The sequence below is a fragment of the Nocardiopsis dassonvillei genome (assembly GCF_964273065.1).
In the GTDB taxonomy this organism is placed as follows: domain Bacteria; phylum Actinomycetota; class Actinomycetes; order Streptosporangiales; family Streptosporangiaceae; genus Nocardiopsis; species Nocardiopsis dassonvillei_B.
In genome coordinates this window covers 448003-558860 of the sequence record NZ_OZ186815.1, presented here as the reverse complement: position 1 = coordinate 558860, position 110858 = coordinate 448003, and the positions used below count along the sequence as shown (strand labels likewise).

The following is a 110858-nucleotide window of genomic DNA, read 5'->3' as shown; positions in this document are numbered from 1 at the left end:
GGGGGCAGGGAGCTCAGGATGTGGCCGCGCACGTCCACGTTGGCGGGCAGGCCCAGGTCGGACAGGATCAGCTCGGCGGCCTCGTTGCTGTTGAGCATGAAGTCGACGAACCGGGCGGCCTCCTCCGGGTGCTCGGAGGTGGCGGAGACGGAGTAGAACATGGCGGGCTTGAAGAACATGCCGGTGCGCTCGGCGGTGCTCTCGCCGGGGTAGCGCAGCAGCTCGATCTCGTGGCCGGAGGACTCGGTGATGCCGCCCAGCTGGTTGGTCCAGAAGTGCGCCATGGCGCCGGTGCCGGTGGAGAGCACCGACTGGTCGGGGCCGCCGGCCTCGATCTCCACGCTCTGGGAGGCGCCGGGCTGGCCGCCGTTGTCCAGCAGTTCCTTGTTCATCTCGAACCAGGCGGTGAGGGTCTCCTCGGAGAAGCCCAGGGAGCCGTCCTCGTTGTAGAGGCGTTCCCCGTGCTGGCGGGCGAAGATCTGGAAGCCCTGCTCGTTGTAGCCCATGCTCTGGGTGCCGACGATGTCGCCGCCGGAGGCCTCGGTGATCTCGGCGGACAGTTCGATGTAGTCCTCCCAGGTCCAGGTCTCGTCGTCGGGCATGTCCACCCCGGCGGCCTCGAACGCCTCGGGGTCGGCCAGGATGGCGTAGGCGTTGACGCCGCTGGCGATGCCGTAGGTGGCGTCGTCGAGGTTGCCGCTCTCGGCGACCAGCGGGTCGACCTTGGACAGGTCCAGGCCCTCGAGCCCGGACAGGTCGGCCAGGGCGCCGCGGTCGCCGTACTCGCGCAGGTAGCGCTCCTCCTGCATCATGATGTCGGGGGCGTCGCCGGCCGCGGTGGCGGTGGCGAGCTTGTCCCAGTAGGAGCCCCAGTCGGTGTAGTCCGGCACGATCCGGATGTCGGAGTTCTGGGCCTCGAAGATGTCGATGACCTGCTGGATGGTGGAGTGCCGGTCGTCGGCGCCCCACCAGGAGTAGCGGAGTTCGACGACGCCGTCCTCGGACTCGGATCCTCCGCCGCCGCAGGCGGTGGCGGCCAGGGCCAGTGCGGTGGCCGTGGCGGCGAGGGCCAGGGGGCCTCGGGCGCGGCGCGGGTTCACGGGGGACATAGGGGGTGGGTCCTTTCGTTACTTGATCCCGGTGGTCGCGATGCCCTTGACGAGGTATCGCTGACCGGCCAGGAAGAAACCGAACACGGGTCCCAGCGCCACGACGGACATGGCGAACAGGGGGCCCCAGGAGGTCTGGGAGCTGGAGTCGACGAAGGTGCGCAGCGCCACCGGGACCGTGTACATGTCGGGCCGGGTGAGGAAGATGAGCTGGCTGAAGAAGTCGTTCCAGGTCCAGATGAAGGTGAAGATCGCGGTGGTGGCCAGGGCCGGCGCCGACAGCGGCAGGATGATGCGCAGGAAGATCCGCACGTGGCCGCAGCCGTCGATGCGGGCCGCCTCGTCCAGGTCCTTGGGCAGGCCGCGGATGAACTGGACCATGAGGAAGATGAAGAAGCCGTCGGTGGCCAGCAGCTTGGGCACGATCAGCGGGTAGAAGGTGTTGATCCACCCCAGTTCCGCGAACAGGATGTACTGCGGGACGATCACGACGTGGATCGGCAGCATGATCGTGGCGAGCATGATCGCGAAGAACAGCCGTTTTCCGCGGAACTCCAGCCGGGCGAAGGCGTAGGCGGCCATGGAGCAGCCGATGAGGTTGCCGATGATGGACCCGCCGACCACGATCGCGGAGTTCAGCAGGTAGTGCTGGAAGGGGTACTCCAGCGCGGTCCAGCCCTCGGAGTAGTTCTGCGGGGTGAAGTTCCAGGGGATCAGCCCCGGTTCCCGGAAGATCTCCGCGGTGGGTTTGAAGGAGCTCGACAGCATCCACAGCAGCGGGTAGAGCATCACCAGGCCGAAGCCGATGAGGCCGATGTGGACGAGGAGCCGTCGGGTGCGTTCGGACCGCTCGCGGGCGCCGCTGGTGCGCACGGGGGGCCGGGTGTCAGTCGCCATAGAAGACCCAGAACTTGGAGGCGAGGAAGTTCACGGCGGTGAACCCCCCGATGATCATCAGCAGGAGCCAGGCCATCGCCGAGGCGTAGCCCATGTCGAACGCTCCGAAGCCGCGTTGGTAGAGGTAGAGCGTGTAGAAGAGGGTGGAGTCGGAGGGGCCGCCGGTGCCGCCGCTGACGATGAACGCCTGGGTGAAGGTCTGGAAGGCGTTGATGATCTGCAGCACCAGGTTGAAGAAGATGATGGGGGTGAGCATGGGGACGGTGATGTGCCAGAAGCGGCGTATGGGGCTGGCCCCGTCCACCGCGGCGGCCTCGTAGTACATGGCGGGGATCTGGCGCAGCCCGGCCAGGAAGATGACCATGGGTGCGCCGAAGGTCCACACGTTGAGCACGATGAGGGTGCTCAGGGCGTGGTCGGGGTGGGAGACCCAGCCCTCGCCCTGGATGCCGAACAGGGCCAGGACCTGGTTGATCAGCCCCTCTGCGCCGAAGACCTGCCGCCACAGGATGGCGATGGCGACGCTGCCGCCCAGCAGGGAGGGCAGGTAGTACACCGACCGGTACAGGGGCAGGCCCCGCACCCCCCGGTCCAGGACCATCGCCAGGGCCAGGGCGAGGGCGAGCTGGAGCGGGACCGACACGAACACGTAGACGAAGGTGACCTTCAGGGCGCTGTGCAGGCGGGCGTCGTCGAGCATGCGCTCGTAGTTGGCCCAGCCCACGAACTCGTGGTCGCCGATGAGGTTGTAGTCGGTGAAGGAGAAGTACAGCGAGGCCAGCAGGGGACCGGCGGTGATGAGGGCCAGGCCCACGAACCAGGGGACCAGGAAACCGTAGGCGGCGAGGTTCTCGCGCTTGCGGCGGCCGGTGCCGCGCGCCGCGGTGCGCCGGCCGGCCGCGGCGGGGGCCGCGGGTGCCTTCGCCGGGCGGGTGCCGCGCTGCAGGAGCGCGCTCACAGGGATCCGCCTCCTGTGGGGGCGGTCTCCGACCGTGAGGTGGAGACGCGCGTACCAGGGTGCATGGTCACGGACCGCCAATCTGATCGGGGAGGGGTGGAGAGGACAGGGGTGTGGAGAACCTGTGTCCGAGAACACTGCGGAAAGTCGCAGGTTATGAGTTGGTAAGCGCTATCCAGCTACTAGGATGATCAGTTTCTAGCACCGGGTTACATGGGTGTCAACGCCCGGTTTCCGGTTGCGGGGCAAGCGCAGCCCGGATCGTTACCTTCGCGAACGCCTGCGGGAGTGCGGTTTTGCCCGCCGAGGCCCGCCCGGTTGTGGACGGTTCATCCTCTTCTTCACCCCATGCGCCCCATCCGATTCGTTCTGGAAAATACATCCGGGCATTGTGATCGACCTGGGAAAGCGTTTACCATCCTCGTGTGAACCACACCACGCAACGCAGGTACGCGATCGTCGGCACCGGTTCCCGGGCCCGGATGTACACACGGGCGCTGGTCGGCGCCCACCGCCGGCACGGCGGGCTGGTCGCCCTGTGCGACACCAACGCCACCCGCATGGCCGTGCACAACCGGATCATCGCCGAGGCCGGCCTGGACCCCGTGCCCGCCTACGGCGCCGACGCCTTCTCCCGCATGCTCACCGAGCAGGCCGTGGACGAGGTGATCGTGTGCACCGTCGACCACACCCACGCCGACTACATCGTCGCCGCCCTGGAGCACGGGGCCGACGTCATCACCGAGAAGCCCATGACCACCGACCTGGACGGGCTGCGCCGCATCGAGGAGGCCCGCGAGCGCACCGGCCGCCGGGTCACCGTCGGCTTCAACTACCGCTACAACCCCGTCCACCGCCGCGTCCGCGAGCTCATCGCCGACGGCGCCGTCGGCGAGGTCGGCTCGGTCCACTTCGAGTGGATGCTGGACCTGCGCCACGGCGCCGACTACTTCCGCCGCTGGCACCGCGACAAGGCCAACTCCGGCGGCCTGCTCGTGCACAAGGCCAGCCACCACTTCGACCTGGTCAACTGGTGGATCGCCGCCCGTCCCGAGGAGGTCTACGCCTCCGGGCGGCTGTTCTTCTACGGCGAGGAGAACGGGCGCCGCCACGGCCTGGCCGCCGACTACGAGCGCGGCCACGGCTCGGCGGCGGCCGACGGGGACCCCTTCGCCCTGCACCTGGCCGACAGCCCCGACCTGAGCGCCCTGTACCTGGAGGCCGAGCACGAGGACGGCTACCGCCGCGACCTCAACGTGTTCGGCCCCGGCATCACCATCGAGGACGACATGTCGGTCCTGGTCCGCTACGACACCGGGGTGCGCCTGAGCTACCATCTGACCGCCTACGCCCCCTGGGAGGGGTACCGGTTGGCGATCACCGGCAGCCGCGGCCGCCTGGAGCTGGACATGGTGGAGTTCGACCGGACGGTGCCCGGCCGCACCGAGGACAACCCGGTGCGCGGCATGCCCGCCCCCAAGGAGGACACCGTCTCCCGGCTGCTGCTGCGCCGCCACTGGAGCGAGCCCGAGGAGGTCCCCGTGGAGGTCGGCACCGGGGGCCACGGCGGCGGCGACACCGCCATGCTCGACGCCCTGCTGGGGCGGCTGGACGACGGCATCCGCCCCGACCACGCCGACGGCGGCAACGCCCTGCTCACCGGGCTGGCCGCCAACGCCTCCATGGCCTCGGGGTCGCCGGTGCGCGTCGCCGACCTGCTCGCCGGGAAGAACGCGTGAGCGCCGGGCCCGGTGCTCCGGTGCCGCTGCTGCTGGTGGGCCTGCACGGCCACGGCCGCTCCCACCTGCGCTCGCTGCTGCCCCTGGCCAGGGCGGGGACGGTGCGGCTGGCGGGGGTGTGCGACCGGGTGCCGCCGGCGGCGGGCGATGACATGGAGGGGCACGGCGAGGTCCCCTACTTCGAGGACCTGCCCACCGCCCTGAAGCGGACGGGGGCGCGCGTCACCGTCCTGGCGACGCCCATCCACACCCACCTTCCGCTGGCCCTGACCGCCCTGGAGCACGGCTCCCACCTGCTGCTGGAGAAGCCCACCACCGCCACCCTGGCGGAGCTGGACCGGCTGGTGGAGGCGGTCGACGCCTCCGGGCTGGCCTGCCAGGTCGGGTTCCAGAGCCTGGGGTCGGCGGCCGTGGACGCGGTGCGCGCCCTCATCGCCGAGGGCGCGGTGGGCCGGGTGCGCGGCATCGGCGGCCGTGGGGCGTGGAAGCGCACCTCGGCCTACTACGGCCGGGCGCCCTGGGCGGGGCGGCGGCGCCTGGACGGGCGCGACGTCGTGGACGGGGCGATCACCAACCCGTTCGCGCACGCCACGGCCACCGCGCTGGCCCTGACCGGGGACGGCGCCCAGGCGCCGGCCGGCATCGAGCTGGACCTGTACCGGGCCCACCCCATCGAGAGCGACGACACCTCGGCGCTGCGCCTGCGCACGGCCGGGGGGACGACGGTGTCGGTGGCGGTGACCCTGTGCGCCCCCCACAGCGATCCGCCGGTGCTCGTGGTGCACGGCGAGCGTGGCCGGATCGAGCTGGAGTACACGCTGGACCGGGTCACCGTGCACCGGCCGGGCCGGGCGCCGCGGTCGGCGGTCCACCCGCGCCGTCACCTGGTGGCCGACCTGGTGGACCACCTGCGGCACGGGACCCCGCTGCTGGTGCCCCCGGCGGCCACCCGCGGGTTCATGCACGTCCTGGAGGCGGTGCGCACCGGGCCCGACCCCCGGCCCATCGGCCCCGGGCACCAGCGGGTGTGGGAGGAGGACGGCGTCGTCCACCGGACCGTGGACGGCGTCGCCGACCTGGTCGCCCGTGCCGCCGAATCCCTGTCCCTGTTCCGCGAACTGGACGTCCCCTGGGCGCGGACGACCCTGGAGGCGCACCCGTGAACGTGGAGATCGACGGTACGGCGGTGGCCGTCTGGAACGACGGGGCGGACGTGGAGCCGCGGCTGTCCCCGCGCCCGTACCTGCACCCGGTGCGGACCCCGGCCGGGACGGTGGTGACCGAGGTGGTCCCCGAGGACCACCGGCACCACCTGGGGGTGGGAGTGGCCGTTCCCGACGTCTCGGGCGCGTCGTTCTGGGGCGGGCGCACCTTCACGCCCGACCGGGGCTCGGTGCTGCTGGACAACCACGGGCGCCAGAGCTCGGGCGGTCTGCGCCCCCGCCCGGGGGGCGGGCTGGTGGAGGAGGTGTCCTGGACCGGCCCCGACGGGTCGGAGCTGCTGCGCGAGGAGCGCGGGTGGCGGGCCCGCCGGCTGGACGGCCGGACCTGGGTGCTGGACCTGGAGTGCGTCCTGCGCAACACCAGCGGGCGGGACCTGTCCGTGGGCAGCCCCGCGACCAACGGCCGTCCCGGGGCCGGGTACGGGGGGCTGTTCTGGCGGGCGCCGATCGGTCCCGGGGCGCCGCGGGTGCTGGGGCCCGGGGGCGCCGAGGGCGAGGAGGCGCTGCACGGGTCCCGGGCGGCGTGGCTGGCGCTGGCCGGCGACACCGGGGCGCCCTGGACGCTGCTGTTCCACCAGCCCGGCGGGCACACCGACCCCTGGTTCGTGCGCGCGAAGGAGTACCCGGGGGTCGGGCCGGCCCTGGCCTGGGATACGCGGCTGGCGATCCCGGAGGGCGGGGCGGTGGTGCGGCGGCTGCGGACCGCGGTCGCCGACGGCCACCCCGGGGACGTGTCCGCGCTGGCCGCGGCCGTCACCGCCCTGCCCTGACCCCTGTCGACGATCAAGAGAACGAGAGAAGGAGGGCACCGCATGCGCGTGCTCGTCACCGGAGGCTCGGGGCGGCTCGGCCGCAGTGTCGTGGCCGCACTGGCCGGCCGAGGACACGAGGTGACCTCGGTGGACCTGGCCGGGACCGAACAGCCGCCGGGGGTGGCGGGGCTGGTCGCGGACCTGCTGGACCCGGGGGCGCGGGCCGGGGTCTTCGCCGCGGCCCGGCCCGAGGCGGTGGTGCACCTGGCCGGGATCGCGGTGCCGTTCGCCCGCCCGGACGTGGAGACCCTCCAGGTCAACACGGGGCTGGCCTGGGCGGTGCTGGGCGCCGCGGTGGAGCACGGCGCCCGGGTGGCGGTGGCCGCCTCCAGTCCCACCGTGTACGGCTACAACACCCCCGGGTGGCGGCCGCGGTACCTGCCGCTGGACGAGGAGCACCCCGTCGCGCCCTGGCACGCCTACGGGTTGAGCAAGGCGATCGTGGAGGAGACGGTGCGGGCGCTGGCGCGGACCTCGGGGGAGTGCGTGCTGTGCGCGGTGCGGCCCGGGTACGTGGTGGCGCCGCAGGAGTGGGAGGGTGCGCCCACGCAGCAGGGGCACACCATGGCGGAGCGGGCGGCCGATCCGGAGCTGGCGGGGGTGTCGCTGTTCAACTATGTGGACGCCGCCGACGCGGCGGACCTGTTCGCCCGCATCGTGGAGGAGCCCGGGCGGGTGGAGCACGGCGGGGTGTACAACGCGGTGGCCGCCGATCCGCTGGCGCCGGGGCCGGTGGACGCCCTGATGGCGCGCCTGCACCCGGGGTCCGCTCCGGTGGCCGGGGTGCTGGCCGACGGCCGGGCGGTGTTCTCCTCGGACAAGGCGCGCCGGGACCTGGGCTGGGCGCCGTCGGTGACCTGGCGCGAGCGGTTGCGCGCGGGCCGGGCGGGGTGAAGCGGTGCAGCGTCGGGGCGCCGACCGCTCGGCTACCCTGGGAAAGAGTTTTCCAGGACGTGGGACGAGAAGGGCCAGGGGCGTGGACTCCGGTTACGTAACGCTGGAACAGGTGGCCGAGCACGCCGGGGTGTCCCTGGCGACCGCCTCCAGGGTCATCAACGGCAGTACCCGGCAGGTCAGCCAGCGGCTGCGGGACCGGGTCAAGGCCAGTGCGCAGGAGCTGGGGTACCTGGCCAACGCCTCGGCCCAGACGCTGGCGCGCAACAGCAGCTCCCTGGTGGGGCTGCTGGTCCACGACATCTCCGACCCCTACTTCTCGTCGATCGCGGCCGGGGTCACCCGGTGCACCGAGGAGCAGGGGCTGGTGCTGGTGCTGGGTACCACGGGCCGGTCGGCGCAGAAGGAGGGCCGGGTCCTGGCGGCGCTGCGCTCGCACCGGGCCAAGGCGGTGATCCTGGTGGGTTCGCGCTCCACCGACGAGGAGAGCAACGCCCGCCTGGCCCGGGAGATCGAGGCGTTCCGCCGTCAGGGCGGGCGGGTGGCGTGCGTGTCCCAGCCGGGTCTGCCCGCGGACACGGTCAGTCCCGACAACGCGTCGGGGGCGGCGGCCCTGGCGCGGCACCTGGTGGGGATGGGGCACCGCCGGTTCGCGATCCTGGCCGGGCCCACCGATCTGCGCACCGCCCGGGAGCGGCTGGACGGGTTCCACGGGGCGCTGTCGGCTGCGGGGTTGGAGCTGGACCACAACAACGTGATGCACGGGGCGTTCACCCGGGACGGCGGGTACGAGTCGACGCGGCGGCTGATGACGCTGGGTACCGACGCGACCTGCCTGTTCGCGGTCAACGACGTGATGGCGACGGGGGCGATGGCGGCGCTGCGGGACCTGGGTCTGAAGGTGCCGGGGGACCTGTCGGTGGCCGGGTTCGACGACATCCCGACGCTGCGCGACCTGACGCCGGCGCTGACCACGGTGCGGCTGCCGCTGGAGGAGATGGGGGAGAGGGCCGCGGAGCTGGCCCTGGACCCGGACCACGAGGGCGACTTCCGGGTGGTGACCGTGCCGGGGGAGGTGGTGGCGCGGGAGAGCACCGCGCCGCCGGCCTCCCCCTGAGCGGGGGTCAGGCCCCGCGGGGCAGGACGGCCGACAGGTCCAGGTCGGCGAGGTCGGGGCGGTCGGTCAGGAGCCGGTGCGCCTGTGCGAGCAGGGGCAGGTCGGCGGCCTCGGTGGCCAGGGCGACGTCCTTGGCCGCGAGGCGCACCGGGTAGAGGGCGTCGCGGGCGAAGGCCCGGCCGGCGGCTCCCGCCAGCGGGCCCGCGAGCAGGCCGTCGCGGGCGGCCTGTTCGGGCACGCCCAGTGCGGCGGCCAGGCGCATCGCCTCGGAGACGACGGCGACGCCGCCGATGACGGCGCCGATGAGGACGAGTTTGAGGGCGGCGCCGGAGCCGACGGGGCCGCAGGGCACGACCCGGCCCAGGGTGCCCAGGATCTTCTCCACGGGGGCGGTGTCCCCGCCGGCCAGGACGGTGAGCCCGCCGGAGGCGGCCGGGCCGACGCTGCCCATGACGGGGGCGTCCACCAGGGAGACGTCCTCGGGCAGGCGGGCGGCCAGGTCGGCGACGGCGCGCGGGCCGACCGAGGACATCTCCACCCACACCGTTCCGGGTGCCAGGTGGGGGAGTACCTCCTGGGCGACGGCGGCCAGGGCGTCGGGGTCGGCCAGCATGGTGATGAGGACCGGTGCCGCGGCCGCGGCCGCGGCGGCCGTGGGGGCGGTGCGGGCGCCCTCGGCCCGCAGGGGGTCGGCCTTGGCCGGGGTGCGGTTCCAGACGGTCAGGGGGTGTCCGGCGGTCAGCAGGCGGCGGGCCATGGGCAGGCCCATGTTGCCGAGGCCGATGAAGGCGATCTCTTGCATGGCTTCGACGCTAGACCCGCGGTTGACATGCCACAAGCGAATGTCCAGCATGGCCGGCATGCTGGAACGTCATGGTTTGTACGAGGTGTTCCTGGCGGTGGCCGAGACCGGGTCGCTGACCGCGACCGCGCGGGCGCTGGGGTACACGCAGTCGGCGGTGTCGCGCCAGGTGCAGGCCCTGGAGCAGGAGCTGGATTCGGTGCTGTTCGACCGCCTGCCCCGTGGGGTGGCGCTGACCGCCGCGGGGCGGGCCCTGCTGCCGCACGCCCGTGCCGCGGTCGGGCACCTGTCGGCCGCCAGGGCGGAGCTGGCGGCGCTGCGCCGCCTGGACGGCGGGCGGTTGCGGGTGGGTGCGTTCCCCAGTGCGGGGGTGACGCTGGTGCCGCGGGCTCTGGCGGAGTTCTCCCGGCTCCACCCCCGGGTGGAGGTCACCCATGTCGAGGCGCTCACCGTCGACCTGATGGCGCGGTTGGAGGCGGGGGCGCTGGACGTTGCGGTGGTGGGCACCCCGGCCGATCCGGCCCGGGTGGAGCTGCACCCGCTGATGGACGAGCCGCTGCTGCTGGCGGTGCCCGCCGGGCACCGCCTGGTCGGGCGCGTGGGGGTGCGGATGGAGGAGTTGGAGGGTGAGGCGTGGATCGCCGGGAGGGAGAGGCCGGAGGACACCCTGCTCGCCCCGGCGGCCGCCCGGGGGTTCCGTCCCCGTATCTCCCATGTGGTGGGGGAGTGGGCCACCAAGCAGGGGTTCGTGGCGGCCGGGCTGGGGGTGACGCTGCTGCCGGCTCTGGCGGCGGCCTCGCTGCGGCCCGATGTCGCGCTGGTCTCCCTGGCGCCGGGTGAGCTGCCGCTGCGGCCGGTGTACGTGGCGCTGCCGCGGGGTCGGGCCCCGGCTCCGGCGGTCGGGGCGTTCCGGGAGCGGCTGCGGCGGGCCATCGCGCTGGTGCCGGGTGCCGCGGCGGACCGTGCGGACGGTCCGCCGCGGCACCTCCCGTCCGGTGCTAGGGGAGGGGAGTGAGCGTGTCGGCGAACACCACACCGTGCCCGAGGCCGGTGTCCGCCGACAGCGCCCCGCGCTCCACCCGCACACCGCTGGGGGCGGCCAATGCCCCCAGCTCGGCGAAGGAGGCGCGGTCGATGTCCTCGACCATCGCGGGTCGGGACAGGCACAGTGCCAGCTGCCCGGACAGCTCGGGCAGCAGGTGGGGGGCGACGGGCACGCCCCGGCGGGCGGCCGTCTCCGCGATGCGCAGGAAGGGGGTGATGCCGCCGACGCGCACGACGTTGGGCTGGGCGACGTCGCAGACCCCCGCGTCGATGTAGCGCTCGAACTCCTCGACGGTGCGCAGGTTCTCGCCCAGGGCGAACGGCACCTCCGTGCGCGAGCGCAGCCGGACGTGGGAGCGCAGGTCGTCGGCGGGCAGCGGCTCCTCGACGAAGTGCGGGCCGTGGTCGGCCAGCGCCGCCAGGGCGCGGGCCGCGGCGGGCACGTCCCAGCGCTGGTTGGCGTCGACCATGAGGAGCCCGTCGGGGCCCAGCAGGTCGCGCACCGCTGCCACCCGTTCGGCGTCGCGGGCCGGGTCGGGCGAGCCGACCTTGATCTTCACCGCCCGGTGTCCGGCCGCCAGCCACCCCTTCACCTGGTCTTGCAGGTCGGGCAGGGAGTAGTCGAGGTTGACGCCGCTGCCGTAGGCGGGCACGGTCTTCCGGCGCCGCCCCAGCAGTTCCACCAGGGGCAGGCCGGCGGCCCTGGCGGCCAGGTCCCACAGGGCGATGTCGACCGCGGCCAGCGCCATCAGGGTGAGGCCGGAGGTGCCGGCCTCGCGCAGGTGCCACCTCAGCTCGTCCCAGCGGGCGGGGTGGGCGGGCCCGCCCACCAGGGCGGGCCGCAGGTCGTCCTCGATGAGCGCGAGCACCGAGCGGGCGCCGATGAGCGGGGTCCAGGAGAACCCCGTCCCCGACAGCCCGGTGTCGGTGTCCACCTCCACCACCACGATGTCGTTGCGGTCCACCCCGCCGTCCCAGGCCCGGTGCAGGGGCAGCCGGTGGGCGCGGGCGCGCAGCCCGGTGACGCGCATCGGATCAGCCCTTCCCGATCAGGGACAGGCCGGTCTCGATGAGCGCGGCCAGCTCGGCCTCCTCCTGGGGGGTGGGGTCCACGAACGGTGCCCGCACCCCGCCCACGGGGAGGCCGCGCAGCCGGGCCCCGGCCTTGACCAGGGAGACCGCGTACCCGGGGGAGCGGTCGCGCAGGGCCACCAGGGGGTCGAAGAACTCCGCCAGCAGCCGGTCGGCGAGCGGGTCGCCGGCCTGGACGGCCTTGTGGAAGGCGTCGGCGACCTCGGGCACGAACGCGAACGCCGCCGAGGAGTACAGGGGCACCCCCACGCCGCGGTAGGCGGGGACGGTCAGTTCGGCGGTGGGCAGGCCGTTGAAGAACGTGAAGTCCTCGCCGCGCACCGCGCGTACCGCGAGCACGATGCGGTGCATCAGCCCCAGGTCGCCCACGCCGTCCTTGATGCCGGCCACGGAGGGCAGGGCGGCGATCTCGGCGGCCGTTTCGGGGGTCAGGACCATGGTGCCGCGCTGGTAGACGATGACCGGCAGGTCCGCGGCGGCGGCGACGGTGCGCACGTACTCCACCAGCCCCCGCTGGGGGGCCGACACCAGGTAGGGGGGCAGCAGCAGGATGGCGTCGGCGCCGGCCCCGCGGGCGGCGCGGGCCTGTTCGGCGGCGGTGGCGACGCTGCCGCCGGCCCCGGCCACCACCGGTACGGCCCCGGCGACGGCCTCGACCGTGCGGGAGACCACGGCGGCGTGCTCGGCGGCCGACAGGGCGTGGATCTCGCCGGTGCCGCAGGCGGTGAACACCCCGCCGGCGCCGTGGGCGACCCCGGAGGCGACGTGCTCGGCGAGCACGTCGGTGTCCACGGCCCCGTCGGGGCCGAAGGGGGTGAGGGGGAAGAAGAGGATTCCGTCGAAGTGCATGGCTCTCCTCGGAGGGAAAGAGGGGGTCACAGGACGTGTTCGATGTGGCGGCGGGCCGTGGTGGCGACGACGTCGTCGACGTCGGCCGCCCAGATGTCGGCGTTGAAGATCTCGACCTCGATGTCGCCGGTGTGGCCTGCGGCCTCCACCGTCTCGCGCAGGGAGCGCACATCGATGTGCCCGTCGCCGACCATGCCCCGGCCCAGCAGGGCGTCGGCGGGCAGCGGCAGGATCCAGTCGCAGACCTGGAACAGGGCGATGCGCCCCTCCCGGCCGGCGCGGGCGATCTGGGCCTCCACCTCGGGGTCCCACCACACGTGGTAGGTGTCGATGGTGACGCCGACCGCCTCGGCGGGGAACTCCCGGGCCATGTCCAGGGCCTGGCCCAGGGTGGAGAGCACCGCCCGGTCGGCGCAGAACATCGGGTGCAGGGGTTCCAGGGCGAGCCGGACGCCGCGTTCGGCGGCGTAGGGGGCCAGGACCGCCAGGGCGTCGGCGACGCGGCCGCGTGCCCCGGGCAGGTCGCGGTCGCCCGCGGGCAGGCCGCCCACGACCATGACCAGGACCGGGGCGCCCAGGGCGGCGGCCTCGTCGATGGCGCGCCGGTTGTCGTCCAGGGCGGGGGCCGGGTCGTGTCCGGTGAGGAACCCGGCCCGGCAGTAGGAGCTGACCCGCAGGCCCGAGCGGCGCACCAGCGCGGCCGCCTTGTCCAGGCCCAGGTCGGCGACGTGTTCGCGCCACAGCCCGATGGCGGGGACGCCGGCGCGCAGGCAGCCGTCGACGGCCTGGACGAGGGTGCTGGGGCGCACGGTCGCCTGGTTGAGGGAGAGCCGGGCCAGACGGGGGTCGCCGGGTTCGGGGGTGGGGACGGTGGCCGGGAGTCCGGTGGGGACGTCCACGGCGGTGGGGACGGGCGTGTTCACCGCTCCACCCCCGCCACGCGCAGCAGGGAGCGCATGCGCTCGACCGCGAGGTCGGGGTCGGTGAGGGCCCCGGCGGCGTCGGCCAGTTGCAGCGTCCGGGCCAGGTGGGGCAGGTCGCGGGCGGACTGCATGCCGCCGACCATGTGGAATCCGTTCTGGTGGCCGTTGAGCCAGGCCAGGAACGCGATGCCGGTCTTGTAGTGGGGGGTGGGGGCGGAGAACAGGTGGCGGGCCAGCGGGACGGTGGGGTCGAGCAGGGCCCGGTAGCGGTCGGTGTCGCCGGCGTCCAGGGCGGCCAGGGCGCGGGCGGCGGCCGGGGCGATGGCGGCGAACACGCCCAGCAGGGCGTGGGAGTGGCCGTGGTCGTCGCCCAGGATGAGGTCGGGGTAGTGGAAGTCGTCGCCGGTGTACAGGCGCACCCCGGCGGGCAGCAGGCGGCGCAGCCGCACCTCCAGGCCGGCGTCGAGCAGGGACACCTTGATGCCCTCGACGCGGTCGGCGTGGTCGGCGATGAGGGCGGCCACGGGTTCGATCGCGTCGGCGGGGTCGGCGAAGCCCCAGTATCCGGCCAGGGCGGGGTCGAAGACCGCGCCCAGCCAGTGCAGGATCACCGGGCCCTGGGCGCGGTCGAGCAGGGCGGTGTAGACGCGGGTGTAGTCGTCGGGTCCGGTGGCGACCGCGGCCAGGGCGCGCGAGGCCATCAGGACGGGGACGGCCCCGGCCTTGTGGACCAGGTCGAGTTGTTCGCCGTAGGCGGTGACAACGCTTTCCAGGTCGGCGTGCGCGGGTTCCAGGGCGTCGGTGCCCACCCCGCAGGCCAGAGCGGCGCCGCGGGCGGCGGCCTCGGCGCCCGAGCGGCGGATCAGCTCGGCGACCGTGCCGGGGTCCAGGCCCATGCCGCGCTGGGCGGTGTCCATCGCGTCGGCCACGCCCAGGCCCTGGTCCCACAGGTGGTGGCGGAAGGCGAGGGTGGCCTCCCAGTCCAGGCGGGCGGGGGCGCCGGGGGCGTTGGGGCGCAGCGGGTCGGCGACCACGTGCGCGGCGGCGTAGGCGGTGCGGGTGCGGGAGGGGGGCAGGGGGGAGGAGTCGGCGGGGGTGCCGACGGGGGTGAAGGGGGCGAGCGAGCCGTCGCCCCCGGGCAGCAGCAGGGTGCTCATCGGATGGAGACCTCGCCCAGTTCGACGGTGCGGCCGGTGCGGGCCGATTCCAGTCCGGCCTCGGCCATCTGCAGCCCGCGGGCCCCCGACAGCAGGTCGTGGGGGAAGGGGGAGCCGGTGGCGACGTGGCGCAGGAAGTCCTCCCACTGGGCGCGGAACCCGTTGGGGAAGTCGGTGTTGTCGGGGACGTGCTCCCACTGGTCGCGGTAGCGGCCCTGGTCGACGGCGTCGGGGTCCCACACGGCCTTGGGGGTCTGGGCCCGGTGCTGGGTCCGGCAGGAGCGCAGTCCCGCCACGGCGCTGCCGTGGGTGCCGTCGACCTGGAACTCCACGAGCTCGTTTCGGTCCACCCGCACGCTCCAGGAGGAGTTGATCTGGGCGATGGTGCCGTTGTCCAGCTCGAAGATGCCGTAGGCGGCGTCGTCGGCGGTGGCGTCGTAGGGTTCGCCGTTCTCGTCCCAGCGCCGGGGGATGTGGGTGGCGGTGCGGGCGGTGACGGTGCGGACCGGCCCGAACAGGTGCTCCAGGATGTAGTGCCAGTGGGGGAACATGTCCAGGACGATGCCGCCGCCCTCCTCGGCGCGGTAGTTCCAGCTGGGGCGCTGGGCGGGCTGCCAGTCGCCCTCGAAGACCCAGTAGCCGAACTCCCCCCGCACGGACAGGATCTCGCCGAAGAAGCCGGACTCCACCAGGCGGCGCAGTTTGAGCAGGCCGGGCAGGAAGAGCTTGTCCTGCACGACGCCGTTGCGCACGCCCGCCTCCTGGGCGAGCTTGGCCAGCTCCAGGGCCGCGTCCAGGGTGGACGCGGTGGGCTTCTCGACGTAGATGTGCTTGCCCGCCGCGATGGCGGAGCGGACGGCCGCCTCGCGGGCGTGGGTGATCTGCGCGTCGAAGTAGACCGACACGTCGGGGTCGGACAGGACCGCGTCCAGGTCCGTGGACCAGCGCTCCAGTCCGTGACGGTCGGCGATCTCGCGGAGCCGGCGCTCGGAGCGGCCGACCAGGATCGGCTCGGGGAGCAGGCGCGAGCCGTCGGGCAGGGTGATGCCGCCGTCCTCCCTGATGGCCAGGATGGACCTGGTCAGGTGCTGGCGGTATCCCATGCGCCCGGTGACGCCGTTCATGGCGATACCCAGTACGCGATCGCTCATCGGTTGTGACCACCTCTCTTGTGAAAGCGCTTTCCACCTTACGGCAAAGATCCGGAACGCACCAGTGGCGAACAGCGGCGACGGTGGTGGGGGCGGTCGGCGGTGCGGGGGTGCAGGAGTCCCGTCCGCGCGGGGGCCGCACCGGATCTCCCCCGCCCCCGGCGATGGCCCGGTGCTTCTCCGGTGCCGGTCCCGGGGGGCGAACTTTCCTCTTCCGGCTTTCCACCGACCACCCTGAGCTGGGCGGACACCCTCGGGGGCCGGTGTCGGAAAACGGGTGGGCGGGAATTTCCGGAAGGGCAGGGCGGCCCACGGGGGTCCGCCTGCGGATCCCCGGTGAAGGAAAGCGCTTACAGTACCGGGGTGGCGGCGCGGCCCCCCGCACCCGGGACTGGCGGGAGGCCGCACCGCCCGGGGCGCCCCGGGCGGCGGGCGCGGTCAGCGGTCGGTGTGCGCCGCGATCTCGGCGACGACCAGGTCCCACAGCGGCTCGGGCGGGTACTGGTGGCCCGCGCCCGGCAGCGGTACCAGCCGGGCGCCGGGGATCTCGCGGGCCAGCGCCTCCCCGTGGGGCAGCGGGAACATCGGGTCCTCGGTGCCGTGCAGGACCAGTGTCGGAGCGGAGATGTCCGCCGGGTCGGGGTCGGACGAGGCGTCCTCTTCCAGGATCCAGTGGTTGGTCTGCATGGCGGCCATGTCGGCGGTGCGGTCGTGGACCCGCTCGGAGGTCGCGCGCGAGCGCCGGGGGTCGAAGAGGCTTCCGGCGAACACCCGCTCGCCCTCGACCATCGCCTCGATCGCGGCCTCCCGGTCGGTCCAGTCCGGTCCGGGGCCCTCGTCGGCGAACACCGCCTCCAGGCGGGGCTCCATCGGCGGCAGCTCGGGCCGGTCCGGTCCGCCCGTGCCGTTCGGGGTGGTGGACTGCAGGGTCAGGCTCACGACCCGCTCGGGGTGGGCGAGGGCGATCCGCTGGGCGATGTCGGCGCCCATCGAGATCCCCACCAGGTGCGCGGTGCGCACGCGCAGTCCGTCGAGGACGGCCAGGGCGTCGGCCACCAGGTCCGCACGGGTGTAGTCGGGGGCTCCGGGCGGACAGGAGGTGGAGCGCCCGGTGTCGCGCAGGTCGTACCGCACCACGTGGCGCCCGGTCGCGGCGAGCCGCGCGCAGAAGCCGTCCTCCCAGTAGTCCATGGACGAGGCCGCGCCGCCGATCAGCAGGACGGTCGGGTCTCCGGCCGAGCCGAAGGCCTCCGCGCAGATCAGGGCGTCTCCGGAGGGCAGCATCAGTTCGCCGGTGCGGGCGGGTTCGGTGGTCACGGCTCTCTCCCCACTACGAAATTAATAGCTGCTACTATTATTTTCATAGTTTCGAGAGGAGTACAAGTGGCCGGTAAGCGCAGTTACGGCGAGGGGTGCCCCATCGCGCACTCCCTGGACCTCGTCGGGGAGCGGTGGGCGCTGCTCGTGGTGCGGGAGCTGCGGCTGGGCCCGCGCCGCTACCGCGACCTCCAGGAGGCCCTGCCCGGCATCGCGCCCACCGTGCTCTCCCAGCGGCTCAAGGACCTGGAGGCCGCCGGCGTGGTGCACCGCCGGGAGCTGGCGCCCCCGGCGGCGGCCCGGGTCTACGGGCTGACCGAGTGGGGGGCCGGGCTGGAGCCCGTCTTCCGGGAGCTGGCCCGCTGGGGCGTGCGCTCCCCGGTCGTTCCCCTCTCGGGCGGGGTGAGCGCCGACTCGACCATGCTCGGCCTGCGCACGTTCTTCGCCCCGCCCCCGGACCAGGAGCCCTGGTCCGCGGTCTACGACGTGTGGCTGGGGCGGGAGCGCTACCGGATCCGGATCGAGCGGGGGCGCCTGGAGCACCTGGCCCGGGGCGGGGACGCCGGCGGGGCGGACGTCGTCGTGCGCACCGACAAGGACACCTGGCAGCGGGTGCTGGGACGGCAGGAGGCCCGGGCCGACGCGGTCGCCGCGGGCCGCCTGGCGGTCGAGGGCGACCCCGCCCTGCTGGACCGCCTGGTCGCCGCCGCGGCCGCGCCGCCCGCTCCGTGAGCGCTCAGGTGTCGGAGGAGTCCAGGGCGGTGCCCGCCAGCGCGGGCAGGTCGGCCAGGGCGGTGACGCGGTGCAGGTGGTGCACGCCCGGGGGCAGGTCCGCTGCCAGGGCCGCGGCGTGGGCGGTCACCAGGGCGGTGGCCCGGGACTGTCCGCGGCCGCGGGCCCGGCGCAGATGGGGTCCGCTGCGGGCGGCCACCGTCCAGGCGTCCGAACCCGGCAGGTGCGGCACCCCGGACAGGCGGCCCGCCCCGGGCAGACGGGCCAGCAGCCCCAGGCCCCGGGTGAGCGCGGGGGAGTCCAGCCCCAGGTGGGTGCGGACCGGGCGGCCCAGGTCGCGGGTGAGTACGTGCTGGTCGGCGAAGTCGGCGCGCAGCAGCCGTCGCCGCCCCTGGCCGGGCAGGTCGACCAGGGCGCCCCTGGACAGGTTGCGCACCGGATCCCCGGTGCCCGGGTCGGGGAAGGAGCGCCCGAGCAGGCCGAGCGTCCAGGCGGTGGCGGCCGCCCCGTGCGCCTCCCCCCGGCCCAGGATCACGGCCACGTCGACCGGCGCGGTGCCGGGGTGGGCGGCGTGCAGGTCGGCGGCGAGCAGGGTGGTCAGCCCCGGGGCCAGGCCCACGCTGAGCAGGACCGGGGCGCGCGGGGCCAGGCGTTCGAGCCGGGCGGTGTAGGCGGCGGTGGCGGTGGGGTCGACGAAGGCCGCTCCGTGTTCGGCGGCGATCCGCACCAGCTCGGGGTCCTCGGCGCCGGCGGCGTTGACCACGACGTCGATCCCCGCCAGGGCGGCGCGGTAGTCGTCGTGGCGGGCCAGGTCCAGGGGCAGGTCGGCGCGGCGGGGGTCGCGCCCGGCGGCCAGGCAGGTGTGCCCGGCCGCGCGCAGGGCGGCCGTGGCGGGCGCGCCGACGGCTCCGTAGCCGCCCAGGACCAGCACCCGCAAAGTTCTTGTAGTCATGCTCCAAAAAGATATGTGTAGCGGCACTACAGTCAAGTCCTAGGATCGTGGCCATGGACACGCACGCCGTCGACGGGCGCACCGCCCGTTCCCGGGCCACCCGCGCCCGCATCGCCCGGGCCGCCGCCGGACTGTTCACCGCCCGGGGGTACGCCGCCACCAGCGTCCAGGCGATCGCCGCCGAGGCCGGGGTGGGCGTGCAGACGGTGTACTACACGTTCGGGACCAAGGCGGCGGTGCTCGGGGAGGCCGTCGACCAGGCCGTGGCCGGGGACGCCGAGCCCGTCCCCACCCTGGAGCGGCCCTGGGTGCGCGAGGCCCTGGCCGCCCCCGACACCGCCGGGCAGGTGCGCTCGCAGGTGGCCGGGACCGGCGCGGTGATGGAGCGGGTCGCGGGGCTGCTGGAGGCGGTGCGGGGCGGCGCCGCCGACCCCGACCTGGCCGCGCTGTGGCGCACCAACGTCGAGCAGCGCCGCACCGTGCAGCGGGTCTTCGCCGACGCCCTGGCCGACCGGGGCGCGCTGCGCCCGGGCCTGGGGGCGCAGGAGGCCGCCGACCTCATGCTGGGCCTGCTCTCCCCCGAGCTGTTCACCCTGTACACCGTGCACCTGGGCCGGTCCGCGCAGTGGTGGCGCGAGCACACCACCCGGGCGGTCCTGTGCCAGGTGGTGTCCGACCGCGCGTCCTGACGGCCCCTCTCCCCGGGGCGCGGCGGGGGTGAGGGACCTCCCCGCCCCCGCGTCCGCCGCCCGACTACGATGACGACCTGTCGCCTCCTGTGGTCGTCCCAACGGACCTCCCCTTCCGAAAGAAGGCCCATCTTGATCCTCGCGGCGGGGGAAGCCCCGGTCTACCTCGGCCCGATCGTGGCTCTGCTCGTGGCGGCCGGACTGATCGGCGCGCTGTTCGTCCGGCTCAGGGTGGTCCCCATCGTGGGCTTCCTGCTGGCCGGCATCGTCATCGGCCCCCACCAGCTGGGGTTCGTCGCAGACGAGGAGGTCGTCCGCAGCGCCGCCGACATCGGCGTGATGCTGCTGCTCTTCACCATCGGTGTGGAGTTCTCGGTCGAGCGCCTGGCCCGGATCAGGCGCTTCGTGCTGGGCGGGGGCAGCGCCCAGGTGGTGCTGACGACCCTGGTCGTGACCGGGCTCGCCGTCCTGTTCGGTGTGGACTGGCGGGCCGGGGTCTTCACCGGCTTCCTGGTCGCACTGTCCTCCACGGCGATCGTGCTGAAGGTGGTCGCGGCCAAGGGCCTCACCCGTCGGCCCGTCGGCCAGGCCGCCGTGGGCACGCTCATCCTCCAGGACCTCGCCGTCATCGTCATGGTGCTGCTGATCCCGCTCCTGGGCGGGGAGAACAGCGGCCTCCCGGGCATCGTCCGGGCTCTGGGGACCGCCGCCCTGGTCCTGGTCGGCGTCATCGTCATCGCGCGCAAGGTCATGCCGCCGCTGCTGGAGCGGGTGGCGCGGCTGTGCTCGCCGGAGGTCTTCCTGCTGACCATCGTGGCGATCGCCCTGGGTGTGGCCTACCTGACCTCCCTGGCCGGGGTCAGCAACGCCCTGGGGGCCTTCCTCGCGGGCATGGTGCTGAGCGAGTCGCGGCACAGCGCCCACGCGCTCAGCGAGATCATGCCGCTCCAGATGATCTTCAGCGCGGTCTTCTTCGTCTCCATCGGGATGCTGCTCGACCTGTCCGTGCTGGTCCGGCTGTGGTGGGTCGTGCTGCTCGCGGCGCTGGCCGTGGTGGCGGTCAAGGCGGTGACGGCCGCGGTGTCGGTCGCGGTGCTCGGGACCGGTGCGGCCACCGCCGTGAGCGCCGCGTTCCTGCTGGCGCAGATCGGCGAGTTCTCCTTCGTCCTGCAGCAGGCGGGCGCGGAGTACGGGCTCACCCCCGCGGGTCTGGGCGAGCAGGGCGGCCAGCTGCTGGTCGCCGTGACCGTCGTGCTGATGACGCTCACCCCCGCGCTCGGCGCGCTCGGGGAGGCCCTCGCCCGCCGGCTGGCCCCGGCCCCCCGGTCGAGCGCTCCCGCCCCGGACGCGACCGCGGCCGGAAGCGGCGGCGGGGACCGCGTGCTGCTGGCCGGCTGGGGCCCCGCCGCCCGCAACCTGGGCCACTACCTGGTGGTCAACGACGTCCCGGTCACGGTCACCACGCTCAACCCCGACCTCGCCGCCGACGCCGAGTCCTTCGGGCACACGGTCGTGCTCGGCGAGGCCACCAAGGAGAGCGTCCTGCACGAGGTCGGCATGGACGACGTCCGGCTCATCGTCATCGCCGAGAACACCGCCGAGGAGAGCACCCACATCGCCCACATCCTGGGCGGTTTCGCACCCGGCGTCCCGATCGTGGTGCGGCCGACCGACGCCCCGGACGTCCCCGGCCTGCACGGCGCGGAGGTCTCCAGGGTCGTGGACACCAACCGGGCGGTGACCGAGCCGCTGGGGCGCGCCGTCCTGGACCTGCTGGGCATCGGGCACGTCGAACCGGGGCGCCCCGACCCGACCGGCATCGAGACCTTCGACCCCGACCCCGCAACGGACTGCGCGCACATCGACACGGTCCGGCCGGTCCTGCCCAAGAGCGCGGGCTGCACCGAGTGCCTGCAGCGGGGCGGCCGCGACTGGGTGCACCTGCGGATGTGCACCTTCTGCGGGTTCGTGGGCTGCTGCGACGACTCGCCGGGGCGGCACGCGCGCTCGCACGCCGACGGCACGGGCCACCCCATCGCCCGCTCCGTCGAGCCGGGGGAGGGCTGGGCGTGGTGCTTCCTGGACTCGACCCTGATCGAGCCGGCCGCAGACCCCGCCGCCCGCCCCTGACCCCCGGGGGCGCGAACGGACGGTGCGGCGGGGCCGGGCGCCGGGCCTCAGCCCAGGAAGCCGCGGACCAGCTCCTCCACCCGGGCGGGGCACTGGCGGGTGACCCAGTGCCCCGCGCCCTCGATCACCTCCAGCCGGGCGCCGGGCACGGCGGCGGCCGCCTCGGCGGTGCGTCCGGGACTCACCCCGATGTCGCGGTCGCCCTGGACGAACAGCGCCGGGCAGGAGATCTCGCCCAGGCGCGGGCGCAGGTCCACGTTCATGCGGGTGAAGCCGATGGAGGCGTTCTGCCAGTCCGAGGAGCCCGCCCCGTTGGCCCGGACCTCCTCCAGGACCTCGTCGACGATGGAGTCGAAGTCCTCCACCGGTCCGGGGACCAGCGCGGAGCGCACGAACCGCTCCACGCCTGAACGCGAGCGCATCATCAGCCCCGGCAGGGTCGTGTTGAGGAACCGGCTGCGGGCGGTGAGCCACAGCAGCTGGTGCACCACCGGCGGGAAGGAGAGTGTCCCGGCGGGCGCGATCGCCACCAGTCGCTCCACCCGGTCGGGGCGCTCGACGGCGTAGGACAGGGTGAGCGCGCCGCCCTGGGAGAGGCCGACCAGGGCGACCCGCTCCAGGGCGAAGTGGTCCAGGACGGTGTCGATGACACCCAGCAGCGCACCGTGGTCGGCGGTGCCGCTCCAGGGGCGGCTGCGGCCCTGCTTGGGCCAGTCGGGGGCGAGCACCCGGCGGTCCCGGGCCAGGGCGGGCAGCAGGTGCCGCCAGCTCAGCAGGGCGTTGTCCTGTCCGGCGCCGCTGAGCAGGACGACCGGTGTCCCCCCTTCGCCCGCGACGGCGACGCTGAGGGGCCCCTCGGGGCGGTTGATGACGGTGCGCTGGAAGGGGTCGCCGGTCACGGTGCGGGGTCCTTCCCCCTGGTCTCCTGCCAGCGGCGGAAGAGGTCGGGCAGCTCCGACTCCAGGAACCGGTACAGCTCGTTGACGTTGGCCAGGCGCTCGCGGCGCTGGGGGGAGGCGTCCCGCAGGACGCGCAGCCCGTGTTCGGTGACCTCGCGGAAACCGGCGGCCTGGGCGTAGCGGCGCTCCAGCATGCGGCTCCACCCGTCGGGGGAGATGCGCAGGTAGGCGTTGCGGTCGCCGGGCCTGCGCACGGTCTCGACCAGGCCGCTCGGGGTGAGCAGGCGGGCGGCGGTGCTCAGGGAGCTGCGGCTGACCTGGAGGGCCTCGGCGATCCGGGCCGGGCTCTGCTCGGGGGGATCGCAGATCAGCAGCCAGCCGACCACGCGGCCGGAGATGAGGGGCAGGCCCTCGCGGGCGAAGAATTCGGCGACCTCGTCCACGAAGGCGGACTCGTCGTCGGTCGGGGCGTTCATCCGACCACGTTACCGTCATTGCAGTCATGACTGCAATGACGGAAATCCGGGACGGTGGATCAGGCGGGCTCGAAGGAGTCCAGGACGGCCGTGCGCATGTCCCCCTGGTCGAACCACACGTCGGTGGGGGCGGCCCAGACCACGGTGTAGTGCACGCCGGGGGAGACGGCGATGTTGCGGGCCAGCACCCGGCGCTCCCGTCCCTCGGTGGTCCAGGAGAACTCCCAGTCGGCGGCCGAGTGGAAGGGGGTGCGGTCGGTGACGTCCTCGATCCGGATCCGCTCGTACTCCTCCAGCCGCCCGTCCGTCGTCTGCTCCTGGTCCAGGACGTGCCGGTACTCGTCGTCGGTGGGGTGCGCGGTCCGGTCGACCTGGAGGTAGGCGCCCGAGTCCGGGGCGTCGTAGAAGACGCTGGCCCCCGACACGCGCCGGATCCACCCGTCGGGCACCAGGACGGTGAACCCCTCGGGGTCCTCGCTCCAGGTCGTGCCGCTGTACCCGGGCGGGCCCTGCGGCTCCTGCGGCTCCTGCGAGACCGCCGCGTCCTCGCCCGACGCGCCGGCGGCGGACGCATCCGCCCGGGGTGTCCCGTCGGAGGCGTCGTTCCCCGTGCCGGACAGGGCCGTCCCGGCGGGGGCGCTCCAGGGGTCCATGACGACCACCAGGGTGGCCCCGGCCACCACGAGGGCCAGGCCCAGGGCCAGGACCACCATGGGCCACGACAGCCGGCCGCCGCGCCGGGCGGGCCGGGGCGGGACGAACGCGTCGGTGAGGGCTGTCCGGCGGGTGCCGTCGGCGCCCGCGGCCGCCGGGAGGGGACGGGGGACCGCTCCCCCGGGCGGTGTCGTCGCGGGCGGGTGGGGCGCGGCCGGGAGGGGCCCCAGGGGGCCCCGCGGTGCCGTGGGCCCGGGGAGGGGCACCTGCGGCGCCACCGGGGAGGCCTGGGCGCCGGAGGGGTGCGCCCGGGCGGCGCTCGGCGCGGGGGGCTCCGCCGCGGCCGACAGCAGGGCCCGGCACCGCTCGGCGTCCAGGCGCCGCGCGGGATCCTTGGTGAGCAGCCCGTGGACCGCCTCGCGCAGCGCCCCCGGCGCCAGCCGCTCCGCCGGTTCCTGGTTGAGGATGGCGTTGAGGGTCGCCGGGACCCCCTCCCGGCGGAACGGGGAGATGCCGGTGGCCGCGTGGTACAGGGTCGCCCCCAGCGACCACAGGTCGCCCGCGGGGGTGGCGGGCCCGTTCGACAGCCGCTCGGGGGCCAGGTAGGCGGGGGAGCCCATGATCCCGACGGTCTGGGTGAGGGAGGCGGTGTCGGCGATGGTCGCGATGCCGAAGTCGGTGAGCACGACCCGCCCGTCGTCGGTCACCATGACGTTCTCGGGCTTGACGTCGCGGTGGGTGATGCCCTGCCGGTGGGCGGTGTCCAGGGCGCCGACCAGGTCCAGGCCCCACCGGGCGATCTCCGGTGCCGGGCGCACGCCCTCGCGCCGGACCAGATCGAACAGGGAGCAGCCGGTGAGGAACTCCATGACGATCCAGGGGCGGCCGTCCTCCTCGAAGATGTCGTGGACGGTGACGATGTTGGGGTGGGACCCCATCGCGGCGGCCTGGGCCTCGCGGCGGGCGCGGGCGGCGGCGCGGGCCCGCTCGTCCTCGCTCAGACCGGGGTCCGGCAGGATCTCCTTGATGGCGACGGTGCGGTTGAGGCCTTCGTCGTGGGCCTTCCAGACCCGTCCCATCCCGCCCCGGCCGAGTTCCTCGGTGAGGCGGTAGCGCTCGCGCAGCAGGCGCTCGGATTCGGCTTCGGACCCCATGGGGCTCCCTCGGGTGCGGACCGTCGTGAACAGCGGCGCGCACGGGGGGCGGGCCGGGTGACGATTCTATTGAGATGCGCGCTCGGCCCGGACCGGTGCCGACCGCGCCGCCGACCGGTTCCGGCCTTTCCCGGAACCCGCGGCGCCGCGCCGGCTTCGAAGCAGGGGACGGAGCCCCTCTCCCCGACTCTCCGGAGGAATCCCCATGGCGGACGGAACACCCCCTGCCCTCCCCGGTCCCTCCGGGGGACCGGCGGCCGGCTCGGCGCCGGGAGGGGGCCTCCTCCTCGCGACGACCCTGCTCTCGGTCATGGCCGCCTCCCTGCCCTACCTGTTCTTCCTTCCCGCCGCCGCGCGGTCCGGGCCGTCGTGGTCGGTCGGGATGGCGGTCTTCGTGGCCATGGGCGGGTTCATCCCCTTCGTGCTGGGCGCGATCGCGTTCGGCGCCGTGGTGTACGCGTGCTTCAAGGAGGAGGGGCCGCCGTTCAGGGGGCGTGTCGCGGTGCTGTGCACGCTGACCCTGGTGGGCGCGACGGTGTCGGTCCTGCCCGACCTGGGCCTGGGCTCGTTCATGCTCGCCGGACCCCCGATGGCCCGGGAGCTGGTGGTGATGCAGGTGGCCCGCCCCGTGGCGCTGGCGGCGGCCTGCGCTCTGGGCTGTCGGGCGACCGTCCGGGAGGCCGAGAGGGAGGGGGACGGCGGATGGTACCTCCTTTCGGTGCTCTGTCTCCTGGCGGTGGTCGCGCTGCTGATCACCGTCCCCCTGGTGCTCATGGGCGCCGCGCGGCCGTAGGCCCCGGTCCCGGAAGAAGGCTCGCCGCTGCCGCCACGCATAGTTCGCCTCGCACATGGTAAAAAGTTAGGTGTGCCGAACTTTGGAGATTGGACGCCTTTGAAAAGCTGGGGCGCCGCATCGCTCGCCCTGGTCCTGGCCCTGACCGCCTGCACCCCCTCCGCCGGGTCCTCGGGCGGTGCGGACGACGACGGCCGCCCGCTGGTCCTGACCACCTTCACCGTCCTGGCCGACATGGCCGGGAACGTCGCCGGAGACCGTGTCCGGGTCGCCTCCCTGACCCGCCCCGGAACCGAGGTCCACGGCTACGAGCCCGTCCCCGACGACCTCGTCCGAGGCCAGGGGGCCGACCTCATCCTGGAGAACGGCCTGGGCCTGGAGGCCTGGTCCGCCCGGTTCACCGAGCGCGTGGACGCCCCCACCGCCGTCCTGTCCGAAGGCGTGGAGACCATCCCCATCTCCTCCGGCGACCACGAGGGCGAGCCCAACCCCCACGCCTGGATGTCCCCCGACAACGCCCTCGTCTACGTCGACAACATCCGCGACGCGCTGGTCGGACTCGACCCCGCGGGGGAGGCCGACTACACCGCCGCCGCCGACGCCTACAAGGCCGAGATCACCGAGGTCGGCGACTACCTGCGACAGGAGCTGGCCGCCGTTCCCGAGCCCGCCCGCGCCCTGGTCACCTGCGAGGGCGCCTTCTCCTACCTGGCCAGGGACGCCGGGCTCACCGAGATGTACCTCTGGCCGGTCAACGCCGAGAGCGAGGCGACCCCGCGGCGCATCGCCGAGGTCACCCGGTTCGTCGAGGACAACGGGGTGCCCGCGGTGTTCTGCGAGAGCACCGTCAACGACGGCACCCAGCGCTCGGTCGCCCGCGAGACCGGCGCCGAACTCGCCGGCCCCCTGTACGTGGACTCCCTGTCGGAGGAGGGCGGGCCCGTGCCCACCTACCTGGACCTGCTGCGCCACGACGCCGAGACCATCGTGGCCGGACTCTCCGGGGCCCGGCCGTGAGCGCCGGCGCGCCCCCGGGGGCGCCCGCCATCGAGGTCGTCGACGCCACCGTCCACTACGGCGACGTGCTCGCCCTGGACGGGGTCTCCCTCACCGTGGGAACGGGCCGGATCTGCGGACTGCTGGGGACCAACGGCTCGGGCAAGTCCACCCTGTTCAAGACCGTCCTGGGCCTGGTCCGCGCCGACCGGGGCCGGGTGCGGCTGCTGGGCCTGGACGGCGCCACCGCCCGCCGCAGGGGCCTGGTGGGGTACGTGCCCCAGGCCGAGCAGGTCGACTGGGACTTCCCGGTGAGCGTGCGCGACGTCGTCATGATGGGCCGCTACGGGCACATGGGCCTGCGCCGCCGTCCCCGCCCCGCCGACCGCGAGGCCGTGGAGCGGGCGCTGGAGCGCACCGACCTGACCGGCCTGGCCGAACGCCGCATCGGCGCGCTCTCGGGCGGCCAGCGCAAACGCGCCTTCGTGGCCCGCGCCCTGGCCCAGGGGGCGGACGTGCTGCTGCTCGACGAGCCCTTCGCCGGGGTGGACAAGGGATCGGAGGCCACCATCTCCGCTCTGCTGCGCAGGCTGCGCGACGAGGGCCGCACCCTGCTGCTGTCCACCCACGACCTGGCGCAGGTGCCGGGGCTGTGCGACGAGGCGGTGCTGCTGCAGCGGCGCGTCATCGCCCGGGGCGCACCCGACGAGGTGCTGCGCCCGGAGACCGTCATGGAGGCCTTCGGCGTCCACGTCCAGGAGGGGGAGCCGTGGACGCGCTGATCGCCGTCAACGACTGGTTCGCGGTGCCGATGCAGTTCGACTTCGTCCGCCGGGCCCTGCTGGTGGCCGTGGTGGCCGGCGTGGTGTGCGCGGTGCTCTCGTGCTGGATGACCCTGGTGGGCTGGTCCCTCATGGGTGACGCGGTCTCCCACGCGGTACTGCCGGGGGTGGTGCTGTCGTACGTGTTCGGACTGCCCTTCGCCCTGGGCGCCCTGGTGTTCGGCACCGGCTCGGTGGCGCTGATCGGGCTGGTCAACCGCACCTCCCGGGTCAAGGAGGACGCGGTCATCGGGGTGGTGTTCACCGCGATGTTCGCGCTGGGGCTGGTGCTGGTGTCGGCGGTGCCCAGCCAGACCGACCTGGGACACATCCTGTTCGGGAACGTGCTGGGGGTGACCGACGCCGACATCCTCCAGATCCTGGTGCTGGCGGCGGTGGTGCTGGGCGTGGTGTGGTTCAAGCACCGCGACCTGACCCTGTACGCGTTCGACCGGGTGCACGCCCACGCCCTCGGGATCGACCCGCGCCTGCTGGAGGCCCTGCTGCTGGGGCTGCTCTCGGTGACCGTGGTGGTGGCGCTCCAGGCGGTGGGGATCATCCTGGTGGTGGCCATGGTGATCATCCCCGGCGCGACCGCGTACCTGCTCACCGACCGGTTCGAGCGGATGCTGGCGATCTCGGTGGGGGTGGCCGTGGTCGCGGCGGTGGCGGGGGTGTTCACCAGCTACCACCTGAACGTGTCCACCGGCGGGTGCGTGGTGCTGGCGCAGGCGGCGGCGTTCGCCCTGGCCTACCTCTTCTCCCCGCTGCACGGGGTGCTGGGCCGCCGTCGCCGCCGGCTGGCGGCGACCGCCGCGGGTCAGAGGACCGCGCGGCAGTAGAGGCGGTGCCCGCGGGAGGCCGCGGTGCGGGCCAGGCCGGCGAGCCCTTCGACGAAGTCCGCCGGCCCCGGGGTGTCGGCGCCGCCGGGGAAGAGGTCCTCCCGCGCCGCCCACACGGCGGCGGCCCGCGCCAGGTCCTGCGCGGAGGCTTCGGCCAGGGCGTCGCGCAGCCGGTCGGTGAGGGTGAGCATCCACCTGCCCTCGTGCCCGGGGTCGGTGAGCAGTGCCGCCGCCCGCGGGTCCGGGCCCGCCCCGGGGGCGGGCGGCCCGGCCAGGGCCGCCTCCAGCCCGTTCGGTTCGACGGCGGGGTCGACGCCCTTGGTGAACAGCCAGGGCACCCCGGCGTCGTCGAGGTCGGCCTCCAGCAGGGAGGCGGCGGCGGTGTCGTCGGCGGCCGCGAGGTAGTCGTAGATCGGCATGGGGCCAGTACAGCGCATGCGCGAGACATTCGGGCGTGCGGGCGGATCCGGCGGCCCGTGCCGGGTCCCGGGGTCCTCAGGGGCGGGCGGCGGCGTGGCGGCGGTAGTGGCGGGCGGCCCTGGCGCGGTTGCCGCAGGAGGTGCCGCACCACTGCTGGCGCCCGTGGGCCTGCACGAAGTAGCGCACGCAGCGCGGGGCGGTGCACACGCGCAGCCGCTCGCGGTCGGGCCCCTCCAGGAAGGCGATGGCCGCGCGGGCCAGCGCCGCCACCGTGTCCGGGCAGCCGCCGCCGGGCGCGAACTCCACCGTGGGCACGTCCTGCCCCTCCCAGCGCAGCCGGGGCACCACCGGTTGGCGGGCCGCGGCCGCGTTGAGCAGGACCAGCGCCTCCTGGGCCGGGGGCAGCAGGTGGGGGTCGGCGGAGCTGGGCGGTGTCGGGGCGACCGCCCGGGCGAACAGCGCGCGCACAGCCCCGCGCAGCGTCACCACCTGTGCGTGCAGCTCCTCGTCGACCTCCGGGAGCGCGCCGCCGGGCAGCAGGTCGCCGACGGCGGCCAGCCAGTGCGCGGTGCGGTCGGCCCCGTCCAGGTCGTCGGCGGTCCCGCCGGACCCGTCGTGGCGGATCGTCCCGGCCAGTTCCAGCGCGAGTCGGCCGTCCATGATCCCCCGTTCGTTCACCGCAACCCCACTTGCCCGCATCCTTTCCCACGGGCTAGCGTTCTAACGGTTAACACTAACTTATCCGTTAGAAATTCGTCTCCGGTGAATCCGGAAGGGACCCCGATGACTCTTCTTCTCGCGCACATCAGCGACCTGCACCTGGACGGTTCGGAACGTGCCACCGAGCGCGCCGAGCGCACCGTGGCCTACCTGCGCGACCTGCCGCAGGCCCCGGACGCGCTGCTGGTCAGCGGGGACATCGCCGACACCCCGGCGCGCGAGGAGTACGAGGAGGCCGCCCGGCTGCTGGACCTGCCGTTCCCGGTGATCGTCTGCCCGGGCAACCACGACGACCGGGCGGGGCTGCGCACCGGCCTGCTGGGGGAGGAGGCCTCGGCGGAGCCGTTCAACCGGGTGCACCACGTGGCGGGGGCGGCCGTGCTGGCCTGCGACTCCACCATCCCGGGCGAGGACGGGGGGAGGCTGGACACGGCCACGCTGGTGTGGATCAACGAGACGCTGAGCGGGCTGCCCGAGGGTGTTCCGGCGCTGCTGGCGTTCCACCACCCGCCGGTGCGCATGCACCACCCGCTGCCGGACTCGATGCGGCTGGGCAACGCCGACGACCTGGCCGGCCTGCTGCACGCCCACCCCCGGGTCGCGGGCATCCTGGTGGGCCACATGCACACCGGCGGGGCCACCATGTTCGCGGGGCGGCCCCTGCTGCTGGCGCCCGGGGTGACGTGGACGCTGCGCATGCCCTGGGAGGGGGAGCCGGTCATCGACCGCACGCAGCCGCCGGGGGTGGCCTTCCACCTGCTGGACGACGACCAGCGGCTGAGCACGCACTTCCGCGCGGTGATGCGGGCCGGGGCGGAGGCCTGAGCGCGCGGGCCGGGGCCGGGCGCACGTGGGGGCCGCCACGAGTCGGTGGCGGCCCCGGTGAGCGGAAGGTCCCCGACCGAACCGGTGGTCGCGCAGGCGCGACCTGATCGGGTCTCCTCCCGGTCCGACGGTTCCGGGCAGGTCGGGCCGGGCGCCGTCAGACCCGTTGGGATTCTAGGCGAGCCGGGGGAGTCGCCGGGCCCGGTCGGGCGGATCCGAGGGTCACAGGAGCATGGCGAGCTGGCGGCACTGGGCGACGAGGGTGCCGCTGGAGTCCCAGATCTCCATGTCCTCCTCGTGCAGGCCGCCGGCGACGTGCTTGGTGAAGACGCGGCAGGCCAGCCACCCGGGAGCCGGCCGGGCGCGCACGTGGACGCTCAGTTCGACGGTGATGGTCGTGAACTCGCCGATCTCCAGGACCGCGGGCGGGGCGAAGTCGACCATGGCGGGCAGGGCGTGGGTGTCGGGCTCGCGGCCGTCGGCGAAGCGCATCCAGAACTCGGCGTGCGGGCGGCCGTCCTTGCGGCCGTCGAGCCATCCGGGCCGGGCGGGGTAGCGGTACTCGACGCTGTGGGCGATGCCGAGCCCGTCGGGCCTGTTGGCGAACTCCGCGGGGACGGGGCAGTCCTCGGGGGCGGGCAGGTCGGGCGGGGTGTCCAGGGTCAGCACCCGGGCCCGCGGGTCCGGGGTGAGGTCCCCGTAGGTGGCGGTGGCGCGCAGGACCTCCTTGCCGTTCTGCTCCAGGACCACCTGGCCGGTGGCGGTGCGGCGGCCCTCGCGGACCACCTCGGTGCGGGCGGTCGCCGGGCCCGGTGCGGCGGGGCGCAGGAAGAACGCGGAGACGGCCAGCGGGTCGGGCTGCCCCAGGTTCTGGCGCAGCGCGTTGAGCGCGGTGCCCAGGATGTACCCGCCGTTGGGGTGCGAGGTGAAGGTGGTCCAGGCGTCGGTGAGGGTGGCTGCGAACTCGCCGTCGGCCAGCTTCTCCACGCGCGTGTCGCGGTCGAACTGGTATTCCTCGGCGGTGGGGTCAAGGCTCATGCCGCCAATGTTACCGGCCGGTAAGTTGCCCCGGGGCGCCGCCGCCGGGAAACGGCTTGACCCTGACGCAAGGTCAGGCTCTAGCGTCGAAGGCGTCGGGAGAACCCCGTCACCTGCGCGGATACGAGGAGGGCCGATGGGCCGCACCGTGGGCGAGGTCGCCCGCCTGAGCGGGCAGACCGTGCGCACCCTGCACCACTACGACCGTATCGGGCTGCTCGTCCCGGCCGGGCGAACCCCCTCCGGCTACCGCAGCTACAGCGACGGGGACCTGGAGCGGCTGCGCCGCATCCTCACCTACCGGGAACTGGGCTTCGGTCTGGAGGAGATCGCCGAGATCCTCGACGACCCCGCCGCCGACACCCGCTCCCACCTGCTGCGGCAGCACGACCTGGTGACAGACCGCATCGAACGGCTGCGCAACCTGGCCCGCAGCCTGGAACGCCTGCTGGAGGCACACACCATGGACCTGAACATCACCCCCGAGGAACGCCTCGAACTCTTCGGCGACTTCGACGTGGAGTCCCACTCCGCCGAGGCCGAGCGCCGCTGGGGCGGCTGCGACTCCTACGCGCAGTCCCAGCGCAGGGTGAGCGCCTACACCAAGGAGGACTGGAAGCGGAACCAGGCCGAGGGGGAGGAGATCTACCTGGCCCTGGCCGCCGCCATGGCCGAGGGCGCGCCCGCCGACGGCGAGCGGGCCATGGACCTGGCCGAGCGCCACCGCGGGTACATCACCCGCTGGTTCTACGACTGCACCACCGAGATCCACCGCGGCCTGGGCGCCCTGTACGTCGACGACGAGCGGTTCACCGCCACCATCGACGCCCACGCGCCGGGGCTGAGCCGCTACCTGCGCGAGGCCTTCGCGGCCAACGCCGACCGCCGGGAGCGCGGCTGAGCCCGACCGCCGCTGCGGCGTCCCCGGTGCCGCGACACCGCGTCGCGGGGCCGGGGGCGCCGCGTCCTGCCGTCCCGGGCGCCGCCCCGCTCAGGGGATGAGGACGATCTTGCCCGACCCGTGCGCCTCCAGCTCGGCGTGCGCCCGGGCGGCGTTGACCAGGCTCATCAGCCGCGGCTCGGGCAGCACCAGCCGCCCCTGCGCCTGTGCGTCCAGCAGGGTGCGCAGCACCTCGGGGGTCTGCCCCCTCGCCCCGCCGGAGGAGAAGCGCACCCCCAGCTCCTGGGCGGCCCCGTCGGCCAGGGTGAGGATCCGCTCGGTGGTGCCGCCGCGCAGCGCGATCGCGTCCGGCAGCACCCCGTGCCCGGCGGCGTCCAGCACCGCGTCCACCCCCTGCGGGGCGGCCTCGCGCACCCGGTCGGCCAGCCCCTCGCCGTAGGCGATGGGGGCGGCGCCCATCCCCCGCACCCGCTCCAGGTTCGCCTGCCCGGCCGTGCCGACGACGGTCACCCCTCCGGCGACCGCGAACTGCACCGCGATCGACCCGACGGTGCCCGACGCCCCGTGCACCAGCAGCGTCTCGCCCCGGGCGGGCGCCAGCTCCCGCAGCGCGCGCAGCGCCGCCTCGCCGGCCACCGGCAGTGCCGCGGCCTGCGCCCAGTCCAGTTCCTCGGGCTTGGCCGCGTAGGTCCCCACCAGCGCGTACTCGGCGTACCCGGCGGTCGCCGCCCAGCCCGCCACCGCCTCGCCCACCGCCGTGTCGGAGACGCCCTCGCCCAGGGCGTCCACCGTCCCGGCGACCTCCGATCCCAGGCCGCGCGGCAGGGTCCCGAAGCGCACCGCGCCCGAGCGCACCTTGACGTCGAAGGGGTTGACCCCGGCGGCCTTGACCGCCACCCGCACCTGCCCGGGGCCCGGCACGGGCCGGTCGGCCTCCTCGACCGTCAGTACCGACGGGTCACCGTACTCGGCGAAGCGGACAGCGTGCATCGGGTCGTTCCTCTCGTCCCAGTGGTGACCTAACCTAACGTGCCCACCCGGCCCCCGTCCCGAACGAGGAGACATGCCCGGACGACTCCCGGCCGCCATCGACCGGTTCAACGACGCCCGCCCCTGGGACCACAACGCCCACTACCACCGGTGGCTGCTGGCGCGGGTGCCCGCCCGTGTGCGCCGCGCCCTGGACGTGGGCTGCGGCACCGGAGACCTGGTCCGGGCCCTGGCCGACCGGGCCGAGGAGGTGGTCGGCGTGGACGCCGACCCGCGCGTGGTCGAACTGGCCCGGCTCGCGGCGGGGGAGCGCCCGGGGGTGTCCTTCCGGGTGGCCGACGCCGCCGCGGACCTGCCCGAGGGGCCCTTCGACGTCATCACCTGCGTGGCGGTGCTGCACCACCTGCCGTTCGCCCCGACCCTGGAGCGGCTGCGCGACCGACTGGCCCCGGGCGGGACCCTGCTGGTGCTGGGCGTGCACGAGCCGTCCCGGTTCACCGACCACCTGCTGGGTGCCGCGGCGGTCCCGGCCAACCTCGCCGTGGCCTGGGCGCGCGGGCGCCGGCCGCGCCCGGCCTCGATGACGGCCCGCACCGCCCCGGCCGCCATGACCCTGCCGGAGATCGCCCGCGAGGCCGGCCGGGTGCTGCCGGGGGTGCGGCTGCGGCGGCACCTGTTCTGGCGGCACTCCCTGGTCTGGCGTTCCGAGCGTTGAAAAGGGGTGGCGCGTCGGAGCGGACGCGGTGCACAGTTCAACCGGAAAATACACATAAAGCCTGAAAACACTGGAAAGTGAGCCGCCCGTGCGCTGGACCGTCCACTCGGAGCGCTCCCTCTACACCGACCCGTGGCTGGACGTTCGCGCCGCCGACGTCGAACTCCCCGACGGCCGGCGGTTGGACCACCGGCTGATCCGCCGCCCCCGCGGCGCGGGGGCGGTCCTGCGCGACGGCGGCCGGGTGCTGCTGCTGTGGCGGCACCGGTTCATCACCGACACCTGGGGCTACGAGATCCCCATGGGCGGGGTGCACGAGGGTGAGGACCCCCGCGATGCCGCCGCCAGGGAGGCGGAGGAGGAGACGGGATGGCGCCCGCGCACCCTGGAGCCGCTGCTGCGGGTGCAGCCCTCCAGCGGACTCACCGACAGTGAGCACCACGTGTTCGTCAGCGACGACGCGGTGCGCGTGGGCGAGCCCACCGACACCTGGGAGTCCGAGCGCCTGGACTGGGTGCCGCTGGCCGAGGTCCCCGCCCTCGTCGCCCGGGGCGACCTGGTCAGCGCCACCACCGTCGGCGCCCTGCTCTACCTCCTGGCCGCGGGAAGGAGGACCGGGCCGGCCGGGTGAGGCCGCCCCGGACCGCCCGCGGTTCCGTTCCTAGTCCCACCAGAAACCCCAGGCGGCGCCGCCCATCAGGGTCTCGGAGTAGGAGTCCAGCGAGCCCGGCCCCTGCCACACGTTGTCCGGGCACAGCGCGAAGTGCTCGGCCGCCACCCGCAGCGCCGTCTCCTTGTCGGAGATCTCGACGGCGGTGGTCAGCACCAGCGTGTCGAATCCGGCCATCACCAGGCGGGCGCCGAAGCGCCGCTCCCAGTCGGCCAGCACCGCCGAGATCGCCTTGATGTCCAGGCCGTGGTCGACCGCGCCCTCCCAGCCGATGACGCTCAGCGCCTCGGCCCCGGAGGCGGCCCGCACCAGGCCCAGGCGCGGGTTCGGCCGGGCCGCCAGCCGGTCGGCACGGCGGTCGGCGACCTCGTCCGGGTCGTGCGTCCACGCGATCTCGGGCGCGAGGCCGGGCCATTCCTCCCCGAAGGGCGCGGTGACGGCCAGGCGCTCGGCGGGGACGAGGTGGTCGTCCCCGGGAGCCACCGAGGTGGCCCCGTGCCAGGCCTGGGCCAGCACCCGCTCGGGGTCGTGGTCGGCGATCGAGCCCTCCGCGGAGGGGCACAGCTCCCCGGACTCCCAGGGGCGGTCGCCGTCCCCGTCGCTCATCGAGGCCAGCAGCAGCGGCCACCACCCCGACTCCGCGTGGGCGGCGCGCAGCCGCTGCCACAGCCCCTGCGGGGCGGGGGCGTCGCTGATCCACAGCACGGGGGTGTCGTCCTCGGCGAGGGCGGGCCCGCCCGGCGGGAGCGGGACGGAGAGGTCGGCCTGGGGGTCCATGGGGGTCCTTCGATTTCGGGAGAGAACGGGATCGCGCAGGCAGGGTACCGACCCGGAGTGTCGGTTCCGCCTCCGGGCGGCGCTCCCCGGGACGCATGAAAATTCGCAAAACGGTCAGTAGTGCCACAGGACCGCAGCCGAGAGCACACGAGGAGGCCGCCATGGCCGAGGACCGCAAGGGCCCGAACAAGTTCGACGAGGTCCGGGGCAAGGCCAAGGAGGAGCTCGGGAAGGCCACCGGCAACCGGGAGCAGGAGTCCGAGGGCAAGGTCGAGCAGAACAAGGCCAAGCTCAAGCAGGCCGGCGAGAAGGTGAAGGACGTCTTCACCTCCGACGACAAGAACCGCTGAGTACGCGCGAGCGGCCCCGCCCGGGAACGGGCGGGGCCGCTCAGCCGCCCGGACGCAGCGTGATCTCGCCGACCTGGGCGTCCGGCGGCAGCGCCAGAGCGCCGCACACCGCGGCGGCCACCGTCGCCGGCCGGATGCACGCGTCCGGGTCGTAGCCGCGCCCGAACGCCGCCCGGGTGCGCCGCAGCAGCTCGGTGGCGGTCCCCGCCGGGTACACGCTCGTCACCCGCACCCCGCGGCCCGCCTCCTCCGCGCGCAGCGCGTCGGCGAACCCGCGCAACCCCGCCTTGGCCGCGGTGTACGCCGACCAGCCGGGCACCCCGCGCAGGTCGGGGGCGGCGTTGACGAACACGACGTGGCCGCGCCGGGCCCGCAGCGCGGGCAGCGCCAGCCGGGTCAGCTCGGCGGCGGCCACCAGGTTCACTGCCAGCACCTCCTCCCACAGCGCGGCGGAGGAGTCGGCCACCGCGGCGACGGGGGCGATCCCGGCGCAGTGCACCAGGGCGTCCGGACCCGCGACGCCCTCCAGCGCGACGGCCGGTCCCGCGGGCCCGCGCAGGTCCACGGCGACCGCCTCCACCCCGGGCAGCGCCGCCAGGGCGGCCAGCCGACCGGGATCCCGGCCCAGGGCGACCACCCGGTCGCCGCGTGCGGACAGCGCCTCCACCACGGCCGAGCCGATACCGCCGGTCGCCCCGGTCACCACGCAGTCCGCCATGGGCGGGATACTCCCACACCCGTGGCGGGGACCGGGAAAACCCCTGGCCCGGGCCCTCGTCCACGGGCTACGGTGCGACGGTGGACATCACCCGTACCCGCTGGCGCAGCCCCGCCCTGGCCCGGGCGGTGGCGGACATCGCCGCCGAGGCCGACCGGGCCTGGGCCCGCACCCTCGCCGAGTGGCACACCGACCCGGGCACCCCGGCCGAGCGCGACCTGGCCGGGCTGGTCGCCGAGGCCCCGGACCGGTTCGAGTGGCGGGTCGTGGACGCCGCCCTGGACCTGCTCACCTGCCCCGACTGCGCCGCACCCCTGGGGTCGGGGGAGCGCGGCTGCGCCCCCTGCGACCTGGCCGACGGCAACCGCTACGCCGCCCGCGAGATCGACCGGCCGAACGTTCCGCCGCGCAACGAGCACGCGGTCCGGGTGGCCTGGTCGGTGGCCCGCCACCCGCACCGGTACCCGCCGCGCGCGGTGTGCGGGATGGAGCTCGCCCTGCCCGAGGTGTACGCGGGCCGCATGCCCTCCACCGCCCGGGCGCAGGCCCACCGCCGCCTCATCGACAAGCTCACCGACGCCGAGGTCGAGCGGGTGGCCTCCCTCGACGAGCTCATCCGCCTCACCGCCTCCCGGTGAGCGGCCACCGCTACGGCGCCTCACCGGTCCGCGTCCTGCCGGTCGAGGAGGTCTCTTCCGGGAGCGCACCGGGATGTCCGTGGGCGCGGCGCGGCCCCTCCTGCACGCACCCGCGCGACCCCGGCCCCCCGCGGCCCGTGGCCGGCGTACCGGACACACGGCCCCGCCGCGCCAGGCCGTGTTCTTTTGAACCTCCGCTCCGCTTCGGTTCGCGTTCGGCGCCCCCGGAAGGCGGGAACCCCCGGCCCCACGGGAACGCCCCCGTTCCCCGGACATCCCCTCCGGGCCTGCAGAACCCCGCCGGCGCCTCACACACCCCCGCGGAACAGGACGGCACTCGAAAAACAGACCCTAGATCGTTGATGGGAAACCTCTGAAACGCCTGCGGGCACGGCGAAGGGCGTCAAGAATCGGTGTGTGAAGACTGACCTTGACGCCCTTCTGACAGCACTCTACGTCCATCTGGACGACGACGTGATCCCTTCCGCGAAACACCGCACCGGCCCCGGGCGCCCGCCCCTGCTCACCGACGCCGAACTCCTCTGCGTCGCCGTCGCCCAGGTACTCCTGCGCTGCGACGACCAACGCCGCTGGCTGCGCCTGGCCCCCAAGCTCATCGGCCATCTCTTCGGCCGCCTGCCCGGCCAGTCCGAGTACACCGGGCACCTGATGCGCCTGGCCCCGGTCATGTTCACCGCCATCGGCTGGCTGGCCCGCCACACCCCCACCTGGTGGGACAACCTCCGGTTGATGGACGGCACCCCCGTCCCGTGCGGGGCCTCGCGCACCACCGTGCACCGCTCCGGTCTGGGCGAGGTGTACGGATACGGGCGCGATGCCTCCCACCACCGGTTCTACTGGGGGTCCAAGCTGATGCTGATCACCACCACCGACGGGACGGTGGTGTCCTTCTCCCTGGCCAACCCCAAGGAGCTGGACGAGCGCAAGCAGGCCCTGCACCTGGTCGCCCACCAGGCGACCGGCCCCACCCCCACTCCCGAGGTGAAGGAAGAGGGCGGGGGTGGGGGTGGGCCGGTGGTGGTGGTCTGCGACAAGGGGTTCGCCGGGGCCGGGATCGAGAGGGCCATGGCCGGGGCCGGCCATGTGCTGGTGCGGCCGGCCCGCAAGGACGAGCCGGCCCGCCCGTTCCCGGGGTGGTTGCGCCAGCGGGTGGAGGCGATCATCTGGACGTTGAAGAACCAGCTCGGTCTGGAGCGGCACGGGGCTCGCACCGCTGAGGGGTTGTGGGCCAGGGTGTGCCAGCGCATCCTGGCGCTGAACGCGGCGATCTGGCACAACTGGTTGGTGGGTGCCCCGGTCAAGCGGTCGCTGATCGCTTACGACCACTGACCAGGACACATTTTCCCATCAACGATCTAGGCCTCTGAGGTGAGGTCGTCCTCCACGAGCAGGCGCTCGGCGGTCGTACGGTAGCCCAGCAACCGGTTGACCTCGCGCATCGCGCTGTTCTCCCGGTTCAGGGTCACCGCCATCGCCTGCACGTGCGGGAAGTTCTCGTGCACCCGCAGCGTCTGGGTGGCCTTGACCCGGCTGGCCAGCCCGCGCCGCCGGTGGGCGGGCAGCACGGCGGTGTCGTGCTGGTCGGCGACCGGGCCCCGGCTCACCGTGCACACCGTGGCCGCCACCACCTGGTCGGAGGTGCGGTCGATGACCGCGCCCACCAGCAGGCGCGAACCGTCGTCGGTCATCCGCCGCTCCCAGGCGCGCACGTCGTCGGGCCCCCACCGGCGCGGCTCCTCCTGGAAGACGGCGCCGGGGGCGTCCAGCAGGTGGTCCATCACCCGCCCGAACGACACCAGCAGCGGCGCGGGCGCCGACCCCACCCAGTGGGTGATCCGGTACCCGCGCCGGGGTGAGGACGCCAGCCGCCAGCAGAGCCGGAGGGTCTCCTCGTCGAAGGTCTGCACCTGCAGCTCCAGGTGCAGCAGGGTGCGCAGGTGCGGGCTGGTGCGCGCGAACGCCTCCCCGGCGCGTCCGGCCAGGACGGTGCTCTGCAACCGGGTCATGCCCTCGGCCCGCGCCTGTTCGGCGGCCGCGGAGCGCAGCCGGGCGCCCAGGCCGTTGCGGCGCGCGGGCGCGTCCACGAACAGGCGCAGGAACCCGATGCCCTCGTCGTGGGGCTGGCGCCGCAGCTCGGCGGTGCCCACGATCGGCCCCTGCCCGCTCAGCCGGCCCGCCCACCGCCAGGCCCGGCCGCCGTGCCCCCGCCCCAGCCGCTCGGCCAGCTCCTCGGCCTCGGGGGAGCTGCCGGACAGTTCGCGTCGCCCCGCCACGTGGACCGCGCTCCAGGCCGCCAGGTCGGCGGGGGCGGCCGTGACGGGATCGAAGACCTCCACCACAGGACTCACACGTCCACCGTTTCACACCGGCCCCACTCCTGTCCCGGACGGACGCCGGGTCAGCGCAGCAGTCGCAGCCGTTTGGTGAGCCGGTTGACCTCTCCCCGCGCCCCCATGAGGGCCAGGCCCGTGTACTCCACCTCCTCCGGCGCGGTGTCGGCGAGGGCCTCCAGGTAGGCGACGTAGTCGCGTGAGCAGCGCGCCACCTCGTTGAACCCGACCACCAGCAGCCCCCGGTCCTCGGCCTCCTCCTTGATCTCGCGCAGCGTCTCCCCGTCGGCCGTCAGGGTGGGGACCGGGTGCGGGTTGAGGCCGGCGTGCACCCGCCCGCCCGCATCCTTGCCGTCGGCCGCCACCGAGTGCTCCAGCCTGCCGCCCAGCGCGAGCCCGAGCACCGCGCCCGCGTTGGCCGCCTGCCCGGGCGGCAGGTCCTCGTGCAGCACGACGACGATCTTGTCGGCCATTGCCATGGTCCGCCTCGCTTCCGTATTCCGTTCATTCGAATGGTGTGCCTGCCTCACGCTAGACAACAGAGCGGGAGTAATGGTCGAATGCCGAACATCATTCGAAACGAGGAGCGGGAGACGATCCGTGGACGAACTTGATTCGGCGATCGTGCGCGAACTCCAGCGCGATGCACGGCAGACGAACCGGGCGCTGGCCGCCCGGCTGGGGGTGGCGCCCTCCACCTGCCTGGAGCGGGTGCGCCTGCTGCAGCGCCGCGGGGTCATCCGCGGCTACCACGCCGACATCGACCCGGACGCGCTGGGCCGACGGGTGCAGGCCTTCGTGTCGGTGCAGCTGCGCCCGCCCAGCCGCCGGGCCATCGAGGGCTTCAAAGCCGCGATGCACGCCCTGCCGGAGGTGTCGGCGGTGTACGTGGTCGCGGGGGAGCACGACTTCCTGGTGCACGTGTCGGCGCCGTCGCTGGACGCGCTGCACTCCTTCCTCATCGACCGGCTCACCGAGCGCCGTGAGGTGGCGGGCTTTCGCAGCCAGATCATCTACGACAGCGTCCTGAAGACGGTGGCCGAGCCTCTGGAGCCCGGAGCGGGCTGAGCCGGCCGGAAAAAGGGGGTGCGGGGGGCGCCCGGGGGCGGGCAGGGTGGGACCACCCACGACAAGGAGTTCCGTTGAGCGACCTCGCCGAGCGGGCCATGGAGCGCTGGGCCGCCGTGGCCGGCCCCCGCGGCACCCCGGTCCCCCTCACCCCGCCGCTGACGGTGGCCGCCGTCGAGGGATCGGGGCTGTGCCCGGACGGCTGGTGCGGCATCGTCCGCCTGGGGGAGGCCACGCTGGCGACCGCCCCCGACGCCCGCGCCGCAGACGCTCTGCGCTCCGCGCTGGCCACCCTGGCCCCGAAGGAGCACACCGACCCCGAAGCCGTGGGCCGCGCCCTGGAGCGCACCGGGGCGCTCGCCGTGGCGGAGGTGCTGGGTCCGGCCTCGCTGGCCTACGTGGACGCCGCCGCCCTGAGGGAGGCCGCCGACGAGGGCGTGCCGGTGGCCACCATCGACCCCGGCGACGCACGCCTGGCCGCCCTGCTGGACCGGACGGGCTCCGAAGAGGCCGGGGAGAGCGGTCTGGCGGACATGGACGCTCCCGTGTCGGCCGTCGAGGAGGGCGGCCGCGTGGTGGCCGCCGCCGGGTACGGCCGCTGGGCCGAGGACACGGCCCACCTGGGCGTGCTCACCGACCCCGGGCTGCGCGGTCGCGGCCTGGCCCGGTTCGTGGCCTCGGCGGCCACCGCACGGGCCCTGGGGGAGGGGCTGCTCCCGCAGTGGCGGGCCCGCCCGTCGCGGTCGAAGGCGGTGGCCGCCGGGCTGGGCTACCGCTTCCTGGGCGCCCAGCTCAGTGTCCGCCTGCACCCGCGCCTCCCCTGAGACCGGCGGAACCGGGAAGGAACCGGGGAGGAACCGGGCGCGTCCCAGGAGGGAACCCGCACCGTGGAGGTCCGCATGACCGCGAAGAACGCCGCCTTCTCCCTGCCGCTCGCCGTGGCCTTCGCCATCGTCTTCGGCATGCTCTTCGACAGCATCGCCCTGGGGATCGCCCTGGGCGTGGCGATGGGCCTGGCCTTCGGTGCGGCCTCCTCGCGTACCCGGGGCTCCGGCTCCTGAGTCCCCGCGTTCCGCCCCCGGCGGCGCACCCGCCATGATGTCGGTATGGACACCCCTCGGTGCATCGACGCCCCGACCCCCGGGGGCCGCCTGCCGTCCTGGTTCCGCGAAGGCCACGGCGCGCCAGCCGCCACGCCCACCGCCCACCGCCGGGCCACGGCCCTGAGCCCGCCGGTCGCGGCCGTGGCCCGCGGGGACGCCGGAGCCGTCCTGCGCGCCCCCGCCGCAGACCTCTACCTCATACTGTGGAACCGCGCCGAGCCCGGCCCCGGGGTGTTCTCCGGCGACGGGCGCGCGCTGTCGCTGTGGCGGGAGTCCGCCCAGGTCCGCTGGAAGCGGTGAAAGAGGTGTCGAAGGCCACACCCGATCCTTCGATGCCACCGCTCACCTGCGCTGACAGGGGTTCTCACCGCGGCCGCGGCCCGCGGGTGAGCCCACTGTTTCCCCTGTGTTACGGCCCGACATGTCCAGGCAACGCGGCCTTCCTACCTTCGGTAACGTCAGCCGCCACCGAACAGGAAGGCCCGGTCGTGACCCCCGAGACAGGCCGCCGCGCACCGCGCACGGGCAAGAGCTGGATCTCCCACTGGGACCCCGAGGACGAGACCTTCTGGAACGGCCGGGGCCGTACCGTGGCCCGCCGCAACCTGTGGGCCTCCATCCTCTCCGAGCACATCGGCTTCTCCGTCTGGAGCCTCTGGTCGGTGCTCGTGCTGTTCATGATCCCGGAGAACGGGTTCGCCGCCACCCCGGAGCAGAAGTTCCTCCTGCTGTCGGTGGTGACCCTGGTCGGCGCCGTCCTGCGCGTCCCCTACACCCTGGCCGTCCCGGCCTTCGGCGGGCGCAACTGGACCCTGGTGTCCACCGCGCTGCTGCTCATCCCGACGGCCGCCGCCTTCTTCCTCATCCGCAGCCCCGACACCCCGTTCTGGCTGCTCGTGCTGCTGGCCGCCACCGCCGGCCTGGGCGGCGGCAACTTCTCCTCCTCCATGGCCAACATCAACGCCTACTTCCCCGAGAAGGAGAAGGGGTGGGCGCTGGGCCTCAACGCCGGGGGCGGCAACATCGGCGTCGCCACCGTCCAGCTCGTGGGCCTGGCCGTCATCGCCCTGTTCACCGCCTCCGCCGGGTACCTGGTGCCGCTGTTCTACGTGCCGCTGATCCTGCTGGCCCTGGTGTGGTCGTGGCGGTCCATGAACAACCTCACCCAGGTGCGCAGCGACGTGCGCGGCCAGCTGGCCGCCACCGGCGACCGCCACTTCTGGATCATGTCGCTGCTGTACATCGGCACGTTCGGTTCGTTCATCGGCACCGGGTTCGCGTTCGGGCTGCTGCTGCAGTCCCAGTTCGGGCTGGCCCCGGTGCAGGCCGCGGGCGTGGCGGTGCTGGGTCCGATCATCGGTTCGCTGATCCGCCCGGTGGGCGGCCGACTGGCCGACACCCTGGGCGGCGCCCGCGTCACCCTGTGGGTGTTCTGCGCGATGGCGGTGTGCGCCGGGGTCCTGGTCCTGGCCGTGCAGGCCGCCCAGCTGGCCCTGTTCATCGGCGCGTTCGCGGTGATGTTCACCCTCACCGGCCTGGGCAACGGGTCCACCTACAAGATGATCCCGTCCATCTACGCGGCCAAGGCCGAGGACGCCATCGCCGCCGGCGAGCCCCGCGAGGAGGCGCTGGCCCGCACCAAGCGGATCTCCTCCTCCATGCTGGGCCTGATCGGGGCGGTCGGCGCCCTGGGCGGGGTCGGCATCAACGTGGGCTTTCGCGAGTCGTTCGCGGCGTTCGGCACCACCGCCCCCGCGTTCGCCGCGTTCGGCCTGTTCTACCTGCTGTGCGCGGTCGTCACCCGGGTCGTGTACCTGCGCCGCCCCCGCACCGCCGCCACCGACACCACCCGCACCGCCGACGCCGTGGAGCCCGCTCAGCGATGACCACCACCCACTGCCCCTACTGCGCGCTGCAGTGCGCCATGCACCTGGAGACCGGACCGGACGGCCGTCCCGCCGCCCGCCCGGCCCCCTTCCCCACCAACCGTGGCGGGCTGTGCCGCAAGGGGTGGACCTCCGCCGAGGTCCTGGGGGTCCCCGACCGCCTCACCCGCCCCCTGCTGCGCAAGGACCGCGGCGGGGGGTTCACCGAGGTCGACTGGGACACCGCCCTGGACCACATCGCCGAGCGCCTGCTGGCGCTGCGCGCCGAGCACGGCCCCGACGCCGTGGCCGTGTTCGGCAGCGGGGGGCTGACCAACGAGAAGTCCTACACCCTGGGCAAGTTCGCCCGCCTGGCCCTGGGGACCTCCCAGATCGACTACAACGGCCGGTTCTGCATGTCCTCGGCGGCCGCCGCCGGGAACCGGGCGTTCGGCCTGGACCGCGGGATGCCGTTCCCGCTCACCGACGTCGGCGCCGCCGAGGTCGTCCTGCTGGCGGGCGCCAACCCGGCCGAGACCATGCCGCCGATGATGGGCCATCTGTCGGCGCCGCGCCTGATCGTCGTGGACCCGCGCCGTTCGGCCACCGCCCGGGTGGCCCTGGACAACGGCGGCCTGCACCTGGCCCCGCGCCCGGGCACCGACCTGGCGCTGGCCCTGGGGCTGCTGCACCTGGCCGGGGTGCGCGGCTGGATCGACCGCGACTACCTGGACGGGCGCACCACCGGGTTCGACGACGCGTGGGCGCACGCCGCCGCCTGGTGGCCCGAGCGCACCGAACAGGTCACCGGGGTGCCCGCCGCGCACCTGCGCGAGGCCGCCGACGTGCTGGGCGCCGCCGCCCGCGCCGGCTCCGCCTACATCCTCACCGGCCGCGGCAGCGAACAGCACGCCAAGGGCACCGACACCGTGACCGCCTGGATCAACCTGGCCCTGGCCCTGGGCCTGCCCGGCCGCCGGGGGTCGGGGTACGGGTGCATCACCGGCCAGGGCAACGGCCAGGGCGGGCGCGAGCACGGCCAGAAGGCCGACCAGCTGCCCGGCTACCGCCGCATCGACGACCCCGCCGCCCGCGCCGACGTGGCCGCCGTGTGGGGGGTGGACCCCGCCTCCCTTCCCGGGCCGGGCCTCTCCGCGTTCGAGCTGCTGGACTCCCTGGGGGAGGGCGGCGGGGCCCGCGCCCTGCTGCTGTTCGGCTCCAACCCGGTGGTGTCGGCCCCCGACAGCGCCCGGGTCCGCTCCCGGCTGGGCTCCCTGGACCTGCTGGTCACCGCCGACTTCGTGCTCTCGGAGACCGCCGCCCTGGGCGACGTGGTGCTGCCGGTCGCCCAGTGGGCGGAGGAGTCGGGCACCATGACCAACCTGGAGGGCCGGGTTCTGCGCCGCAGCCGCGCCTTCGCCCCGCCCGAGGGGGTGCGCACCGACCTGGAGGTGCTGGCGGGGCTGGCGGTGCGGCTGGGCCAGCCCGCCGACCGGTTCCCCACCGACCCCGACACCGTGCTGGCCGAACTGGGGCGGGCCACCGCCGGGGCCCCGGCCGACTACTCCGGGGTCACCCCCGAGCGGCTGGCCGCCGGAGAGGCCCTGTACTGGCCGGTGCGGGCCGGTGCCGAACCCACCCCGCGCCTGTTCCTGGACTCCTTCGCCCATCCCGACGGGCGGGCCCGTATGGTCGCGGTCGCCCACCGCCCGCCCGCGGAGGCCGCCGACGAGGCCTACCCGCTCATCGCCACCACCGGGCGGCTGATGGGCCACTACCAGTCCGGAGCCCAGACCCGCCGGGTGCCGGAGCTGGCCGCGGCCGAACCGGAGGTGTACGTGGAGGTCCACCCCGACACCGCGGCCCGCGCCGGCCTGGGCGAGGGGGACCCGGCGCTGGTCACCTCCCGCCGGGGCACCACCCGTGCCCGGGTGCGCCTGGAGCCCACCGCCCGCCGCGACACCCTCTTCCTGCCCTTCCACTACGCCGGGGAGCAGGCCGCCAACAACCTCACCAACCCGGCCCTGGACCCGGTCAGCCGCATGCCCGAGTTCAAGGTGAGCACCGTGCGCCTGGAGCCCGCCCCGCTGGAGCGGGCCGCGCCGGAATCCGCCCCATGACCCCGCAGGCCCCGAGCACGCGCGGCGTACGCCCCGTGCCCGTCCCCGCCCGGCCGACGCCGTCCGGCGCGACACCCCACCCCGTAGGAGGCAGCAGTTGAACACCGTGCAGGGTGCACGCCGGATCGTGGTCGTCGGCAACGGAATGGTCGGCGCCCGCTTCGCCGAGGAGGTCGCCCGCCTGGACCCGGCGGGCGAACGCGTCGACGTGACCGTGGTGGGGGCCGAACACCACCCCGCCTACAACCGGGTCCTGCTGTCGGGCCTGGTGGCGGGCGAGTACACCGCCGAGCAGATCCGGCTGCCCGTCCCGGACACCCCGGGCGTCACCGTGCGCACCGGTCTGTCCGCCGTCTCCCTGGACGCCGCGGCGCGCACGGTCGCACTGGACGACGGCACCTCCCTGGAGTACGACGAGCTGGTCCTGGCCACCGGGGCCCGCGCCGCGTTCCCGCCCGTCACCGGGGTCTCGGCCCCGGACGGCGCCCCGGGGGAGGGCGTGTGCGCGCTGCGCGACCTGGACGACTGCCGCCGCCTGCTGGCGCTGGTGCGCCCGGGCGCACCCGTCGTGGTGCTGGGCGGCGGCGTCCTGGGCCTGGAGGCCGCCCGCGGCCTGCAGAGCCGCGGTGCCCGGGTGTCGGTGGTGGAGTCCTCGCCGTGGATCATGCGCCGCCAGATCGACCGGGCGGCCGCCGACATCCTGCGTCGCCGCTACGACGCCCTGGGCATCAGGGTGCACTCCTGGCGGGTGGCCTCGCGGTGGATCCCCGGCACCGGCCTGGAGCTGGACGACGGCCGGGTGCTGCCGGGCGACGCCCTGGTGGTGACCGCGGGGGTGCGCGGCAACATCGAGCTGGCCAAGGACGCCGGGATCGAGGTGGAGCACGGGATCCTCGTGGACGACACCCTGGCCACCTCCGACGCGCGCGTGCACGCCATCGGCGACTGCGCCCAGCACCCCGGCGGGGGCGCGGGCCTGGTCCAGCCCGGCTGGGAGCAGGCGTCGGTGCTGGCCCGGCGGCTGACCGGGGCCGAACCGCAGGCGCAGTACGGCGGGGCGCGGCCGGTGACCCGCCTCAAGGCCGAGGGGATCGAGCTGACCGCGTTCGGCGAGGTGCACACCGACGAGAAGGACGGCGAGGACCTGGAGATGCTCACCGTCAGCGACCCGCACGGGGGCCGCTACGCCAAGCTGGTGGTGCGCGCCGAGAGGCTGGTGGGGGCGGTGCTGCTGGGGTTCCCGGAGGCGGCCGCGGTGCTGTCGCAGCTGCACGACTCCGGCGCCCCGGTGCCCGCCGACCGGCTGGCCCTGCTCCAGGGCACCCTGCCCGCCGCGGCCGCCGATGAGGAGGGGTCGGGAGGCAAGGGCTCGCCGCTGGTGTGCCGGTGCAACGCCGTCACCCGCGACGACCTGGAGCAGGCCTGGCTGGACGGGGCGCGCACCCGCGAGTCGATCGCCGCCGCCACCCGGGCGACCACGGGCTGCGGCGGGTGCGTGCGCGACGTCAACGCCCTGCTGTCGGGGTGGGACACCAAGGCCCCGGTGAGCTGAGGCGGCCGCCGCCCGCCGCGGCCCTCTCCGGGGCGGTCGGGCGGGGGTCCCCGCGGTCCTGCCCTGTTCGGGGTGCCTCCGGTGCGGGGGCACCCCCGGCAGGTGTGCGTCGGACCGGATACGGCGGGTGACCCGGACAGACCGACCGGCCCCGCGAAGGCGAGCCGGTCGGCACCGGCCGACCGGTGGGGCGGATCCGCCGGGGGAGTCGCGCCCGGCCCGGGTCAGCCGGCGGCCGAGGCCAGGGCCGTGCACAGCAGGGCCGCGGTCGAGGCCAGAGCCCGCAGGTGGTTCCAGCGCACCCACACCGGCTCGAAGTCGCCGCGCACCGCCGCCGGGTCGGCCAGCCGCGCCGCCGTCCCGGCCCGCTCCAGGGTGTTGTTGCGCGGCACGTTCACCGCGAACGTCACCGCCAGCACCGCCACCAGCAGCACCAGCGCCGCCCCCGCCCACCAGGCCCCGGCGGTGTCCCCCGCCGCCCAGTGCAGCAGTGTCGAGCCCAGCAGCACCACCGGGGCGCCGATGAACACCACCGCGAACAACGGATTGAGGATGGCGACGTTGATGCGCTGCATCGCCTCGATCATGACGCGGTCGTCGGCCCGGCCGAGGCCCGGCATCACCGCGACCGAGAAAGCGAAGAACAGGCCCGCGAACAATCCCGTCAACACCACGGACAGCACCGGCACCACCGTGTACACCATGTCCGCCATCAGCCGGCCACCTCATGCTCTTTTTTCGCGAAGCTCGCAGTACCTGGGCGGATTGTACGCCCGTGAGCACCACCGCGGCCATGTCCTCAAAGCCTGTAAGAACCGGGAGAACCGCCCGCGCCCCCGCCTCGGAGACACCTTTCTTCGCGGTTACACGAATATGACCACGGAATGTCACCGATATCCCCCCTTTTCCGGAGGGCCGAGTCACTATACCGTCGGGTAATGTGCTCCTCCCCGCTCGTGGGGCGCGAGCGGGAACGACGGCTACTGCGCACGGCGGCCACCCCCGGGACCGTCACCCTCCTGGCGGGTGCCGCCGGAACCGGCAAGACCCGCCTGGTCCGTGAACTGCACGACCTGCCCGGGACCGCGGTCCTGACCGGCCACTGCCCGCCGGGCGCCGAACCGTTCCCCTTCGCGCCGCTCATCGAAGCCCTGCGCCGGGCCCCCCTCCCCGACCGACTCAACCCCCTGTGCGGAGCCCTGCGCCCCCTGCTCCCCGAACACGCCGACCGCCTCCCCCCGGCCCCGGAACCGGCCGCCGACCCCGCCTCCGGGCGGCACCGCCTCTACCGCGCCCTCACCGAACTCCTGGACGCCCTGGGCCCGGCGGTCCTGGTCCTGGAGGACGTCCACTGGGCCGACCAGGCCACCCGCGCCCTGCTCGCCTACCTCACCCCCCGCCTTCCCGCCCACCTGGCCCTGGTCCTCACCTACCGGCCCGAGGACCTGCCCCGCTCCTTCCCGGTGGCCGCACTGGCCGCCCGCACACCCCCCGGCACCGGCCACCACGAGCTCGCCCTGGGTCCCCTGGCACCCGGCGACCTGCTCGCCCTGGCCGAGCACGCCCTCCCCGGCTCCGCGCCCACCCCCGAGGACGCACACCGCCTGCACTCCTGGACCGCAGGCCTGCCCCTGGCAGCCGTGGAGACCCTGCACCACCTCGCCGCCCGCCGCGGCGACCCCGAGGCAGACCCCGACCCCGGACCGCCGGTACCCGAACGCCCGCCCGTGCCTCCCTCCCTGCGCGACTGGATCCTGGACCGCCTGCACACCCTGGACGGCGACGCCCGCCGCCTGGTCCGCGCCGCCTGCGTGCTGGCCGAACCCGCCACCGAACCCCTGCTCGCCCACGTCGCCGAGCTCACCCCCGCCCGCGCGGACAAGGCCCTGTCCCGCGCCTGCCGCAGCGGCCTGCTCACCCCCACCGCACCGGCCACCCTGGCTCCCGCCACCCCGCTGCTCGCCCACGTCTGCCACGCCTCCCTGCCGCACGGCAAGCGCCGCCGACTGCACCGCGTCGCCCTGGCGGCCCTGGCCCGCCTGGCCGAACCGCCCCACGCCCGGCTGGCCCACCACGCCCGCGAGGCGGGGCTGCTCGACGAATGGACCGACCACGCCGAACGCGCCGCCGACCAGGCCCTGGAGCAGGGCGAGGACTGCGCCGCCGTCACCCTGCTGCGCGACGCCCTGACCCGCCCCGACCTCACCTCCCGGCGCCGCCGCGACCTGGCCCTCAAACTCGGCCGGGCCGCCCTGACCGGCATCTCCGCCGAGCACACCATCGCCCAGCTCCGCGACGTCCTGGCCACCACCGGCCTGCCCACCGCCGAACGCGGCGAGCTGCGCATGGAACTGGGCCTGCTCCTGCTCAACCAGGCCGCCCAGAACCGCACCGCGCGCGGCGAACTGGTCCGCGCCGCCGCCGAACTCGCCGAACGCCCCGACCTGGCCGCCCGGGCCATGTGCGCGCTGGCCGTACCCCGCAGCACCCCCGACCCCGTCGACACCCACCGCCGCTGGATGGAGCAGGCCCTGGCCGCCGCCCACCGCAGCCACGACACCACCGTCGCCCACACCGTCGCCGTCAACCACGCCACCCTGCTCGCCCAGATCGGCGACCCGGCCGCCTGGAAGGTCGAGCTGCCCGACCCGGGCACCCACGGCACCCCGCCGACCCCCGACTCCCTGGCCCGCCGCCGCGAGTTCGCCCGGGGCTCGCTCAACCTCGCCGACGCCGCCGTCATGCTCGGCCACTACGAGCGCGCCGACCGCCACCTCGATGACGCCGCCGCCTGGTCGGGTGCCGACGACGCCCCCTACATCCACGAGAGCGTGCGGGCCCTGCGCCTGACCCTGGACTGGACGCGCGGCCGCTGGCAGGGCCTGGCCGAGGAGGTCGACCTCCACCGGGAATCGCCCCGCCTGGCCCACCTGCACTCGGTCACCGCCGAACTCGGCCTGCTGCGTGCCGCCCTGGCCCTGGCGCAGGGCGATCCGCTCCTGGCGCGCACACTGCTGGCCCGCATCCGCCCCGGCGCCGCGGAGGGGTCCCCGCAGGCCGAAGCGCCCGCGTCCGCCGACCGGGCGGCCCGGCCCGAGTACACCGTGCCGGTGCGGGCCTTCGCCGCCGGTCTCCTGGCGCGCACTGCCATCGCCCAGGGCGACCCCGTCAGCGCCTGGGAGCACGTGGAGGACCTGGTCTCCCTCATCGCGGCCAAGGGCATCTGGGTGTGGGCCGCCGACCTGGTCCCCGGGATGGAGGCTCTGCCGGAGTGCGGGCGCGCCGCCGTCGCCCGCGACCTGTGCACCCGTCTGCGCGCGGGGCTGCGCGGCACCGACGCCCCGGCCGCCGCCACCGCACTGCTGCGCCTGGAGGCCGCCCTGGCCCGCCACCACGGCCGCCGCGACAGGGCGCTGCTGCTGTACGCCGAGGCCGAGGACGCCTACCGCGCCATGCCCCGCCCCTACGACGCCGCCCAGGTCCGCGAGGCCTCCGCCCGCGTCCACTTCGCCTGCCCCCGCGGCGGAGGCGCCGACGCGGGCGTCACCGCCCTGCGCGCCGCCCTGGAGGAGTACGCGGAGCTGGGCGCCACCTGGGACGCGGCCCGGGTGCGCCGCCTGCTGCGCTCCCACGGCGTGAGCACCGCCGCCGCCCCGGGGCGGCCCCACCACGACCGCCGGCTCTCCCCGCGCGAGGGCGAGATCGCCGACCTGGCCGCACGCGGCCGCACCAACCGGGAGATCGCCGCCCTGCTGCACCTGTCGCCGCGTACTGTGGAGACGCACGTGGCCAACGTCCTGTCCAAGCTGGGGCTGCGGTCGCGCCGCGACCTGACCCCTCCCCCCGACTGAGAACCCCGCACCGTACGCCGCCCCCTCCCCGGCCCGCACCCCCGCGGGCCCGGCGGCGGTGCGCGCCCCCGAGGAGACCGCACCCGTTGACCGTTCGAGCGCTCGCGACGACCTGTGCCGCCGCGGCACTGAGCCTGCTGTCGGCCTCCTGCGGCATCATCCCCGGCCCGGGCGGCGGGGACCCCGCCGAGGACCCGCCCCCCTCCGCCCCGGCCGGCGCCGCCGAACCGGCCCACCAGGAGCTGCCCCTGACCCGCCGGGGGCGCATGTTCATCGAGGGCGGCAGCGACGTCCTGCTGGAGGTCACCTTCCGCAGGCTCCAGAACAACGGCGAGTTCCTCATGCTCGAGGTCGACCACGAACTCCTGGAGCCCCTGCGCACCTTCGGCACCGCCACCGACCGCACCGCACCCGTCCGACTGCTCGACCCGGTCACCGGCGAGCTGCTGAGCGCCCTCCGGGACCCCGGGACCGACGTGTCCCTGGGCACCTACTTCACCGAGGGATCCAGCCTCACCCCCGTCCACCCGGGCGTCCCCGCCACCATCCGCCGGTACTTCCCGGCGCCCTCCCGCGACGCCGGGCACCTCACCTTCACCGGATCGGGCCTGGGGCACGTGCCGGGCCTGCCGGTGGAGTACGTGGACGAGTTCGCCCCCGCCCCCGAGCCCGACGTCCACGAGTACTTCAACGAGTACGCCGAGCAGACCGCCGACGAACTGCCCGAGGAGCTGCACTACCCGGAACGGGCCCCCGGGCCGGGGCTGGACGTGTCCGCGTTCCGCCAGGGCCTGGAGAGCTTCGTGGACACCCCGGAGTCCTCCACCACCCGCTCCGGGGACCGGGAGACCATCTCCCTGCACGCCGACCGGATGTTCGACGTGGACGCCGCCGAACCCACCGCCGAGGCCGCCGGGACCATCCGGCGCGCCGCCCTCACCCTGCGGGAGAACCCGGGGCCGGGGGAGATCACCATCGTCGGACACACCGACGGCAGCGGCCCGGACGCCCGTAACGAGGAGCTGTCGCTGCGCCGCGCCGAGGCCGTCCGCGACCTGGTCGCCGAGGAGCTGGGCGAGGGCTTCACCCTCACGGTGCAGGGACGCGGGTCGCGGGAACCGCTCGCCGAGGAGGGCGGGGAGGACGACGAGCAGGCGCGCGCCCGCAACCGGCGGGTGGAGTTCGTGTACACGGTGCCCGACACCGCCGCCGCGGGCGACGACGAGGGGCTGGACTCCGCGGCCCGGCACGTGGCGGAACCGGCGGTGTTCTTCGAGGACCAGGAGGCGGTGGCCACGGTCGGGCACGGCGACGTGGAGCTGAACGTGTACCCGCTGGTGCGGGACGGCGCGTACCTGTTCCAGACGGTCGGGTTCGGCAACTCCACCCTGTCGGACCTGGAGGCGGACCCGGGAGCGGGGGAGGGGGTGCCGGGCGGACCCGACCGGGTCACCGAGGGCTCCCTGGGGGGCTTCCGGCTGCTGGAGCCGGGCGGGCCGACGCGGTACGTGGTGCGCATCCTCACCGGGGACGGCTACGAGGACTTCGCGGACGAGGTCCTGACGCTGGCGCCGGGGGACGAGTACCTGGCGCTGGCGGTGTTCCCGGCGCCGGGGCCGGACGTGGAGTCGCTGACCCTGCACGCGGGGGCGTTCGGGGAGATCCCCGGCGTCCCGATCCACTAGGAGGAGTGACGATGGCGGACCTCGCACTGCTGCCCTACGACCTGACCTGGGAGGAGGCCGACCCGGCCCGGCACCCCTTCGACCCGGGTGCCGCCCTGGAGGCGGTGCGCGGGCTGGAGCCGGCGGCGCGGGCACCGACCCGGCCCCGGCGGGAGTCCGTCCCCGACCCGGCGTTCTCGGACTGGTCCCACGACGTGGCCCGGGTGTGGATCGACGACATGACCGCCGCCCTGGTGGCTCGGTACGGGCGCTGGGCCACGGGGTGGCGGTGGGGGAACGACGAGGCGGACGTGGGCGGCGGACCGGTCGCGGGCTGGTGCTGCGCGAGCGATTCGGTCACCACGCCGGAGGAGACCCTGGAGAGGGTCGCGGCGGCGCTGTGCGAGTGGCGGGCCTGGCTGGAGGAGCTGGTGGAGCGGTTCGACCGGTACCCGCCGGACGCCGCCTCCGCCGAGGACCGGCGGCGCAACCGGGAACGGGCGGTCGGCCACCTGGTGAACGCGGTGGTGGACCGCACCGGTGCGGGGGACGCCTGGTACGGGCACTGCGCCGTGGTGCTGACCTGGTACCTGACCCGGTGGGGTGCGGACGCCGGGACCGCGCGGGAGCAGGTGCACGCGGCGATCGGCGGGCGGTTCGAGAGCTGGATCCGGCCGGGGGACAGCGCGGTCCTGGACCTGGCAGAACGGCTCGCCGACGATGGCTGACGCGCTGCTCACCTGGCTGGCGGTGCGCGAGGAGGTGCCCTGGGGCCGGGCGCGCGCGGTGGCCGGGCCGCTCGTCCCGGTCCGGGACGGGGCGGCGCACGACATCCGCACCTTCGACCGCGCCCGCTCGCCGGAGCGGGCGGCGGGCATGCTCGCCGCACTGGAACGGGTCCGCGCGGACACCGCCGCGGAGGTGCCGCTGACGTTCGGCCTGCTCCAGGGGTGGCAGCGGCACGTCCTGGGCGGGACCGCCCCGCTGCGCACCGGGGAGGCCTTCGCCAAGGCGGGGCGCGAGCGCTACGGAGCGCTCCCGGACCTGCGGGAGAGGCTCGACGCGTGCCTGGGGCAGGGCGCCGAACCGGGGGCCCCGCTGACCGCCCGGGCGGCCCGCGCCTACCTGGACGTGTGCTTCTTCCACCCGTTCGGGGACGGCAACGGGCGGGCGGCGTTCCTGGCCCTGGTGTTCCTGCTGGCGCGCGAGGGCGTCGCACTCGACCAGGTGGGGCCGGTACGGCGGGTGGCACGGTACGCGGACGACCCCGAGGGCGCGCTGGGGCTGGCGGACCTGCTGGCGCTCCTCATCGACACGGCCCGCCGCCGGACGCAGCGGCGCGGTCCCCGCACCTGAGGCGGGCACGGGGAACCGCACGGCCACAGGCTCAGCCGGGGAAGGGCTCGGCGACGAAGCGGCCCCACGCCACGAAGCAGTTCAGAGCGAGATAGACCAGGTCGAGCGCCATCAGCCTGAACTCGCGTCGGCGCAGGCGCGTGATCGCGGCGCCGACCATGATCAGCGCCAGGCCGACGGCGGCCAGGGGCGCCAGCACCGGCGCGATGCCCAGCAGAGGGGGCAGGACCAGGCCTACGGCCCCCAGGACCTCCAGGACGCCGATGGCCTTCACGGTGCCGGGGCGGAAGTCCTCGACCCAGTGGGCGCTGGCCCCGGCCGCGAAGATCTTCTCCTTGTTCATGACGACCTTGCCGCCGCCGCCGAAGAAGTAGGCGGTGGCGAGCAGTCCGGCGACGATCCACAGTGCGGTGTTCACGGATACCTCTCCTGGTTCTGTTCCGCCCATGGAGACACCGCGCCCGCGTCGGATGTGACGGGATCCCGGCGACGATTCTCCGTCGCCGACCGGGGTCAGCCGGTGCGCCGACCTCTGGCCAGGGGAAGCAGCGCGAGCAGGACGGTGGCGATCGCGACGGCCACGGTCACGGGGAGGGCGACCTGGAACACCAGGCCGACCAGGTTCCCCGTGAACAGGGCGGTGTTGGCCGCCTGGAGGGCCAGCCCCGTGCCGCCGACCGCGACCAGCCACCGTCCCGCCGTATTGCGCAGGAGCAATAGCACCGCGCCGACCGCCAGCAGAACCCCCGCGGCGCTGCCCAGCATCGCGTACACCGTCGCCTCGGCGGGCGCCACCGACCCGACGTCGATGGCTTGGCCGGTGGAGATGATGAGGGCGGGGAGCAGGACGAGGCTCAGCAGCGCCGCCGCCACGGTCCCGGCGGCTCTGCCACTGGTCCGTACGGGCGGGGCGCCCCCGGGAACCGCTTCGATGGAGGTCGGAAGCCGCTCGGGCGCCGCTGTCTCCAGGACCCGGGTGGTGCGCAGGGCGATGACCTCGGTGACCGCCTCGGGAAGCCAGCCGCCTCCCGCACCGGGCGGGGATGTTGTAGTCGCTGCCCACTCCAGCACACGGTCGGGAGCGGGACGGGCGGCCGGGTCCTTGGCAAGGCAGGCGGCGACCAGGTCCGCCAGCGGAGCGGGCAGCCCGGACAGGTCGGGCTCGGCGTAGACGATGCGGTGGGTCACCGCATGGGCGGAGCCCTCCCCGAAAGGGCTGCGCCCGGTGGCGGCGAAGGCCAGCACGCATCCCAGGGCGAACACGTCGCAGGCCGGTCCGGTCTCCTCTCCCTTCACCTGTTCGGGGGCCATGAACGCGGCGGTTCCCAGCACGGTGTGGGTCCGGGTGTGGGAGGTGGCGTCCAGGGCGCGGGCGATGCCGAAGTCGATGAGACGGGGTCCGTCGGAGGCGAGGATGACGTTGCCGGGCTTGAGGTCGCGGTGGACCAGGCCCTGGGAGTGCACGGCCTTCAGCCCCTCGGCCAGCCCGGCCCCCAGTGCGGCGACCGCGTCCGGGGGCAGCGGGCCGTGGTCGCGCACCGCTTCGTGCAGGGAGGGGCCGGGGATGTAGGCGGTGGCCAGCCAGGGCGGGTCTCCGTCGGGGTCGGCGTCCACGACCTGCGCGGTGTAGAAGCCCCCGACCTTGCGGGCGGCGGCGATCTCGGTGGCGAAGCGGCGGCGGAAGGCCGGGTCGTCGGCCAGGTCGGGGTGGACCACCTTGACCGCGACGGTGCGTCCGCCCGGCGAGGTGCCCAGGAAGACCCGGCCCATGCCGCCGGCTCCCAGGCGTCGGTGCAACCGGTAGGGGCCGACCCGCGAGATGTCTCCCCCGGCGTCTCCGGCGGGTCGGGCGGGTGTCGTCGGAGGGGGTGGGACACGATCGCCCGGCGGCGCCTTCGCTCCGGACGCGGACCCACCCCTGGAACGCAGCACCGCGACGAGCGCCGCGACCGCGACCACGGCGGCCAGGGCGATGGCGATGATCACGAAGGGGGCCATGGCGGGGGCGGCTTCATCCGCGGCGAGCAGGCCGCGTTCGAGGGCCGCGGGGGAGGGGGCGTTTCGCATGCGGCGACGTTAGCGCGGGGCGGCCGTGTGCGCGAGGCCCTGCGGTGCCGGGCATCCCGCCATGCGGCCGAGATGTTCGGCCTGCCTCGGGAACACCTGCGGGTCCGTCCCCGCGCACGCGGTAGAGGAGTCCGGGCTACTCGCGGGCTTTCCGTCGGGGCAGCGGGAACACTTTTCCGGCGCGGGCCTCTATGACGGCGTCCACCAGGAATTCCGGGTAGGCGGGGTGGACGTCCTCCCATACTTCGGAATGCGATTCGAAGGTGTACATGCCGTCGGCGGTCACGCTGATGATGACGTTCCCCAGGTACGCGGGCCCGATCAGGCAGGGTTCTGTCTCGGGTCCTCGCGTCCACGGAAACCGGTGCCAGTTCTGGCGCATGTCGAGCGATCGCTTGTGGAATGCATTTGCGGCGATTGCGAGTTTGGTCCGCGGCGGTTCCACGGCGAGGGCGTCCTGTCGAGGCTGCTTCTGTTCAGTGCTGTTCATGCCTCCAAGGTGCCCCCTGTGAGCGGTGTTCCACAGTCAGGAAGATGTATCGCAAAAGCCATGACGCCCACTGGAACAAGCTCGATAAGTTCGGGAACGTGACCGGACCACCTCTGGCGTCCCGGGAAGTGGACGCGATTCCTCTGGCCTTCGGTTCTTATCTTCGGAACGAGCGTCGGCAAGCGGGTCATACGCTAAGGAAATTCGCATCCATCACGAACTTCGCGATTTCGACAATCTCCCGATGGGAGAACAGCTACAAATTCCCGGTCCGCGCCAATGTGGAGAAACTCGACAAGGCGGTGGCGTCATCCGACCATTTCGGCGGGAACATCCTTGCGGAAAGGCCGGAGGAGACCGTGGCGGTAGAGTCCTTGGTACGTGACCTGCCTGAAGGTTTCCACAAGAGCTCGTACAGCAACGACGGCGCGCATTGCGTCGAGGTGAAGGAAGGCTCCGCCACTCTCGTCCGCGACACCCAGAACAGGGAGCGGTCGACGTTGAGCTTCCCCGCGGCCGAATGGGCGGCGCTGCTGCGCGCGGAACGCTGACACCCCCCTTCTATGGACACGAACGGCCCTTGGCTCCCACGCCGGGGGCCGTTTCTATGCGGCCACGGTGGTGATCAGCTCTCGGCGCCGTCGAAGCGTTCGCGGGCCCGCTCGATCTCGGGGGTGTGCTCCCGGATCCAGCCGAGCAGAACGTCCACCGGATCGCGCATCGACTTGCCCAGGGGCGTGATCCGGTACACGACGGCGACCGGCCGGGTGGCGACCACCTCCCGCTCCACGATGCCGTTGCGCTCCAGGCGGCGCAGGGTGGCGGTGAGCGACTTCTGTGTGACCGCGGGGATCGCGCGGCGCAGCTCGTTGAACCGGCAGGGGCGCTCGCACAGTGCGGCGAGCACCTCCAGCGACCACTTGTCCAGGACCTGGTCCAGGAGCTCGCGGTGGGGTGCGGTGATCTCCAGGGCGTCGTGGGCCCGGGGGGCGGTATCCGTCATGACACCTGGTCTCGTTGAAGTTTCCTTCGGCTACCAGGTACCAAGGGTAAACCACTTCGGCAACCGTCACGAGGAGACCTCCATGGCCGTCCGCCACTTCACCCCCGAGGGCATGATGCAGCCCACCCCCTACCACCACGTCGCCGTCGGGACCGGCACCCGGCACGTGCACGTCAGCGGCCAGGTCGCCCGCGCCGCCGACGGTTCCCCGCTGGCCCCCGGCGACCTCGCCGGGCAGGTCGCGCACGTCCTGCGCAACACCGCCACCGGCCTGGCCGGGGCGGGCGCGACCTTCAAGGACGTCCTGCGCCTGACCTTCTACGTCACCGACTGGGAGCCGGAGAAGATCGGTGCCTTCATGGAGGGCGTCGAGAAGGCGTCGGCGGAGCTGGGCCTGCCGAGCCCGATGCCCCCGGCCTCGCTCATCGGCGTGGACCACCTCTTCGAGCCCGACGTGCTCGTCGAACTGGAGGCCACGGCCCTGCTGGACTGACCGCGACGCCGCGGGACGCCCCTCAGCGGGTTCCGTCCGGGGTCCGCCCGGACGGCTCAGGCGAGGCGGCGCGCCCGGTCGAGCAGGTACCTCTCCTCGACCGGGTTGGCCGCCAGGGCGGCCGCGGCGCGGTAGTCCGCGGCGGCGCCCGCCGCGTCCCCGGTCTCCTCCAGCAGGTGGGCCCGCACCGCCGGGTACCTCCGCCGCGTCAACGGATCCCCGGCCAGCCCGTGGCGCCGGTCCAGGTCCGCGAGCAGGGCCAGCCCCCGCTCCGCTCCGTAGGCGCGGGCGACCGCCGCCACCCGCGCCAGCCGCACCGGGGCGCTGGGGGAGAGGCGCTCCAGCCACAGGTACAGCACCGCGATCCGGGTCCAGTCCGTCAGCTCCGGGGACGGGGCCGCGGCGTGCACGGCCGCGATGGCCGCCTGCAACCGGTACGGTCCCGTCTCCTGGGGGTCCCAGGCCGCGTCGAGCACCTCGGCCCCCTCCCGGATCAGGGCGCGGTCCCACCGGGTCCGGTCCTGGGCGTCCAGGGTCAGGAGCTCGTCGTCGTGTCCGGTGCGCGCAGGCCGTCTGGCCTCGGTGAGCAGCATCAGCGCGAGGAGCCCGGCCGCCTCGCCGTCGTCCGGCCGCAGGTCCCGGAGCATGCGGGCCAGCCGGATCGCCTCCCCGGACAGGTCCGTGCGGGTCAGCGAGTCCCCGGTCGTGGCCGTGTACCCCTCGTTGAAGATCAGGTAGAGCACCTGCATCACGGACGTCAGCCGCTGTCCGAAGTCCTCGTCGGTGGGCGGGGTGAACCGGGCCCCGGAGCGGACCAGCCGCTGTTTGGCGCGGCTGATGCGCGTTCCCATGGTCGCCTCGGTCGTGCCGTGGGCGTGCGCGATCTCGGCCGTGGTCAGTCCGCCCACCGCTCGCAGGGTGAGGGCCGCCCGGTCCGCCGGGTTCAGCGCCGGGTGGCAGCACAGCAGGAGCAGGGTGAGGCTGTCGTCGGTCTCCGGCGCGGCGGGCGCGGACATCCCGGGATCGCGCAGGACCGCCTCGGCCGTCCGCTGCTCGCGCAGGCGCCGCGCCTGGTCGGAGCGCAGGAGGTCGACCATCCTGCGGTAGCCGACCCTGATGAGCCAGGAGCGCGGCTCCCGGGGGACGCCCTCCTCGGACCAGGCCCGGCTCGCGGCCAGCAGGGCCTCCTGCACCGCGTCCTCGGCGATGTCGAACCGCCCGAAACGCCGCACCAGGGCGCCGAGCACCTGCGGCGCCTCGGTGCGCAGCAGGTGCTCGATGTCGGGGTTCATGCCGTGAAGTCCTCACCCATGATCGGCCGGATCTCCACGGGCTCCCCCAGCACCTCCACGATCCGGGAGGCGATCTCGACGGCGCGTTCGTGGCCGGACACCTCGATCACGGCGAAGCTGGCCAGCACCTCCTTGAGTTCGGCGAACGGCCCGTCCGTCGCGACCACCCCCTCGGCGGAGCGGCGGACGGTGGTGCTGACGGCGGGGTGCCCCAGCCCCTCGGTCGCGACGAGTTCACCGCTGTCGAGCAGCTCCCTCTCGAGCCTCTGGTAGGCGGCGAACGCGGCGAGCGCGTCCTCGGAGGGGGTGTCGGCGGTCGCGGGGTCCCACGCGTCGGCCGGGGTGTAGCCCAGGAGCAGGTACTTCACGGTGTTCCTCGTTTCCGTCGTTGGTGCGGGCAAGGTAGCCGATCAGGCGGCACGGCGCAGCCACAGGGCCAGGGCGGTCGTCCAGCCGAAGGCGACCAGGCCGTTGAGGGCGATCTGGACGCTCATGTGGTCCGGGGACACCGGCATGAGCAGCACGAGGGCGGCCGACCCGCTGAGTACGGCGGGGAGCACCGCCCGGCGGCGGGCGTGGCGGACGGCGAGCACGGCGGCGGCCGCGGCCAGCGCGGTGAAAGCGACGGCGGCGGCCGCCGAGTGGGCGATGCCGTGCCAGGACATCTGTGCCACCGGGCCGTCGGGGGTGCCGGCCGGGAACCCGTACTCGGGGTCCATGGTGAACACCCCGGCGGCGACGAGGCCGGCCCCGAAGACGGCGACCAGCACCGGCAGCGCCCGCCGCCCGAGGCCCCCGGCGAGGGTGCGGGCGGTGCCCGCGGCCAGGGCCAGCACGCCGACCCCGGCGGTCACGAACGTGGCGATCTGTATCCAGCCGAGGTCGCCGGTGGCCAGTTGGCTGATGGGGTGCCGGGTGAGGTCGAAGCCCTCGCGGGTGAGGATCTGGGCGAGGGCCGAGGTGAAGAAGACGGGCCCGGCCAGGGCCCCGGCGGTCAGCAGGTGCCGGGCCGGCCGCCGGCCGGTCACGGGGGCGGTGGTGGTGACGGTGCTCATGTGTCCTCCTCGGTGGGTTCTCGCCGTTACCTCGGGGCCGCCTCGGAGATCTCGACACCCACGAAGTGTGACGCGAGTCACAGTTCGGAGGTGTCGAAGTCCGGGCCGCGGCCCCGAGGTGTCCGTGCAACCCGATCGAGGAGGACGACATGGACGAGAGCATCCGGCCGAGCGAAGCGGTCACGGCCCTGGACCGGCTGGTCGGCACCTGGGCGGTGACCGGCGGCGCCGAGGGCACCGTGCGGTACGAGTGGATGGAGGGCGGGTTCTTCCTGCTCCAGCACGTGGAACTGAGCCAGTTCGGCGAGCCGGTCACCGGCCTGGAGGTCATCGGCAACCTGCACCCGTTCGGCGAGCCGGTCGGCGCGGACGTGGTGTCCCGGTTCTACGACGCGCGGGGCAACACCTTCGACTACGTCTACGAGCTCGTCGGCGACACGCTGACCATCTGGGCGGGGGCCCGGGGCGGGCCCGCCCACTACCGGGGGGAGTTCTCCGCGGACGGCTCCACCGTCACCGGCGCGTGGGTCTACCCCGGCGGGGGCGGCTACGACTCCACCATGACCCGCGTCTGAGGCCGCCCGGGGCCCGCACCGGAGGGTGCGGGCCCCGGCGGCGTTTCAGCGCAGGCGGTCGTAGACCAGGGTGACCGCCCCGTGCCCGCCCGCGGCGTGGGAGGCCAGGGACCACTTCTCCGCGGGCAGGCCGTCCTCGAACAGCCGCGGCCCGCCGCCGACGAACTCGGGGACGAGCACCAGCGCCAGCCGGTCGACCCGGTCGGCGGCGAGCAGCGCCCTGATGACGCTCGCGCTCGACAGCACGAGGATGTCCCCGCCCTCCTGTGCCCTGAGCCCGTCGACCACCTCGGCGGCGGGCGCGTCCTCGATCCGCGCGCCCTCCCACGGGGAGTCGGCGAGGGTGCCGGAGAGGACCACCTTCTCGGTGTTCGCGAGCCAGTCCGCGAATCCCCGGTCGCGGGGGTCGGCCGACTCGTCGTGGGCCACCGGCGGCCAGTAGCCCATGAAGCCCTCGGCGTTGACCCGGCCCATCACCGCCGTGGTGGCGGTGCGCCACAGGTCCGTGAGGTGGTCGCGGGCGAGGTCGGTCACGGCGTAGGGAACCACCCACATGTGGTCCTGCGGGCCGCCGGGGCCGCAGTACCTGCCGTCGAGGCTGAGGCTGATGTTGGCGACGACCCTGCGGCCGGTGTGCTCGGTCATGTTCTGCTCCGTCGTATGTCGGAAGGGGTGCGGGTTCACGTGGTTTCGTGGGCGACGGCGGCCGCGAGCCTGTCCAGGGACTGCTCCCAGCCGACCCCGATGCCCGCGACGAAGTCGGCGGCGGCCACGGTGCTGTCGGTGATCCGCAGCCGCACGCCCAGCCGGGTCCCGCCGTCGGTGTCGGTGAGGTCGAACCGGTAGTGGCCGGTGAAGGCGGCGCCGCCCCCGGGCAGCAGCGGGGAGAGCCGGAACGCGATCCGCTCGCCCTCGGCGGCCTCGTCCACCACCCCCTCGGCCCGGCCCACGACGCCGTCCGCTCCGGTGGTGTCGGCGGCGTCGCGGTAGACCAGCACCGCACGCCCGCCGGGCCGTGCCTCCAGCGCGGCCTCGGTGACGGCCAGGTCGTCCGGCGCCCACCAGCGGGCGAGCAGGTCCGGCTCGGTGAGGTGGCGCCACACGGTCTCCCGCGGCGCGGCCAGCAGGCGCCGGAAGGAGAAGACCCGCTCGTCGGCCCAGTGCTCCCGGTCGGCGGCGCGCGCCTCGGCGGCCAGGGAGGAGGTGTAGGCGTCGAAGGCCCCTCTGTTCTCCTGTGCCGAGTCGGCGAGCCCGCCCAGGAGTTCGGCGAGTTCGCGCAGGGGGCCGGGCTCCAGCGCGTAGATGCGCCGGTTGCCGGACCGGTGCGAGGCCACCAGGCCCGCCCGCTCCAGCCGCTGCAGGTGCTTGGTCGCCTGCGGCTGTCGCAGTCCCGCCCGTTCGGCGACCACGCCCACCGACAGCGGGCGTTCCGCCAGGATGCGGGCGATGCGCAGCCGGGCGGGCTCACCCAGTGCCTCCAGTCGTTCGTGCATGGCCTCAGTATTCACGAAGGGGAATATTCCTGTCAAGGAATATTTTGGCCTAGGGGGCGGGCGCTCACGCCGAACCCGCCCGAGAAGCCGGAATAATGGCCCGGTGCCCACCACCACAGAGATCTCGGCCCGGGAGGCGGAGGTGCTCGCCCTGCTCGGCGAGCACCTGAGCAACGCGGAGATCGCCGCACGGCTGGTCATCTCCGTGCGCACCGTCGAGTCGCACGTCTCCTCGCTGCTGCGCAAACTCGGCCTGCCCGACCGCAGGGCGCTCGCCCGCACCGCGGCCGAGCGCTCCCGCGCCGAGCGGCCGGGCCGGACGGCCCCCGCCCTTCCCGTGCCGCTGACCACGTTCGTCGGCCGCGTCGGCGAGCGCCGCGCCCTGGCCGAGGAGATCCGCGGCCACCGCCTGGTCACCGTGGTCGGCTCCGGCGGGGTGGGCAAGACCCGGCTGGCCCTGGCCGTGGCCGCGCAGGCCGCCGACGACTTCCCCGACGGGGTGTGGTTCGCCGACCTGGTCCCGCTCACCGAGGCCGGGCGGGTGGGGGCGGCCGTGGCCGCCGCGGTCGGCGTGGGCGAGCGCCCCGGCGAGAGCCTCGACGACGCGGTCCGCGCCGCCCTGGCCGACCGGCGGGCTCTGCTCGTGCTGGACAACTGCGAGCACGTGCGCGAGGGGGTCGCCCCCTTCCTGGAGCGGCTGCTGGGCGCCTGCCCGCGGCTGCACGTGGTCGTCACCAGCCGCGTCCGCCTGATGGTGCCCTTCGAGCGGGCCTTCCCGCTCCCGCCGCTGTCCCTGGACGGCGGCGAGGACTCGGAGGCGGCCGCCCTGTTCATGGAGCGCGCCTCGGCGGTCGGCCCGCCGCCCGGCACCTCGGTGGGCGCACAGGTCGCGGCCGTCTGCGAGCGGCTCGGCGGAATGGCCCTGGCCATCGAACTCGCGGCGGCCCGGTGGTCCACGCTCGGCCCGGACGGCCTCATGGCCGGCCTCGCCGACCAGTTGAGGATCCTCACCGGCGGATCCCGTGCCGACGACCGGCACCGGTCGGTGCGCGCGGTCCTGGACTGGAGCCACGGCCTGCTCGAGCCGCGGGACCGGGCGCTGCTGCGCCGCGTCTCGGTCTTCGTCGCGCCCTTCACCCCGGAGTCCGCCGCCGAGGTCGCCGGGTTCGACCCGCTGGACGCGGCCTCCGTCGTCGACGGACTCGGCAGGCTCGCCGAGCACAGTCTCCTCTCGGTGGCCCCCTCCGCGACCGGGACCCGGTACCACGTGCTGGAGACCATCCGCCAGTACGGGGCGGAGCTCCTGGCCGATACGGACGAGGACGCCGGGGTCCGCTCCCGGCACCTGGACTGGTGCCTGGCCCGCGCCGCCGACCTGGAAGAACCCGGGGGAGCCGACTGGCGCAGCCGTTTCGACGACAGCGCCGAGGACCTGCGCGCCGCCCTCACCTGGGCCGCCGACCGGCCCGAACACCGCGCCGGGGCCCACCGGCTCGCCCTGGCCATGGGCGGCCTGGCCTTTACCCGCACCCTGCTCGGCGAGGCCCAGCAGCGGTACGTGCAGGCGGCCGGGCTCGCCGACAGGGGAGGCCCCGCCGTCGCGGCCCTGCGCAGCGCCGCCGCGGTGGCCGGGTGCCGCGGCCTGGACGGCGACGCCTACCGGCTGCACCGCTGGGCCGCCCTGGCCGCGGAACGCGCCGGGGACGGCGTCGCGGCCGCACGGGACCTGCTCGACTCGGCCGTGGTCGCCTACCGCTTCTCCACGTCGTTCGCGCACCTGCCCCCGGCAGAGGAGGTGGCGGAGGCGCTCGCGCGCGCCCGCGAACTGGCCGACGACTCCCCGGCCTCCCTGGCGGCGCTCGCCCTGGCCGAGGCCGCGGTGGCCGCGGACGCCTTCGGGGCGCTCCAGGGGGAGCCGGACAACCCCGCGTCGGAGACGGTGGCCAGCGCCCGGCACGCCGTCCGCCTCGCCCGCGAGGCGGGGGACCCGCTGGCCGAGTCAGCCGCCCTGGACGCGCTCTCCGGCGCCCAGTGCTGGGCCGGGGACTCCTTCGCCTCCGCCGAGGCGGCCCGGCGCCGGATCGAGATCCTGGACCGCGTGCCGCCCTCGCCCGCCGCCACACACGAGCTGATGGACGCCCTCGCCATGGCCGCGGCGACCGCGATCGGCGTCGGCGACCTGCCCCGGGCCCGCCGGTGGGGCCGGCGGATCGCCGACCACCCGCTGCTGTCCGAGGCGGGGCACCACGCCACCTCCTGGCTCCTGGTCGCGAACGCGCTCGCGGGCGAGGTCGGGGGTGTGCTCGCGGGCGCCGAGAGGTTCCGGGAGGCCTGGCGGCAGAGCGGCCGCCTGCGGTCCCGCTCCCTGGGCCCGGCCGCGGCGGCGGTGGCGATGGTCCACGGCCTGCGCGGCGACCCCGACGCCCGGGCGGACTGGCTCGAGGTCATCGACCGGGCCGGGCCCGGGGACGACCACCGCCTGGGCTACGGCGCGGTCTTCGACGCCCTGCTCCTGCTCCACCACGCGGACCCCGACGCCGCGTTCGAGCGTGTCGCCCCCGAGCCGGAGCGGGTGTGGAAGTGGGTGTGCTGGGTGTGGCTGCACTGGTACACGGCACTGCGGGCGGAGGCGGCGGTGCTCGCCGGGCGCGCCGACGCCCGTGGACTGGTCGACGCGGCCCGGGCCGCGGTGGTCGGCGACCCGGTCGCCTCCGCCCAGGTGGAGCGGGCGCAGGCCCTGCTCGAGGGCGACACGTCCGGCGTGCTCGCGACCGTGGCCGCCTTCGAGGCGGCGGGCTGCCCCTACCAGGCGGCCCGCACCCTGGTGCTCGCCGGGAGAGGGCACCGCGCCGCGGGGGAGGCCGCGTTCGCCGCCCTGGGGCTGGCCCCCGGAACGTGAGCGGCCCGCCCGGGCCACCGCCGGACCTCAGCCCGCGGCCCGCACGACCAGCTCGGAGATCCGCTTCTCCACCTCGTCGTCGATCTCGGTCAGGGCGAACGCGGTCGCCCACATCGGGCCCTCGTCCAGCCGCGCGGAGTCGTTGAACCCGAGCGTGGCGTAGCGCGCCTTGAACTTCGCCGCGCTCTGGAAGAAGCAGACGACCTTGCCGTCCAGCGCGTAGGCGGGCATCCCGTACCAGGTCCTGGGCGCCAGCGCCGGCGCGTCACGGGTGACGATCGCGTGCACGCGCTCGGCCAGGACCCGGTCCTCGTCCGGCATCTCGGCGATCTTGGCGAGGACGTCCCGCACCGCCTCGGCCGCCTTCTCCTCACGCGTGGCCCGCCGCGCCGCCTTCTTCTGCTCCTGGGCGTGCTCCTTCATCGCGGCCCGCTCCTCGGCGCTGAACCCCTCGTAGCCCTTGTCCGCCATGGTCTCTCCCCGTCGTCGTGGGTGGTGTCCGGTCCGGATCCTCCCGGCCCCGTGTGACCACCATCCTTCCCGGCGGGAGCGCGTGGCGCCTCCGTGGTGACCACGGAGGCCACCACGGAACACGCCCCGTGGGCGCCCCGCACCGTAGATGAACATGCTCATATTGGACTACACACATATATGAGCTAGCATCTATGCATGTCTCTGCGGCACGCCATCCTCGGGATCCTGTCCGTCAAGCCCATGAGCGGCTACGACCTCAAGAAGGCCATCGACTCCAGCGTCGGCCACTTCTGGACCGCCGACCAGTCGCAGATCTACCGCACCCTCTCCGCGCTGGTGGAGGAAGGACTGGCGTCCCGCGGCACCGTCGTGCAGGAGGGCCGCCCCAACCTGCACCCGCACACCGCCACCGAGGCGGGCCTGGCCGAACTCGACCGCTGGCTCGCCTCGCCCCTGAAGACCCCGCCCACCCGCGACGCCTTCCTGGCCCGGGTGTTCTTCGCCGACCGCCTGCCGCCAGAGCGCATCCGCGAACTCCTCGACGCCCGCCGCCGAGAGATCGCCGCGGAACTGGCCGAACTGGAGGCGATCGAGATCCCGGACCCCGCCACCCTGCCCGCGGGCGTCACCGAGACCGGCTACACGCTGCGCCTGGCCGCCCTCGACAACGGCATCGCCCACGCCCGCGCCGAGCTCGCCTGGCTCGACGCGACCGAACGACGACTCGAACGGATCACCCCATGAGCCCGCCCTCCGCGGCCCGCCTGCACCGCATCGCCGCCCGCTACGCCGCCAAGCCCACCGTGTCCGCCCTGGCCGCCGCCATCGAGCAGCCCTCCACCGGGTTCTCCTGGAGCCACGGAGACACCGACCGCCCCTACTTCATCGCCAGCATCACCAAGCTGTACACCGTCGCGGTCGTCATGCAGCTGCGCGAGGAGGGCGCGCTGACCCTGGACACCCCCGCCGCCGACATCCTCGGCCCGGAGGCGGTGCGCGGCCTCAACACCCACGGCGGCAGCGACCACGGCCCGCGCATCACCGTCCGCCACCTGCTGGCGCAGACCTCCGGCATCCCCGACTACTTCGAGCAGAAGCGCCCCGACGGCACCACCTTCCTGGCCGACATGCTGCGCGCCGACGCCGCCTGGACCTCCGACGAGCTCATCGACATGGCCCGCGGCCTGCCGAGCCCCTTCGCCCCGGGGAGCCCCGGCCGGGCCTACTACAGCGACACCAACTACCAGCTGGTCGGGCGCATCATCGAGACCGCCACCTCCGACACCCAGGAGGCCGCCCTGCGCACCCGGATCACCGGACCGCTCGGCCTGCACGACACCTGGATGCTCACCCCCGACACCCTGGACCGCTACGGTGAGGTCGCCCCGGTCCTGCACCGCCGCCGCGCCCTGCACATCCCCAGGGCGATCGCCTCCTTCCCGCCCGACGGCGCGGTGGTCTCCACCGCCGCCGACCAGCTGCGGTTCCTGCGGGCGTTCACCGCCGGGAAGCTGTTCCCGGAGCACTACCTGGCCGAGATGACCGCGCACTGGAACCCGGTCTTCTCACGCCTGGCCCCCATCGACTACGGAACCGGGATGATGCGGTTCCGGGTGCCCCGCGTGCTGTCGCCGTTCACACCGGTCCCGGCGATGGTCGGCCACGCCGGCGCCTTCGGCAACGCCCTGTTCCACATGCCGGAGCGGGACCTCTTCGTGGCGGCCACCGTCAACCAGATGGAACCGCGCTCCCTGGTGCACAACATGGTGGCGCAGCTCGTCGCCCGGTTCTGACCGCCCGGGTCCCGCTCGGCCCGGTGTGTCCGGGCGCTGTGTCCCCACCACCGGGAGCAGCCGCGGCGCACCCTCCGGCGGGGAGTCGGTCCCGGCCGTGCAGATGACCACCCGCCGGTCCCGGTCGGCGACGTCCAGGACGCCGCAGCCCAGGGCCGGGGGCCCGACCAGCGGGTGGTCCATGGTCTTCGCAGCCCGGGGACGGGGCTCGAGTCGTGGGCGTCCCGCAGCCGGGCGAACCCCCGTACTCCCGGCACGGAGGTCCCCCGCCGGTGACGCCACCCCGGGGTCGTCGGGGTGGCGGGCGGCGGCGCGCACGCGGTCACCCCGGACGTGACCGACCCGGCCACGCTCGGGGCGGGTTCTTCGCCGCGGAGGGGCCGGTGCCGTGGTGACCGCGGCCCCCGGCCCGGCCGTGGTCTAGGCTCGGGGCCGTGAGCGACGGCGGTGCGGTGGACGAGGAAGAGGAGCGGCGGTTCTTCGCGGGACTGCCCGCCACCCGGGGTGCGGCCGGGGCGCTGATCCTCTCCCCGGCGGGCGGGGTCCTGCTGGTGGAACGCCCCTACCGGCCCGACCAGCCCTGGGGCCTGCCGGGCGGGATCATCGAACGCGACGAGTCCCCGCTGGCGGCCTGCCGCCGGGAACTGGAGGAGGAGCTCGGGGTCCGGGCCGCGGTCCGGCGCCTGGTGGCCGTGGACTGGGTGCCGGGCGAGGGCGTGCGCACCACCGCGCTGCACTGGCTCTTCACCGCCGACCTGCCCCCGGGGGCCGAACCGCGCCTGCCCCCGGAGGAGCTGTCGGGGTGGATGTGGGCGGCTCCCGACCGCATGGGCGCCCTGCTGGCCCCGCACACCGCCCGCCGGGTCCGTGCGGGGCTGGCCGCGGCCGCGGCGGGGGAGACGGTGTACCTGGAGAACGGATACCCGGCGCCGGGCACGGAACACTGAGCGCGCCCGGCGCCGGTGCGGTCGGAGGGTCGACGTCCTGTACCCGGACCGGGCCCCGGGCCGCTGTGGGAGGGCGTCGACGGCGGAGCGGAGTGGGCCCCGACCTGTACACGTGGTGCGCGCGGATATAGTGTCATGCCAAACCGACCGGGCGGTATGTCAACGGGAGCCTCCATGGAAACGGCACTTCGGATCTGTCCGCTGTGCGAAGCCACCTGCGGCCTCACCCTCACCATCGACACCGGGCGGGTGACCGCCGCCCGCGGCGACCGCCAGGACGTGTTCAGCGCGGGGTTCGTCTGCCCCAAGGGGGCGACCCTGCCCGCCCTCGACAACGACCCGGACCGCCTGCGCCGCCCCATGGTGCGCGAGGGCGGGCACTGGCGCGAGGTCGACTGGCCCGAGGCCTTCGCCGCCGTCGACGCCGGACTCTCCGGGGTCGTGCGCCGCCACGGCCGCGACGCGGTCGCCGCCTACCTGGGCAACCCCAACGTGCACACCCTGGCCGGACAGCTGTACTCGGGCCTGCTCGCACGCACCCTGGGCACCACCAACGTCTACAGCGCCAGCACCGTCGACCAGATGCCCAAACACGTCTCCTGCGGGCTGATGTTCGGCGACCCGTTCGCCATCCCCGTCCCGGACCTGGACCGCACCGACCACCTGCTCATGCTCGGCGCCAACCCGGTCGAGTCCAACGGCAGCCTGTGCACCGCACCCGACTTCCCCGGCCGGCTCAAGGCGCTGCGCGCCCGCGGCGGCCGCCTGGTCGTGGTCGACCCCCGGCGCACCCGCACCGCCGACCTCGCCGACGAACACGTCCCCATCCGGCCCGGAACCGACGCCTACCTGCTCTTCGCCATGGCACAGACCCTCTTCGCCGAGGAGCTCGCGGACCCGGGAGCCCTGGCCGGACACGTCGAGGGCCTCGCGGAGGTCCGCGCCCTGGCGAAGGAGTTCACACCCGAGGCCGTCGCACCGGTCTGCGGTGTGGACGCCGACCGCATCCGCGCCATGGCCCGCGACCTGGCCGCGGCGCCCACCGCCGCCGTCTACGCCCGCGTGGGCACCACCACCGCCGAGTTCGGAACCCTCACCAGCTGGCTCGTGGACGTGCTCAACCTGATCACCGGAAACCTCGACCGCCCCGGCGGCGCCCTCTTCCCCCGACCCGCCCACCGGCCGGCCGGCGCCGGCCGCAGCCGCCCCTTCCGGCTCGGGCGCTGGAGCAGCCGCGTGCGCGGCCTGCCCGAGGCCAAGGGCGAACTGCCCGCGGTGACCCTCGTCGACGAGATCGCCACCCCCGGTGCCGGGCAGGTGCGGGCCCTGGTCACCGTGGCCGGGAACCCGGTGCTGTCCACCCCCGGCGGCGACCGCCTGGACCGGGAGCTGGCCGGCCTGGAGTTCATGGTGAGCGTGGACCCGTACCTCAACGAGACCACGCGGCACGCGCACGTCATCCTCCCGCCCGCGCCGCCCAGCCGCACCCCCCACTTCGACCTCGCCTTCGCCGAACTGGCGGTGCGCAACACCGTCCGCTACTCTCCCGCGCCCCTGCCCCTGGGCGAGGGGGAGGCCGACGAGTCGCTCATCCTGCGCCGGCTCGTGCAGATCGCCGCCGGCCAGGGGCCGGACGCCGACCCCGACGCGGTGGACGAGGCCGAGACCACCAGGATCCTGGCCCGTGCCGTCGCCGACCCCGACTCGTCCGTGTACGGACGCGACCCCGCCGAGCTGACCGCGGCCCTGTACCCGGGCACCTGGCCCGAACGCCGGATCGACCTGCTCCTGCGCCTGGGCTCCTACGGCGATGCCTTCGGCGCCCGCCCCGACGGCCTCACCCTCCAGAGCCTGCTGGACGCGCCGCACGGCGTCGACCTGGGACCGCTGGACCCCCGCGTCCCCGAGATCCTGTCCACCGCCTCCGGCCGCATCGAGGCCTGCCCCGCGCCCCTGGCCGAGGACGTCGCCCGCCTGAGCGAGGGCCTGTCCGTGCGCCGCCACTCCCTGGTGCTCGTGGGCCGCCGCCACCTGCGCTCGAACAACAGCTGGTCGCACAACGTCCCCCGGCTCACCGGCGGCAGCAACACCTGCACCCTGCACGTCCATCCCGACGACGCCGACCGCCTGGGCCTGTCCGAGGGAGCCGAGGCCACCGTGCGCAGCGCCTCCGGCGAGGTGAACGCCCCCGTGGAGCTCACCGACACCGTCGCTCCCGGCGTCGTGAGCCTGCCGCACGGCTGGGGACACGGCCTGCCCGGCACCCGTATGACGGTCGCCGCGCAGAACCCGGGGGTCAACGTCAACGCCGTCACCGACCCCTCGGTGGTGGATCCGCTCTCGGGCAACGCGGTCCTCAACGGCGTCCCCGTCGCGGTGCTGCCCCACGGCTGACCGGCCGGGCCCGGCCGGTCAGCGCGCCCGAGCCGGTGAGTTCTTCGGCGGTGTGCTCCGCCATGGAAGGCCTCCGGTCGAGGGCAGCCGAGCGGTGGACCGTGCGTCCGCCCCGTCCGCGGCCGGGACTCCGGGTGGGCGCCACCACCCGGATTCCCGGCCGCGGACGGGAATCCGGGAGCGGGGAAGGGCCGCGGGCGGGCCGGTCAGCCGCGGACCGGGGAGGCGCCGCGTTCGGCGGCCGCCACCCGCTCCCGGCGCCTGCCGTCCCTGAACATCCAGGAGTAGGAGCCGGGCTTGCGCGCCTCGTCCACCAGGTACTTCGTCAGGTTCTTCAGCGCGCTCGCCTTGATCCCCGCGGCGAGCCGGCCGCCGATGTGGTACCTGTTGGCGACGTCGTCCCTGGAGGCGAGCTGCAGCACCGCGGCGCGGCCGCCCAGGCCGATGCACTGGCCGAAGAACCCGATCTCGATCGGCGCGGGCTCCCGGCCCGCCATGTGCGCCAGCACCGTGTCGGCCGCATGGGCGCCCAGCGGGATCGCGGACTGGCAGCTCATCCGCAGCGGCATACCGGAGGGTGCGGCGCAGTCCCCGGCCGCGACGATGCGCGCGTCGTCGACGCTCGTCAGCGTCTCGTCGGTGAGCAGGCGCCCCTCGGGGTCGGTGCTCAGGCCGCTGCGGGCCGCCAGGTCGGGCAGGCCGAACCCGGCGGTCCACACGGTGACCGCACCGGACAGTTCACGGCCGTCGGCGAGCCGGACGCCCTCCGCGGCCACGGCGGTCACCTTGGTCCGGGGGCCCTCGACCACGCTCACGCCGAGTCCGGTCAGCCGCGCCGAGGCCGCGGGCCGCACCCGGGGGTGCAGGTAGGGGCCGAGCACACCGCCGCAGACCAGGGTCACGGGGCGGCCCTCCTCGGCGAGTTCGGCCGCGACCTCCATGCCGGTCGGGCCCGAGCCGACGACGACCACCGGGGCCGACAGAGGGGTGTCGTCGAGGGCGCTCCGCAGTTCGCGGGCCTCCTCCAGGGTGGCCACGGGGAAGGCGTGCTCGGCCGCCCCGGGGACGTCCGGGGCGGCGCCGGCGCTGCCCACCGCGTAGACGAGGCGGTCGTAGCCGATCGTGCCGCCGCCCGCCAGCCCGACGGTGCGCCCGGCCGTGTCGATCCGCTCGGCGGTGCCGACGACCGGTTCGACGCGTTCGGCCAGGAGCCCGTCCAGATCGGTGACGGCGTCGTGGGACCCGCCCACCAGCTGGTGCAGGCGGATGCGCTGGACGAAGTCCGGGCGCGGGTTGACCAGGGTGACGGCGACGTCGTCGCGCTGCGTCAGCCGGTTGGCGGCCATGACGCCCGCATACCCGCCGCCGATGACGACGACCCGGGTTCTCTCACTCATGGTGTCTCCTCCGTTTCCAGGGGTCGACCACGAGACACCGCGCTCCCGGCCGCTGTGACACCCGGGAGGATCACACACGGAACGGGTCACGGGGGCGGGTCCTCAGTCCCAGACCACCGACCACACGGACATGCCCCGCGGCACCGGCGGAACGTCCAGGTACCCGTCCACCAGGCCGGAGACGACACCGCTCGATTCCAGGCCCTCGACCCAGGCGGTGCAGGTCTCCTCGTCGGCCGCGGTGCACACCGCGACGGCCTCCGCCGACAGCTGCTCCAGCTCGACGGTCTCGGGGTGGGGCTGGACCCGCACCCACGCCACGTCGCCGCGGCTCTCGATCCCGCGCAGGCATCCGACCAGGACCGACAGCGGAGGGCGGCCGTACCCCCACTGGTTGGGGGCGATGCACTCCTCGTCGTCGTTGCCGTCGAAGAACTCGTCAAGGGTCAGCAGGGGCATGGCGCCCGCAGCGGAGGTGCGGGCGACGATCCGGGCCACGGAGATCATGCCGCGATCCTCGCACGGTGGCGGAACCGGTTCCGCCACCCGCACCGCCGGGTGGCCCGACCCGGCCACCGGACCCGGGAACACCGCCCCCGGAACGCCCATCCCAGAGGACATGACCCCCAAGGGACGGGGCGGCCGCCGAGCCGCCCGCCTCACCGTTGACGCACTGCTCACCCACGCCACCCACACCACCGTGGTCGCGGCCCTGGTCCTCGTCGCGGGGCTCCTCCCTGCCGCCGCCCACATCCGAAGCACCGCGAAGGAGGAGACCGGACCGGCCGCCACACGCGAGGTGACCGAGCTCCACTCGCGGATCCGCCTCGGTGCCGACGGAACCGTCCGCGTCACCGAGCGCCTCACCTACGATTTCGCCGACGACGGCGCCCCGGCCGTGCGCCGTCTGCCGCACACCGGCACCGTGGCCGACTCCCCGGTGCGCGACCTGGGCCTGGAGGACGTCCGGGTGACCGACGACGGCGACGCGGGACCCGTGGAGGTCGCCCGCGACGGCGCCTGGACCGAGGTCACCATCGGCGACCCCGACCACCCGCTCGGCGGGACCCGCACCTTCGAGATCGAGTACGCCTACCGGAACCTGGTGGTTCCGGGCGACCAGGGCGACCCGCGGCTCTTCTTCAACGTCGTGGGGACCGAGTGGACGGTCCCCGTCCGCGACGTCACCGCCCGGGCGGAGCTGCCGGGCGAACCGCGAGCGGCCTCCTGCCACGCCGGCCCGGAGGGCTCCCGGGACGCCTGCACCTCGACCGGTGAGGTCGGCGACACCATGGAGTTCACCCAGGACCTGGTCGAACCGGGGCAGGCGATGAGCATCGACCTCACCCTCTCCCCACAGGACGTCGCACTTCCCGAGCCGGAGCCCGAGCCGGAGCGGGAGGGCGCGGGGCCGCCCGCCGGGGTGTGGTTCACGCTGGGCATCCTCGCCGTCCTGGGCTTTCTCGTCCTCAGGCCGGGAAGGTCCTCCCGCGGTGGTGCGGGCGGCGGCCACTACTACGGCGGAGGCGGGTACGCGGGGGGAGGTTCCTCCGGCGGCGCGGGCGACGGAGGGGGAGGAGGCGGGGGCGACTGAGCAATACCGGTTCGAGGGTTTCCTGTCTGAATCCTGGCCCTCTCGCCGAAAAGTCTCAACCGAAGTTTCAAAGATAGCGTTGAAGCCATGGCTATCGACATCAAGGACACCGTCCATGCCGTCGGGGCGTGCGCCGTCATGGGCCTGCTCCAGGGACGCCCGCGGCTGCTCGCCCTGGGCGAGCCCGTCCACGGCGAGGACACCCTCCTCCGCCTGCGCAACGACCTCTTCCGGCAACTCGTCGAGCAGGAGGGCTACCGGACGATCGCGATCGAGAGCGACTGCCTGTCGGCAACGGTCGTGGACGACCACGTCGTCTCGGGTGCGGGCACCCCGGACGACGTCATGGAGCGCGGATTCGGCCACGGATGGGGCGCCTTCCCGGGCAACCGTGAACTGGTGCGCTGGATGCGCGCCCACAACGAGGGACGGCCCGCCGCCGAACAGGTCCGCTTCGCCGGATTCGACGGCCCGCTGGAGATCAGCGGAGCGGCGAGCCCCCGACAGGCCCTGACCGCCCTCCACGGCCACCTCGCCGCCCGGGTGGACGCCGACCTGCTCCCCTGCACCGCCGACACCCTCGAGGAGCTGCTCGGCTCCGACGAGCGGTGGACCGAGCCCGCCGCGATGATGGACCCCGCCCGGTCGGTGGGCCGTTCGGACGACGCCGCCCGGCTGCGGCTGCTCGCCGACGACCTGGCGGCACTGCTCGACGAGCAGGCACCGCAGCTGATCGCGACGTCCTCGCCACAGGAGTGGGAACGGGCCCGGCTGCACGGGCGCACCGCCACCGGACTGCTGCGCTACCACTACTGGATGGCCGACACCTCGCCCGGGCGCATGGCCCGGCTGCTGGGCGTGCGGGACGCGATGATGGCCGCCAACCTGCTCGCCCTCGCCGAACGGGGGCCCGTGCTGGCGAGCGGCCACAACAGCCACTTCCAGCGCGGTCGCAGCACGGTGGGGATGTGGCAGGGGCAGGTGGAGTGGTGGAGCGCCGGCTCACTCGCCGACGCCCGCCTGGGGCGGGAGTACGCCTTCGTGGCCACGGCCGTCGGCACGATCCGCCACCACGGCGTGGGCACCCCGCCCGCGGACACCGTCGAGGGGCTGCTGTACGCGCTCCCGCAGGAGAGCTGCGTCGTCGACCCCCGCGCCCTGGCCACCGCACTGGACGGTACGGCGCCCGCCGCCCGCGTGTCCCCCTGGTTCGGGTACGCCCCCCTGGACCCCGGACACCTGACCGCCGTCGACGGCCTCCTGTTCGCCGGGGACGCCCGCTAGCGGCCGTGCCCGGTCCCCGCCCGGCGGGGGCCGGGCACGGCCGGGAGGATGCCGCCGTGCTCCCTGCCGACCGGCACCCCGCCGACGGCATCGGCGACTTCCCCGCCGGGGCGGGGACTTCCTGTGCCCCGCCCGGCCGGGCACACCACGGCGCCGACGGCGGTCGGGAAACCGCGCACGGGCGGCGCCTGCTCCGCCCGCATGGACGAGGCCGTGTCCCTGCGGCCCGGCGCCTGGCCCGCCGCACCACCGGGCCCCGTACTCCGAACTCCCGGAGTACGGGGCTTTCGTATGTCCGCCCCCGGCCGACCGGCCTGCCAGAGGGGGCGAAGGCGTCGTCGTGTCGGGCCAGGGGACGGGGTCATGGAGTGGTCCCCGCGTGCGATGGCTCTGACGGCGGTGGCGGCCGTCGCTGCGGGGGCGGGGTGCCCGTCCTCGTTCGTGCTGTGGTGCACACCTGTGCCCCAGGTCCGCGAGGCCGAGCAGGAGGAGGTCGTGGGCACCCGGGTGGGCGCCTGGCAGGAGGTGCGTACCAGCGAGGTCACCTTCCACCAGGACGGGACCGCCCACCTCTCCTGGCTGCACAACAACCACATAGGCATGGGCGATGACCGGTCCGCGACCGGTTCGGGGACCCGGGAGGTGTACGAGACCGAGAACACCGGTCCTCAGGTTCTGCTCCGCATGGCCGAGGCCACCGGGTTCGAGGAGCAGCCCCCGGACTCGCCCCACCACCGGCCCGGCGGCTCCCCGAGGATCCCCCGGGACCGCTCATGGGGGTTCGGCCTGGACCGGGGGTCCGGTGAGCTGCGCATGTACCTCTTCCTCGGCGATGGGGACCTGCGCGACCACCACTGGTTCGAACGGTCCGGGCAGGAGTGACCGTTCGGACGCGGGGCGGGTGGTCGCCGAACCTCAGAAGCCGCCCATGGGGTGCTGGTGGTGCTGGTGGTGCTCCCAGAACGGGTCGTGGGGCATGTGGTGGCGGGGCGTGCCGTGTCGGGCCTCGCGGCGGGCGTCGGCGATGCGCGCCGCGATACGCGCCGGAGCCATCACGGCGGTGATGATCGCCAGCGCGAGGAGGAACGTGCCGGTGCCGCCGATCTCCAGGGTGAGCACCATCCAGGTACTGAGCCAGGCGACCAGCCACAGCCGCAGCGCGTTGGAAGCGACGAGGATCGCCGACACCGCTCCGGGTACGGGCAGGGACAGTCGCAGGGAACCCACCGTGAGGTTGAACAGCGCCGCCAAGGCGAGCACCAGGAGACCCTGCTGCCACAGCGGCCCCTCGCCGAGCCGGACACCGTCGAGCAGCGTCACCAGCGGCACCGCGCCCGCGCACAGGACGTACTGGGCCGTGGCCCGTACGGCCCCCCTCGCCCTTCCGCGCTTCGTGAACACGGCCAGGGCCGTGGTCGTGGTCGTCGATACGGCCGCGGCCAGCGCGGTGGCGGCGAGGGCCGGCCCCGCCCCGGGCGGCCGTATCGGCGAACCGGTGACGGCGTACCAGCCCCAGACCAGTGTCGCGACCGCCGCGACGGTGGCGAGGACGGCGAGCGCCTTGACCGCCACGAGCGCGAGGCCTATGTAGAACCGTCGGCGTATCGGCGCGAAGAACTCCCAGGCGGACTGGGAGGACCAGGCGTCCGCGTCATCGAAAAAGGACTGGTCGTTGCGCTGCGCGAGCCCGACCAGCGGCCTGCGGCTCACCCTGGTCAGCAGGAGCGAGGCCGGAATGAACACACCGACAGCGACGAGCACGACGAGTGCCTGTTGGGAGACGGGGCCTGGAAGCCGCAGTGCGGGCACCAGCGCGAGGGCCGCCCACACACCGAGACCGTGGGCGGCCGCGGTCCTGGCCGCCCACAGGCCTCGGCGGCCGAGACGAAGGACGGAGGGGGTGATGCGCCGGGGGGAGCGCTGCATGGGGTCTCTCCTCTTTCTTCCTCCCATACCCCCTCCGGTGGTGTTCGTCCCGGCTCCCCCTTGGGGAAAAGGGTTTGCACCTGCGGACGGCGCTCCTCTAACTTGGGCCTGCCCCGGCCGCCTACGTGAGGACATCGCGCGCATGACGCCCCCTGCTCTCTAGACCTGAGATTCACCTGTGCATCGGTCGCCGACGGACACCGTCGGCTCTCTTTCCCGTGCTCTTCCTCAGGTCCCAAGAGAGATCAGGTTTGTCCTCACACCTTCATTCCGCGCTGCCCTGGGCCGTGCGGCGCACCCGCCTGCCCCTGCTCGCCCTCCGCTGCGCGGACTGCGCCTCGGAACACGCCACGGTCGGCGACAGCAGGTTCCGCGTCAACGCCAACGGCAAGCTCCTGGACGTCTGGCTGCTGGTCAACTGCGTGTCCTGTGACCGGACCGGCAAGATCACCGTCCACGACCGCGTCCCGGTCCGCTCCCTGCCCGCAGACCTGCTGGCCGGGTACACGGCCAACGCGGCCTCCCTCGTCCCCGGTGTCCTCTTCGACCCGCTGATCGCGCGGCGCAACCGGTTCGCGCTCGACTGGGACGGGTGCTGGGAGCTCCAGGCGCCCCCGGTGCCGGAGGGGCCGTGGCCGGTTGAGGTCACGGTCGTCTTCGACGACCCCGTACCGGTCCGCCCCGAACGGCTCATCGCCCGGGGGCTGGGCGTCAGCCGCGCCGAGGTCCTGCGCAGGGCCAAGGCCGACGTCCCGCTGAACCGCAGGACTCAGCGGGACTTCTCCTTCCTGCTGCTGTGAGCCGTCCCGGGGCGGGGCGCGGCGCGACCGTGCCCCGCCCCGGGCGGTCCCGGATCGCGGGGGGTCAGTGGCAGTGGCCGTCACGGCCGAGGGTCTCCACCGGTCCCGCCCCGGGGCGGGACCACTGCGCCGCGGGGCGTCCGGTCGGCCCCCAGGTGGCGTTGCCGTCCGCGTCCGTGCGCCAGTACCAGCACGGGCCCCGCCCCCCGGGCCACCCCTCGGGCTTGTCCTCCCAGGCCTCGCCGCGGCCGTAGGGGGTCATGTCGAGCAGGCCGAGGGAGCCGTTGACCCGCTCGGTGCCCCGGCCCGTCGTGGAGTAGGTCAGGAACACGCGGTCGCCGTCGCGCAGGAACGAGGAGAGGTACCCCATCTCGCCGCCGACCGGCTCGTCCAGGCCGCGCACCGAGTACCAGGGCACGGTGTAGCCCATGAAACCGACGAAGGGCGCCACCTCGTCCCAGGCCCCGGCGGTCAGGACGGCGAAGGAGACGCCGCGGGCGTTGAGGTAGGAGGCGTCCTGGAGGTGCCAGGCCACGAAGGTGCAGCCCTCGCACTGGCCCTGGTGGGGAGCGCCGTCCCACCACATGTGCTTGTACACCGCGAGTTCCTCGCGGCCCTGGAACAGGTCCAGGAACGGGACGGGGCCGTCGGCGCCGGTGACCTCGACGGTGCCGTCGAACTCGACCATGGGCAGCCGGCGGCGGGCCGCGGCGATGGCGTCCCCCTCGCGGGTGTGGGCCTTCTCCCGGACGAGGAGCTCGTCGCGGGCGGCCCGCCAGGCGGCCGTGTCCACGACCGGAGGGCGGCCGGACGGGGTGGTGTCGGGAGCGGTCGGCATGGTGTCCTCCGTGGTTCGTCGGATGCCGTACGGCACCGTGCGTCGTTCACCATGGTGGACACACTCCCGGTCCGGAACTCATCGCGGCCGCGCGCGCCTTTTCGGATGACTTCCCGTGTGGTGGTGTGAAGACACCTGACGCCCCGACCGGTGACGGCCCGCCGGTCGGCGGGCCGTCACCTCTGCGGTGTCAGGCCGGGGCGGGAGAGCGGACGGCGCCTCCGGGGCGCCGTGTCCGGGGGCTCAGGGGCAGCGCCGTGACAGGACGCAGAACTCGTTCCCCTCCGGGTCGGCCAGCACCACCCAGCTGCCCTCGTCGCCCTGGCCGACGTCGGCGTGCCGGGCACCCAGTCCGATCAGGCGCTCGACCTCCTGCGCCTGCTCCCGGTCGGTGGGGTTGACGTCGATGTGCAGCCTGTTCTTGACGGTCTTGCCCTCGGGCACGCGCGCGAACGTCAGCACCGGCGGCACCGGGCCGGGCCGCTCCCTGCCCTCGGGTGCGGCGGGCGAGCCGATGACGATGAAGTCGTCCTCCTCGCTCTGCACCTCGTAGTCCAGGACCTCGCACCAGAAGCGGGACAGCCCCGCGGGGTCGGCGCAGTCGATCGCGAGCTCGGTGAATTTGCTGGCCATGTCGTCATCTCCCGGTGAGGTAGCGGTTTCGCCGCCCCCAGCCTGCCCGAGAACCGTGCGCCCACACCATTGGTTTCCGGCCCCGCCGCCGGAGCCGCGGGCCGCTCCCCGGAGGTGGGGGGCCCGCGCGACCCGGCCGTCGGGCCCCGACCGGGGCCCGGGTCAGCGCCGTCCGCCGAACTCCCACTCGCGGACCTCCACCTCGGCGTACCGCTCCCCGCCGAGCACGGCCCGCGCGGCGTCGGCGTCCGGGGCCTGCACCAGCGCCGCCGTCCCCACCCGCAGGGAGCCGTCGTCGGACAGCAGCGGCCCGTAGGCGACCAGCGCGTCCCGGTCGTCCGGCACCGCGGCCCCGGCCGTGCCCTCCGGGCCCAGTCCCAGGACCAGGTAACGGGTACCGCCGTCGCCGGGGAACTCCCACATCGTGCGCCCCAGCAGGTTGCGCCACCGGCGCAGCAGCACGTCCCGGTACGCCCCCGCCTGGTAGCCCGGTTCGTCGAAGGCGAACGCGCGGGCCGCCGCCGCGTCCGGCAGGTCCACGATGTGCACGCTGCCGACCGGCGTCTCCCCGTCCTCGTCGAAGGCGGGACCGCGGGCGACCATCGCGTCCGCGAACCGGTCCATGTACGACCAGTGCGCCTCCAGCAGTTCCATGCGCAGCGCCAGGGAACCCCGCCGGTCGCGGTGGTAGCAGAAGAATTCCATGCGGCCAGTCTCCACCCGCGCCGACCCGTCCCGGCCGGGGCGGGCCGCCTTCACCGGGAAGGACCGGCCTCCACCGCTGTGACCTGTGAGGACGCCGACACCTTCCGTGCCGGGGGTCGGCGGCACCGGCCCGGGTTCCGTGCGCCGGTCCGCAGTGCACGGAACCCGGGCACGCTCAGGCGGGGAGCCGGTCGAGGAAGTCCGCGACCAGCGGTGCGATGTCCGGCAGGTGGTCCTCCAGTGCGAAGTGCCCGGTGTCGAACAGGTGCAGCTCGGCGTCGGGAACGTCCCGCAGGTAGGCCAACGCGCCCGGTTCGGGGAAGAAGGGGTCACGGGCGCCCCAGGTGATGAGCACCGGCGGCCGGTGCTCGCGCAGCCACGCCTGCCAGGCCGGGTAGGCCGCGACGTTGCTCTTGTAGTCGTAGGCCAGCGCGAGCTGGGCCCGGGTGCGTCCCGGCCGGTCGAGGAAGACCCCGTCGAGCAGGGGGCCGTCGGGGTCGACCAGCTCCGGGGCGGCCACGCCCGTCTCGTACTGGCTCCGGACGCCCTCCCGGGTGAGCAGCCCCAGGACGGTCTCCTCGGCGCCGGGCGTGTCGGGGGTGAGGGCGATGAAGTCCCGCGCACCCGGCGACAGCCCCTCCTCGTAGGCGTTGCCGTTCTGCACCACCAGGCCCGTGATCCGTTCGGGGCGGCGCAGGGCGTGGCGGAACCCCACCGGCGCCCCGAAGTCGAACATGTAGAGCGCGTACCGCTCCAACCCCAGCGCGTCGGTGAACCCGTCCACGGTCTCGGCCAGGCGGTCGAAGGTGGGGGCGAACCCCTCCGGTTCCCTGGTGCGCCCGAACCCCGGGTAGTCCGGTGCGATCAGCCGGTACCGGCGCCCCAGCACGTCGATCAGGCGGCGGAACTGGTGCGATCCGGACGGGAAGCCGTGCAGGAGGAGCAGGGTCGGGGCCTCCCCGGTCTCGGGCAGGGACTCGCGGTAGAAGACGTCGGTCCCGTCGACGGTGACGCGGCGGTGGGCGGTGCGGCCCGGGAGGGCGAGGGGCGGGGGAGCGGTGCGGGGTGCGGCCGGAGCGGACATGTCACATGCCTCCTTGGGGAGAAGATGCATTAGTTCTACCCCTGTGCCTCTAACGCGTCAATCGGTGCATGTAGCATTAGCCCATGGATGAGCGCGGACCCCTCACCGGTGAACCCCTGCCCCTGGACCTGGTCAACACCCGGCCAGCCGACCCCGACGGCCACCGCACGGACCTGATCGGCACCCTCCCGGGCCTGGCCTCCTGGCTGGCCCTGGAGGCGGACCGGCTGCCCGCCGAGGCCCGGGGCCCGGCCCTGGCACCCGCCCCCGCCGACCTGGCCGCGCTGCACGCGGTCCGCGCCGACACCGAGGCCGTGGTGCTGGCGCTGATGGAGGGCACCGCTCCGCCGCGGGAGGCGCTGAACGGCCTCAACGCCGCCCAGCGCGGCGCCCCGCCGGTCCGGGAACTGCGCTGGGACGGCGCTGCGGTGGCGTCCGCGACCCGCCGCACCGGCCCGGCCGGGGCGGTACTGGCGGCGGTGTTCGCCGAGGCCGCCGCGGACCTGCTCACCGGGCCCAAGGCGGCCGCGATCAGGCGGTGCGAGGCGCAGGACTGCGTCATGCTCTTCCTACCCGCCCACCCCCGGCGCCGCTGGTGCTCGCCCGCCCGCTGCGGCAACCGCACCCGCGTCGCCCGCTACTACCGCCGCCACAGGACCGCACCCGCCTCCGACGGCTGACACCGCAGGGCCCGCGGCCCGCCGGCGGGCTCCACCCGTGCACACCGGCCGGCACCCGGACCGGTCCGCGATGTCGTCGGCGGCCGATAGCGTTCCGCCATGAGTTACGCGCTGACGGCCTACGTGGTCGACCTCGACGTCCTGCACCGCTCCGTGGCCTCCGAGGACGACAGGCTGCGGCGGATGATCGGCGGCCGCTTCAAGCGGCAGCTGGAGCACTTCGACGGCCAGTTCGCCGGCCCGGACCTCCTCCCGGTCCGCGAAGCGATCCGCGCGGTCATCGAGGGCGGGCCCTTCGACCCGGAGCAGGGCACCATGTACGGCTACGCGTACAGGTGGATCTGCGAGTTCCACGGGCGCTTCCTGGACAACAGCGACTTCTCCCCGATGAGGGCCGGGTGGCTGGAGACCGTCGGCGAGGGGATGCGGGCACTGGGGGTGACCGCGGTCGACGTGGAGGACTTCGGCCTCGGTCACGCCCCCGAGCCGATCCCGGCGCCCGACTTCCTGCCCTGCTACGGCGAGTGGAGCCCGGAGCGGTGCCGCAAGGCGCTCGAGCAGTGGGAGTCCGCCACCGACACCGACAGGGCCGGGCTCGACCCCTACGTGCTCCAGGCGGTGGAGGCCTGCATGGGGTGGTGCCGGACCGCGGACGCCGCCGGCCGGGGCGTGGCGGGCTTCTTCAGTTGACCGGCCCACCGCGGGGACCCGCGGGCGCGCCCGGACTCCCACCGCGCCCCGCGGGGCACGCGCCCTTCCTGCTGCGGCCGTGGGAGGAGGCCGACCTGCCCCTGGTCGTGGCGGCGGCCGCCGACCCCTACACCGTCAGCGTCACCACGCTCCCCGACCCCTGCGACGAGGCCGCCGCCCGCCGCTACATCGGCGACCGGGCACTGGTGCTCTCCCGCGGGACCGGCGTCCCCCTGGTGATCGCCGACGCCGGCACCGGGCGGGGTGTCGGCGGCCTCACGCTGTCGCTGCGCGACGCGGCCGAGGGCCGCGCCTCCCTCGGGTACTGGGTGGCGCCCGCCCACCGGCGGCGCGGCGCCGCCGCCCGCGCCCTGCGCCTGGCCGCCGCCTGGGCGCACGACTCCCTCGGGGTGCCCCGCCTGGAGCTGGCGATCGAGCCGTGGAACACCGGTTCGCTGCGGGTGGCCGAGGGAGCCGGGTTCCGCCGCGAGGGCCTGATGCGGCGGTGGCAGGAGATCGGCGGCGAACGCCGCGACCTGTACCTGTACGCCCGCCTGGCCGACGACCCCCGCCCCTGACCCGCCGGCCGCCCGGGGCGGGAGCCGTGGTCGCCGCACCGGTCCCGCCGGGCCTGGACGGGCTCGGACCCGGTGCGGCGCCCTCGGGGCACCCTCCGCAGGCGCCCTCGGAACCGCCGTACCCGGCCCCCGACACGGTCCCGGTGGGGAGACCGGATTGTGCCGCGGGGCGGAAGGCGCTGGTATGGCTCCATGGACCTCGTGACCTCCCTGCCCGCGTTCCTCCTCGCCGTGGTGCTGATCTCGGCCTCCCCCGGACCCGCGATGGTGCTGATCATGCGCCGGGCCGCGCTGCGGGGCCTGCCCGGCGCCGTGCCCACCGTCCTGGGGCTGGAGGCGGGCCTGTACGTCTGGGCGCTGTGCGTGGGCGCGGGCCTGGCCGCCGTGGTGGCCGCCTCCGAGACCGCCTACCTCGTCCTGCGGGTGGTCGGCGCGGCCTTCCTGCTCTACCTGGGGGTGAAGGCGTTGCTGTCCGCCCGGCGCGCGGGAGCCCCCGCCGGGGCGGAGGCCGTCGACGCGCACTCGTCGCGGGACCCCGGGCGGGCCTGGTGGCGGGCCTTCGGGGAGGGGGCCCTGGTGATGCTCGCCAACCCCAAGGCCGCCGCCTTCATGCTCGCGTTCTACCCGCAGTTCGTCCCGGCGGACCGGCCGCTGTTCACCACCACCGCACTGCTGGCCCTGCTCCAGGTCGCCGTCGAGATCGTCCTGTACCTGGCGCTGGCCGCCGTGGTCGGGCGCGCCGGGGCCTGGTTCCGGCGCCCGGCCGTCCGCCGCTGGTCGGACGCCGTCAGCGGGACCGTGCTGGTCGGCCTGGGGGTGCGGATGGCCGTGCACGGCCGCTGAGGACGGCGAAGGCCCCGGGCCCCGCGAACGGGGTCCGGGGCCGGGGACCGGTCAGGCCGGGGCGCGCAGGTCGCGCGGCTCGGCCTCGGGCAGGCCGCGCCCGCACTCGGTGCACTCGACGCGGCGGCGCACCGCGTAGGCCGCCGTGGCCACCGCCAGTGCCGCACCCCACACCGCCATGCCCAGGAACACCCAGGTGTGCAGGTCCGAGGCGACGGTCAGGCCGTCCTGCCCCATGACGATCTGCACGATGATGCTGCGCCCCATCGCGACCAGCGCCACCGCCACCACCGACGCCGGGACCACCGCCAGCGCCACGGGGATCCGGCGGCCCACCAGGCCGACCGTCCAGAACGGGAAGCGCACGCCCCAGCGCAGGACCAGCCCCGTCATCAGCACGGTGCCGACCACCGCCGCCGTGCCCAGGCCCAGGCCGATGGCCAGGGTCCCGGGGTCCGCGGCGAGCTCGTCGGAGAAGTCGGCGCCCATGCCCGGGGCGACCCCGAACAGCCAGGGGAAGCGCAGCGCCGGGTACATCAGGGAGCTCAGGCAGGCGACCAGGACCGCGATCCGGCCCACCCGCAGCGCCCCCACCCGGGTCGCGTGCTCGGTGTGGGGCGTCCAGCCGAGGGCGCGACCGCAGTGCGGGCAGGCTCCGCGCGCGGCCCGCAGGGCCGACAGCCCCGCCACCGCCCACAGCGCCGCACCCGCGGTGAAGAACAGCAGGCCCAGGGTCTCGGGCTTGACGAGCTCCGCCACCCACAGCGCGGTCAGGCCGGGCACGATCCAGGCCGCCACCGGCATGATCATCGTGTACCCCATGAAGGCCAGCAGGCTCCCGGTGACGAACAGCACCACCGCGGCCGCCGACAGCCCCCAGGCGGTGTAGGCCACCGCGCGGCCGCCGCGGCCCGGGCGCATCATCAGTACGGCGCACACGCCGCCCGCGGCCCCCAGCGCCAGGGTGAGCCAGGCTGCCGTGCCGGTGCCCCAGCGCCCGTACAGGGACCCGAACCCGTCCTCGGCGGGGACCGCCGCCGGCAGCAGGCCGGCGACCTGGCCCAGGCCCAGGGCGAGGGCCACCGCCGACCAGGCCAGCACGGCCCAGGTGATCGGCGCCGTCCGCGCGGCGGGTACGGCCGGGGGAGTGGCGGGGGGTGCTGGAGTGTTCACGGCGGGCTCCTCAGGGGCTCTCGGTGTCTTCTCCCCAAGCCTGTCGGGGCACCCCGGGCCCGGTCCTCACCTCGGTGGGGGAGACGCCTCCCCCGGACGGGGGAGCCCGGTACGGCGACGGCCCCGCGCCCGGGGAGCCCGGGCCGCGGGGCCGTCGGCGGGAGAGGGGAGGGCTCAGCCCCGGGAGGCCCGGTGGGCCTTCTCCAGGGCGGAGGCGAACACCTCCACCGGCTGGGCGCCCGACACCCCGAAGGCGCGGTCCATCACGAAGAACGGCACCCCCGTCGCACCCAGCCGCCGGGCGGTGTCGATGTCGGCGTCCACCTCGGCGGTGAAGGCGTCCCCCGCCAGCACCTCGCGGGCCTCGGCCTCCTCGAGCCCGATCTCCACGGCGACCTTCACCAGCGTCTCGGGGTCGGACAGGTCCTCGGCCCGCACCAGCTGGGCGTTCATGAACGCCTCGTGGGCGGCGTCGCCCAGCCCCCTGCTCTGCGCCAGGTGCACGAGCCGGTGGGCGTCGAAGGTGTTGGCCATGACGCCGGAGGCGAAGTCGTACTCCAGCCCCTCCTCGGCGGCCACCTGCGTGACCTGCTCGGTCATGGCGCGCACCTGCTCGCGCGGGGCGCCCATCTTCTTGGACAGCGCGTCGTAGACCGGGACGCTCTCACCCCGGGGGAAGGCCGGGTCGAGCTGGAAGCTGCGCCAGGTGACCTCGACCTCGTCGGCGTGCTCGAACGAGGCCAGCGCCTTCTCGAAGCGGCGCTTGCCGATGTAGCACCACGGGCAGACGATGTCGGACCAGATCTCCACCTGCACGGAACGAACCTCCCACTCACCGGCACACGCCGTCCGAGCACGCGGGCGCGTCCTCGGTCCCCACCGTCACCAGGCCCGTGACCATGGTCAGGGGCGGTGCCGGGGCCGCGGTGTCCCCGCGCCCCCCGGTGGTGTCGGCGGCCTCCTGCGGCGCGGTCCGCTCCGGGTTCCGCTCGTCCACGACGCCCCCTCACTTACTTATTGTGCGTAGCCACATTATCAGTGAGTATGGAGGAGTCGCAGGCCGCGGACAAGGAGGCACATTGATGTCCGGAACGAACACGGATGTTCCCTCCGCCGAGCAGGTCGCCGTCGAGGACTGCCCCGTCCGCGAGGTGCTGGACCGCATCGGCGACAAGTGGAGCGTGCTCGTCATCGTGCTGCTCGGGTGGCGCACCCACCGCTACAGCGAGCTGCACCGCACCATCGACGGCATCAGCCAGCGCATGCTCACCCTCACCCTGCGGGCCCTGGTCCGCGACGGCCTGGTCCGGCGCACCGCCCACGCCAGCGTCCCCCCGCGGGTGGAGTACTCCCTCACGGAGCTGGGGCGCACCCTGCTCGAACCCCTCACCGCCCTGAACCGGTGGGCCGCCGAACACCGCGACGACATCCGGGCCGCCCGCGAACGCCACGACGGCGGACGGCCCGGCGGCTGAGGACGCTCACGCCCCGGCGGCCCCGGTCCGCCGCCCCCACCGGGCGGCCTCGCGCCCGTGCGCGGCCGCCAGCATCTCCCGCACCCGTCCCGCGGTCGCCTCACCGGGACAGACCACCGACACCCACCCCTGGGCCGCGTACACCGGGTGGGCGATGACCCGGTCGAACCCGGCCGGGTCCACCTCGCCGGCGTGCTCGGGGTGCGCGGCCGGGGAGTGGCCGACGAGCTCCTCGAACAGGCGCCGCCCCACCGCCGCGTTCACCCGGAACACCCCGGGCCGGTCCAGCCGCGAGGCGGTGTCGAACCCCGGGTAGTCCTTGACGATGATCGTCGCGAACGGCATCCCCCCGCTCTCGTAGGCGTTCCCCTCGGGGTCGAAGTAGAAGAACACGTCGCCCCAGGCCGCCTCGGGCGCCCCGATCTCCGGCCCGGCCCGCACCACGCGCACCCGCGGCAGCTCCCCGACGAACCCGACGATCTCCTCCGGCGTCATCACACGGCCTCCCACAGTCGGTCCACGGACCCCGGTCGGCGGCCCGTACCTTCCATCGTGGCCTTGAACTCCTTTCGGAACCCTGGCGCGGTACAGCCCCGGGCCACAGGCGACGGCGAACCCGGAACCCTCCGAACGGGCATCAACGAGGCCTCCCGGGGGCGGCCCCCGTCAGCCCAGTGCCCACCCCGGCAGCGCCTCCGTGCGACCGCCCCACTCCGGATCGACCGCCCCGGACGGGCCCGCCCCCAGCACCCCGCCCACGATCGCCGCCACCGTGTCCATGTCGCCCCCCGGCGCCACCGCCGCCCACAGCGCGGACCCCAGCGTCCCCCGCAGGTGCTTGGCGGCCACCCACAGGGCGAACGGCACCGTGTCCAGGGCCCGCACACGGGACCCGTTCCCCAAGCGGTGGGCGGCCCCGACCGGCTCGGGCACGATCAGCAGGGCCCGCGCGGCGCGCACCCCCTCCCTCAGGGCCCCCTCCGGCAGGTGGTCGGCCACCCGGCCCAGGAACGTCCCCGGCGCGCCCGCACCGCCCCCCGCCACCAGGGCCGCGGCCACCGCCACCGCGACCGCCCCGTCCACCGCCTCGGGGTGGGTGTGGGTGACACGCGCGCTCACCGCCGCCCACCCGGCCGCCGACTCCGGGTCGTCGGCGAAGAACGCGCCCAGCGGGGCCACCCGCATCGCGGCCCCGTTCCCCCAGGAGCCGGCGCCGTCGAACAGACCCCGCGCCAGGTCCCGGTGGTCGGCCCCCTCGCGCACCAGCCGCAGCAGGCGGCCCGTCGAGGGCCCGTACCCGCGGTCGAAGTCGTGGTGGTCGGCGAAGGACGCGGCGAGCCGGTCGGCGTCCACACGCCCGTACCGGACGACCTCCCGGTACACCGACGCGGCCATCTCGGTGTCGTCGGTCCACCGCCACGGGCCGGGCGGCAGCTCCCGGGCGCGGTGCCGGAACCGGTTGCCGGGGACGAAGAACAGGGAGCCGAAGGCGTCGCCGACCGCCAGGGCGGACAGGCTGGACAGGGCTCGCCGGGCTTGCTCGGAAGATGCGCTCATCGCCCGCCATCCTGTCCCGGGAGCACCGCCCGCGTCCACAGGGCCCTCCGGAGGAGCGCCACCGCCCCGGAACGCGGGGAGGGCGCCGCAGGACCCGCACGAGAGCCGTGTGACCGACGTCCCAGCCGGGCGCATACCGCCCCTGTCCTCGGGATTCGCCCTATCACTCGCCCCCCACCTGCGGTGACAGCACAACGAAACATGCCCGACACCATCGCCCAACGCCCGGGTAACACCTCGGCGGTTGCCTGAAACGCAACCGCACCGGGAGGAACACCCCCATGGAAGAACTCGTCGTCATAGGCAACGGCATGGTCGGCCACCGGCTCGTCGAGGCCCTGCGCGACCGCGACGCCGCGGGCCACTGGCACATCACCGTCGTGGGGGAGGAGCCCCGCGCCGCCTACGACCGCGTCGCCCTGTCCTCCTACTTCGACGGCGCCACCGCCGAGGACCTGTCCCTGGGCGACCTGTCCGGCCCCGCCGTGGACGTGCACGTCAGCGAACGCGCCACCGCCATCGACCGCGCCACGCGCACCGTCACCACCGCCACCGGCCGCACCCTGGCCTACGACCGGCTCGTCCTGGCCACCGGCTCCGCCCCGTTCGTGCCGCCCGTCCCCGGACACGACCTGCCCGGCTGCCACGTCTACCGCACCATCGAGGACCTGGACGCCATCACCGCCGCCGCCCGCGGCGGGGCCCGCACAGGTGTCGTCATCGGCGGCGGCCTGCTGGGACTGGAGGCCGCCAACGCCCTGCGCCTGCTGGGCCTGGAGGCGCACGTCGTCGAACTCGCCCCCCACCTGATGCCCGCCCAGGTCGACGAGGGCGCCGGCTCGCTGCTCGCCGGACTCGTCACCGACCTGGGCGTGCACGTCCACGCCGGCACCGCCTCCACCGCCGTGGAGGCCGGACCCGACGGCCGCGCCGCCCGCCTGCTCCTGGCCGACGGCACCCACCTGGACACCGACCTGGTCGTCTTCTCCGTCGGCATCCGCCCCCGCGACGAACTCGCCCGCCAGGCCGGACTGGAGGTCGGCGCCCGCGGCGGCGTCACCATCGACGACACCTGCACCACCTCCGACGCCCACATCCACGCCGTCGGAGAGGTCGCCTGCCACCGCGGCACCGTCTACGGGCTCATCGCCCCCGGCAACGCCATGGCCGAGGTCCTGGCCGACCGGCTCGTCGGCGGCCAGGCCACCTTCACCGGCGCCGACACCTCCACCAAGCTCAAGCTCATGGGCGTGGACGTGGCCAGCTTCGGCGACGCCCACGGCCGCACCGAGAACTGCCTGGACGTCGTCGTCAACGACGCCGCCACCGGCCGCTACGCCAAGCTCGTCCTGTCCGACGACGCCACCACCCTGCTGGGCGGCATCCTGGTCGGCGACGCCACCGCCTACGCCACCCTGCGCCCCATGGTCGGATCACCCCTGCCCGGCGACCCGCTGGCCCTCATCACCCCCCAGGGCGAACCCCTGGGCGCCGACGCCCTGCCCGACAGCGCCCAGATCTGCTCCTGCAACGCCGTCACCAAGGGCGCCATCGACCAGGCCATCTGCGACGGCAACCACGACGTCCCCGCGCTGAAGGCCTGCACCCGCGCCGGCACCAGCTGCGGATCGTGCGTGCCCATGCTCAAGAGCCTCCTGGACAAGGCCGGCATCGTCCAGTCCAAGGCCCTGTGCGAGCACTTCTCCCACTCCCGGGCCGAACTCCTGGAGATCGTCCGCGCCACCGGCACCACCACGTTCTCCGCCCTCATCGACAACCACGGCACCGGCAGCGGCTGCGACATCTGCAAGCCCGCCGTCGCCTCCATCCTGGCCTCCCTGGGCAACGGCCACATCCTGGACGGGGAGCAGGCCGCCCTCCAGGACACCAACGACCGCCACCTGGCCAACATGCAGCGCAACGGCACCTACTCCGTCGTCCCGCGCATCCCGGGCGGGGAGATCACCCCCGACAAGCTCATCGTCATCGGCGAGGTCGCCCGCGACTTCGGCCTCTACACCAAGATCACCGGCGGCCAGCGCATCGACCTGTTCGGCGCCCGCCTGGAGCAGCTGCCCGCCATCTGGACCCGCCTGGTCGAGGCCGGATTCGAGTCCGGGCACGCCTACGGCAAGTCCCTGCGCACCGTCAAGTCCTGTGTGGGCACCACCTGGTGCCGCTACGGAGTCCAGGACTCCGTCGGCCTGGCCATCCGCCTGGAGGAGCGCTACCGGGGCCTGCGCTCACCCCACAAGCTCAAGTCCGCCGTCTCCGGCTGCGCCCGCGAATGCGCCGAGGCCCGCAGCAAGGACTTCGGCATCATCGCCACCGACCACGGCTGGAACCTCTACGTCGGCGGCAACGGCGGCTTCACCCCCCGCCACGCCGACCTGCTCGCCTCCGACCTGGACGAGCCCACCCTCATCCGCTACATCGACCGGTTCCTGATGTTCTACATCCGCACCGCCGACCGCCTCCAGCGCACCGCCGCCTGGATCGAGGCCATGGACGGCGGCCTGGACCACCTGCGCGAGGTCGTCGTGGAGGACTCCCTGGGCATCGCCGCCGACCTGGAGGCCGCCATGGACCGCCACGTCGCCTCCTACACCGACGAATGGGCCGCGGTCCTGGCCGACCCCGACAAGCTCGCCCGCTTCCAGTCCTTCGCCAACGCACCCGACACCCCCGACCCCACCATCGCCTTCACCACCACCCGCGACCAGCCCGTCCCCGCCGCACCCGTCCGGCTGGGCATTCCGACCCTGCGCACCCGGGAGAACGCACGATGACCACCTACGCCGCCGAAGCCGCCGCCCCGGCCCCCGACGCCGCCTGGACCGTCGCCTGCCCCAGCACCCGCCTGCGCACCGACGACGGAGTCGCCGTCCTGCTGCCCGACGGCCGCCAGGCCGCCCTGTTCCGCACCCGCACCGGCGACCTGTACGCCATCGACAACATCGACCCCTTCACCGGGGCCGCCGTCCTGTCCCGCGGCATCGTCGGCGACCGCGCCGGCGAGCCCACCATCACCTCGCCCCTGCTCAAGAACGCCTTCTCCCTGCGCACCGGCCTGAGCCTGGACGACCCCGGCATCCGCCTGGACACCTGGCCCGTCCACGACGACGGCACCACGGTGCGCATCGGGACCGGCAACCCGACCCGCATGGAGGGCGCCCCGTGACGACCGCCCTGAGCACCGGCGAGGGCAGCGCCCCGCCCACGACCGCGCCCCTGGCCGGATTCACCGTCGCCGTCACCGCCGCCCGCCGCGCCGACGAGCTCTCCGCCCTGCTGCGCCGCAAGGGCGCCCAGGTCATCGCCGCCCCCGCCCTGCGCATCGTCCCCCTGAGCGACGACCAGCGCCTGGCCGCGGTCTCGGAGGACCTGGTCCGCCGCCCCGCCGACGTCGTCATCGCCACCACCGGCATCGGCTTCCGCGGCTGGGTGGAGGCCTGCGAGACCTGGGGCACCGTCGACGGCCTCCTGGAGTCCCTGGGCGCCTCCCGCCTGCTGGCCCGCGGCCCCAAGGCCAAGGGCGCCATCCGCGCCGCCGGACTCACCGAGGAGTGGTCACCGCCCTCGGAGTCCTCCGCCGAGGTCCTGGACTACCTCCTGGAACGCGGCGTCCAGGGCCTGCGCGTGGCCATCCAGCTGCACGGCGAACCCCTGCCCGACTTCACCGCCGCCCTGCGTCTGGCCGGCGCCGAGGTCGTGGAGATCCCCGTCTACCGGTGGACCCTGCCCGAGCAGACCGCGCCCCTGGACCGCCTCATCGAGGCCGTCACCACCGGGGGAGTGGACGCCGTCACCTTCACCAGCGCCCCGGCCGCCGCAGGCCTGCTCGCCCGCGCCCGCACCACCGGGCACGCCGACGCCCTCGTCCACGCCCTGCGCCGCGACGTCCTGGCCATGTGCGTGGGCCCGGTCACCGCCCGACCCCTCATGGCCCACGACATCCCCACCGCCTGGCCCGAACGCGCCCGCATCGGCGCCCAGGTCCGGGCCCTGGCCGAGGAACTGCCCGCCCGGTTCCCCACCCTGGCGGTGGCCGGGCACCGGCTGCGCCTGCGCGGCCACGCCGTCCTGGTCGACGGCACCGTCCACACCCTCTCGCCCACCCTCATGCGGATCATGCGCGCCCTGGCGCACCGCCCCGGCCAGGTCCAGGACCGCGCCCGCCTGCTCACCTGCCTGGGGGAGGACGCCGACGCCCACGCCGTGGAGACCGCCGTGGCGCGCCTGCGCACCGCCCTGGGCGACCCCAAGATCATCCAGACGGTCGTCAAGCGCGGCTACCGGCTGGCCCTGGACACCCCCGGATGCGAGTGAGGACCGTGCACCGACACCCCACCCTGCTGCTGGCCCTGCACGGCACCCGCGACCCCCGCGGCACCGCCGTCGCCCACTCCCTGGCCCTGCGCACCGCCGAGCTGACCCGTGTTCCCACCCGCCTGGCCTTCGCCGACGTCCTGGAACCCACCGTGGGACAGGTCGCCGCCGACAGCCCCGGCCCCCTGGTGGTCGTCCCCGCGTTCCTGGCCGCCGGATACCACGTGCGCGCCGACATCCCCGAGCAGCTCGCCCGCGCCGGACGCGCCGACGCCGTCGTCACCCCCGCCCTGGGCGACCACCCGGCCGTGCGCGACACCGCGGTGCGGCGCCTGTACCGGGCCGGGTACCGGCCCGGCGACGCCGTCGTCCTGGGCTGCGCCGGGACCTCCGACCCCCGCGCCATGGCCGACCTGCACCGCGCCTCCGACGCCCTGGCCGCCCGCCTGGACACCCCCGTCCACCTCGCCTTCGCCGCCACGGCCGCGCCCACCGTCGCCGACCGCGTCGCCGAGCTGCGCGCCCGGGGGCACCGCCGTGTCGCCCTGGCCTCCTGGCTGCTGGCCCCCGGCCTGTTCCAGCGCCGCCTGGCCCGGGCCGGGGCGGACGTGGTCGCCGACCCCCTGTGCCCGGACCCGGCCATCGCCCACGCCGTCGCCGCCCGCTACCAGGAGGCCGCGATCCCCCAGCCGGTGTGAGCCCCGGGGCGGGGCGCCCCGCCGGGGGCGCGGGGCGGCGCCCGCGGACCGGGACCCGGACTCGCCCCCCCGGGGCGGGCGGTGGCCACATGCGGCAACCGGGTGCGCACGCGCCGCCGACGGGGAAGACACTCCGGTGGACCCGCCCCCTCGGCCACGAGAGGCAGACCATGCCCATCCCGTCCCCCGCCACCGACGACGTCCGCGAACCCGGCTGGGACCGCGCCCTGGGAGTCCTGGCCGGCGCCGCCGCAGCGACCGCCCTGGTCGGAGCCGACCCCTCCCTGGCCGCCCGGTTCCTGGCCCCGGCCCCCTCGCCGCCCGCCCGCCTGGCCGCCCTGGCGCGCACCGCGCTGGACCACCGGACCCCGCCGCCCGACGACCCCCTGGACCGCGCCTGGACCGACGCCCTGCGCTCCCTGGTCCGCACCGGCGCCGCCCCCGAACGCTCCCCGGACCTGGAGCACACCGCCGCCGACGACCCCCGCGGCGTCTCCTGGCGGGCCCTGACCCGCACCCCCGTGCCCCGCCACGCGCCCCACCGCGGGTCCTTCGCCTGCACCCACCTCGTCGACGCCGTCTGGACCGCCTACACCGCCTCCGGGGACCTGGCCGCCATGTACACCGGCGCCCTGGCCGGGGCCCGCTGGGGCCTGTCCGCCGTCCCCCTCCAGGCCCTGCGCGTCCTGTCCGGGACCGTCGACCCCCACACCCTGGTCACCGACACCTTCACCCTGGTCCGCGGCCCCCGCACCGACCGGTGGCCCCACGCCTCCGTCCTGGCCGACCACCCGCGCCGCCTGCCGCCCTTCGCCGTCCCCCACCCCCTGGACCCCGGTGTCCTGCTCGGCAACATCGACCACCTGCGCGCCCGCCCCGAGACGGTCGACGCCGCGGTGTCGCTGTGCCGCACCCATCCCGGCGACGCGCCCCACCTGGCCCCGGCCGACTGGATCCGCGTCTGGCTCCACGACGACCCGCGCGCCAACACCAACCTGCACTTCACCCTGGACGAGGCCGCCGCCGCGGTCGCCGCCCTGCGCGCCGAGGGCAAACGCGTCCTGGTGCACTGCTGGGCCGGGGCCTCGCGCACCCCTGCCGTGGCCGCCCGCTACGCCGCCGCCGGACTGGGCGCCCCCGTGCTGCCCGCACTGACCCTGCTCATCCGCACCGTCGGCGGCCACCTGGACAACCCCGCCCTGGCCCGCGCCGTCGCCCACCTGAGCGGCCACGACATCACCGACCCGGCCGCCACCCTGTTCCCCGACGGCGTCCCCCCGCGCCGCGCCGACCTGCCCGCCCCCCACGTCACCGGATAGGGGCAGTCCACAAACCCGCGGTGAGAAGTTCCACAAACCGTCGCTTTCCGGTACCGTTACCCCGGCGTTACCCCTTAGGCTCTGCGCTCAGACCCCGCGTGACGCCGCACGGTGGTCCCCTCCGGCCCCGCAGCCGGGCCCCGGCCCGGAGACCGGCGAGGACCGCGCACCCGGCACACGCCCCCCGCCCCCTCGCACAGGGGTGGTGTCGCGAGCGGACCGCCCCGCGGCCCGCACTGCCCTGTTCCCGTTCAAAGGACTCCGACGTGGGCGAACACCAGCCCCAGACCACACCGGTCGACGAGGACACCACCCTCATCGACACCACCCGCGGGCCCGCGCCCGCGGGCCCGCGGGTCGCCGCCAAGCGCGCCCGCCGCAAGCGCACCCTCATCATCGCCGGTGCCGCGGGCCTGGCCCTGATCGTGGGCGGCACCGCCACCGCCGCCGTCGTGGCCACCGGCGCCGGCCCCGAAACGGCCACCAGCGCCACCGTGGTCCCCGAGGCCGACCCCGACCCGCTCGTCCCCGCCCAGGGACAGGGCGAGCCGGACGCACAGGCCGCCCAGGGGGCCCGGGACGCCGTCACCGGGGCCACCCAGACCACCAGCGCCCAGGCCTCCGACATCGAGAAGGAGCCCGAACCCGAGCCCGAACCGCAGGGGGGCACCTCCGGAGGCGGCTCCACCGGCGGCGGCGAGCCCACCGGAGAGGGCGGCACCTGCGAGGCCTCCTTCTACGGCGCCGACTTCGCGGGCCGCACCACCGCCAACGGGGAGACCTTCGACCCCAACGCGATGACCGCCGCGCACAAGACCCTGCCCTTCGGCACCATGGTCCAGGTCACCAACCCCGGCAACGGCAAGTCCGTGACCGTGCGCATCAACGACCGCGGACCCTTCATCGCCGGACGCTGCCTGGACCTGTCCACCGCCGCGTTCGACCAGATCATCGGCACCGGGGCCGGTGTCGGCCAGGTGCAGTGGCAGGTCGTCTCCTAGCCCGCCGCACCCCGCCCGGGCGCCCCGCACCCTCCCCGGGGGTGCGGGGCGCCCGGCCGTCACGGCACTCCCGGATCCGCGTGTGACCCCCCGCACGTCCCCACCTCGTGGCACAATCCCCGTCATTCGCACGATCAGCCACCGACACGCGAGGGAGCAGGGGCGTTGTTCCGCACCACCACCGGTTGGGTCGTCTCACCCACCGACCTCGTCGACACCCTCGAATGCGACCACCGCAGCGCCCTGAAGGCCGCCCTGGCCGCCCGGGTCGAGGGCGCACCCGCCCCCGAACCCGTCGACCCCCTCGTCGCCCACCACGGCCACCTGCACGAACAGGCCGAACTCGAACGCCTCACCGCACTGTTCGGCCACGTCGTCCACATCCCCGACCCCCACCCCGACGACACCTCCCTGGCCGAGGCCGCCGCCGCCACCGCCCGCGCCATGGCCGAGGGGGCCCCGGTCATCTACCAGGGCTGCTTCCACCACCCCCTGCCCGCCCGCGGCACCGCCCCCGTCGCCTTCCACGGCCGCGCCGACTTCCTCATCCGCGCCGACCTGGACCCCGCCACCGGCACCACCCGCCCCGAAGCCGACCCGGACGAGCCCTGGACCTACGAACCCTGGGACACCAAGCTCGCGCGCCGCCCCGGCCCCGGCGCCGTCGTCCAGCTCGCCGCCTACGCCCACGCCGTCGCCGTGGCCACCGGCCGCACCCCCCGCCGCATGCACCTGCTCACCGGCGACGGCCACACCCACAGCCTGGACACCACCGACTTCACCCCCATCCTGGGCACCGTCACCGACCGGCTGCTGGCGTCCCTGGCCGCCGACCCCGCCCTGCCCGCCCCCACCTGGGGCGCCCCCCGCCCCTCCTGCGACGGCTGCGGCTACTCCACCTGGTGCTCCTCGGGCCGCACCGCCGCCCGCCACCTCTCCCTGGTCGCGGGCCTGCGCACCGACCAGGCCGCCAAACTCATCGACGCCGGCATCTGCACCATCGACGACCTCGCCCGCGCCGGCGACGACCAGCGCCCCGCCTCCCTGCCCCGCCGCTCCTTCGAACAGCTGCGCGCCCAGGCCTCCCTCCAGGTCCGCCAGGACACCACCCGCACCCCCGACAACCCCCAGGGCACCGTCACCGCCGAGGTGTTCGCCCCCGACGGCCTGGCCTCCCTGCCCGCCCCCAGCCCCGGCGACGTCTTCTTCGACATGGAGGGCTACCCCTACCACTCCCGCGAGGGCGGCCGCGGCCTGGAGTACCTCTTCGGCGCCACCACCGAGGACGAGGACGGCACCGAGACCTTCCACACCTTCTGGGCCCACGACCGCGTCCAGGAGAAGAAGGCACTGGAGGACTTCGTCGACTTCGCCTGCGCCCGCATCGAGGCCGACCCCGGCGCGCACATCTACCACTACGCCTCCTACGAGGTCGACCGCCTCAAACACCTCAGCTCCGAGTTCGCCACCCGCGAGGAGGAGGTCAACCGGCTCCTGCGCGAACACCGCCTGGTGGACCTGTACACCGTGGTCCGCAAGAGCCTGCGCGTGTCCCAGCGCTCCTACTCCATCAAGTACCTCGAACCCCTCTACCTGCCCGACGCCCGCTCCGGCGGCGTCACCACCGCCACCTCCAGCATCGACGCCTACGCCGCCCACCTGGCCGCACTGGAGGCCGGCGACCACGACCGCGCCGCCCAGGTCCTGGCCGACATCGCCGCCTACAACCGCGACGACTGCCACTCCACCGCCCGCCTGCGCGACTGGCTGGAGGAGCACCGCACCCTCCAGGGCATCACCGACCGCCCCCTGGTCCAGCTCGAACTCACCGAGGACGAGGCCGAGCGCGCCCGCAGGCGCGCCGAACGCCTGGCCCGCCAGGCGGCCCTCACCGAACCCCTCCTGGAGCGGGTGCCCGAGGACCCCGCCGAACGCACCGAGGAGGACGCCGCCCGCGCCTCCCTGGCCGCCCTGGTCGGCTACTACCAGCGCGAGAACCTCCCGCCCTGGCGCGAGCACTACCGCCGCACCAACGCCCCCCTCACCGACCTGGAGACCGACACCGACTGCGCCGTCCCCTGGCAGGTCCGCGCGGGGGAGTGGGTCGAACCCACCGGCCGGCAGCGCAAGGCCCGCCGCGAGATCCTCATGCGCCTGGACACCTCCCACCCCCACCCCTTCACCACCGGCCAGGACGTCCACCTGCTCTACCCCGGCGCCCCCGGCCAGCCCGCCCTGGCCGCCACCGCCACGGTCACCGAGGCCCGCCCCGACAGCCTCACCATCGTCGAGACCTGCGACGCCGACGCCCTGCACTTCCGCAACCCCGTCGCCGTCCTGCCCGGCTCCCCGGTCAACCCCGCCCCCAAGGACGGCGCCCTGGAGACCGTCGCCGGCCGGGCGCTCCAGGACCTGCCCGAATGGCCCCGCCACGCCGGACTGGACCTGCTGCGCCGCATCCCCCCGCGCCTGACCCCCGCCGGCCCCCTGCCCGACCCCGCCGACCACGGCGGCGACCTCATCGCCGCCACCATCGCAGCCGTCGACCGCCTGGACCACTCCTACCTCGCCGTCCAGGGCCCGCCCGGAGCCGGCAAGACCTACCTCGCCGGACGCCTCATCACCCACCTGGCCCGCCGGGGCAAGAGCGTGGGCGTGTGCTCCACCAGCCACAAGGCCGTCGAGAACGTCATGTCCGCCGCCCTGCGCGCCGCCGAGGAGGCCGGGGTCGACCTGCCGGCCGCCAAACGCGCCAAGTCCAGGAAGGACGCCGACCCCGACCTGCCCTGGGACCAGCCCACCACCCCCCAGGCGCTGGCCGGGTGGCGCGCCAAGCACACCTCCGAGGGCCGCCCCGTCCTCATCGGCGGCACCGCCTGGGCCATGGCCAACGCCTCCATGGTCGCCGACCCCCTGGACGTCCTCATCATCGACGAGGCCGGGCAGTTCGCCCTGGCCGACACCCTGGCCGTGTCCGCGGCCGCCCGCGACCTGGTCCTGCTCGGAGACCCCCAGCAGCTGCCCCAGGTCGTCCAGGGCACCCACGGCGAGGGCGCCGACGCCTCCGCCCTGCAGCACCTCATGGGCGGCCGCCAGATCATCGACCCCGCCCGCGGCTACTTCCTGGACCAGACCCGGCGCATGCACCCGGCCGTGTGCGCCCCCGTCTCGGACCTGTCCTACCAGGGCCGCCTGCACGCCCACCCCACCACCGCCCTGCGCACCCTGGCCCTGCACGAACCCGGCCTGTACGCCCACGCGGTCGACCACCGCGGCCGCACCACCCACAGCCCCGAGGAGGTCGAGGCCGTCGTCGCCGCGGCCACCGCCCTGGTCGCCGACAAGGCCACCCTGGGCGCCGACGCCCCGCCCCGGCCGCTGACCGGCCACGACATCCTCGTCGTGGCCCCCTACAACCTCCAGGTGCGGGCCCTGCGCCGCGCCCTGGCCCGCGCCGCCGAATCCGACCCCGCCCTGGAGGGCGTCCGCGTCGGCACCGTCGACCGCTTCCAGGGCCAGGAGGCACCCGCCGTCATCTGCTCCATGACCACCTCCGACGCGGCCGAGACCAGCCGCGGCACCGCCTTCGTCCTGGACCGCAACCGCCTCAACGTCGCCCTGTCCCGGGCCCAGCTGATCGCCGTGCTCGTCCACTCCCCGCACCTGGCCGCGACCGCCCCGCGCAGCATCGAGGAGCTGCGCCTGCTGGCGTCCTTCACCCGCCTGACCGGTGCCGCCCGCCCCTGGCCCGACCACCGGTGACGACACACCGGCGCCGGTTTCGGACACCCTCCGGGTGGAGTACGTTTTACAGAGCACGCCCCCGCCACGGCCGGTCCGCGCATCCCCGCGAGGCCGTGCGCCGCGCGTGCGCGACGGCCCACCCCGCCCCGTTCCCGAAAGGCACCCCGGCCCCCGTGTCCGACAGTCCCTCCGCCTCCGGCCGTGGCCGCAACACCCGCCACCCCACCGGAATCCGCGTCGTCGTCCTCGTCCTGGCCCTGATGGCCCTCACCCTGGGGCCGGCCGGATACCTCATGGGCGCCAACGCGGAATCCCACGCCGGGTCGGCCGCCGAATGGTTCACCCTCTCCTTCGGCGCCTTCGTCGGCATCCCCCTGCTGGCCGCCGCCGTGGCCACCGTCGCCGGGGACCGCAGGGCCGCCCTGTGGTCGCTGGTGCTGCTGGCCTGGCCGCTGGTGTTCGTGTCCCTGATCCACTTCACCCCCCTGGGCGGGTAGGCTCCGGGTGTGTCACCCAAGAAACGCAGGAAGCGCAGGCCCGGTCCCGACAACGGATCCCCGCCCCGGCGAGCCCGGGAGACCCCCGGCGGGAACCGGGACGCCGCTCCCGCCGCGGGCAGGATCTCGCGCACCCCGGTGGTCGTCGGCGACCCGCCCGACCGGCGCCTGACCGCCCTGTGGGTGGTCCTGGGCCTGGTCTGGGGCCTGGGCTCCCCGCTGGCGCTGGCCGCGCTGCTGTTCACCACCCTGGACGCCGCCGCCGTCGACCCCGCCGACCCCGGAGCCGCCGCGGAGGCGGTGGACTCCATCGGCACCTCCCTGATCTGGCTGCTGGTCCTGGCCCTGCTCGTGCCCGCGGCCTCAGCCGTCGCCGCCGTGGTCCTGCGCCGCAGGATCGCCGCCATCGGCTTCACCGCCGCCCTGGTGGTCTCCGCGGTCCTGGTGTTCTGGGCGATGCCCCCGGCCGAACTGTGGGACGCCCTGCGCTCCCACCTGGCCGGCTGACCCGCCGGGAGCGGCCCGTGGACACCCCCGAGAACGCCGTGGCCCTGCCCGACGCCGTGCGCACCCGCCTGGCCGCGGGGACGCACAGCGTCCTGGTCGACACCCGGGCCCTGGAACGGGTCCGCGAGCGCTTCGACGACGACCAGGCCCGCGCCCTGGCCCGGTTCCTGGCCAACGCCCAGTCGCCCAACACCCTGCGCGCCTACCGCACCGACTGGAGCGCCTTCACCGCCTGGTGCCTGGCCGAGGAGCGCACGTCCCTGCCGGCCGACGCCGTCGACGTCGCGGTCTACCTGGCCGCCTGCGCCGAGGCCCGCACCCCCGACGGGCGCCTTGCGCTGGCCCCGGCCAGCATCGAGCGCCGGGCCGCGGCCATCGCCGCCGTCCACGGCGCCCACGGCCTGGCCTCGCCCACCCGGGCCGAGGTGGTGCGCCTGACCCTGCGCGGTATCCGCCGCACCCGCCGGGCCCGCCCCCGCCGCAAGGACCCGGTGGTGCTGGCGACCCTGGAGGCGCTGCTGGCCCACCGCCCGCCCGCGGACCACCCCGGCGGCATCACCCGCCGCCGCGACACCGTGCTGCTGCTCACCGGGTTCGCGGGGGCGCTGCGCCGCTCGGAGCTGGCCGGCATCACCTTCGACGACATCACGGTGCGCACCGACCCCGCGGGCGGGGCCACCACCCTGCTGGTGGCACTGGGCGCCACCAAGACCGACCAGGAGGGACGGCGCGGCCACGTCGTGGCGCTGCCCCGGGGCCGCCACCGGCACACCTGCCCGGTGTGCGCGCTGGCCGACTGGGCCGAGCTGCGCGCCCGCCACCTGTCGGGCGGCGCCGAGGCGGTGCGCGCCCTGCTCGCCGGGGCCGCCGCCGAGCCGCCCGCCTCCGTCCACCGCTGCGGACGCCTGACCCCGCAGGACCTGGCACCGCTGGCCGACGGAACGGCCCGCCCGCTGCTGGTCCCGGTCTCGCGCCACGGCGCCCTGGGGCCCCGGGCCATGACGGGGCAGTCGGTGGGGGAGGTGGTCAAAAAGTACGCCGCCCGCGCCGGACTGGACCCCGAGGCGTTCGGCGGGCACTCCCTGCGCGCCGGATTCGCCACCCAGGCCGCACTGGGCGGGGCCGCCGACCGTGAGATCATGCGGCAGGGGCGGTGGACCAACCCGCGCACGGTGCACGACTACATCCGCAGCGCGGACCCGCTGGACGACAACGCCGTCACCCGCCTGGGGCTGTGAGGCGGCGCCGCGTGGGGGCCTCGTCTCGAATCTTCAACAAACCCACCAGTGAGGACGGAAAACCGCACTTAACGTGCGATCCTTCACTCACGACGCATTAGGTTGGTTGCGTGAGAAAGGGGACGGGCCCATGGTCGACGAATTCCGCGCGGCATTCCAACAACTGATCGACGCATCGGTGTCCGCCGACCCCCGCCAGTTCCCGCCGGCGGTCCACCAGGTCCTCGTCCTGGCCCCCCGCATCCCCGCCTCCGAACGCGAACTCGCCCTGGAGGCGCTGGCCCCCCTCCTCACCGGCGACCACGCCGCCCCCGGCATCACCGCCGACCTGTGCGTGGTGGCCGGAGCCCTCGTCGAGGTCGGCACCGACCCCGGCCCCGCCGGACCCGAGGTCCTGCGCCGCCTGCGCGCCATCGGCCGCGGCGCCATCGTCTTCGTCCGCGCCTGGCAGCGCACCGGCGGCGGCGACCCGCCCGACCCCGACTCCGTCACCGCAGCCGACGAGAACCGCGTCGCCACCGACCTGGGCGCCGACGCCCCCGGCGCCACCATGTGCTGGTGGACCGTCGCCCGCCACGCCCTGGCCGCCAAGACCATGCTCTCCCGCTCCACCGTCCGCTCCCACGTGCGCCGCGACGCCACCCTGCACGCCGAACTCGTCGCCGTCGCCAACCAGCTCGGCGACCACCTGCCCGACCTCCAGGAGGTCCGGGCCCTGCTGCGCATGGCCGAGGCCGGCTCCGCGGTGGTCCTGGACCGCGCCTCCGGCCGCGCCTTCCGCGTCCTGTTCGACGGCATCGGCGACAACTTCCAGCTCCACACCCTGCTCGCCGACGCACTCGTGGGCCCCTCCGGCCAGGGACTGGCCGGGGACCCCCCGGACCCGCGCTGGGTGCGCGCCTTCCGCGACGCCGACCCCGACCCGGCCGCCCGCACCGTCCGCGGCTGGTGGAACCTGGTCGCCCACGACGGCACCTGGGTGTGGAACGAGGGGGTCCCCGCCGAGATCCCCACCCTGGAGGGCGAACACGTCCTGGTCCTGGACGAGCAGCCCTACCCCCGCTCCTGGAACGCCCGCCGCCGCCACCCCATGGTCACCGGCTGGCTGGAGGTCGAGGTCGAGCTGTCCCCCGAGGAGGCCGGCCTGTGGTGGAAGCGGGTCGCCCCCGCCGAACCGGCCATCCCCGACCCCACCGAGGACGCCACCCCCATCCCCGAACCGGTCCTGGCGGAGGAGGCCACCGGCGCCGACCGCGTCCGCGGCTTCCTGGCCCCCGAACCCGAACCCGCGCCCCGGGAGCAGCGGCCCGAGCCCCAGGCGCCCCCCGCGCCGGAGCCGGACCCCGCACCCCCGGCGGCCGCACCCCGACCCCAGCGGCCCGGCCCGCCCGCCGAACCCTCCGGCACCGGCCTGCCGCCGCTGCCGCCGGGAGTCTCCAACAGCTCCGCCTGGGGCCCCACCTGGCGCTGAACCGGACACGTTCGTGGGCCCGCACCCGGGTGCGGGCCCACGAACGTGCGGGGGAGGGGCCGGTCAGGCCCGGTGCCGGGGAACGTGCTGGGGCTCGGGGACGGACTCCGCACGCGTCCGCGCCTGCGGCTCGTCCTCCTCGTACAGGCCCTCGAAGTACTCCTCCTCGGTGACCTCGCGGTCCTCCTCGCGGCGCCGCCAGCGCCCGCCCACGAACACCGCGGCCGCCAGTACCAGCGCCACCGGAACGAACACGCCCAGCGGCAGCAGCTCCAGCGCACCCGCCAGACCCGGCACGTCCGGCAGCCGCTCCAGCAGGTTGCCGCGCAGCAGCGCCACCGCCGTCACGGAGCCCAGCGCCAGGGCCACCGACAGCGGCAGCATCGGGGTCAGCCGCGGGGGGACGGCCATCAGCGCCACGATGACCCCGACGCCCACCAGCCCGGCCAGGACCAGCGGGCCGGTGCCCTCCAGGACACCGCGCTCCGCGGCGTGCAGGGTGCGCAGGTGGGAGAACGCCCAGCCGCAGGCCAGCAGCAGCACGGGGGCAAGGATCAGACCGGACAGGAAGCCGACGAAATGTCGCACGGGGGTGCTCCTCTCAGGGGTTGCGCGACACCTTAGCGACAAAACAGGTGGCAGCCCACAAAACCCCACCGAATGCACATCCGAAACCGGGCCGCCCGGTCGCCGGACACGCGGCGGGCGCCGCACCCCCTCCGGCGGGGGAGTGCGGCGCCCGCGACGGCGACCGGTCCGGAGACCCCTCAGGGGGCGCCGGGGTCCCGGCGCAGCCCGTCCGCTCCGGCATGCCCGTCCAGGGACAGGACCCGGTCCGAGGTCGGGCCGCCGAACCGGCGCCGCACCTCATAGGCCGCCAGCGCCACCACGACCGCCCCCAGGGACGCCAGCAGCGCCGGACGCTGCTCGGGGATGACCAGCATCGCCACGCCGATCACCACCAGTCCGACCAGCGCCGCCCACGTCAGGTAGGGGAACGCCCAGATCGCGAACCCCAGCCGCTCCGGCTCGCGCGTGCGCACCCGCCGCCCCACCACCAGCTGGGAGGCGCAGATCGTCAGGAACAGCACCAGCAGGATCGCGCCGATGGAGGCCACCAGGAACGGGAACACGTGCCCGGGGAACAGGTACTCGGCCACCGCGGCCACGTACCCGACCACCGTGCCCAGGAGGATCGCCCGCACCGGCACACCGCGCCGGCTGGTCCCGCGCAGCACGTGCGGGGCGTCCCCCTGGCGGGTGAGGGTGAACAGCATCCGCGAGGAGGTGTACATCGCGGCGTTGAGCACGCTCAGCACCGCGATGAAGACCACGATCTCCATGATCAGGGCCGCACCGGGGATCCCCACGTGCTCCATGACCGCCACGAACGGGCTGACCCCCGGCTCCACGGTGTTCCAGGGCAGGACCAGCACCACGACCACGATCGAGGCCACGTAGAACAGGCCGATGCGCCACAGCACGTTGGTGACCGCCGAGGCCACCCCCCGCTCGGGCTCGGCGCTCTCACCGGCGGCGACGGTGATGATCTCCACCCCGCCGAAGGCGAACAGCACCACCACGGTGGCGGCCAGCACGGCCGTCCACCCCTGCGGCGCGAACCCGCCGTGCTGCCACAGGTTGGCGATCGAGTCCGCGCCCGCGCCCTGCCACAGGCCCAGCGCCCAGGCGCCGCCGATGAACAGGAACGCCACGATGGTGGCGACCTTGACCAGGGAGAAGAACGACTCGGTCTCGGCGAAGACCCGCACCGAGACCAGGTTGGCCGCCGTCATCGACAGCAGCACGGCCAGGGCCAGGACCCAGGCCGGGACCCCGGGGATCCACCCCGACAGGATGGTGGCCCCGGCCACGGACTCCGCGGCCACCAGGACCGCGTACATCCACCAGTAGACCCAGCCGATGGTGAAGCCCGCACGCGGGCCGAAGGCCAGGCGCGCGTAGTCGGAGAAGGAACCGCCGGCCGGCACGGAGACGACCATCTCGCCCAGGGCGCGCAGGGTCAGGAAGACCAGGGCCCCGGCGATGGCGTAGGAGACCACGGCGGCGGGACCGGCCGTCTGGATGACCGCTCCCGAGCCGATGAAGAGGCCCGCCCCGACCGAACCGCCGATGGCGATGAGCGCCATGTGGCGGCGCCGCAGGGTGTGGGCCAGTCCGGTGGTGGTGGACTGTTCTGGGGTGCTCGCCGCGGGGTTGGGCGGCGTTGTACTGCTCGTCACCCCACCAACACTAGGAGCACGCCGTCACCCCGCCGGGCACCGGCCCCACCGAAAACAGCCCATCAACCCATCAATATGGGACAGATCACAGCAAAACCTGAGCAACCCTCATGAGCATGACCGCCACCACACACAACGGCGACCCGCACCACCACGAACCGTGACGGCCGCCACCCTGCCGGTCCGTACCGGACCACGCCACCCGCCGCCCCCGTGCCCGGACGGCGGCCGCCATCCCCACCACGGGGGAGGCACACCCCCCGCCCCCTGTGCCACGATCACCCTGTGCGCCACCTCATCCGACCGCTCGCCACCGCGGCACGCCCCTTCACCAGCGCCCACACCTACCGGCGCTGGGCCTACCTCATCATCGGCGGCGCCCTGCTCACCCCCTACGCCGTGGCCGGCCTCGTCCTGGCAGGCCTCATCACCCAGGGCGGCACCCAGAACCAGCCCAGCCCCGCCTCCTGGGCCCTGGGCCTGCTCATCACCCTCGCCGCGCTGGCCGCCACCGCCCGCATCCCCGGCGTCGCCACCGCCCAGCACCAACTCGCCCGCGCCCTCCTGCGCGGCCCCCTGGACCGGCTCCCCGACACACCCCCCGCACCCGGCGCCCGCGCCGCCCTGTGGCTGTGCCTGCACACCTTCACCGGCCTGGCCGTCAGCCTGGCCACCATGGTCGGCCTCACCGAATCCGCGCTCCTGGCCATCGCCCCCCTGTCCGCGGAAGCCCACACCGTCTCCCAGGGCCCCCTCACCCTCCTGGGACACGGACCCCTCACCCCCGCCCAACGCCTGGCCGGCCCCCTCCTGGGCCTGGCCCTGCTCCTGGCCCTCATCGCCGCCGTCGCCCTCACCGGCCACCTCCTGGCCCTGCTCGCCCCCCGCCTGCTCGGCCCCTCACCCGCCCGCCTGCTCGCCGACGCCCAGGCCCGCGCCCGCGCCCTGGCCGAACGCAACCGCCTGGCCCGAGAACTCCACGACTCCCTCGGCCACGCCCTGTCCGTCGTCACCCTCCAGGCCGCCACCGCCGCCCGCCTCATCGACACCGACCCCGACTTCGCCCGCCAGGCCCTCACCCACATCGCCGACCAGGCCCGCACCGCCACCGCCGACCTCGACCACGCCCTGGGCATCCTGCGCGAGGACACCCCCGCCCCCACCGCGCCGCCCCCCGACCTCACCCACCTCACCCACCTGGCCGACACCGCCTCCCACACCGGCACACCCCTGCACCTGACCCTGACCGGCGACCCCCGCACCGTCCCCGCCCTGCTCTCCCGCGAGACCTACCGCATCGCCCAACAGGCCCTCACCAACGCCCTCACCCACGCACCCGGCCACCCCCTCGAGCTCACCCTGCACATCACCCCCCACCACCTCCACCTCACCGCCACCAACCCCCTCCCTCCCCGCCGCCCCCTCACCCGCCGCCGCACCGGCGGCCGCGGCATCACCGGCATGCAGGAACGCGCCCACCTGCTCGGCGGCACCCTCACCGCCGGACCCACCCCCGCCACCGAACCCACTCACTGGACCCTCGACCTCACCCTGAACTGGAAAGACACCGACACCCCATGATCCGGATCGCCCTCGTCGACGACGAAGCCCTCATCCGCGCCGGACTGGCCGCCCTCATCGCCGCCGAACCCGACATGGAGGTCGCCGGCCAGACCGACGACGGCGCCGGCGTCCCCGACCTGGTGGCCCGCACCACCCCCGACCTCGTCCTCATGGACGTGCGCATGCCCCGCCTGGACGGCATCCAGGCCACCCGCACCCTCACCGCCCGCCCCCACCCGCCCCGCGTCCTGGTCCTGACCACCTTCGACAACGACGCCCACGTCTGGGACGCCCTGCGCGCCGGAGCCACCGGCTTCCTCCTCAAGCGCACCCCGCCCGAGGACATCCTCGCCGCCATCCGCATCGCCCACCGCGGAGACACCCTGCTCTTCCCCACCGCACTGCGCGCCCTGGCCGCCACCCGCCCCGCACAGCCCACCCCCGCCGCCCGCGCCGTCGCCACCCTCACCCCCCGCGAATCCCAGACCCTCACCCTCATCGCCCAAGGCCTCACCAACACCGAGATCGCCCACCACCTGCACCTGGGCACCGAGACCGTCAAGACCCACGTCTCCAACATCCTCACCAAACTCGGCGCCCGCGACCGCACCCAGGCCGTCATCGCCGCCTACGACGCCGGCCTCGTCCAGGCCCGCCGCTGACCCCACCGCACACCGCACCCGACAGGAGGGCCGGGGGAGCGGGGCGAAACCCCACGAACCCACCCCGCCGCCACCCCCGGCACCGCGACACGCCCACCACGGCCCGAACAAGAAGTGAAGACGCTGCTACTTTCGGCAATCACACTTCGTCGCACCACCGGGAGCAGCACCGTGCCGACCATCGACCTGGACCACATCAGCACCCTCTACCGCACCCACCGCGACGACCTCGCCCGCGCCCGCGCCCACATCGGCACCCTCACCACCGACCTCCCTCCCAACCCCGCCCCCGACGACATCGAAGCCGAGATCACCTACCTCCTCATCCGCCACCACACCCCCGACCACATCGTCCGCATCGGCACCGCCCACAGCACCGCCACCGCCTGGACCCTCACCGCCCTCCACCACAACGGCACCGGCCACCTGCACACCTTCGACACCCACGACCCCCACCCCCACCACCTCCCACCCGGCATGGACCCCCAACGCTGGCACCACACCAAAGGCGACGTCCGCGCCAAACTCACCCACCTGCCCCACCACACCGACCTGCTCGTCCTCGACAGCCCCCACGGCGGCTGGTTCGCCCGCTGGTACCTGCACCACCTCCTGCCCACCCTCACCCCCCAGACCCCCATCGCCGTCCACGGCGTCTTCCGCCACCCCCACACCCCGCCCTTCACCGAAGGCGCCCTCGTCCTGTCCTGGCTCGCCCACAACACCACCGGCTACTTCACCGCCTCCGCCGCCCGCGCCCCCCACACCCACCGCGCCCTCACCGACCTCAAGACCGACCTCGGCCTCCACCCGCCCCTGCACCCCACCCGCACCGACCCCGCGATCTTCTTCCACCTGCCCACCCGCCCCCACCCCGCGTCCCCCGCCACCACCCGGCCCCGCGCCCACGCCACCACCTGACCCCGGACACGCGAAACGGGGGGCGGCCCCAGGCCACCCCCCGCACACACCCCGCGGATCACACCCCGTCGGACTCCGGAACCGGCTCCGGATCCGACTCCAGCGAACGCCCCCCACGCTCGGCCGCGCTCTCACGCACCCACACCACGTCCGCCGCATCCGAGACGATCCGCGTGAAGTCCACCGGCTGGTCCAGGCTCACCATGTGCCCCGCCCGCGGCACGTTCAACAGCCGACCCTCCGCACACGCGTCGAAGAACTGCCGCTCATGGATCCGGAAATGGTCCCGGGCCCCGTTCACCAGCCACACCGGCCCCGGATACCGCCCCAGCGCCGCCAGCGCGTCCATCTCCGACACGGCGTCGATCACCGCCGTGGCCGCCTCCACCGCCAACCCGCCGTCCAGCACCGCCTCGGCCGCCGTGTCCCGCAGCGTCAACCGGTGGAAACGCTCGTTCAACGTCGCACCCTTGTCCGGCAGCCGGTCCATCAGCACCGCCGGAATCCGGTACACCTGCGCCAACGTCTGCACGGGCTTGGCCGTGCAGCTCGCCGCCACCAGCCCCGCCACCTTCCCCGGCGCCGCCGCGGCCGTCGCGATCGACACGAACCCGCCCAGGCTCAAGCCCACCACCAGGGCCCGACCGCCCACACCGTCGATCGCGTCCACCACCGCGTCCACCGCACGCCCCAGCGAGAAATCCTCACCCCGGCGCGACCCGTGCCCCGGCAGATCCGGCGTCACCACCCGCCGCCCCTGCTCGGTCAGCAGATCCACCTGCGGGCGCCACATACTCCCCGACACCCGCAGGCCGTGCACCAGAACGATCGGAACACCCACCGGAACGCCCACGCACCCCACCCCTCACACCTGGTAGCGCACCGTCACCGGCGCATGATCGGACCAACGCCCCGCACGATACGGGATACCCGCTCCACACGCCGATCCCAACTCCGGAGGGGCCACATGGTACCCAATCCGCCAGCCGATCAAGCCATATGACCGTACGATGCCGGAGGTGAGCCGACAGCTCCACACCCTGAGTGCCATCCGCCCACCGGTATCGACCGACGAGACCACATCGATCAGCCGTCAACGTGCCGCGAACGGCGACGGATGGAAGCTCGCCCCGGACCCGGAAACGGTCAAGGTGCTCGCCCGGATCATCCGTGACGTGCTCGACGGACGATCACTGACCGCCGCGGCAATGGCACTGAACAACGCCGGTACACCGGTCCCGCGCGGCCACCAAGCGATCAAGGCGGGGCGTGAACCGGGCGGCGTCCGCGCCGACTGGCTGGATGCGTACACCACGGACAGGTTCTTGAAGCACCTCGGCCCCATGCCGATGACCGAGATCGTCACGCACAAGGGCTACGACCCGACACCCGGACTCGGCAAGGTGGAGAACGAACTGCGCGCGCTGTACGCCGACAAGGGCACACGCCGTTCGCGTACAGGCCGAAAGATCTGGCAGGAGGAGATCGACGCGCTGGAGCGCCGCGCCGAGGCCCTCGAGGCAGCACCCCGCATCGAGGCCCGCACCGAGGCCATCGGGACCGGCGAGACGTACGCGATGTTCCGGGAGCGCCACGACGTGACCGGCCGCCGCCGGCTGCTCCGCGACTCCGGGGCCCGAGTGGCCGTGACCAAGGGGCGCTCGGGCGGAGGGGCCGAGCGGCTCAAAGGCCCGGACGAGAAGCGACTTGCGTTCACCGTGGACGCACACACCGCACCCGAAGCCGCGGAATCCGAGGGGAAGGAGCCGGACGAGCCGTGAACGCGCGGCCCGCCCGAGCATCGACGGGTCGCGGTCACCAGCCCTGCGTGAGCGCCCCCGCGCCCTGTGCGGACGCGGGGGCACCGGCACGTACCGGCTCGGACAGGAAGGCCCTACATGCCGAAAACAACCGTCACAGGCGCGTGATCCGACCACCGTTCCGCGTGCGACGCCGCACGCTCGACATGCGCCTTGACCGCGCGGTTCGCGATACCCGGCGTTGCACATACCAGGTCGATGCGCCAACCGGTGTCGTTGTCGAAGGCGCGCCCGCGGTAGGACCACCACGAGTACGGGCCCTCCCGGTCCGGGAACAGCCCCCGCACCACGTCCACGTACCCCGCCTCACCGAAGACCCGGTCCATCCACGCCCGCTCCTCGGGCAGGAACCCCGCCTTCTTCACATTCTGGCGCCAGTTCTTCAGATCCGCCTCCCGGTGCGCGATGTTCCAGTCCCCGCACACCACCAGCTCCCGGCCCTGCGCCTCCACCTCCGCACGCCGCCGCACCAGGTAGGGCAGGAACGCCTTCATGAACCGCTCCTTCTCGTCCTGGCGCTCGGTCCCCACCTCGCCCGAGGGCAGGTACAGGCTCGCCACCGACACCCGCCCGAAGTCCGCCTCCAGGTACCGGCCCGACTCCTCGAACTCCGCCTCGCCGAACCCCACCCGCACCGCGTCGGGCTCCACCCGCGAGTACACCGCCACCCCGGCCCGGCCCCTGGCCGCGGCCGGCGCC

General features: G+C 74.6%; 112 protein-coding genes and 1 pseudogene (2 of these 113 only partly in view). 63 read left to right on the top strand and 50 right to left on the bottom strand.

Annotation, left to right across the window (positions count from 1 at the left end; all coding sequences use genetic code 11):
• The 3 genes in view from ACSUPR_RS02765 to ACSUPR_RS02755 are tightly spaced (at most 18 nt apart) and all read right to left on the bottom strand, a layout consistent with a single transcriptional unit that may run on beyond the window.
• Positions 1 to 1109 carry the 5' portion of an ABC transporter substrate-binding protein gene (locus ACSUPR_RS02765; RefSeq protein WP_436889281.1) on the bottom strand. Its footprint begins 202 nt before the window's first position, so the window shows 1109 of its 1311 coding nt (coding positions 1-1109); its start codon is at positions 1107 to 1109; the stop codon falls past the left edge of the window.
• 18 nt (positions 1110 to 1127) lie between these two features.
• On the bottom strand, positions 1128 to 2006 hold the full coding sequence (locus tag ACSUPR_RS02760) for a carbohydrate ABC transporter permease (protein ID WP_436889279.1): 879 nt from the start codon (positions 2004 to 2006) through the stop codon (positions 1128 to 1130).
• Positions 1996 to 2964 carry a carbohydrate ABC transporter permease gene (locus tag ACSUPR_RS02755; protein WP_436889277.1) on the bottom strand — a complete coding sequence of 323 codons (969 nt, stop codon included), beginning with the start codon at positions 2962 to 2964 and terminating at the stop codon, positions 1996 to 1998. Before ACSUPR_RS02755 ends, ACSUPR_RS02760 begins: the two co-directional genes overlap by 11 nt.
• Positions 2965 to 3389: 425 nt before the next feature.
• On the opposite strand from ACSUPR_RS02755, the gene ACSUPR_RS02750 reads away from it, so the two are divergent.
• The 5 genes from ACSUPR_RS02750 (at position 3390) to ACSUPR_RS02730 (ending at position 8749) form a co-directional block, all read left to right on the top strand.
• On the top strand, positions 3390 to 4703 hold the full coding sequence (locus ACSUPR_RS02750; protein ID WP_436889275.1) for a Gfo/Idh/MocA family protein: 1314 nt from the start codon (positions 3390 to 3392) through the stop codon (positions 4701 to 4703).
• The gene (locus ACSUPR_RS02745) at positions 4700 to 5866 is read left to right on the top strand and encodes a Gfo/Idh/MocA family protein (protein ID WP_436889273.1); all 1167 of its coding nucleotides are present in this window, start codon (positions 4700 to 4702) and stop codon (positions 5864 to 5866) included. Before ACSUPR_RS02750 ends, ACSUPR_RS02745 begins: the two co-directional genes overlap by 4 nt.
• A complete protein-coding gene (locus ACSUPR_RS02740; RefSeq protein WP_436889269.1) occupies positions 5863 to 6696 on the top strand; it encodes a PmoA family protein in 834 nt (277 codons plus the stop codon). The genes ACSUPR_RS02745 and ACSUPR_RS02740 overlap by 4 nt, the downstream gene beginning before the upstream one ends.
• A 42-nt stretch (positions 6697 to 6738) precedes the next feature.
• Entirely contained in the window at positions 6739 to 7632 is an 894-nt protein-coding gene (locus ACSUPR_RS02735; protein ID WP_436889267.1) for an NAD-dependent epimerase/dehydratase family protein, read from the top strand.
• Between the two features lie 82 nt (positions 7633 to 7714).
• Positions 7715 to 8749 (top strand): LacI family DNA-binding transcriptional regulator, encoded by a 1035-nt coding sequence (locus ACSUPR_RS02730; protein ID WP_436889265.1) that lies wholly within the window; start codon positions 7715 to 7717, stop codon positions 8747 to 8749.
• Positions 8750 to 8756: 7 nt separating this feature from the next.
• Here ACSUPR_RS02730 and ACSUPR_RS02725 read toward each other — a convergent pair whose 3' ends face one another.
• Positions 8757 to 9551: an NAD(P)-dependent oxidoreductase gene (locus ACSUPR_RS02725; protein WP_436889263.1), complete on the bottom strand. Its 795-nt coding sequence runs from the start codon at positions 9549 to 9551 to the stop codon at positions 8757 to 8759.
• A gap of 58 nt (positions 9552 to 9609) precedes the next feature.
• On the opposite strand from ACSUPR_RS02725, the gene ACSUPR_RS02720 reads away from it, so the two are divergent.
• Positions 9610 to 10566, top strand: coding sequence for a LysR family transcriptional regulator (locus ACSUPR_RS02720; RefSeq protein ID WP_436889261.1), 957 nt, complete (start codon positions 9610 to 9612; stop codon positions 10564 to 10566).
• Here ACSUPR_RS02720 and ACSUPR_RS02715 read toward each other — a convergent pair.
• The 6 genes from ACSUPR_RS02715 to ACSUPR_RS02690 all read right to left on the bottom strand — a co-directional run bounded on the left by ACSUPR_RS02715 (position 10550) and on the right by ACSUPR_RS02690 (position 17084).
• Positions 10550 to 11626, bottom strand: a complete 1077-nt coding sequence (locus ACSUPR_RS02715; RefSeq protein WP_436889259.1) for a mandelate racemase/muconate lactonizing enzyme family protein — start codon at positions 11624 to 11626, stop codon at positions 10550 to 10552. The two genes, ACSUPR_RS02720 and ACSUPR_RS02715, sit on opposite strands and share 17 nt — an antisense overlap.
• Positions 11627 to 11630: 4 nt before the next feature.
• Positions 11631 to 12536 (bottom strand): 5-dehydro-4-deoxyglucarate dehydratase, encoded by a 906-nt coding sequence (locus ACSUPR_RS02710; RefSeq protein ID WP_436889257.1) that lies wholly within the window; start codon positions 12534 to 12536, stop codon positions 11631 to 11633.
• A 26-nt stretch (positions 12537 to 12562) separates the two neighbouring features.
• Positions 12563 to 13459, bottom strand: a complete 897-nt coding sequence (locus ACSUPR_RS02705; RefSeq protein ID WP_436889255.1) for a sugar phosphate isomerase/epimerase family protein — start codon at positions 13457 to 13459, stop codon at positions 12563 to 12565.
• Positions 13456 to 14616, bottom strand: coding sequence for a dihydrodipicolinate synthase family protein (locus ACSUPR_RS02700; protein WP_436889253.1), 1161 nt, complete (start codon positions 14614 to 14616; stop codon positions 13456 to 13458). Before ACSUPR_RS02700 ends, ACSUPR_RS02705 begins: the two co-directional genes overlap by 4 nt.
• Complete coding sequence (locus ACSUPR_RS02695) at positions 14613 to 15767, bottom strand: Gfo/Idh/MocA family protein (protein ID WP_436889251.1); 1155 nt, start codon at positions 15765 to 15767, stop codon at positions 14613 to 14615. The genes ACSUPR_RS02700 and ACSUPR_RS02695 overlap by 4 nt, the downstream gene beginning before the upstream one ends.
• Positions 15768 to 16205: 438 nt before the next feature.
• Complete coding sequence (locus tag ACSUPR_RS02690) at positions 16206 to 17084, bottom strand: alpha/beta fold hydrolase (RefSeq protein ID WP_436889249.1); 879 nt, start codon at positions 17082 to 17084, stop codon at positions 16206 to 16208.
• A 66-nt stretch (positions 17085 to 17150) separates the two neighbouring features.
• On the opposite strand from ACSUPR_RS02690, the gene ACSUPR_RS02685 reads away from it, so the two are divergent.
• Positions 17151 to 17816: a winged helix-turn-helix transcriptional regulator gene (locus ACSUPR_RS02685; protein ID WP_436889247.1), complete on the top strand. Its 666-nt coding sequence runs from the start codon at positions 17151 to 17153 to the stop codon at positions 17814 to 17816.
• Positions 17817 to 17820: 4 nt separating this feature from the next.
• Here ACSUPR_RS02685 and ACSUPR_RS02680 read toward each other — a convergent pair whose 3' ends face one another.
• Positions 17821 to 18768, bottom strand: coding sequence for an NAD-dependent epimerase/dehydratase family protein (locus ACSUPR_RS02680; RefSeq protein WP_436889245.1), 948 nt, complete (start codon positions 18766 to 18768; stop codon positions 17821 to 17823).
• Between the two features lie 53 nt (positions 18769 to 18821).
• Here ACSUPR_RS02680 and ACSUPR_RS02675 point away from each other — a divergent pair, with 53 nt between their 5' ends.
• Positions 18822 to 19457, top strand: a complete 636-nt coding sequence (locus ACSUPR_RS02675; RefSeq protein ID WP_436889243.1) for a TetR/AcrR family transcriptional regulator — start codon at positions 18822 to 18824, stop codon at positions 19455 to 19457.
• Between the two features lie 132 nt (positions 19458 to 19589).
• Complete coding sequence (locus ACSUPR_RS02670) at positions 19590 to 21587, top strand: cation:proton antiporter domain-containing protein (protein ID WP_436889241.1); 1998 nt, start codon at positions 19590 to 19592, stop codon at positions 21585 to 21587.
• A 47-nt stretch (positions 21588 to 21634) separates the two neighbouring features.
• Here the strand turns inward: ACSUPR_RS02670 and ACSUPR_RS02665 are convergent, their stop codons facing one another.
• Genes ACSUPR_RS02665 through ACSUPR_RS02655 form a run of 3 tightly spaced genes read right to left on the bottom strand, consistent with a single transcriptional unit; the run spans position 21635 to position 24770 of the window.
• The gene (locus ACSUPR_RS02665) at positions 21635 to 22486 is read right to left on the bottom strand and encodes an alpha/beta fold hydrolase (protein WP_436889239.1); all 852 of its coding nucleotides are present in this window, start codon (positions 22484 to 22486) and stop codon (positions 21635 to 21637) included.
• Positions 22483 to 22962, bottom strand: coding sequence for a GbsR/MarR family transcriptional regulator (locus ACSUPR_RS02660; RefSeq protein ID WP_436889237.1), 480 nt, complete (start codon positions 22960 to 22962; stop codon positions 22483 to 22485). The genes ACSUPR_RS02665 and ACSUPR_RS02660 overlap by 4 nt, the downstream gene beginning before the upstream one ends.
• Before the next feature lie 59 nt (positions 22963 to 23021).
• Positions 23022 to 24770 (bottom strand): protein kinase domain-containing protein, encoded by a 1749-nt coding sequence (locus ACSUPR_RS02655; RefSeq protein WP_436889235.1) that lies wholly within the window; start codon positions 24768 to 24770, stop codon positions 23022 to 23024.
• Positions 24771 to 24975: 205 nt separating this feature from the next.
• Between ACSUPR_RS02655 and ACSUPR_RS02650 the strand changes: the two genes are divergently transcribed.
• The 4 genes from ACSUPR_RS02650 (at position 24976) to ACSUPR_RS02635 (ending at position 28222) form a co-directional block, all read left to right on the top strand.
• Positions 24976 to 25563, top strand: coding sequence for a hypothetical protein (locus ACSUPR_RS02650; protein WP_436889233.1), 588 nt, complete (start codon positions 24976 to 24978; stop codon positions 25561 to 25563).
• Positions 25564 to 25635: 72 nt separating this feature from the next.
• Positions 25636 to 26580, top strand: a complete 945-nt coding sequence (locus ACSUPR_RS02645) for a metal ABC transporter substrate-binding protein (RefSeq protein ID WP_436889231.1) — start codon at positions 25636 to 25638, stop codon at positions 26578 to 26580.
• Positions 26577 to 27341, top strand: a complete 765-nt coding sequence (locus tag ACSUPR_RS02640; RefSeq protein WP_436889229.1) for a metal ABC transporter ATP-binding protein — start codon at positions 26577 to 26579, stop codon at positions 27339 to 27341. The genes ACSUPR_RS02645 and ACSUPR_RS02640 overlap by 4 nt, the downstream gene beginning before the upstream one ends.
• Positions 27329 to 28222 carry a metal ABC transporter permease gene (locus ACSUPR_RS02635; protein WP_436889227.1) on the top strand — a complete coding sequence of 298 codons (894 nt, stop codon included), beginning with the start codon at positions 27329 to 27331 and terminating at the stop codon, positions 28220 to 28222. The genes ACSUPR_RS02640 and ACSUPR_RS02635 overlap by 13 nt, the downstream gene beginning before the upstream one ends.
• On the opposite strand, the gene ACSUPR_RS02630 is transcribed toward ACSUPR_RS02635, so the two are convergent.
• Positions 28201 to 28641: a hypothetical protein gene (locus tag ACSUPR_RS02630; RefSeq protein ID WP_436889224.1), complete on the bottom strand. Its 441-nt coding sequence runs from the start codon at positions 28639 to 28641 to the stop codon at positions 28201 to 28203. The genes ACSUPR_RS02635 and ACSUPR_RS02630 overlap by 22 nt on opposite strands.
• A 76-nt stretch (positions 28642 to 28717) precedes the next feature.
• A complete protein-coding gene (locus ACSUPR_RS02625; protein WP_436889222.1) occupies positions 28718 to 29320 on the bottom strand; it encodes a CGNR zinc finger domain-containing protein in 603 nt (200 codons plus the stop codon).
• Between the two features lie 105 nt (positions 29321 to 29425).
• Here ACSUPR_RS02625 and ACSUPR_RS02620 point away from each other — a divergent pair, with 105 nt between their 5' ends.
• Positions 29426 to 30187 carry a metallophosphoesterase gene (locus tag ACSUPR_RS02620; RefSeq protein WP_436889220.1) on the top strand — a complete coding sequence of 254 codons (762 nt, stop codon included), beginning with the start codon at positions 29426 to 29428 and terminating at the stop codon, positions 30185 to 30187.
• 222 nt (positions 30188 to 30409) lie between these two features.
• Here ACSUPR_RS02620 and ACSUPR_RS02615 read toward each other — a convergent pair whose 3' ends face one another.
• Positions 30410 to 31225, bottom strand: a complete 816-nt coding sequence (locus ACSUPR_RS02615) for a thioesterase family protein (protein ID WP_436889218.1) — start codon at positions 31223 to 31225, stop codon at positions 30410 to 30412.
• A 136-nt stretch (positions 31226 to 31361) separates the two neighbouring features.
• Here ACSUPR_RS02615 and ACSUPR_RS02610 point away from each other — a divergent pair, with 136 nt between their 5' ends.
• Entirely contained in the window at positions 31362 to 32126 is a 765-nt protein-coding gene (locus ACSUPR_RS02610) for a MerR family transcriptional regulator (protein WP_436889216.1), read from the top strand.
• Between the two features lie 90 nt (positions 32127 to 32216).
• Here ACSUPR_RS02610 and ACSUPR_RS02605 read toward each other — a convergent pair whose 3' ends face one another.
• A complete protein-coding gene (locus tag ACSUPR_RS02605) occupies positions 32217 to 33116 on the bottom strand; it encodes an NADP-dependent oxidoreductase (RefSeq protein ID WP_436889214.1) in 900 nt (299 codons plus the stop codon).
• A gap of 73 nt (positions 33117 to 33189) precedes the next feature.
• Between ACSUPR_RS02605 and ACSUPR_RS02600 the strand changes: the two genes are divergently transcribed.
• Entirely contained in the window at positions 33190 to 33831 is a 642-nt protein-coding gene (locus tag ACSUPR_RS02600; protein ID WP_436889212.1) for a class I SAM-dependent methyltransferase, read from the top strand.
• An 88-nt stretch (positions 33832 to 33919) separates the two neighbouring features.
• A complete protein-coding gene (locus tag ACSUPR_RS02595; RefSeq protein ID WP_436889210.1) occupies positions 33920 to 34462 on the top strand; it encodes an NUDIX domain-containing protein in 543 nt (180 codons plus the stop codon).
• Between the two features lie 30 nt (positions 34463 to 34492).
• Here the strand turns inward: ACSUPR_RS02595 and ACSUPR_RS02590 are convergent, their stop codons facing one another.
• Complete coding sequence (locus ACSUPR_RS02590; protein WP_436889208.1) at positions 34493 to 35278, bottom strand: DUF4253 domain-containing protein; 786 nt, start codon at positions 35276 to 35278, stop codon at positions 34493 to 34495.
• A 161-nt stretch (positions 35279 to 35439) separates the two neighbouring features.
• Between ACSUPR_RS02590 and ACSUPR_RS02585 the strand changes: the two genes are divergently transcribed.
• Positions 35440 to 35628 carry a CsbD family protein gene (locus ACSUPR_RS02585; RefSeq protein ID WP_436889206.1) on the top strand — a complete coding sequence of 63 codons (189 nt, stop codon included), beginning with the start codon at positions 35440 to 35442 and terminating at the stop codon, positions 35626 to 35628.
• 40 nt (positions 35629 to 35668) lie between these two features.
• Here ACSUPR_RS02585 and ACSUPR_RS02580 read toward each other — a convergent pair whose 3' ends face one another.
• Positions 35669 to 36346, bottom strand: a complete 678-nt coding sequence (locus tag ACSUPR_RS02580) for an SDR family oxidoreductase (protein ID WP_436889204.1) — start codon at positions 36344 to 36346, stop codon at positions 35669 to 35671.
• Positions 36347 to 36426: 80 nt separating this feature from the next.
• Between ACSUPR_RS02580 and ACSUPR_RS02575 the strand changes: the two genes are divergently transcribed.
• Both ACSUPR_RS02575 and ACSUPR_RS02570 read left to right on the top strand, forming a co-directional pair.
• The gene (locus ACSUPR_RS02575; RefSeq protein ID WP_436889202.1) at positions 36427 to 36984 is read left to right on the top strand and encodes a hypothetical protein; all 558 of its coding nucleotides are present in this window, start codon (positions 36427 to 36429) and stop codon (positions 36982 to 36984) included.
• A gap of 417 nt (positions 36985 to 37401) precedes the next feature.
• Positions 37402 to 38334: a transposase gene (locus ACSUPR_RS02570; protein ID WP_436889200.1), complete on the top strand. Its 933-nt coding sequence runs from the start codon at positions 37402 to 37404 to the stop codon at positions 38332 to 38334.
• Between the two features lie 26 nt (positions 38335 to 38360).
• Here the strand turns inward: ACSUPR_RS02570 and ACSUPR_RS02565 are convergent, their stop codons facing one another.
• Together ACSUPR_RS02565 and ACSUPR_RS02560 are read right to left on the bottom strand one after the other, a co-directional pair.
• Complete coding sequence (locus ACSUPR_RS02565; protein ID WP_436889198.1) at positions 38361 to 39353, bottom strand: GNAT family N-acetyltransferase; 993 nt, start codon at positions 39351 to 39353, stop codon at positions 38361 to 38363.
• Between the two features lie 50 nt (positions 39354 to 39403).
• Complete coding sequence (locus ACSUPR_RS02560) at positions 39404 to 39808, bottom strand: DUF2000 domain-containing protein (protein ID WP_436889196.1); 405 nt, start codon at positions 39806 to 39808, stop codon at positions 39404 to 39406.
• A 127-nt stretch (positions 39809 to 39935) separates the two neighbouring features.
• Here ACSUPR_RS02560 and ACSUPR_RS02555 point away from each other — a divergent pair, with 127 nt between their 5' ends.
• The 7 genes from ACSUPR_RS02555 to ACSUPR_RS02525 all read left to right on the top strand — a co-directional run bounded on the left by ACSUPR_RS02555 (position 39936) and on the right by ACSUPR_RS02525 (position 47043).
• Positions 39936 to 40403 carry an Lrp/AsnC family transcriptional regulator gene (locus ACSUPR_RS02555; protein ID WP_436889194.1) on the top strand — a complete coding sequence of 156 codons (468 nt, stop codon included), beginning with the start codon at positions 39936 to 39938 and terminating at the stop codon, positions 40401 to 40403.
• Positions 40404 to 40477: 74 nt separating this feature from the next.
• Complete coding sequence (locus ACSUPR_RS02550) at positions 40478 to 41227, top strand: GNAT family N-acetyltransferase (protein ID WP_436889192.1); 750 nt, start codon at positions 40478 to 40480, stop codon at positions 41225 to 41227.
• Between the two features lie 75 nt (positions 41228 to 41302).
• Complete coding sequence (locus tag ACSUPR_RS02545; protein WP_436889190.1) at positions 41303 to 41464, top strand: hypothetical protein; 162 nt, start codon at positions 41303 to 41305, stop codon at positions 41462 to 41464.
• A gap of 45 nt (positions 41465 to 41509) precedes the next feature.
• A complete protein-coding gene (locus tag ACSUPR_RS02540) occupies positions 41510 to 41806 on the top strand; it encodes a hypothetical protein (RefSeq protein WP_436889189.1) in 297 nt (98 codons plus the stop codon).
• 188 nt (positions 41807 to 41994) lie between these two features.
• Positions 41995 to 43392, top strand: a complete 1398-nt coding sequence (locus ACSUPR_RS02535; protein WP_436889187.1) for an MFS transporter — start codon at positions 41995 to 41997, stop codon at positions 43390 to 43392.
• Entirely contained in the window at positions 43389 to 45491 is a 2103-nt protein-coding gene (locus ACSUPR_RS02530; RefSeq protein WP_436889185.1) for a molybdopterin oxidoreductase family protein, read from the top strand. Before ACSUPR_RS02535 ends, ACSUPR_RS02530 begins: the two co-directional genes overlap by 4 nt.
• A gap of 97 nt (positions 45492 to 45588) precedes the next feature.
• Positions 45589 to 47043 carry an FAD-dependent oxidoreductase gene (locus tag ACSUPR_RS02525; RefSeq protein WP_436889183.1) on the top strand — a complete coding sequence of 485 codons (1455 nt, stop codon included), beginning with the start codon at positions 45589 to 45591 and terminating at the stop codon, positions 47041 to 47043.
• Positions 47044 to 47267: 224 nt separating this feature from the next.
• Here ACSUPR_RS02525 and ACSUPR_RS02520 read toward each other — a convergent pair whose 3' ends face one another.
• The gene (locus ACSUPR_RS02520) at positions 47268 to 47756 is read right to left on the bottom strand and encodes a DUF1772 domain-containing protein (RefSeq protein WP_436889181.1); all 489 of its coding nucleotides are present in this window, start codon (positions 47754 to 47756) and stop codon (positions 47268 to 47270) included.
• A 225-nt stretch (positions 47757 to 47981) separates the two neighbouring features.
• Here ACSUPR_RS02520 and ACSUPR_RS02515 point away from each other — a divergent pair, with 225 nt between their 5' ends.
• The 4 genes from ACSUPR_RS02515 to ACSUPR_RS02500 all read left to right on the top strand — a co-directional run bounded on the left by ACSUPR_RS02515 (position 47982) and on the right by ACSUPR_RS02500 (position 53914).
• Complete coding sequence (locus ACSUPR_RS02515) at positions 47982 to 50894, top strand: helix-turn-helix transcriptional regulator (protein WP_436889179.1); 2913 nt, start codon at positions 47982 to 47984, stop codon at positions 50892 to 50894.
• Between the two features lie 86 nt (positions 50895 to 50980).
• Positions 50981 to 52579: an OmpA family protein gene (locus ACSUPR_RS02510; RefSeq protein ID WP_436889178.1), complete on the top strand. Its 1599-nt coding sequence runs from the start codon at positions 50981 to 50983 to the stop codon at positions 52577 to 52579.
• A gap of 11 nt (positions 52580 to 52590) precedes the next feature.
• Entirely contained in the window at positions 52591 to 53286 is a 696-nt protein-coding gene (locus ACSUPR_RS02505) for a hypothetical protein (RefSeq protein WP_436889176.1), read from the top strand.
• A complete protein-coding gene (locus ACSUPR_RS02500; protein WP_436889174.1) occupies positions 53279 to 53914 on the top strand; it encodes a Fic family protein in 636 nt (211 codons plus the stop codon). Before ACSUPR_RS02505 ends, ACSUPR_RS02500 begins: the two co-directional genes overlap by 8 nt.
• A gap of 31 nt (positions 53915 to 53945) precedes the next feature.
• Here the strand turns inward: ACSUPR_RS02500 and ACSUPR_RS02495 are convergent, their stop codons facing one another.
• From ACSUPR_RS02495 to ACSUPR_RS02485, 3 genes are all read right to left on the bottom strand, one after another.
• On the bottom strand, positions 53946 to 54332 hold the full coding sequence (locus tag ACSUPR_RS02495) for a DoxX family protein (RefSeq protein ID WP_436889172.1): 387 nt from the start codon (positions 54330 to 54332) through the stop codon (positions 53946 to 53948).
• 95 nt (positions 54333 to 54427) lie between these two features.
• Complete coding sequence (locus ACSUPR_RS02490; RefSeq protein WP_436889170.1) at positions 54428 to 55981, bottom strand: serine/threonine-protein kinase; 1554 nt, start codon at positions 55979 to 55981, stop codon at positions 54428 to 54430.
• A 136-nt stretch (positions 55982 to 56117) separates the two neighbouring features.
• Positions 56118 to 56471 (bottom strand): hypothetical protein, encoded by a 354-nt coding sequence (locus ACSUPR_RS02485; protein ID WP_436889169.1) that lies wholly within the window; start codon positions 56469 to 56471, stop codon positions 56118 to 56120.
• A 386-nt stretch (positions 56472 to 56857) separates the two neighbouring features.
• Between ACSUPR_RS02485 and ACSUPR_RS02480 the strand changes: the two genes are divergently transcribed.
• Positions 56858 to 57022 (top strand): DUF397 domain-containing protein, encoded by a 165-nt coding sequence (locus tag ACSUPR_RS02480; RefSeq protein ID WP_436892211.1) that lies wholly within the window; start codon positions 56858 to 56860, stop codon positions 57020 to 57022.
• 74 nt (positions 57023 to 57096) lie between these two features.
• Here the strand turns inward: ACSUPR_RS02480 and ACSUPR_RS02475 are convergent, their stop codons facing one another.
• Positions 57097 to 57474 (bottom strand): winged helix-turn-helix transcriptional regulator, encoded by a 378-nt coding sequence (locus tag ACSUPR_RS02475; protein ID WP_436889167.1) that lies wholly within the window; start codon positions 57472 to 57474, stop codon positions 57097 to 57099.
• 82 nt (positions 57475 to 57556) lie between these two features.
• On the opposite strand from ACSUPR_RS02475, the gene ACSUPR_RS02470 reads away from it, so the two are divergent.
• Complete coding sequence (locus tag ACSUPR_RS02470) at positions 57557 to 57967, top strand: RidA family protein (RefSeq protein WP_436889165.1); 411 nt, start codon at positions 57557 to 57559, stop codon at positions 57965 to 57967.
• 56 nt (positions 57968 to 58023) lie between these two features.
• On the opposite strand, the gene ACSUPR_RS02465 is transcribed toward ACSUPR_RS02470, so the two are convergent.
• From ACSUPR_RS02465 to ACSUPR_RS02455, 3 genes are read right to left on the bottom strand one after another with little or no spacing between them, the layout of a single operon-like run.
• On the bottom strand, positions 58024 to 59259 hold the full coding sequence (locus tag ACSUPR_RS02465) for an RNA polymerase sigma factor (protein ID WP_436889163.1): 1236 nt from the start codon (positions 59257 to 59259) through the stop codon (positions 58024 to 58026).
• Entirely contained in the window at positions 59256 to 59627 is a 372-nt protein-coding gene (locus tag ACSUPR_RS02460; RefSeq protein WP_436889161.1) for a YciI family protein, read from the bottom strand. The genes ACSUPR_RS02465 and ACSUPR_RS02460 overlap by 4 nt, the downstream gene beginning before the upstream one ends.
• Positions 59628 to 59669: 42 nt before the next feature.
• A complete protein-coding gene (locus tag ACSUPR_RS02455) occupies positions 59670 to 60314 on the bottom strand; it encodes a DUF998 domain-containing protein (RefSeq protein WP_436889160.1) in 645 nt (214 codons plus the stop codon).
• Positions 60315 to 60463: 149 nt separating this feature from the next.
• On the opposite strand from ACSUPR_RS02455, the gene ACSUPR_RS02450 reads away from it, so the two are divergent.
• Entirely contained in the window at positions 60464 to 60889 is a 426-nt protein-coding gene (locus ACSUPR_RS02450; protein ID WP_436889158.1) for a hypothetical protein, read from the top strand.
• Positions 60890 to 60934: 45 nt separating this feature from the next.
• Here the strand turns inward: ACSUPR_RS02450 and ACSUPR_RS02445 are convergent, their stop codons facing one another.
• Both ACSUPR_RS02445 and ACSUPR_RS02440 read right to left on the bottom strand, forming a co-directional pair.
• Positions 60935 to 61534 carry a dihydrofolate reductase family protein gene (locus ACSUPR_RS02445; protein ID WP_436889156.1) on the bottom strand — a complete coding sequence of 200 codons (600 nt, stop codon included), beginning with the start codon at positions 61532 to 61534 and terminating at the stop codon, positions 60935 to 60937.
• Positions 61535 to 61569: 35 nt separating this feature from the next.
• Positions 61570 to 62382, bottom strand: coding sequence for a metalloregulator ArsR/SmtB family transcription factor (locus ACSUPR_RS02440; protein WP_436889154.1), 813 nt, complete (start codon positions 62380 to 62382; stop codon positions 61570 to 61572).
• A gap of 103 nt (positions 62383 to 62485) precedes the next feature.
• Between ACSUPR_RS02440 and ACSUPR_RS02435 the strand changes: the two genes are divergently transcribed.
• Positions 62486 to 65281, top strand: a complete 2796-nt coding sequence (locus tag ACSUPR_RS02435; protein WP_436889152.1) for an ATP-binding protein — start codon at positions 62486 to 62488, stop codon at positions 65279 to 65281.
• 27 nt (positions 65282 to 65308) lie between these two features.
• Here ACSUPR_RS02435 and ACSUPR_RS02430 read toward each other — a convergent pair whose 3' ends face one another.
• Entirely contained in the window at positions 65309 to 65752 is a 444-nt protein-coding gene (locus ACSUPR_RS02430; protein WP_436889150.1) for an iron chaperone, read from the bottom strand.
• Positions 65753 to 65950: 198 nt separating this feature from the next.
• On the opposite strand from ACSUPR_RS02430, the gene ACSUPR_RS02425 reads away from it, so the two are divergent.
• Together ACSUPR_RS02425 and ACSUPR_RS02420 are read left to right on the top strand one after the other, a co-directional pair.
• Positions 65951 to 66499: a PadR family transcriptional regulator gene (locus ACSUPR_RS02425; protein ID WP_436889148.1), complete on the top strand. Its 549-nt coding sequence runs from the start codon at positions 65951 to 65953 to the stop codon at positions 66497 to 66499.
• The gene (locus tag ACSUPR_RS02420; RefSeq protein WP_436889146.1) at positions 66496 to 67548 is read left to right on the top strand and encodes a serine hydrolase domain-containing protein; all 1053 of its coding nucleotides are present in this window, start codon (positions 66496 to 66498) and stop codon (positions 67546 to 67548) included. The genes ACSUPR_RS02425 and ACSUPR_RS02420 overlap by 4 nt, the downstream gene beginning before the upstream one ends.
• 126 nt (positions 67549 to 67674) lie before the next feature.
• Here ACSUPR_RS02420 and ACSUPR_RS02415 read toward each other — a convergent pair.
• A pseudogene (locus tag ACSUPR_RS02415) lies at positions 67675 to 67830 on the bottom strand (hypothetical protein); the annotation flags it as partial.
• Positions 67831 to 67982: 152 nt separating this feature from the next.
• On the opposite strand from ACSUPR_RS02415, the gene ACSUPR_RS02410 reads away from it, so the two are divergent.
• Both ACSUPR_RS02410 and ACSUPR_RS02405 read left to right on the top strand, forming a co-directional pair.
• A complete protein-coding gene (locus ACSUPR_RS02410) occupies positions 67983 to 68495 on the top strand; it encodes an NUDIX domain-containing protein (protein ID WP_436889145.1) in 513 nt (170 codons plus the stop codon).
• A gap of 174 nt (positions 68496 to 68669) precedes the next feature.
• On the top strand, positions 68670 to 70889 hold the full coding sequence (locus ACSUPR_RS02405) for a molybdopterin-dependent oxidoreductase (protein ID WP_436889143.1): 2220 nt from the start codon (positions 68670 to 68672) through the stop codon (positions 70887 to 70889).
• A 206-nt stretch (positions 70890 to 71095) separates the two neighbouring features.
• Here ACSUPR_RS02405 and ACSUPR_RS02400 read toward each other — a convergent pair whose 3' ends face one another.
• Positions 71096 to 72286: an NAD(P)/FAD-dependent oxidoreductase gene (locus ACSUPR_RS02400; RefSeq protein ID WP_436889141.1), complete on the bottom strand. Its 1191-nt coding sequence runs from the start codon at positions 72284 to 72286 to the stop codon at positions 71096 to 71098.
• Positions 72287 to 72388: 102 nt separating this feature from the next.
• A complete protein-coding gene (locus tag ACSUPR_RS02395; RefSeq protein ID WP_436889140.1) occupies positions 72389 to 72793 on the bottom strand; it encodes a hypothetical protein in 405 nt (134 codons plus the stop codon).
• Positions 72794 to 72905: 112 nt separating this feature from the next.
• On the opposite strand from ACSUPR_RS02395, the gene ACSUPR_RS02390 reads away from it, so the two are divergent.
• From ACSUPR_RS02390 to ACSUPR_RS02380, 3 genes are all read left to right on the top strand, one after another.
• A complete protein-coding gene (locus ACSUPR_RS02390; RefSeq protein WP_436889138.1) occupies positions 72906 to 73880 on the top strand; it encodes a DUF2207 domain-containing protein in 975 nt (324 codons plus the stop codon).
• A gap of 87 nt (positions 73881 to 73967) precedes the next feature.
• The gene (locus ACSUPR_RS02385; protein ID WP_436889137.1) at positions 73968 to 75164 is read left to right on the top strand and encodes an erythromycin esterase family protein; all 1197 of its coding nucleotides are present in this window, start codon (positions 73968 to 73970) and stop codon (positions 75162 to 75164) included.
• 363 nt (positions 75165 to 75527) lie between these two features.
• Positions 75528 to 76046, top strand: coding sequence for a hypothetical protein (locus tag ACSUPR_RS02380; RefSeq protein WP_436889136.1), 519 nt, complete (start codon positions 75528 to 75530; stop codon positions 76044 to 76046).
• A gap of 33 nt (positions 76047 to 76079) precedes the next feature.
• Here the strand turns inward: ACSUPR_RS02380 and ACSUPR_RS02375 are convergent, their stop codons facing one another.
• On the bottom strand, positions 76080 to 77090 hold the full coding sequence (locus tag ACSUPR_RS02375; RefSeq protein ID WP_436889134.1) for a hypothetical protein: 1011 nt from the start codon (positions 77088 to 77090) through the stop codon (positions 76080 to 76082).
• Positions 77091 to 77341: 251 nt separating this feature from the next.
• Here ACSUPR_RS02375 and ACSUPR_RS02370 point away from each other — a divergent pair, with 251 nt between their 5' ends.
• Entirely contained in the window at positions 77342 to 77890 is a 549-nt protein-coding gene (locus ACSUPR_RS02370; protein ID WP_436889133.1) for a DUF1062 domain-containing protein, read from the top strand.
• A 64-nt stretch (positions 77891 to 77954) separates the two neighbouring features.
• Here the strand turns inward: ACSUPR_RS02370 and ACSUPR_RS02365 are convergent, their stop codons facing one another.
• From ACSUPR_RS02365 to ACSUPR_RS02350, 4 genes are all read right to left on the bottom strand, one after another.
• Positions 77955 to 78728, bottom strand: a complete 774-nt coding sequence (locus ACSUPR_RS02365; RefSeq protein WP_436889131.1) for a DUF899 family protein — start codon at positions 78726 to 78728, stop codon at positions 77955 to 77957.
• A 243-nt stretch (positions 78729 to 78971) separates the two neighbouring features.
• Positions 78972 to 79361, bottom strand: coding sequence for a VOC family protein (locus ACSUPR_RS02360; RefSeq protein WP_436889129.1), 390 nt, complete (start codon positions 79359 to 79361; stop codon positions 78972 to 78974).
• 162 nt (positions 79362 to 79523) lie between these two features.
• Positions 79524 to 80066 (bottom strand): YciI family protein, encoded by a 543-nt coding sequence (locus ACSUPR_RS02355; RefSeq protein ID WP_436889127.1) that lies wholly within the window; start codon positions 80064 to 80066, stop codon positions 79524 to 79526.
• A 175-nt stretch (positions 80067 to 80241) separates the two neighbouring features.
• Positions 80242 to 81150 (bottom strand): alpha/beta fold hydrolase, encoded by a 909-nt coding sequence (locus tag ACSUPR_RS02350; protein ID WP_436889125.1) that lies wholly within the window; start codon positions 81148 to 81150, stop codon positions 80242 to 80244.
• An 83-nt stretch (positions 81151 to 81233) separates the two neighbouring features.
• On the opposite strand from ACSUPR_RS02350, the gene ACSUPR_RS02345 reads away from it, so the two are divergent.
• The 4 genes from ACSUPR_RS02345 to ACSUPR_RS02330 all read left to right on the top strand — a co-directional run bounded on the left by ACSUPR_RS02345 (position 81234) and on the right by ACSUPR_RS02330 (position 83941).
• Entirely contained in the window at positions 81234 to 81830 is a 597-nt protein-coding gene (locus ACSUPR_RS02345) for a CGNR zinc finger domain-containing protein (RefSeq protein WP_436889123.1), read from the top strand.
• Positions 81831 to 81929: 99 nt separating this feature from the next.
• On the top strand, positions 81930 to 82520 hold the full coding sequence (locus tag ACSUPR_RS02340) for a DUF7691 family protein (protein ID WP_436889120.1): 591 nt from the start codon (positions 81930 to 81932) through the stop codon (positions 82518 to 82520).
• Positions 82517 to 83098, top strand: a complete 582-nt coding sequence (locus ACSUPR_RS02335) for a GNAT family N-acetyltransferase (protein WP_436889118.1) — start codon at positions 82517 to 82519, stop codon at positions 83096 to 83098. The genes ACSUPR_RS02340 and ACSUPR_RS02335 overlap by 4 nt, the downstream gene beginning before the upstream one ends.
• Before the next feature lie 192 nt (positions 83099 to 83290).
• Positions 83291 to 83941: a LysE family translocator gene (locus tag ACSUPR_RS02330; protein ID WP_436889116.1), complete on the top strand. Its 651-nt coding sequence runs from the start codon at positions 83291 to 83293 to the stop codon at positions 83939 to 83941.
• A 51-nt stretch (positions 83942 to 83992) separates the two neighbouring features.
• Here ACSUPR_RS02330 and ACSUPR_RS02325 read toward each other — a convergent pair whose 3' ends face one another.
• From ACSUPR_RS02325 to ACSUPR_RS02315, 3 genes are all read right to left on the bottom strand, one after another.
• Positions 83993 to 85114: a hypothetical protein gene (locus tag ACSUPR_RS02325; RefSeq protein WP_436889115.1), complete on the bottom strand. Its 1122-nt coding sequence runs from the start codon at positions 85112 to 85114 to the stop codon at positions 83993 to 83995.
• A 174-nt stretch (positions 85115 to 85288) separates the two neighbouring features.
• Positions 85289 to 85930 (bottom strand): DsbA family oxidoreductase, encoded by a 642-nt coding sequence (locus ACSUPR_RS02320; protein ID WP_436889113.1) that lies wholly within the window; start codon positions 85928 to 85930, stop codon positions 85289 to 85291.
• Between the two features lie 16 nt (positions 85931 to 85946).
• Complete coding sequence (locus tag ACSUPR_RS02315; RefSeq protein ID WP_436889111.1) at positions 85947 to 86111, bottom strand: hypothetical protein; 165 nt, start codon at positions 86109 to 86111, stop codon at positions 85947 to 85949.
• Between the two features lie 85 nt (positions 86112 to 86196).
• Here ACSUPR_RS02315 and ACSUPR_RS02310 point away from each other — a divergent pair, with 85 nt between their 5' ends.
• Positions 86197 to 86589: a winged helix-turn-helix transcriptional regulator gene (locus tag ACSUPR_RS02310; protein ID WP_436889109.1), complete on the top strand. Its 393-nt coding sequence runs from the start codon at positions 86197 to 86199 to the stop codon at positions 86587 to 86589.
• Between the two features lie 6 nt (positions 86590 to 86595).
• Here ACSUPR_RS02310 and ACSUPR_RS02305 read toward each other — a convergent pair whose 3' ends face one another.
• Positions 86596 to 87084, bottom strand: a complete 489-nt coding sequence (locus tag ACSUPR_RS02305) for a DUF6194 family protein (protein ID WP_436889108.1) — start codon at positions 87082 to 87084, stop codon at positions 86596 to 86598.
• Positions 87085 to 87255: 171 nt separating this feature from the next.
• Positions 87256 to 88146 (bottom strand): ADP-ribosylglycohydrolase family protein, encoded by an 891-nt coding sequence (locus tag ACSUPR_RS02300; RefSeq protein WP_436889107.1) that lies wholly within the window; start codon positions 88144 to 88146, stop codon positions 87256 to 87258.
• Between the two features lie 281 nt (positions 88147 to 88427).
• Here ACSUPR_RS02300 and nirB point away from each other — a divergent pair, with 281 nt between their 5' ends.
• The 11 genes from nirB to ACSUPR_RS02245 all read left to right on the top strand — a co-directional run bounded on the left by nirB (position 88428) and on the right by ACSUPR_RS02245 (position 102950).
• Complete coding sequence (gene nirB / locus ACSUPR_RS02295; protein ID WP_436889105.1) at positions 88428 to 90935, top strand: nitrite reductase large subunit NirB; 2508 nt, start codon at positions 88428 to 88430, stop codon at positions 90933 to 90935.
• On the top strand, positions 90932 to 91327 hold the full coding sequence (nirD, locus tag ACSUPR_RS02290) for a nitrite reductase small subunit NirD (RefSeq protein WP_436889103.1): 396 nt from the start codon (positions 90932 to 90934) through the stop codon (positions 91325 to 91327). Before nirB ends, nirD begins: the two co-directional genes overlap by 4 nt.
• Positions 91324 to 92475: a uroporphyrinogen-III synthase gene (locus tag ACSUPR_RS02285; protein WP_436889101.1), complete on the top strand. Its 1152-nt coding sequence runs from the start codon at positions 91324 to 91326 to the stop codon at positions 92473 to 92475. The genes nirD and ACSUPR_RS02285 overlap by 4 nt, the downstream gene beginning before the upstream one ends.
• A 5-nt stretch (positions 92476 to 92480) precedes the next feature.
• On the top strand, positions 92481 to 93173 hold the full coding sequence (locus tag ACSUPR_RS02280) for a sirohydrochlorin chelatase (RefSeq protein ID WP_436889099.1): 693 nt from the start codon (positions 92481 to 92483) through the stop codon (positions 93171 to 93173).
• 170 nt (positions 93174 to 93343) lie between these two features.
• Positions 93344 to 94492, top strand: coding sequence for a dual specificity protein phosphatase family protein (locus tag ACSUPR_RS02275; RefSeq protein ID WP_436889097.1), 1149 nt, complete (start codon positions 93344 to 93346; stop codon positions 94490 to 94492).
• A 266-nt stretch (positions 94493 to 94758) separates the two neighbouring features.
• Complete coding sequence (locus ACSUPR_RS02270) at positions 94759 to 95493, top strand: septal ring lytic transglycosylase RlpA family protein (protein ID WP_436889095.1); 735 nt, start codon at positions 94759 to 94761, stop codon at positions 95491 to 95493.
• A 165-nt stretch (positions 95494 to 95658) separates the two neighbouring features.
• Entirely contained in the window at positions 95659 to 99255 is a 3597-nt protein-coding gene (locus tag ACSUPR_RS02265; protein ID WP_436889093.1) for a TM0106 family RecB-like putative nuclease, read from the top strand.
• 155 nt (positions 99256 to 99410) lie between these two features.
• Positions 99411 to 99734 carry a hypothetical protein gene (locus ACSUPR_RS02260; protein ID WP_436889092.1) on the top strand — a complete coding sequence of 108 codons (324 nt, stop codon included), beginning with the start codon at positions 99411 to 99413 and terminating at the stop codon, positions 99732 to 99734.
• A gap of 9 nt (positions 99735 to 99743) precedes the next feature.
• On the top strand, positions 99744 to 100241 hold the full coding sequence (locus tag ACSUPR_RS02255; RefSeq protein WP_436889090.1) for a hypothetical protein: 498 nt from the start codon (positions 99744 to 99746) through the stop codon (positions 100239 to 100241).
• A 17-nt stretch (positions 100242 to 100258) separates the two neighbouring features.
• Positions 100259 to 101479, top strand: a complete 1221-nt coding sequence (locus tag ACSUPR_RS02250; RefSeq protein WP_436889088.1) for a site-specific integrase — start codon at positions 100259 to 100261, stop codon at positions 101477 to 101479.
• Between the two features lie 130 nt (positions 101480 to 101609).
• A complete protein-coding gene (locus ACSUPR_RS02245; protein WP_436889086.1) occupies positions 101610 to 102950 on the top strand; it encodes a hypothetical protein in 1341 nt (446 codons plus the stop codon).
• A gap of 63 nt (positions 102951 to 103013) precedes the next feature.
• Here the strand turns inward: ACSUPR_RS02245 and ACSUPR_RS02240 are convergent, their stop codons facing one another.
• Both ACSUPR_RS02240 and ACSUPR_RS02235 read right to left on the bottom strand, forming a co-directional pair.
• Positions 103014 to 103538, bottom strand: coding sequence for a hypothetical protein (locus tag ACSUPR_RS02240; RefSeq protein WP_436889084.1), 525 nt, complete (start codon positions 103536 to 103538; stop codon positions 103014 to 103016).
• A 179-nt stretch (positions 103539 to 103717) separates the two neighbouring features.
• Complete coding sequence (locus ACSUPR_RS02235; RefSeq protein WP_436892210.1) at positions 103718 to 105100, bottom strand: amino acid permease; 1383 nt, start codon at positions 105098 to 105100, stop codon at positions 103718 to 103720.
• Between the two features lie 378 nt (positions 105101 to 105478).
• Between ACSUPR_RS02235 and ACSUPR_RS02230 the strand changes: the two genes are divergently transcribed.
• The 3 genes from ACSUPR_RS02230 to ACSUPR_RS02220 all read left to right on the top strand — a co-directional run bounded on the left by ACSUPR_RS02230 (position 105479) and on the right by ACSUPR_RS02220 (position 108339).
• Positions 105479 to 106774, top strand: coding sequence for a sensor histidine kinase (locus ACSUPR_RS02230; protein ID WP_436889083.1), 1296 nt, complete (start codon positions 105479 to 105481; stop codon positions 106772 to 106774).
• Positions 106771 to 107418 carry a response regulator gene (locus tag ACSUPR_RS02225; protein WP_436889081.1) on the top strand — a complete coding sequence of 216 codons (648 nt, stop codon included), beginning with the start codon at positions 106771 to 106773 and terminating at the stop codon, positions 107416 to 107418. The genes ACSUPR_RS02230 and ACSUPR_RS02225 overlap by 4 nt, the downstream gene beginning before the upstream one ends.
• 171 nt (positions 107419 to 107589) lie before the next feature.
• Positions 107590 to 108339, top strand: coding sequence for a class I SAM-dependent methyltransferase (locus ACSUPR_RS02220; protein ID WP_436889080.1), 750 nt, complete (start codon positions 107590 to 107592; stop codon positions 108337 to 108339).
• Positions 108340 to 108397: 58 nt separating this feature from the next.
• On the opposite strand, the gene ACSUPR_RS02215 is transcribed toward ACSUPR_RS02220, so the two are convergent.
• Complete coding sequence (locus tag ACSUPR_RS02215; protein WP_436892209.1) at positions 108398 to 109180, bottom strand: alpha/beta fold hydrolase; 783 nt, start codon at positions 109178 to 109180, stop codon at positions 108398 to 108400.
• A gap of 178 nt (positions 109181 to 109358) precedes the next feature.
• Here ACSUPR_RS02215 and ACSUPR_RS02210 point away from each other — a divergent pair, with 178 nt between their 5' ends.
• A complete protein-coding gene (locus ACSUPR_RS02210; protein ID WP_436889078.1) occupies positions 109359 to 110120 on the top strand; it encodes a hypothetical protein in 762 nt (253 codons plus the stop codon).
• 113 nt (positions 110121 to 110233) lie between these two features.
• On the opposite strand, the gene ACSUPR_RS02205 is transcribed toward ACSUPR_RS02210, so the two are convergent.
• On the bottom strand, positions 110234 to 110858 hold the 3' portion of the coding sequence (locus ACSUPR_RS02205) for an exodeoxyribonuclease III (protein ID WP_436892208.1). Its footprint extends 176 nt past the window's final position; the window shows 625 of its 801 coding nt (coding positions 177-801); the start codon falls outside the window, past its right edge; its stop codon occupies positions 110234 to 110236.

Excerpts from the sequence above, each read along its gene's own strand:
- ACSUPR_RS02345 (WP_436889123.1), top strand. The coding sequence starts at position 81,234 with ATGGATGAGCGCGGACCCCTCACCGGTGAACCCCTGCCCCTGGACCTG.
- ACSUPR_RS02715 (WP_436889259.1), bottom strand. The coding sequence starts at position 11,626 with ATGCGCGTCACCGGGCTGCGCGCCCGCGCCCACCGGCTGCCCCTGCAC.
- ACSUPR_RS02500 (WP_436889174.1), top strand. The coding sequence starts at position 53,279 with ATGGCTGACGCGCTGCTCACCTGGCTGGCGGTGCGCGAGGAGGTGCCC.
- ACSUPR_RS02420 (WP_436889146.1), top strand. The coding sequence starts at position 66,496 with ATGAGCCCGCCCTCCGCGGCCCGCCTGCACCGCATCGCCGCCCGCTAC.
- ACSUPR_RS02485 (WP_436889169.1), bottom strand. The coding sequence starts at position 56,471 with ATGAACAGCACTGAACAGAAGCAGCCTCGACAGGACGCCCTCGCCGTG.
- ACSUPR_RS02650 (WP_436889233.1), top strand. The coding sequence starts at position 24,976 with ATGGCGGACGGAACACCCCCTGCCCTCCCCGGTCCCTCCGGGGGACCG.
- ACSUPR_RS02365 (WP_436889131.1), bottom strand. The coding sequence starts at position 78,728 with ATGCCGACCGCTCCCGACACCACCCCGTCCGGCCGCCCTCCGGTCGTG.
- ACSUPR_RS02725 (WP_436889263.1), bottom strand. The coding sequence starts at position 9,551 with ATGCAAGAGATCGCCTTCATCGGCCTCGGCAACATGGGCCTGCCCATG.
- ACSUPR_RS02330 (WP_436889116.1), top strand. The coding sequence starts at position 83,291 with ATGGACCTCGTGACCTCCCTGCCCGCGTTCCTCCTCGCCGTGGTGCTG.
- nirD (WP_436889103.1), top strand. The coding sequence starts at position 90,932 with ATGACCACCTACGCCGCCGAAGCCGCCGCCCCGGCCCCCGACGCCGCC.
- ACSUPR_RS02695 (WP_436889251.1), bottom strand. The coding sequence starts at position 15,767 with ATGAGCGATCGCGTACTGGGTATCGCCATGAACGGCGTCACCGGGCGC.
- ACSUPR_RS02455 (WP_436889160.1), bottom strand. The coding sequence starts at position 60,314 with ATGAGCACCGTCACCACCACCGCCCCCGTGACCGGCCGGCGGCCGGCC.
- ACSUPR_RS02515 (WP_436889179.1), top strand. The coding sequence starts at position 47,982 with ATGTGCTCCTCCCCGCTCGTGGGGCGCGAGCGGGAACGACGGCTACTG.
- nirB (WP_436889105.1), top strand. The coding sequence starts at position 88,428 with ATGGAAGAACTCGTCGTCATAGGCAACGGCATGGTCGGCCACCGGCTC.
- ACSUPR_RS02340 (WP_436889120.1), top strand. The coding sequence starts at position 81,930 with ATGAGTTACGCGCTGACGGCCTACGTGGTCGACCTCGACGTCCTGCAC.
- ACSUPR_RS02395 (WP_436889140.1), bottom strand. The coding sequence starts at position 72,793 with ATGATCTCCGTGGCCCGGATCGTCGCCCGCACCTCCGCTGCGGGCGCC.
- ACSUPR_RS02610 (WP_436889216.1), top strand. The coding sequence starts at position 31,362 with ATGGGCCGCACCGTGGGCGAGGTCGCCCGCCTGAGCGGGCAGACCGTG.
- ACSUPR_RS02720 (WP_436889261.1), top strand. The coding sequence starts at position 9,610 with ATGCTGGAACGTCATGGTTTGTACGAGGTGTTCCTGGCGGTGGCCGAG.
- ACSUPR_RS02620 (WP_436889220.1), top strand. The coding sequence starts at position 29,426 with ATGACTCTTCTTCTCGCGCACATCAGCGACCTGCACCTGGACGGTTCG.
- ACSUPR_RS02235 (WP_436892210.1), bottom strand. The coding sequence starts at position 105,100 with ATGGCGCTCATCGCCATCGGCGGTTCGGTCGGGGCGGGCCTCTTCATC.
- ACSUPR_RS02350 (WP_436889125.1), bottom strand. The coding sequence starts at position 81,150 with ATGTCCGCTCCGGCCGCACCCCGCACCGCTCCCCCGCCCCTCGCCCTC.
- ACSUPR_RS02445 (WP_436889156.1), bottom strand. The coding sequence starts at position 61,534 with ATGACCGAGCACACCGGCCGCAGGGTCGTCGCCAACATCAGCCTCAGC.
- ACSUPR_RS02390 (WP_436889138.1), top strand. The coding sequence starts at position 72,906 with ATGACCCCCAAGGGACGGGGCGGCCGCCGAGCCGCCCGCCTCACCGTT.
- ACSUPR_RS02580 (WP_436889204.1), bottom strand. The coding sequence starts at position 36,346 with ATGGCGGACTGCGTGGTGACCGGGGCGACCGGCGGTATCGGCTCGGCC.
- ACSUPR_RS02385 (WP_436889137.1), top strand. The coding sequence starts at position 73,968 with ATGGCTATCGACATCAAGGACACCGTCCATGCCGTCGGGGCGTGCGCC.
- ACSUPR_RS02700 (WP_436889253.1), bottom strand. The coding sequence starts at position 14,616 with ATGAGCACCCTGCTGCTGCCCGGGGGCGACGGCTCGCTCGCCCCCTTC.
- ACSUPR_RS02360 (WP_436889129.1), bottom strand. The coding sequence starts at position 79,361 with ATGGCCAGCAAATTCACCGAGCTCGCGATCGACTGCGCCGACCCCGCG.
- ACSUPR_RS02465 (WP_436889163.1), bottom strand. The coding sequence starts at position 59,259 with ATGAACCCCGACATCGAGCACCTGCTGCGCACCGAGGCGCCGCAGGTG.
- ACSUPR_RS02275 (WP_436889097.1), top strand. The coding sequence starts at position 93,344 with ATGCCCATCCCGTCCCCCGCCACCGACGACGTCCGCGAACCCGGCTGG.
- ACSUPR_RS02760 (WP_436889279.1), bottom strand. The coding sequence starts at position 2,006 with ATGGCGACTGACACCCGGCCCCCCGTGCGCACCAGCGGCGCCCGCGAG.
- ACSUPR_RS02300 (WP_436889107.1), bottom strand. The coding sequence starts at position 88,146 with ATGAGCGCATCTTCCGAGCAAGCCCGGCGAGCCCTGTCCAGCCTGTCC.
- ACSUPR_RS02440 (WP_436889154.1), bottom strand. The coding sequence starts at position 62,382 with ATGCACGAACGACTGGAGGCACTGGGTGAGCCCGCCCGGCTGCGCATC.
- ACSUPR_RS02245 (WP_436889086.1), top strand. The coding sequence starts at position 101,610 with ATGGTCGACGAATTCCGCGCGGCATTCCAACAACTGATCGACGCATCG.
- ACSUPR_RS02540 (WP_436889189.1), top strand. The coding sequence starts at position 41,510 with ATGGACACCCCTCGGTGCATCGACGCCCCGACCCCCGGGGGCCGCCTG.
- ACSUPR_RS02520 (WP_436889181.1), bottom strand. The coding sequence starts at position 47,756 with ATGGCGGACATGGTGTACACGGTGGTGCCGGTGCTGTCCGTGGTGTTG.
- ACSUPR_RS02630 (WP_436889224.1), bottom strand. The coding sequence starts at position 28,641 with ATGCCGATCTACGACTACCTCGCGGCCGCCGACGACACCGCCGCCGCC.
- ACSUPR_RS02450 (WP_436889158.1), top strand. The coding sequence starts at position 60,464 with ATGGACGAGAGCATCCGGCCGAGCGAAGCGGTCACGGCCCTGGACCGG.
- ACSUPR_RS02430 (WP_436889150.1), bottom strand. The coding sequence starts at position 65,752 with ATGGCGGACAAGGGCTACGAGGGGTTCAGCGCCGAGGAGCGGGCCGCG.
- ACSUPR_RS02675 (WP_436889243.1), top strand. The coding sequence starts at position 18,822 with ATGGACACGCACGCCGTCGACGGGCGCACCGCCCGTTCCCGGGCCACC.
- ACSUPR_RS02735 (WP_436889267.1), top strand. The coding sequence starts at position 6,739 with ATGCGCGTGCTCGTCACCGGAGGCTCGGGGCGGCTCGGCCGCAGTGTC.
- ACSUPR_RS02355 (WP_436889127.1), bottom strand. The coding sequence starts at position 80,066 with ATGGAATTCTTCTGCTACCACCGCGACCGGCGGGGTTCCCTGGCGCTG.
- ACSUPR_RS02585 (WP_436889206.1), top strand. The coding sequence starts at position 35,440 with ATGGCCGAGGACCGCAAGGGCCCGAACAAGTTCGACGAGGTCCGGGGC.
- ACSUPR_RS02305 (WP_436889108.1), bottom strand. The coding sequence starts at position 87,084 with ATGACGCCGGAGGAGATCGTCGGGTTCGTCGGGGAGCTGCCGCGGGTG.
- ACSUPR_RS02560 (WP_436889196.1), bottom strand. The coding sequence starts at position 39,808 with ATGGCCGACAAGATCGTCGTCGTGCTGCACGAGGACCTGCCGCCCGGG.
- ACSUPR_RS02655 (WP_436889235.1), bottom strand. The coding sequence starts at position 24,770 with ATGGGGTCCGAAGCCGAATCCGAGCGCCTGCTGCGCGAGCGCTACCGC.
- ACSUPR_RS02400 (WP_436889141.1), bottom strand. The coding sequence starts at position 72,286 with ATGAGTGAGAGAACCCGGGTCGTCGTCATCGGCGGCGGGTATGCGGGC.
- ACSUPR_RS02710 (WP_436889257.1), bottom strand. The coding sequence starts at position 12,536 with ATGCACTTCGACGGAATCCTCTTCTTCCCCCTCACCCCCTTCGGCCCC.
- ACSUPR_RS02505 (WP_436889176.1), top strand. The coding sequence starts at position 52,591 with ATGGCGGACCTCGCACTGCTGCCCTACGACCTGACCTGGGAGGAGGCC.
- ACSUPR_RS02530 (WP_436889185.1), top strand. The coding sequence starts at position 43,389 with ATGACCACCACCCACTGCCCCTACTGCGCGCTGCAGTGCGCCATGCAC.
- ACSUPR_RS02425 (WP_436889148.1), top strand. The coding sequence starts at position 65,951 with ATGTCTCTGCGGCACGCCATCCTCGGGATCCTGTCCGTCAAGCCCATG.
- ACSUPR_RS02375 (WP_436889134.1), bottom strand. The coding sequence starts at position 77,090 with ATGCAGCGCTCCCCCCGGCGCATCACCCCCTCCGTCCTTCGTCTCGGC.
- ACSUPR_RS02660 (WP_436889237.1), bottom strand. The coding sequence starts at position 22,962 with ATGAACGCCCCGACCGACGACGAGTCCGCCTTCGTGGACGAGGTCGCC.
- ACSUPR_RS02380 (WP_436889136.1), top strand. The coding sequence starts at position 75,528 with ATGGAGTGGTCCCCGCGTGCGATGGCTCTGACGGCGGTGGCGGCCGTC.
- ACSUPR_RS02475 (WP_436889167.1), bottom strand. The coding sequence starts at position 57,474 with ATGACGGATACCGCCCCCCGGGCCCACGACGCCCTGGAGATCACCGCA.
- ACSUPR_RS02680 (WP_436889245.1), bottom strand. The coding sequence starts at position 18,768 with ATGACTACAAGAACTTTGCGGGTGCTGGTCCTGGGCGGCTACGGAGCC.
- ACSUPR_RS02310 (WP_436889109.1), top strand. The coding sequence starts at position 86,197 with ATGTCCGGAACGAACACGGATGTTCCCTCCGCCGAGCAGGTCGCCGTC.
- ACSUPR_RS02490 (WP_436889170.1), bottom strand. The coding sequence starts at position 55,981 with ATGCGAAACGCCCCCTCCCCCGCGGCCCTCGAACGCGGCCTGCTCGCC.
- ACSUPR_RS02405 (WP_436889143.1), top strand. The coding sequence starts at position 68,670 with ATGGAAACGGCACTTCGGATCTGTCCGCTGTGCGAAGCCACCTGCGGC.
- ACSUPR_RS02605 (WP_436889214.1), bottom strand. The coding sequence starts at position 33,116 with ATGCACGCTGTCCGCTTCGCCGAGTACGGTGACCCGTCGGTACTGACG.
- ACSUPR_RS02615 (WP_436889218.1), bottom strand. The coding sequence starts at position 31,225 with ATGAGCCTTGACCCCACCGCCGAGGAATACCAGTTCGACCGCGACACG.
- ACSUPR_RS02470 (WP_436889165.1), top strand. The coding sequence starts at position 57,557 with ATGGCCGTCCGCCACTTCACCCCCGAGGGCATGATGCAGCCCACCCCC.
- ACSUPR_RS02545 (WP_436889190.1), top strand. The coding sequence starts at position 41,303 with ATGACCGCGAAGAACGCCGCCTTCTCCCTGCCGCTCGCCGTGGCCTTC.
- ACSUPR_RS02225 (WP_436889081.1), top strand. The coding sequence starts at position 106,771 with ATGATCCGGATCGCCCTCGTCGACGACGAAGCCCTCATCCGCGCCGGA.
- ACSUPR_RS02600 (WP_436889212.1), top strand. The coding sequence starts at position 33,190 with ATGCCCGGACGACTCCCGGCCGCCATCGACCGGTTCAACGACGCCCGC.
- ACSUPR_RS02590 (WP_436889208.1), bottom strand. The coding sequence starts at position 35,278 with ATGGACCCCCAGGCCGACCTCTCCGTCCCGCTCCCGCCGGGCGGGCCC.